This window comes from Streptomyces sp. NPDC008086 (assembly GCF_042957325.1).
Taxonomy (GTDB): domain Bacteria; phylum Actinomycetota; class Actinomycetes; order Streptomycetales; family Streptomycetaceae; genus Streptomyces.
The window spans coordinates 342,568-457,910 of sequence record NZ_JBIBIA010000001.1 but is presented as its reverse complement, the minus strand read 5'-3'; the positions used below and the strand labels follow the sequence as shown (position 1 = coordinate 457,910).

92 protein-coding genes, 1 tRNA gene and 3 pseudogenes (2 of these 96 only partly in view) are annotated in these 115,343 nt (G+C 70.9%); 55 read left to right on the top strand and 41 right to left on the bottom strand.

What is annotated here, in order from left to right; translation table 11 throughout:
- From ACFZBP_RS01980 to ACFZBP_RS01965, 4 genes are all read right to left on the bottom strand, one after another.
- Window positions 1-2,963, bottom strand: the 5' portion of a protein-coding gene (locus tag ACFZBP_RS01980; protein WP_391409349.1) for a nitrate reductase subunit alpha. Its footprint begins 742 nt before the window's first position; 2,963 of the gene's 3,705 nt are visible here — the first part of the coding sequence; it begins with the start codon at window positions 2,961-2,963; the stop codon falls past the left edge of the window.
- 103 nt (window positions 2,964-3,066) lie between these two features.
- Window positions 3,067-3,882 (bottom strand): SAM-dependent methyltransferase, encoded by an 816-nt coding sequence (locus ACFZBP_RS01975; RefSeq protein WP_391409347.1) that lies wholly within the window; start codon window positions 3,880-3,882, stop codon window positions 3,067-3,069.
- Window positions 3,883-3,919: 37 nt separating this feature from the next.
- A complete protein-coding gene (locus tag ACFZBP_RS01970; protein ID WP_391409346.1) occupies window positions 3,920-4,783 on the bottom strand; it encodes a Scr1 family TA system antitoxin-like transcriptional regulator in 864 nt (287 codons plus the stop codon).
- A 104-nt stretch (window positions 4,784-4,887) separates the two neighbouring features.
- Window positions 4,888-5,718, bottom strand: a complete 831-nt coding sequence (locus ACFZBP_RS01965; protein ID WP_391409345.1) for a helix-turn-helix domain-containing protein — start codon at window positions 5,716-5,718, stop codon at window positions 4,888-4,890.
- 185 nt (window positions 5,719-5,903) lie between these two features.
- Between ACFZBP_RS01965 and ACFZBP_RS01960 the strand changes: the two genes are divergently transcribed.
- The 3 genes from ACFZBP_RS01960 to ACFZBP_RS01950 all read left to right on the top strand — a co-directional run bounded on the left by ACFZBP_RS01960 (window position 5,904) and on the right by ACFZBP_RS01950 (window position 7,393).
- Window positions 5,904-6,257 carry an ADP-ribosylglycohydrolase family protein gene (locus ACFZBP_RS01960; RefSeq protein WP_391409343.1) on the top strand — a complete coding sequence of 118 codons (354 nt, stop codon included), beginning with the start codon at window positions 5,904-5,906 and terminating at the stop codon, window positions 6,255-6,257.
- Window positions 6,258-6,345: 88 nt separating this feature from the next.
- Window positions 6,346-6,648 carry a 4a-hydroxytetrahydrobiopterin dehydratase gene (locus ACFZBP_RS01955; RefSeq protein ID WP_391409342.1) on the top strand — a complete coding sequence of 101 codons (303 nt, stop codon included), beginning with the start codon at window positions 6,346-6,348 and terminating at the stop codon, window positions 6,646-6,648.
- Window positions 6,649-6,652: 4 nt separating this feature from the next.
- The gene (locus tag ACFZBP_RS01950; RefSeq protein ID WP_391409341.1) at window positions 6,653-7,393 is read left to right on the top strand and encodes a methyltransferase domain-containing protein; all 741 of its coding nucleotides are present in this window, start codon (window positions 6,653-6,655) and stop codon (window positions 7,391-7,393) included.
- Here ACFZBP_RS01950 and ACFZBP_RS01945 read toward each other — a convergent pair.
- The gene (locus ACFZBP_RS01945; protein ID WP_383453052.1) at window positions 7,380-7,838 is read right to left on the bottom strand and encodes a hypothetical protein; all 459 of its coding nucleotides are present in this window, start codon (window positions 7,836-7,838) and stop codon (window positions 7,380-7,382) included. The genes ACFZBP_RS01950 and ACFZBP_RS01945 overlap by 14 nt on opposite strands.
- The gene (locus ACFZBP_RS01940; RefSeq protein WP_391409340.1) at window positions 7,835-8,332 is read right to left on the bottom strand and encodes a hypothetical protein; all 498 of its coding nucleotides are present in this window, start codon (window positions 8,330-8,332) and stop codon (window positions 7,835-7,837) included. The genes ACFZBP_RS01945 and ACFZBP_RS01940 overlap by 4 nt, the downstream gene beginning before the upstream one ends.
- A 39-nt stretch (window positions 8,333-8,371) precedes the next feature.
- Here ACFZBP_RS01940 and ACFZBP_RS01935 point away from each other — a divergent pair, with 39 nt between their 5' ends.
- Window positions 8,372-9,322: a WYL domain-containing protein gene (locus ACFZBP_RS01935; RefSeq protein WP_391409339.1), complete on the top strand. Its 951-nt coding sequence runs from the start codon at window positions 8,372-8,374 to the stop codon at window positions 9,320-9,322.
- A 40-nt stretch (window positions 9,323-9,362) separates the two neighbouring features.
- Window positions 9,363-11,237 carry a rhamnogalacturonan lyase gene (locus ACFZBP_RS01930; RefSeq protein WP_391409337.1) on the top strand — a complete coding sequence of 625 codons (1,875 nt, stop codon included), beginning with the start codon at window positions 9,363-9,365 and terminating at the stop codon, window positions 11,235-11,237.
- 38 nt (window positions 11,238-11,275) lie between these two features.
- Here ACFZBP_RS01930 and ACFZBP_RS01925 read toward each other — a convergent pair whose 3' ends face one another.
- The gene (locus tag ACFZBP_RS01925; RefSeq protein ID WP_391410390.1) at window positions 11,276-11,632 is read right to left on the bottom strand and encodes a hypothetical protein; all 357 of its coding nucleotides are present in this window, start codon (window positions 11,630-11,632) and stop codon (window positions 11,276-11,278) included.
- Here ACFZBP_RS01925 and ACFZBP_RS01920 point away from each other — a divergent pair.
- Window positions 11,516-11,794 (top strand): annotated as a pseudogene (locus ACFZBP_RS01920) (hypothetical protein); the annotation flags it as partial. The gene ACFZBP_RS01925 and the pseudogene ACFZBP_RS01920 overlap by 117 nt on opposite strands.
- A gap of 161 nt (window positions 11,795-11,955) precedes the next feature.
- Here ACFZBP_RS01920 and ACFZBP_RS01915 read toward each other — a convergent pair.
- Both ACFZBP_RS01915 and ACFZBP_RS01910 read right to left on the bottom strand, forming a co-directional pair.
- The gene (locus ACFZBP_RS01915) at window positions 11,956-14,625 is read right to left on the bottom strand and encodes a cellulose binding domain-containing protein (RefSeq protein WP_391409336.1); all 2,670 of its coding nucleotides are present in this window, start codon (window positions 14,623-14,625) and stop codon (window positions 11,956-11,958) included.
- A gap of 263 nt (window positions 14,626-14,888) precedes the next feature.
- On the bottom strand, window positions 14,889-17,804 hold the full coding sequence (locus ACFZBP_RS01910; protein ID WP_391409335.1) for a glycoside hydrolase family 48 protein: 2,916 nt from the start codon (window positions 17,802-17,804) through the stop codon (window positions 14,889-14,891).
- Between the two features lie 366 nt (window positions 17,805-18,170).
- On the opposite strand from ACFZBP_RS01910, the gene ACFZBP_RS01905 reads away from it, so the two are divergent.
- Window positions 18,171-19,889, top strand: coding sequence for a glycoside hydrolase family 6 protein (locus ACFZBP_RS01905; protein WP_383453062.1), 1,719 nt, complete (start codon window positions 18,171-18,173; stop codon window positions 19,887-19,889).
- Between the two features lie 84 nt (window positions 19,890-19,973).
- Here the strand turns inward: ACFZBP_RS01905 and ACFZBP_RS01900 are convergent, their stop codons facing one another.
- Window positions 19,974-20,744 (bottom strand): phytanoyl-CoA dioxygenase family protein, encoded by a 771-nt coding sequence (locus tag ACFZBP_RS01900; protein WP_391409333.1) that lies wholly within the window; start codon window positions 20,742-20,744, stop codon window positions 19,974-19,976.
- Between the two features lie 144 nt (window positions 20,745-20,888).
- Here ACFZBP_RS01900 and ACFZBP_RS01895 point away from each other — a divergent pair, with 144 nt between their 5' ends.
- Together ACFZBP_RS01895 and ACFZBP_RS01890 are read left to right on the top strand one after the other, a co-directional pair.
- Window positions 20,889-21,755, top strand: coding sequence for a methyltransferase (locus ACFZBP_RS01895; protein ID WP_391409332.1), 867 nt, complete (start codon window positions 20,889-20,891; stop codon window positions 21,753-21,755).
- A gap of 129 nt (window positions 21,756-21,884) precedes the next feature.
- Window positions 21,885-22,601, top strand: a complete 717-nt coding sequence (locus ACFZBP_RS01890; RefSeq protein WP_391409331.1) for an SDR family NAD(P)-dependent oxidoreductase — start codon at window positions 21,885-21,887, stop codon at window positions 22,599-22,601.
- A 4-nt stretch (window positions 22,602-22,605) separates the two neighbouring features.
- On the opposite strand, the gene ACFZBP_RS01885 is transcribed toward ACFZBP_RS01890, so the two are convergent.
- Window positions 22,606-23,301, bottom strand: coding sequence for a glycoside hydrolase family 75 protein (locus ACFZBP_RS01885; protein ID WP_391409330.1), 696 nt, complete (start codon window positions 23,299-23,301; stop codon window positions 22,606-22,608).
- Window positions 23,302-23,423: 122 nt separating this feature from the next.
- Between ACFZBP_RS01885 and ACFZBP_RS01880 the strand changes: the two genes are divergently transcribed.
- Window positions 23,424-24,035, top strand: a complete 612-nt coding sequence (locus ACFZBP_RS01880; protein ID WP_383453072.1) for a hypothetical protein — start codon at window positions 23,424-23,426, stop codon at window positions 24,033-24,035.
- An 86-nt stretch (window positions 24,036-24,121) separates the two neighbouring features.
- On the opposite strand, the gene ACFZBP_RS01875 is transcribed toward ACFZBP_RS01880, so the two are convergent.
- From ACFZBP_RS01875 to ACFZBP_RS01865, 3 genes are all read right to left on the bottom strand, one after another.
- Window positions 24,122-24,958, bottom strand: coding sequence for an aldo/keto reductase (locus tag ACFZBP_RS01875; RefSeq protein ID WP_383453074.1), 837 nt, complete (start codon window positions 24,956-24,958; stop codon window positions 24,122-24,124).
- A gap of 103 nt (window positions 24,959-25,061) precedes the next feature.
- Window positions 25,062-26,888 (bottom strand): AMP-binding protein, encoded by a 1,827-nt coding sequence (locus tag ACFZBP_RS01870; RefSeq protein ID WP_391409329.1) that lies wholly within the window; start codon window positions 26,886-26,888, stop codon window positions 25,062-25,064.
- Between the two features lie 364 nt (window positions 26,889-27,252).
- Window positions 27,253-28,116 (bottom strand): LysR substrate-binding domain-containing protein, encoded by an 864-nt coding sequence (locus ACFZBP_RS01865; RefSeq protein ID WP_391409328.1) that lies wholly within the window; start codon window positions 28,114-28,116, stop codon window positions 27,253-27,255.
- A gap of 192 nt (window positions 28,117-28,308) precedes the next feature.
- Here ACFZBP_RS01865 and ACFZBP_RS01860 point away from each other — a divergent pair, with 192 nt between their 5' ends.
- On the top strand, window positions 28,309-29,358 hold the full coding sequence (locus tag ACFZBP_RS01860; RefSeq protein ID WP_391409327.1) for a bile acid:sodium symporter: 1,050 nt from the start codon (window positions 28,309-28,311) through the stop codon (window positions 29,356-29,358).
- Here ACFZBP_RS01860 and ACFZBP_RS01855 read toward each other — a convergent pair.
- From ACFZBP_RS01855 to ACFZBP_RS01825, 7 genes are all read right to left on the bottom strand, one after another.
- Window positions 29,294-30,529, bottom strand: a complete 1,236-nt coding sequence (locus tag ACFZBP_RS01855) for a DUF4185 domain-containing protein (protein WP_391409326.1) — start codon at window positions 30,527-30,529, stop codon at window positions 29,294-29,296. The genes ACFZBP_RS01860 and ACFZBP_RS01855 overlap by 65 nt on opposite strands.
- Window positions 30,530-30,539: 10 nt before the next feature.
- A complete protein-coding gene (locus tag ACFZBP_RS01850; RefSeq protein ID WP_391409325.1) occupies window positions 30,540-32,468 on the bottom strand; it encodes an exo-alpha-sialidase in 1,929 nt (642 codons plus the stop codon).
- A 266-nt stretch (window positions 32,469-32,734) separates the two neighbouring features.
- Window positions 32,735-33,598 carry a formate dehydrogenase accessory sulfurtransferase FdhD gene (gene fdhD, locus ACFZBP_RS01845; protein WP_391409323.1) on the bottom strand — a complete coding sequence of 288 codons (864 nt, stop codon included), beginning with the start codon at window positions 33,596-33,598 and terminating at the stop codon, window positions 32,735-32,737.
- A gap of 23 nt (window positions 33,599-33,621) precedes the next feature.
- Window positions 33,622-34,482: a 2Fe-2S iron-sulfur cluster-binding protein gene (locus ACFZBP_RS01840; RefSeq protein ID WP_383453089.1), complete on the bottom strand. Its 861-nt coding sequence runs from the start codon at window positions 34,480-34,482 to the stop codon at window positions 33,622-33,624.
- Window positions 34,479-36,302, bottom strand: coding sequence for an NAD(P)H-dependent oxidoreductase subunit E (locus ACFZBP_RS01835; protein ID WP_391409322.1), 1,824 nt, complete (start codon window positions 36,300-36,302; stop codon window positions 34,479-34,481). The genes ACFZBP_RS01840 and ACFZBP_RS01835 overlap by 4 nt, the downstream gene beginning before the upstream one ends.
- Window positions 36,303-36,307: 5 nt before the next feature.
- A complete protein-coding gene (locus tag ACFZBP_RS01830; RefSeq protein ID WP_391409321.1) occupies window positions 36,308-38,233 on the bottom strand; it encodes a molybdopterin-dependent oxidoreductase in 1,926 nt (641 codons plus the stop codon).
- A 10-nt stretch (window positions 38,234-38,243) separates the two neighbouring features.
- Window positions 38,244-39,215 (bottom strand): 2-dehydropantoate 2-reductase, encoded by a 972-nt coding sequence (locus ACFZBP_RS01825; protein ID WP_391409320.1) that lies wholly within the window; start codon window positions 39,213-39,215, stop codon window positions 38,244-38,246.
- Window positions 39,216-39,440: 225 nt separating this feature from the next.
- Between ACFZBP_RS01825 and ACFZBP_RS01820 the strand changes: the two genes are divergently transcribed.
- From ACFZBP_RS01820 to ACFZBP_RS01805, 4 genes are all read left to right on the top strand, one after another.
- Entirely contained in the window at window positions 39,441-40,814 is a 1,374-nt protein-coding gene (locus ACFZBP_RS01820; RefSeq protein WP_391409318.1) for an MFS transporter, read from the top strand.
- The gene (locus tag ACFZBP_RS01815) at window positions 40,795-40,935 is read left to right on the top strand and encodes a hypothetical protein (protein ID WP_391409317.1); all 141 of its coding nucleotides are present in this window, start codon (window positions 40,795-40,797) and stop codon (window positions 40,933-40,935) included. Before ACFZBP_RS01820 ends, ACFZBP_RS01815 begins: the two co-directional genes overlap by 20 nt.
- A gap of 160 nt (window positions 40,936-41,095) precedes the next feature.
- Complete coding sequence (locus tag ACFZBP_RS01810; RefSeq protein WP_383453101.1) at window positions 41,096-42,034, top strand: beta-ketoacyl-ACP synthase III; 939 nt, start codon at window positions 41,096-41,098, stop codon at window positions 42,032-42,034.
- 192 nt (window positions 42,035-42,226) lie between these two features.
- A complete protein-coding gene (locus ACFZBP_RS01805; protein WP_391409316.1) occupies window positions 42,227-42,904 on the top strand; it encodes an FCD domain-containing protein in 678 nt (225 codons plus the stop codon).
- Window positions 42,905-42,919: 15 nt separating this feature from the next.
- Here the strand turns inward: ACFZBP_RS01805 and ACFZBP_RS01800 are convergent, their stop codons facing one another.
- Entirely contained in the window at window positions 42,920-43,402 is a 483-nt protein-coding gene (locus ACFZBP_RS01800; protein WP_391409315.1) for a DUF4231 domain-containing protein, read from the bottom strand.
- Window positions 43,403-43,740: 338 nt separating this feature from the next.
- On the opposite strand from ACFZBP_RS01800, the gene ACFZBP_RS01795 reads away from it, so the two are divergent.
- From ACFZBP_RS01795 to ACFZBP_RS01730, 14 genes and pseudogenes are all read left to right on the top strand, one after another.
- Complete coding sequence (locus tag ACFZBP_RS01795) at window positions 43,741-44,922, top strand: ROK family protein (RefSeq protein WP_391409314.1); 1,182 nt, start codon at window positions 43,741-43,743, stop codon at window positions 44,920-44,922.
- A 117-nt stretch (window positions 44,923-45,039) separates the two neighbouring features.
- Window positions 45,040-46,560, top strand: a complete 1,521-nt coding sequence (locus tag ACFZBP_RS01790; protein WP_391409313.1) for an ATP-binding cassette domain-containing protein — start codon at window positions 45,040-45,042, stop codon at window positions 46,558-46,560.
- Complete coding sequence (locus tag ACFZBP_RS01785) at window positions 46,557-47,576, top strand: ABC transporter permease (RefSeq protein WP_383453111.1); 1,020 nt, start codon at window positions 46,557-46,559, stop codon at window positions 47,574-47,576. Before ACFZBP_RS01790 ends, ACFZBP_RS01785 begins: the two co-directional genes overlap by 4 nt.
- A 17-nt stretch (window positions 47,577-47,593) precedes the next feature.
- Complete coding sequence (locus ACFZBP_RS01780; protein ID WP_383453113.1) at window positions 47,594-48,631, top strand: substrate-binding domain-containing protein; 1,038 nt, start codon at window positions 47,594-47,596, stop codon at window positions 48,629-48,631.
- A 518-nt stretch (window positions 48,632-49,149) separates the two neighbouring features.
- The gene (locus ACFZBP_RS01775; RefSeq protein WP_391409312.1) at window positions 49,150-50,448 is read left to right on the top strand and encodes a Gfo/Idh/MocA family oxidoreductase; all 1,299 of its coding nucleotides are present in this window, start codon (window positions 49,150-49,152) and stop codon (window positions 50,446-50,448) included.
- Window positions 50,449-50,463: 15 nt separating this feature from the next.
- Window positions 50,464-51,462: a sugar phosphate isomerase/epimerase family protein gene (locus ACFZBP_RS01770; protein ID WP_383453118.1), complete on the top strand. Its 999-nt coding sequence runs from the start codon at window positions 50,464-50,466 to the stop codon at window positions 51,460-51,462.
- Window positions 51,463-51,585: 123 nt separating this feature from the next.
- The gene (locus tag ACFZBP_RS01765) at window positions 51,586-55,308 is read left to right on the top strand and encodes a ThuA domain-containing protein (protein ID WP_391409311.1); all 3,723 of its coding nucleotides are present in this window, start codon (window positions 51,586-51,588) and stop codon (window positions 55,306-55,308) included.
- Window positions 55,309-55,392: 84 nt separating this feature from the next.
- Complete coding sequence (locus ACFZBP_RS01760; protein WP_391409310.1) at window positions 55,393-56,598, top strand: inositol-3-phosphate synthase; 1,206 nt, start codon at window positions 55,393-55,395, stop codon at window positions 56,596-56,598.
- Window positions 56,599-56,850: 252 nt separating this feature from the next.
- Window positions 56,851-57,051: pseudogene (locus ACFZBP_RS01755) on the top strand (sugar phosphate isomerase/epimerase); the annotation flags it as partial.
- Window positions 57,052-57,698: 647 nt separating this feature from the next.
- On the top strand, window positions 57,699-58,349 hold the full coding sequence (locus ACFZBP_RS01750; RefSeq protein ID WP_391410321.1) for an EboA domain-containing protein: 651 nt from the start codon (window positions 57,699-57,701) through the stop codon (window positions 58,347-58,349).
- Window positions 58,349-59,305 (top strand): TatD family hydrolase, encoded by a 957-nt coding sequence (locus ACFZBP_RS01745; protein WP_391409309.1) that lies wholly within the window; start codon window positions 58,349-58,351, stop codon window positions 59,303-59,305. Before ACFZBP_RS01750 ends, ACFZBP_RS01745 begins: the two co-directional genes overlap by 1 nt.
- Before the next feature lie 3 nt (window positions 59,306-59,308).
- Window positions 59,309-60,478: a metabolite traffic protein EboE gene (eboE, locus tag ACFZBP_RS01740; protein ID WP_391409308.1), complete on the top strand. Its 1,170-nt coding sequence runs from the start codon at window positions 59,309-59,311 to the stop codon at window positions 60,476-60,478.
- A complete protein-coding gene (locus ACFZBP_RS01735) occupies window positions 60,475-62,037 on the top strand; it encodes an alkaline phosphatase family protein (protein ID WP_391409307.1) in 1,563 nt (520 codons plus the stop codon). The genes eboE and ACFZBP_RS01735 overlap by 4 nt, the downstream gene beginning before the upstream one ends.
- Before the next feature lie 83 nt (window positions 62,038-62,120).
- The gene (locus tag ACFZBP_RS01730; RefSeq protein ID WP_391409305.1) at window positions 62,121-63,179 is read left to right on the top strand and encodes a TIM barrel protein; all 1,059 of its coding nucleotides are present in this window, start codon (window positions 62,121-62,123) and stop codon (window positions 63,177-63,179) included.
- A gap of 66 nt (window positions 63,180-63,245) precedes the next feature.
- Here the strand turns inward: ACFZBP_RS01730 and ACFZBP_RS01725 are convergent, their stop codons facing one another.
- The 5 genes from ACFZBP_RS01725 to ACFZBP_RS01705 all read right to left on the bottom strand — a co-directional run bounded on the left by ACFZBP_RS01725 (window position 63,246) and on the right by ACFZBP_RS01705 (window position 71,231).
- Window positions 63,246-64,637: an MFS transporter gene (locus tag ACFZBP_RS01725; RefSeq protein ID WP_391409304.1), complete on the bottom strand. Its 1,392-nt coding sequence runs from the start codon at window positions 64,635-64,637 to the stop codon at window positions 63,246-63,248.
- Window position 64,638: 1 nt separating this feature from the next.
- Entirely contained in the window at window positions 64,639-66,027 is a 1,389-nt protein-coding gene (locus ACFZBP_RS01720; protein ID WP_383453136.1) for an OFA family MFS transporter, read from the bottom strand.
- A gap of 120 nt (window positions 66,028-66,147) precedes the next feature.
- Window positions 66,148-68,292 (bottom strand): acetate--CoA ligase family protein, encoded by a 2,145-nt coding sequence (locus ACFZBP_RS01715; protein WP_383453419.1) that lies wholly within the window; start codon window positions 68,290-68,292, stop codon window positions 66,148-66,150.
- Between the two features lie 4 nt (window positions 68,293-68,296).
- The gene (gene frc, locus ACFZBP_RS01710; RefSeq protein WP_062716422.1) at window positions 68,297-69,538 is read right to left on the bottom strand and encodes a formyl-CoA transferase; all 1,242 of its coding nucleotides are present in this window, start codon (window positions 69,536-69,538) and stop codon (window positions 68,297-68,299) included.
- 10 nt (window positions 69,539-69,548) lie between these two features.
- Window positions 69,549-71,231: a thiamine pyrophosphate-binding protein gene (locus tag ACFZBP_RS01705; protein ID WP_391409303.1), complete on the bottom strand. Its 1,683-nt coding sequence runs from the start codon at window positions 71,229-71,231 to the stop codon at window positions 69,549-69,551.
- 145 nt (window positions 71,232-71,376) lie between these two features.
- Between ACFZBP_RS01705 and sucC the strand changes: the two genes are divergently transcribed.
- The 3 genes from sucC to ACFZBP_RS01690 all read left to right on the top strand — a co-directional run bounded on the left by sucC (window position 71,377) and on the right by ACFZBP_RS01690 (window position 75,134).
- Window positions 71,377-72,510, top strand: coding sequence for an ADP-forming succinate--CoA ligase subunit beta (gene sucC, locus ACFZBP_RS01700; RefSeq protein WP_391409301.1), 1,134 nt, complete (start codon window positions 71,377-71,379; stop codon window positions 72,508-72,510).
- Between the two features lie 14 nt (window positions 72,511-72,524).
- The gene (sucD, locus tag ACFZBP_RS01695) at window positions 72,525-73,409 is read left to right on the top strand and encodes a succinate--CoA ligase subunit alpha (RefSeq protein ID WP_391409300.1); all 885 of its coding nucleotides are present in this window, start codon (window positions 72,525-72,527) and stop codon (window positions 73,407-73,409) included.
- Window positions 73,410-73,592: 183 nt separating this feature from the next.
- Window positions 73,593-75,134 (top strand): aldehyde dehydrogenase family protein, encoded by a 1,542-nt coding sequence (locus ACFZBP_RS01690; protein ID WP_391409298.1) that lies wholly within the window; start codon window positions 73,593-73,595, stop codon window positions 75,132-75,134.
- A 39-nt stretch (window positions 75,135-75,173) separates the two neighbouring features.
- On the opposite strand, the gene ACFZBP_RS01685 is transcribed toward ACFZBP_RS01690, so the two are convergent.
- On the bottom strand, window positions 75,174-76,505 hold the full coding sequence (locus ACFZBP_RS01685; RefSeq protein WP_391409296.1) for a DUF2254 family protein: 1,332 nt from the start codon (window positions 76,503-76,505) through the stop codon (window positions 75,174-75,176).
- A 142-nt stretch (window positions 76,506-76,647) separates the two neighbouring features.
- On the opposite strand from ACFZBP_RS01685, the gene ACFZBP_RS01680 reads away from it, so the two are divergent.
- A tRNA-Leu gene (locus ACFZBP_RS01680) sits at window positions 76,648-76,732 on the top strand.
- 30 nt (window positions 76,733-76,762) lie between these two features.
- Here the strand turns inward: ACFZBP_RS01680 and ACFZBP_RS01675 are convergent.
- Entirely contained in the window at window positions 76,763-77,248 is a 486-nt protein-coding gene (locus ACFZBP_RS01675) for a MarR family transcriptional regulator (protein WP_391409295.1), read from the bottom strand.
- A 221-nt stretch (window positions 77,249-77,469) separates the two neighbouring features.
- Here ACFZBP_RS01675 and ACFZBP_RS01670 point away from each other — a divergent pair, with 221 nt between their 5' ends.
- The 4 genes from ACFZBP_RS01670 (at window position 77,470) to fusA (ending at window position 81,364) form a co-directional block, all read left to right on the top strand.
- On the top strand, window positions 77,470-78,687 hold the full coding sequence (locus tag ACFZBP_RS01670; protein WP_391409294.1) for a cytochrome P450: 1,218 nt from the start codon (window positions 77,470-77,472) through the stop codon (window positions 78,685-78,687).
- 45 nt (window positions 78,688-78,732) lie between these two features.
- The gene (locus ACFZBP_RS01665) at window positions 78,733-78,933 is read left to right on the top strand and encodes a 4Fe-4S domain-containing protein (RefSeq protein ID WP_391409292.1); all 201 of its coding nucleotides are present in this window, start codon (window positions 78,733-78,735) and stop codon (window positions 78,931-78,933) included.
- A gap of 107 nt (window positions 78,934-79,040) precedes the next feature.
- On the top strand, window positions 79,041-79,166 hold the full coding sequence (locus tag ACFZBP_RS01660) for a hypothetical protein (RefSeq protein WP_391409290.1): 126 nt from the start codon (window positions 79,041-79,043) through the stop codon (window positions 79,164-79,166).
- A gap of 149 nt (window positions 79,167-79,315) precedes the next feature.
- On the top strand, window positions 79,316-81,364 hold the full coding sequence (gene fusA, locus ACFZBP_RS01655) for an elongation factor G (protein WP_391409289.1): 2,049 nt from the start codon (window positions 79,316-79,318) through the stop codon (window positions 81,362-81,364).
- 66 nt (window positions 81,365-81,430) lie between these two features.
- Here fusA and ACFZBP_RS01650 read toward each other — a convergent pair whose 3' ends face one another.
- Window positions 81,431-83,290: a coagulation factor 5/8 type domain-containing protein gene (locus tag ACFZBP_RS01650; protein ID WP_391409288.1), complete on the bottom strand. Its 1,860-nt coding sequence runs from the start codon at window positions 83,288-83,290 to the stop codon at window positions 81,431-81,433.
- A gap of 208 nt (window positions 83,291-83,498) precedes the next feature.
- Here ACFZBP_RS01650 and ACFZBP_RS01645 point away from each other — a divergent pair, with 208 nt between their 5' ends.
- The 4 genes from ACFZBP_RS01645 (at window position 83,499) to ACFZBP_RS01630 (ending at window position 88,133) form a co-directional block, all read left to right on the top strand.
- On the top strand, window positions 83,499-84,818 hold the full coding sequence (locus ACFZBP_RS01645) for an extracellular solute-binding protein (protein WP_391409287.1): 1,320 nt from the start codon (window positions 83,499-83,501) through the stop codon (window positions 84,816-84,818).
- A gap of 5 nt (window positions 84,819-84,823) precedes the next feature.
- Entirely contained in the window at window positions 84,824-85,813 is a 990-nt protein-coding gene (locus ACFZBP_RS01640) for an ABC transporter permease subunit (RefSeq protein ID WP_391409286.1), read from the top strand.
- A gap of 46 nt (window positions 85,814-85,859) precedes the next feature.
- A complete protein-coding gene (locus ACFZBP_RS01635) occupies window positions 85,860-86,699 on the top strand; it encodes an ABC transporter permease subunit (protein WP_391409285.1) in 840 nt (279 codons plus the stop codon).
- 69 nt (window positions 86,700-86,768) lie between these two features.
- Window positions 86,769-88,133 (top strand): GH1 family beta-glucosidase, encoded by a 1,365-nt coding sequence (locus ACFZBP_RS01630; protein ID WP_391409284.1) that lies wholly within the window; start codon window positions 86,769-86,771, stop codon window positions 88,131-88,133.
- A 3-nt stretch (window positions 88,134-88,136) separates the two neighbouring features.
- Here ACFZBP_RS01630 and ACFZBP_RS01625 read toward each other — a convergent pair whose 3' ends face one another.
- Window positions 88,137-88,529 (bottom strand): SCO5389 family protein, encoded by a 393-nt coding sequence (locus ACFZBP_RS01625; protein WP_391409283.1) that lies wholly within the window; start codon window positions 88,527-88,529, stop codon window positions 88,137-88,139.
- A gap of 41 nt (window positions 88,530-88,570) precedes the next feature.
- Window positions 88,571-89,518 carry an ATP-binding protein gene (locus tag ACFZBP_RS01620; RefSeq protein WP_391409282.1) on the bottom strand — a complete coding sequence of 316 codons (948 nt, stop codon included), beginning with the start codon at window positions 89,516-89,518 and terminating at the stop codon, window positions 88,571-88,573.
- A gap of 170 nt (window positions 89,519-89,688) precedes the next feature.
- Here ACFZBP_RS01620 and ACFZBP_RS01615 point away from each other — a divergent pair, with 170 nt between their 5' ends.
- From ACFZBP_RS01615 to ACFZBP_RS01600, 4 genes are read left to right on the top strand one after another with little or no spacing between them, the layout of a single operon-like run.
- On the top strand, window positions 89,689-90,225 hold the full coding sequence (locus ACFZBP_RS01615) for a GNAT family N-acetyltransferase (RefSeq protein WP_391409281.1): 537 nt from the start codon (window positions 89,689-89,691) through the stop codon (window positions 90,223-90,225).
- A 3-nt stretch (window positions 90,226-90,228) separates the two neighbouring features.
- Window positions 90,229-91,722 (top strand): ABC transporter substrate-binding protein, encoded by a 1,494-nt coding sequence (locus tag ACFZBP_RS01610; RefSeq protein WP_383453178.1) that lies wholly within the window; start codon window positions 90,229-90,231, stop codon window positions 91,720-91,722.
- A gap of 3 nt (window positions 91,723-91,725) precedes the next feature.
- A complete protein-coding gene (locus tag ACFZBP_RS01605) occupies window positions 91,726-93,522 on the top strand; it encodes an ABC transporter permease subunit (protein WP_391409280.1) in 1,797 nt (598 codons plus the stop codon).
- Window positions 93,522-94,751, top strand: a complete 1,230-nt coding sequence (locus ACFZBP_RS01600) for an MFS transporter (protein ID WP_391409279.1) — start codon at window positions 93,522-93,524, stop codon at window positions 94,749-94,751. The genes ACFZBP_RS01605 and ACFZBP_RS01600 overlap by 1 nt, the downstream gene beginning before the upstream one ends.
- A gap of 409 nt (window positions 94,752-95,160) precedes the next feature.
- On the opposite strand, the gene ACFZBP_RS01595 is transcribed toward ACFZBP_RS01600, so the two are convergent.
- Window positions 95,161-95,928 (bottom strand): CDP-alcohol phosphatidyltransferase family protein, encoded by a 768-nt coding sequence (locus ACFZBP_RS01595; protein ID WP_391409278.1) that lies wholly within the window; start codon window positions 95,926-95,928, stop codon window positions 95,161-95,163.
- Between the two features lie 108 nt (window positions 95,929-96,036).
- On the opposite strand from ACFZBP_RS01595, the gene ACFZBP_RS01590 reads away from it, so the two are divergent.
- From ACFZBP_RS01590 to ACFZBP_RS01570, 5 genes and pseudogenes are all read left to right on the top strand, one after another.
- Window positions 96,037-97,020, top strand: a complete 984-nt coding sequence (locus ACFZBP_RS01590; RefSeq protein WP_391409277.1) for a zinc-binding alcohol dehydrogenase — start codon at window positions 96,037-96,039, stop codon at window positions 97,018-97,020.
- A 150-nt stretch (window positions 97,021-97,170) separates the two neighbouring features.
- Entirely contained in the window at window positions 97,171-97,569 is a 399-nt protein-coding gene (locus tag ACFZBP_RS01585) for a 6-carboxytetrahydropterin synthase (RefSeq protein WP_234768421.1), read from the top strand.
- Window positions 97,566-98,831, top strand: a complete 1,266-nt coding sequence (locus ACFZBP_RS01580) for a glycosyltransferase (protein ID WP_391409276.1) — start codon at window positions 97,566-97,568, stop codon at window positions 98,829-98,831. The genes ACFZBP_RS01585 and ACFZBP_RS01580 overlap by 4 nt, the downstream gene beginning before the upstream one ends.
- Window positions 98,828-99,925 (top strand): trans-aconitate methyltransferase, encoded by a 1,098-nt coding sequence (locus tag ACFZBP_RS01575; protein WP_391409275.1) that lies wholly within the window; start codon window positions 98,828-98,830, stop codon window positions 99,923-99,925. The genes ACFZBP_RS01580 and ACFZBP_RS01575 overlap by 4 nt, the downstream gene beginning before the upstream one ends.
- Window positions 99,922-100,986, top strand: a pseudogene (locus ACFZBP_RS01570) (lysylphosphatidylglycerol synthase transmembrane domain-containing protein); the annotation flags it as partial. The gene ACFZBP_RS01575 and the pseudogene ACFZBP_RS01570, both read left to right, overlap by 4 nt.
- Window positions 100,987-101,132: 146 nt before the next feature.
- Here ACFZBP_RS01570 and ACFZBP_RS01565 read toward each other — a convergent pair.
- Window positions 101,133-101,921, bottom strand: coding sequence for a creatininase family protein (locus ACFZBP_RS01565; RefSeq protein WP_391409274.1), 789 nt, complete (start codon window positions 101,919-101,921; stop codon window positions 101,133-101,135).
- 41 nt (window positions 101,922-101,962) lie between these two features.
- Here ACFZBP_RS01565 and ribA point away from each other — a divergent pair, with 41 nt between their 5' ends.
- On the top strand, window positions 101,963-102,631 hold the full coding sequence (ribA, locus tag ACFZBP_RS01560) for a GTP cyclohydrolase II (RefSeq protein ID WP_383453192.1): 669 nt from the start codon (window positions 101,963-101,965) through the stop codon (window positions 102,629-102,631).
- A 105-nt stretch (window positions 102,632-102,736) separates the two neighbouring features.
- Here ribA and ACFZBP_RS01555 read toward each other — a convergent pair whose 3' ends face one another.
- The 3 genes from ACFZBP_RS01555 to ACFZBP_RS01545 form a co-directional block, all read right to left on the bottom strand.
- On the bottom strand, window positions 102,737-103,969 hold the full coding sequence (locus tag ACFZBP_RS01555; RefSeq protein ID WP_391409273.1) for a serine hydrolase: 1,233 nt from the start codon (window positions 103,967-103,969) through the stop codon (window positions 102,737-102,739).
- 66 nt (window positions 103,970-104,035) lie between these two features.
- Entirely contained in the window at window positions 104,036-105,385 is a 1,350-nt protein-coding gene (locus ACFZBP_RS01550; RefSeq protein WP_391409272.1) for an MFS transporter, read from the bottom strand.
- The gene (locus tag ACFZBP_RS01545) at window positions 105,382-105,960 is read right to left on the bottom strand and encodes a TetR/AcrR family transcriptional regulator (protein ID WP_383453198.1); all 579 of its coding nucleotides are present in this window, start codon (window positions 105,958-105,960) and stop codon (window positions 105,382-105,384) included. Before ACFZBP_RS01545 ends, ACFZBP_RS01550 begins: the two co-directional genes overlap by 4 nt.
- A 114-nt stretch (window positions 105,961-106,074) precedes the next feature.
- Between ACFZBP_RS01545 and ACFZBP_RS01540 the strand changes: the two genes are divergently transcribed.
- Window positions 106,075-106,524: a PPOX class F420-dependent oxidoreductase gene (locus ACFZBP_RS01540; protein ID WP_383453200.1), complete on the top strand. Its 450-nt coding sequence runs from the start codon at window positions 106,075-106,077 to the stop codon at window positions 106,522-106,524.
- 80 nt (window positions 106,525-106,604) lie between these two features.
- Complete coding sequence (locus ACFZBP_RS01535) at window positions 106,605-108,704, top strand: tetratricopeptide repeat protein (protein ID WP_391409270.1); 2,100 nt, start codon at window positions 106,605-106,607, stop codon at window positions 108,702-108,704.
- Window positions 108,705-108,707: 3 nt separating this feature from the next.
- Here ACFZBP_RS01535 and ACFZBP_RS01530 read toward each other — a convergent pair whose 3' ends face one another.
- The gene (locus ACFZBP_RS01530) at window positions 108,708-110,012 is read right to left on the bottom strand and encodes a hypothetical protein (protein ID WP_391409269.1); all 1,305 of its coding nucleotides are present in this window, start codon (window positions 110,010-110,012) and stop codon (window positions 108,708-108,710) included.
- Between the two features lie 807 nt (window positions 110,013-110,819).
- Between ACFZBP_RS01530 and ACFZBP_RS01525 the strand changes: the two genes are divergently transcribed.
- A complete protein-coding gene (locus ACFZBP_RS01525; protein ID WP_383453204.1) occupies window positions 110,820-111,230 on the top strand; it encodes a VOC family protein in 411 nt (136 codons plus the stop codon).
- Window positions 111,231-111,296: 66 nt separating this feature from the next.
- Here ACFZBP_RS01525 and ACFZBP_RS01520 read toward each other — a convergent pair whose 3' ends face one another.
- The 3 genes from ACFZBP_RS01520 to ACFZBP_RS01510 form a co-directional block, all read right to left on the bottom strand.
- Window positions 111,297-112,073, bottom strand: a complete 777-nt coding sequence (locus tag ACFZBP_RS01520; protein ID WP_383453206.1) for a maleylpyruvate isomerase family mycothiol-dependent enzyme — start codon at window positions 112,071-112,073, stop codon at window positions 111,297-111,299.
- A 399-nt stretch (window positions 112,074-112,472) separates the two neighbouring features.
- The gene (locus ACFZBP_RS01515; protein ID WP_391409268.1) at window positions 112,473-113,813 is read right to left on the bottom strand and encodes an MFS transporter; all 1,341 of its coding nucleotides are present in this window, start codon (window positions 113,811-113,813) and stop codon (window positions 112,473-112,475) included.
- A gap of 197 nt (window positions 113,814-114,010) precedes the next feature.
- Window positions 114,011-114,676, bottom strand: coding sequence for a TetR/AcrR family transcriptional regulator (locus tag ACFZBP_RS01510; protein ID WP_383453210.1), 666 nt, complete (start codon window positions 114,674-114,676; stop codon window positions 114,011-114,013).
- Between the two features lie 169 nt (window positions 114,677-114,845).
- On the opposite strand from ACFZBP_RS01510, the gene ACFZBP_RS01505 reads away from it, so the two are divergent.
- Window positions 114,846-115,343, top strand: partial view of a shikimate dehydrogenase gene (locus tag ACFZBP_RS01505; protein WP_391409267.1) — the 5' portion only. Its footprint extends 405 nt past the window's final position; the window shows 498 of its 903 coding nt (coding positions 1-498); it begins with the start codon at window positions 114,846-114,848; its stop codon lies beyond the right edge, outside the window.

Genomic DNA, 115,343 nt, shown 5'->3' with positions numbered 1-115,343 from the left:
GCCGCGAGGTGCGCCATCTCCTGCCCCGTGCGGGCCTGAAGCGTGCGGAAGCCCTGGGTGGCGAGGCGGCCGTTGGTGGTGCCGGAGAGGGCCAGGATGGTGTTCGCGGCCTTCACGGCCGTGTCGAGCAAGGGGCGGCCCTCGGTGGTGACGCCGTTCAGGTGCCGGAGGTCCTCGACCTCCTCGTCCGGCTTCAGCGTGATCCCCTTGACGGGCAGACCGAGCTGCTCGACCAGCGGCCCGAGCGCGGCGAACCTGGCGCCGATCGCCGTGTAGTCCCGCTCCACGACGGTCAGTTGGGGCATCGTCCGGCCGGGGACCGGATCGCACTCCCCGCGCCGCCAGTCCAGGACGACCCCGCCCGGCTGGGCGATCTCGCCCGGCGTGTCGTGCTGGAGCGGGGTCGCCACCAGGTCCTTGCGGACGCCGAGATGGTCCACGGCGAGCTCGCTGAGCCGCTCGGCCAGTGCCTTGAACGTGTCGAAGTCGCTGCGGGCCTGCCACGGCGGATCCACGGCCGGGGTGAAGGAGTGCACGTAGGGGTGCATGTCCGTGCTGGAAAGGTCGTGTTTCTCGTACCAGGTCGCGGCGGGCAGCACCACGTCCGACAGCAGCGTCGACGACGTCTGCCGGAAGTCCAGCGACAGCAGCAGGTCGAGCTTGCCCTCGGGTGCCTCGTCACGCCAGGTCACATCCCGTGGCCGTACGTCCTCGGGGGCCTCCTCGGCCTGGAGGGACGAGTGCGTGCCGAGCAGGTGCCGGGTGAAGTACTCCGCGCCCTTCGCCGACGAGCCGAGCAGGTTGGCCCGCCACAGCGTCAGCACGCGCGGCCAGTTCTCCGGTGCGTCCGGGTCCTCGCAGGCGAACTTCAGTGTGCCCGCCCGCAGTTCGGCCACCACCCGCGACACGGGGTCGCCGAAGGTCTCGCCGAGCTCCAGCGGATTGCGGTCGAACGTCGGATACGACGGCATCCACCCCACCCGCGCCGACAACGCCAGACAGTCCGCGCCCGTCATCCCCCGGAAGCGGCCCGCACCGAGCGGCGAGGCCAGCACATCGGCCGTGAACAGGTCGTAGCGCCACTGGTCGGCGTTGAGGAACCAGTACGCCGTGCCGATCATCTGCCGTGGCGGCCGCGACCAGTCCGACGCCGCCGCGAGCGTGGCCCAGCCGGTCACCGGACGGCACTTCTCCTGGCCCACGTAGTGCGCCCAGCCGCCGCCGTTGCGGCCCTGGCAGCCGGTGAGCTGGAGCAGGGCGAGGAAGGAGCGGTAGATCGTCTCGGAGTGGAACCAGTGGTTGGTGCCCGCGCCCATAAGGATCATGCAGCGGCCCTTCGACCGCTCGGCCGTCCGCGCGAACTCCCGTGCGATCCGTATGCACTTGGCCGCCGGGACGGAGGTGTGGGCCTGCTGCCAGGCGGGTGTGCCGGGCGCGTCCGGATCGTCGTAGGACGCAGGCCAGCGGCCCGGCAGCCCCTGCCGGCCCACCCCGTACTGCGCCAGCAGCAGATCGAAGACCGTCGTCACCAGCGGGCCGTTCACGCCGCCGAGCTTCGTCGCCGGGACACCACGCCGTACGACGCCGCCGCGCCCCTGCCCGTGCGCCCCGCCCTCGGTGTCGAAGCGCGGCAGCAGCACCTCGACACCTACGGCGAACTGACTGCCGTACAGACTCAACCGCGGGCGTATATCGCCGAGTTCGAGGTTCCACCTGCCCTCGCCCGACTCGGACCAGCGGAAGCCCAGGGAGCCGTTCGGGGCGACCGCGCGGCCCGACACCTCGTCGAGCACGACGGTCTTCCACTCGGCGCTCCCGCCCTCCTGACCGAGGTCCGAGGCGCGCAGGAACTTCGCCGGGACGTAGGCGCCGCCGCGCTCCTCCAGGGTGACCAGGAAGGGCAGATCGGTGAACTGCCGTACGTAGTCCGCGAAGAACGGGGTCTCACGCTCGACGAAGAACTCCTTGAGGATCACGTGGCCCATCGCCAGGGCCAGCGCGCCGTCCGTGCCGGGGTGCGGGTGCAGCCACTCGTCGGCGAACTTGGCGTTGTCGGCGTAGTCGGGTGCGACCACCACGACCTTCTGGCCCCGGTAGCGGGCCTCCGCCATCCAGTGGGCGTCCGGGGTGCGGGTCACCGGGACGTTCGAGCCCCACATCATCAGATACGCCGCGTCCCACCAGTCGCCCGACTCCGGCACGTCGGTCTGGTCGCCGAAGACCTGCGGGGAGGCGACGGGCAGGTCGGCGTACCAGTCGTAGAACGACAGCATCGGGGCGCCGATCAGGGAGTGGAACCGGGCGCCCGCCGCGTGCGACACCATCGACATCGCGGGGATCGGGGAGAAACCGGCGATGCGGTCGGGGCCGTACGTCTTGATCGTGTGGACGTGGGCCGCGGCGACGAGCTCGACCGCCTCGTCCCAACTCGCCCGCACCAGGCCGCCCTTGCCGCGTGCCCGCTGGTAGCGGCGGCGGCGCTCGGGGTCGCTCTGGATGTCGGCCCAGGCCAGGACGGGGTCCCGAAGCCGCTCCTTCGCCTCGCGGTACATCTCCAGGAGCACCCCGCGGACGTACGGGTAGCGGACCCGGGTGGGGGAGTAGGTGTACCAGGAGAAGGCGGTGCCGCGCGGGCAGCCGCGGGGCTCGTACTCGGGGCGGTCGGGGCCCACGCTCGGGTAGTCGGTCTGCTGGGTCTCCCAGGTGATGATGCCGTCCTTGACGTACACCTTCCAGCGGCAGGAGCCGGTGCAGTTCACGCCGTGCGTGGAGTTCACGACCTTGTCGTGGCTCCAGCGGTCCCGGTAGAAGGCGTCCGCCTCGCGCCCGCCGGTCAGCGCGACGCTGTGCAGATCGGGCGCGACCGTGCCCGGCCGGAAGAACCGGCCCGCCTTGAGCAGCGCCGCGCCCGGTTCGGGGGGTGGCTCGGCGGGCGGGGTGGGCGGTATCTCCGTGTCGGTCACAGGCGCTCCCTTGCTTGCCCTACGGCCGAACCTAGGGCGGAGCGCGGGAGCGCACCCCTTCACCGCACCCGTACGGGTCAGGCCTGGGGCCTGCCCCGTGCGGTCACGCCTTGCGGGCGACCCCCGCGTACACCGGCACGATGCCCTCCGCCTGGGCCGCCACGTCCTCGGGACCGGGGCGCCAGCCGGACACCGGGATCACCCCGGGGCCGAGCAGCTCCAGGCCGTCGAAGAAGCGGGAGAACTCGGCGAGCGAGCGCGGGTGGAAGGAGGTGCCGCTGCGCCGGAAGTGCTCGGCGGCCCTTTCGATCGCCTCGGGGTTCAGATCGGGGGTGACCTGCGACAGGATCAGATGGCTGCCAGGGGCCAGCGCGGCCACGTACTTCGCCAGGAGACCGTAGACGTCGTCGCCGTCCGGCTCGGCGCCCAGATAGTGGGTCAGCGCGACCAGGGACAACGCGACGGGTGCCCCGAAGTCCAGGGACTCGGCGGCCCGGGCCAGCAGCGCCTCGACGTCACGGACGTCCGCGTGCACATAGGCGGTGGTGCCCTCGGTCGAGCCGTGCAGCAGGGCCTGGGCGTGGCGCAGGACGATCGGGTCGTTGTCGGCGTACACGACCTTCGCCTCCGCCGCGACGCCCTGCGCCACCTGGTGCAGATTGGGTTCGGTGGGGATGCCCGTGCCGATGTCGAGGAACTGCCGGACACCGGCCTCGGCGACCGTGGCGACGGCCCGGTGCATGAACCGGCGGTTGGCGCGCGCCCCGCGCACCGCGCTGCTGTCCACGGCGAGGATCCTGCGGGCGAGCTCCTCGTCCACCGGGTAGTTGTCCTTGCCGCCCAGCCACCAGTCGTACACGCGGGCCGGATGAGGGCGGCTGGTGTCGATACGGACGGGCGCGGACTCGGATCCGGTCATGCCGTGTGCTCTCCTCGGGGATCGGGGTGCTCGTGGCTCAGCGGCTTTCGTGGAACTCCCGCAGGATCTTCTTCGTGCGCTCGGCCGACGCGGCGGCCGTCGACATGTGGTCGAGGACCTCCAGATGCGTGGCGACCTCCGTGCGGGAGTCCAGATACAGGGCGCCGGTCAGATACTCCGTGTAGACCATGTCGGGCAGCTCGGGCTCGGCGAACCGGAACAGGCTGAAGGGCGCGTACGTCCCCGGGTGCGGGCCGGCCGCGAACTCGGCGATCTGCAACGTGACCCGGTCACGCTCGGCGAACTCCAGGAGTTTGTCCACCTGGCCGCGCATCACCTCGTCACGGACGCTCACCGGACGCCTGAGCACCGTCTCCTCCATGATCACCCACAGGTGAGGGGGGTCCGGGCGCTCCAGCAGCCGCTGCCGTTCCATGCGCAGCGACACATGCCGCTCGATCGTCTCCGGCCCCGTCTGTCCTATCGTCCCGGCCTCCAGCACGGCACGGGCGTAGTCCTCGGTCTGGAGCAGGCCCGGCACGAAGTGCGGCTCGTAGGAGCGGACGATGCGGGCGGCGCCCTCCAGGCTGACGTACAGGCTGAACCAGTCCGGCAGCACGTCGTGGAAGCGCTGCCACCAACCCGGCTGGTTGGCCTCCTCGGCCAGGGTGACGAACGCGGTCGCCTCGTCCTCGGGTACGCCGTACGTCTCCAGCAGGACCTGCACGTACGGGATCTTCAGGGCGACCTCGGCCGTCTCCATCCGGCGTACGGTCGCCGGGGCCACGCGCAGCACGCGTGCGGCTTCCTCACGCCCCAGGTTCGCCGCTTCGCGCAGCTCCTGCAGGCGCTTGCCGAGCACCACTTGGCCCACGGTGGGCGCGGGCCGCCGCTCACTCACGCCACGCCTCCCCTACGCGCCGGAATTACGTCGAGCAGTGTGCCAGGGTTTGACGCGGGGATCCATTGGGGCCGTTTCCTTACGTACATGGCGCTGAGGATCCGTCAGGGAACCAGTGACTGAAGGTACTTGACGGTCGCCGGGTCGGCCGGGAGGAAGGTTTCGATGGCCAGCTCGGCGACGGTCACGTCCATGGGGGTGTTGAAGGTGGAGATGGAGGAGATGAAGGACAGGACGCGGCCCTCGTGCTCGATCCGCAGCGGCAGCGCGAAGTAGGGGACGGGCGCGGCCGGTTCCGTGGTGCCGGGGGACTCCTCGGGTACCGGGTACGCCGCCACCTCGTCGTACAGCCGGCGGAGTTGACCGGAGCGGCGCAGGGCGATCTGCCGGTCCATCTGGGCCAGCAGATGGCCGCGCCACTCGCGCAGGTTGCGGATGCGCGGGGCGAGGCCCTCCGGGTGGAGGGTCAGGCGCATCGCGTTCAGCGGGGGCGTCAGGAGGTGCTCGGGGATGCCGTCGAGCAGCATCAGGATGCCCCGGTTGGCGGCATGGACGTCGTACATCGCGTCGACCACGAGGGCCGGGTAGGGCTCGTAGCCCCGGATGAGCTGCTCCATGCCCGCGCGGAGCGCGTCCAGCGCCGGGTCGTCCAGCGGGGTCTCCGGATAGCGCGGGGCGTAGCCGGCGGCCAGCAGCAGCGCGTTGCGCTCCCGTACCGGCACGTCCAGGTGCTCGGCCAGCCGCAGCACCATCTCCTCGCTGGGCCGGGAGCGGCCCGTCTCGATGAAGCTGATGTGCCGCGCCGAGGAGTCGGCCCGCAGCGCCAACTCCAGCTGGCTGACCCGCCGTTGCTCCCGCCAGGCTCGCAGCAGCGGACCCACGCCCTGGTCGGTGGCGGCGGCGGGCGGCGTGCCTTCGGGCGGGACAGTGGTCATGTGGACGACCGTAGTCGAGGAGTGCGTGCGATGACTGAGCCCTGGACGTCGCCCCTGGTGGGAGAGGCCGTGTACCGCGCCCAGGTACGTGGCTGTCTGCCGGCGGGGCCCTCGGGGACGCCCTCGGCCATCCCGTCGAGTTCAGCTCGCCGGAGCGGATCCGCGCGGCGCACGGTGAGCACGGGGTGACCGGGCCGGCCTTCGCCATGGCCGCTCGCGCCGCCCAGATCACCCACGGCCACCCCACCGGCTACTACTCGGCCGGCGCGCCGGCCGCGATCGTGGCCCACGTCGTCGCCGGAGAGCCCCTGGAAGGCGCCGTACTGCGCACCCTGCGGCCGCTCGAGCGGCACCCCGGCCACGAGGAGACCTCGGCCGCGCTCACCGAGGCGCTGGACCTGGCCGGGGCGGGATCGCCCAGCGCGGAGAGGGGCGAGGGACTGGTGGAGGGCTGGGTCGCCGAGCAGGCCCTCGCCGTCGCCGTCCACTGCGTCGCCGCCCTCGCCGACGACGTCGCGGCCGAAAGTGCCCGCCGCTGACCCGCCGGCCACCTGTCTGACCAGGGCCGCCGCGCCCCGGCTGTGGCAGTCTGAAGACGAAGCCGCCCGTTCAGGAAGGAGCGAGGCCATGCCCCTCGAACCGCTGTCGCAGAAGGAGATCGAGGACCGGCTCGCGGAGCTGCCCGGCTGGTCGCTGGACGGAGACCGCATCGCCCGCTCCTACCGGCTCCCCTCGCACTTCGCGGCCACGGCGATGGTCGTGCACATCGCCCAGGTCCAGGAGGAGCTCGACCACCACTCCGACCTCACCCTCGGCTACAACACGATCTCCCTCACCGTGAACACCCACACCGTGAGCGCCGTGACCGAGCGGGACTTCGCACTCGCCCGCAGGATCGAGGATCTCGCCCCGGGCCACGGGGCAGGCTGAAGGTGTGCTGGACTACGACAAGGAAGCGGAGCGATACGACGCCTCGCGCGGGGGCGAGCCCAGGGCGGCGGCCGCGGCTGAGGCGGTCCTGGGACTCCTGCCGGCCGGGACGCGGCGCCTGCTCGACGTGGCCTGCGGCACCGGCATCGTCACCCGGCGGCTCGCCGCACGCGACGGCCTGAGCGTGACCGGCGTCGACCTGGCGCCCGCCATGGCCCGGCAGGCCGCGGCCCGGCTGCCCGGCTCGGTCGTGCTCGCCGACAGCCGCCGGCTGCCGTTCGGGGACGGCGGCTTCGACGCCGTCAGCAGCGTGTGGCTGCTGCACCTGGCCCCGACCGACGACGACGTGCGGACCATTATCGGCGAGTGCGCCCGCGTGCTGCGGCCCGGCGGGGTGTACGTCACCACGGTCGACAAGGCCGCCGCCCACAACGTGGGCAGCGACATCGACGCCGTCCTCGCCTCCCGACCGCGCCGCCCGGCCCGCGACGAGGCGGCGCTCGTGGAGTCGTACGCCCTCGCCCACGGCCTGGTCCGGGCCGGGCAGGCCCGTTTCGCGGGCCGCGGTCAGGGCCGCAGCCCCCGGCGCACGGTCGCCGACCTGCGCCGCGGATGGTTCGTCGCCCTGCCCCCGGGCGGCGCGCTCGCCGACGGCTTCGCCGCCCGCCTCGCGCAACTCCCGGACCAGGACCGGCCCCGACCCGACCCGGTGTTCAGCCTGCGGGCGTTCCTCAAGCCCGAGTGAACTCCATGGTCCAGTTCGTCAGCCAGGTCCGCCCGTCGTCGACGGAGAACGCCTGCTCCCAGCGGGCCGAGGTCGCAAAGACACCCGACCAGACGAACCGCACCCGTACGTCCTTGCCGTCATGCGTGTCGTCGCCGTGGAACTCCCCGCGCCCGCCCTCGAACCGGCCGAAGACCGGCGGGAACAGGGTGCCGCTGATGCTGGAGGCCCAGTTCAGCGACCACTGCCCGGTCCGCGGGTCGAAGAGCCGGAGCGTCGCGCCCTTCGCCGACAGGTGCGGCATGTCGATCTCGTCGAGGTTCGCGGCCCCGTCGAACAGCGGCCAGCAGCGACTGGTCCCGGGGAACACCTCCCAGTCGCTGTCGGGGTCGAGGAAGTCGGTGCGGCGGCGGTTGCGGACCTGCCAGTCGCCGTGGAAGAAGTCGAAGTCGTGCGGGCTGCTCATGTGCGGTCTCCAGTGGTTCCTTCGGGCAGGGAATCGGCCAAGTAGGCCGTCAGATCGGGGACTTCGGGTGCCAGCAGGTGCCGCACCCAGGCGTCCCGTTCGTGCAGGATCGGCGGGAGTTCCCAGACGCAGCCGATCCACGGCAGGTTCGGGGTGACGAAGTGCGCGGGGTCGCGGTCCGGGCAGCCCAGCACCGGCTGGCCCGCCGCGGCGCCCTTGAAGTGCAGGACGTTGTCCCACACCCAGCTGTAGGCGTTCAGATAGGCGCCGTCGTCACCGCCCCGGTGCAGCACGACGAACGTCGCCGCAGGCGTGCCGTCCGGCTCCGGCAGCAGTTCCGGCAGGATCGCGTACGCCGCCCTCGCCACCTCGGGCGCGATACCCGCGGGGTCGGCGGTGACGTGGTAGCGCTTGATCCACCGTCCGGCCACCTCGATCGGCGGCGGTACGGTCAGCAGTTTCTCGGCGAAGGCCGGTGTCTCGGTCAGGGCCATGACGTGACGCTATGGCCGCTTCACTGACATCCTGTGTCAGTGAAGTCCAGCCGACTCGTCTCGATCCTCCTGCTGCTCCAGACCCGCGGCCGGATGACCGCCGCCCAGCTGGCCGAGGAGCTGGAGGTGTCGGTCCGCACGGTGTACCGGGACGTGGAGGCGCTGGGCGCGGCCGGCGTCCCGCTCTACGGCGACGCGGGCCACGCCGGTGGCTACCGCCTCCTCGACGGCTACCGCACCCGCCTCACCGGACTCAACGCCGACGAGGCCGAGGCCCTCTTCCTCGCCGGCGCCCCCGGTCCCGCCGCCCAGCTCGGCCTCGGTTCCGTCCTGGCCGCCGCCCAGCTCAAGGTCCGCGCCGCCCTGCCACCGGAACTGCGCGGCCACGCCGACCGGATCAGCGGCCGCTTCCACCTCGACGCCCCCGGCTGGTACGCCGGCGCCGACGAGACACCGCACCTCCCGGCGGTCGCCGAAGCGGTCTGGGACAGCCGAGTCCTGCACGTCCGGTACCGCCGCTGGCGCGAACCCACCGACGTGGAGCGCCGCCTGGAGCCGTACGGCCTCGTCCTCAAGGCGGGCCGCTGGTACGTGGTCGCGGGCCCCGGCCCCCGCACCTACCGCGTCGACCAGATCCTCCAACTCACGTCAGTCGACGAGGAGTTCACGTACCCGCACGACTTCGACCTCGCCGAGTACTGGAGCGCGTACCAGCGTGACTTCCACGACCGGTTGTTTCGCCGTGAGGCGGTCGTGCGGCTGGCCCCCGGGGTGACCCTCGACCGCGCGACCGACCACCGTACGCACCACGACGGCTGGACGACGGCCACCGTCCCCATCGAGTCCGTCGACCAAGCCCACGCCGAGTTCCTGCGCCTGGGCACCGGCATCGAGGTGCTCGAACCGCCCGAGCTGCGTGAGCGGATCGCCCGGACGGTGGCCGAACTGGCCGACAGGTACGGCAACTTCCGCGCGCACGGCGGCGACTGAGGGAACGGAATCCGTCCGTGCTCCCGAGGAGGTACGTCACGTGCAGCACCCGCGCAAGCACCGCAGACGCCGCGCCGCCCTCTCCGCGTCGCTCGCCACCGCCGCCCTGGTCGCCGCGGGGCTCACCGCCCTGAACGGCGTCGGCACGGCGGAGGCGGCCACCGCACGCCAGGTCGAGGCCCTCGACCGGGGTGTGGTGAGCGTCCACACCGCCAGCGGCAACCTGGTCAGCTGGCGCTGGCTCGGCACCGACCCGAACGACGTCTCCTTCAACGTCTACCGGGCCGGCACGAAGGTCAACGCGACCCCGATCACCGGCTCCACGAACTACTTCCACTCCGGTGCCCCCGAACAGGCCGACTACACGGTCCGCGCGGTCGTGGGCGGCGTGGAGCAGGCCGACTCCGTGCACGCGGTCCAGTTCCGCACGGGGTACAAGGACGTCCCGATCAGCCCGCCGGCCGGCGGGACGACGCCCGACGGAGTGGCGTACACCTACGAGGCCAACGACGCCTCCGTCGGGGACCTCGACGGCGACGGCGCCCTCGACCTCGTCCTCAAGTGGCAGCCCACCAACGCCAAGGACAACTCCCAGTCCGGCTACACCGGCAACACCTTCATCGACGGCGTCAAGCTCGACGGCACCCGGCTGTGGCGGATCGACCTCGGCCGCAACATCCGCTCCGGCGCGCACTACACGCAGTTCCAGGTGTACGACTACGACGGCGACGGCAAGGCCGAGGTCGCCATGAAGACGGCCGACGGCACCCGGGACGGCACCGGCGCGGTGATCGGCAGTTCGTCGGCCGACCACCGCAATTCCAGCGGCTACATCCTGTCCGGACCCGAGTACCTGACGATGTTCAACGGGCAGACCGGCAAGGCGATGGGGACGGTCGACTACGTCCCGGCGCGCGGCACCGTGTCGTCCTGGGGCGACTCCTACGGCAACCGGGTGGACCGCTTCCTGGCCGGCACGGCCTACCTGGACGGCGCCCGCCCCTCCCTCGTCATGGCCCGTGGCTACTACACCCGCACGGTGATCGCCGCCTGGGACTGGCGGGGCGGCCAGTTCACCCGCCGCTGGACCTTCGACACCAACTCCTCCACCAACGCGGGGCGGGGCTACGACGGTCAGGGCAACCACAGTCTGTCGGTAGCCGACGTCGACGGCGACGGCAAGGACGAGATCGTGTACGGCGCCATGACGGTGGACGACAACGGCGGGGGGCTGTGGACCACGAAGCTGGGGCACGGCGACGCCGGACACGTCGGCGACCTCAACCCGTCCCGGGCGGGCCTGGAGTACTTCAAGGTCTCGGAGGACACCAGCAAGCCCGGCTCCTGGATGGCCGACGCGCGTACCGGCCAGATCCTGTGGCAGACGGCGTCGGGCGCCGACAACGGCCGCGGTGTCGCGGGCGACATCTACGCCGGCAGCCCGGGGGCGGAGGCGTGGTCCGCCTCCGACACGACCCTGCGCTCGGCGAGCGGTGGCTCCCTCGGCCGGGAGCCGGCCGGCATCAACTTCCTGTCCTGGTGGGACGGCGACCCCGTCCGTGAACTCCTCGACGGAACCCGCGTCGACAAGTACGGGACGTCCGGCGACACCCGTCTCCTCACCGGCTCCGGCGTCTCCTCCAACAACGGCACCAAGGCCACGCCCGTGCTCTCCGGCGACATCCTCGGCGACTGGCGCGAGGAGGTCATCTGGCGCACCAGCGGCAACACGGCGCTGAGGATCTACTCGACCCCGGTCGAGACCAACACCAGGATCACGACCCTTCTGCACGACCCGATGTACCGCACGGCCCTTGCCTGGCAGAACACCGCCTACAACCAACCCCCGCACCCGAGCTTCTTCATCGGCAACGGCATGACCACGGCGCCTCGGCCGAGCGTCTTCACGCCCTGAGCGCGGATCACCACCCGCCCGGCCCGGCAGCCCTGACGTCACATCGGGCTGCCGGGTTGCCCCTTGCCCCCGGAAATTTTCGGTGAACCATACAACCATGCAGGTTCTTTACGGTCCTTCACATGCGTACCACCGAAACCTGGGGAGAACATGGTCCACCACACCCGCATAGGGCCTCCGCCACGGCCGAGGGCGGCGCCGAGAAGGAGGCCGCCGCCGAGGAGAGCAGCGCCGCGCCCGAGGTCGCCAAGGTCGGCGACACGCTGGCGCTCAAGGGCATGGAGGCCGGCAGCGGACTCGACGTCACCGTCGTGAAGGTCGCCGACAACGCCAAGTCCGGCGACGAGTTCTTCGCGCCCGAGTCCGGCAACCGGTGGATCGGCGTGCAGTTCCAACTGGTCAACACCGGCACCAAGGTCTACTCCGACGCTCCCGTGAACGGGGCGAAGATGGCCGACGACCAGGGCCAGCAGTTCGGGACCGTGCTCGCCGACATCACGGCCGGCCCGTCGATGTCGTCGGACGTCCGGCTGAAGCCCGGCGCGAAGGCTCTCGGCTGGATCGTGTTCGAGGTGCCGAAGGCGTCGAAGGCCGCCACCGTCACGTTCGGCATGGACTCCGGCTTCGCGGAGCAGATCGGCGAGTGGAAGCTGTCCTGGACAGCACCGGGGGCGCGTGCGCACCCACCGCACGCGCCCCCGGGCTCGCCCACGTCGGTTCAACTCACCGTGCAGGTCTGCTCGCCCAGCTTGAACGCCGCAGGCCTGGCGTTCGTCCCCGCCCAGTTCCCCGTGAAGCCGAAGCTCACGGACGAGCCGGCCGCCACGTTGCCGTTCCAGCCCACGTTCCTCGCGGTCACCGCCGAACCAGACTGGGTGTGCTCGGCGTTCCACGCCTGGGTGATCCGCTGCCCGTCCGCGAAGGACCAGCCGAGGGACCAGCCGCTCCAGGCGCTCGAACCGGTGTTGGACAGCTGTACGTCGGCCTGGAAACCGCCCGACCACTGGTTGGTGACCTTGTACGTCACCGCGCAGGCCCCGGTCGGCGTGGGGTCAGGGTCCGGGTCGGGGTCCGGATCGGGATCCGTGCTGCCGCCGTCGGCCGTCTCGCCGTAGATGACGCCACGCCCGTTGGTCGCCACGTACACCCGCCCGTACACCCGGGGATCACCCGTGATCGCCGCGCCCGTCCAACCCCACTGGTGGGCGTCGTCGTTGACACGGGTCCAGGTCGCCCCCTTGTCGGTGGAGCGGAAGATGCCACGTACGCCGGCGATCTTCGCGCTGGTGTACAGGGTCTGGTACGACGCCCCTGGCGCCGCCTTTCCGAAGCCGATCGCGTCGGCCTGCTCGACGTTCGAGAGCCTGGTGAAGCTCGCGCCGCCGTCCGTCGAGTGCCACAGACCGTACGCCCCGTCCGTCGCACCGCCCGCCAGCCACACGTCTCCCTTCCCGCCGGGCAGCGCCTTGAAGCGCACGCTGTCCCCGCTCGGCAGTCCGGTGGCCGCGGACGCCGTGAAGCTCACGCCGCCGTCCGAACTGACGTAGAACTTCCCCGACTTGAACCCGTAGAAGGTCTTCGGGTCGACCCGGTCCGACTCGACGATCGCCCCGGACGGGATCCCGCTCGACGCCTGCCAGGAGCTGCCGAACCCGGTCGCGTACTGCACGCCCGTACCGGCCGGGCTCCACACGAACCGGCTGCCGTCCGCCGCCGCGGCGACCGTACCTCCGCCGCTGACGCCCGAAGGGTCGGTCCCCGCGAACCAGTTGGCGCCGTTGTCCGTCGAGAAGGCGATGTGCGGGCCGGAGTCGAGATCGCCTACCCGCACGACCGTGTTCGGGCTGGACTCGGCGTAGTCCAGGCTCGTCGTCGAGGTGAAGTTCGGCTGGGTGAACATCATCGACGGCACTTTGGTGAGGTCGGTGTGCCGGAAGCCGCCGATGTCACCCAGCGCGCTGAGCAGCGGTGCGCCCGAGGGTGGCGAGGCGAGGTCGTTGACGGCCGTCTCCTCCAGGCCCCGCACCATCGGCCTGATGGTGAACTGGCTTCCGCTGTCCCACTTCGTCAGGTCCTCGGTGCCGTAGACCGTCGCGCCCGTCCCGTACATCATCCGGTTCGAGTCGAACGGGTCGATCTCCAGCGCCTCCGTCATCCAGCCCAGCTTCGGCGTCTGCTCGGGCGGCGACGGGTTCGCGCCCCAGGTCAGCCACGGCGACGACGAGACGTCCATCGTGTACCGGTTGGCGCGGTCGGGATACGACGTGTAGTCCCACGCCTTGGTCCACGTCCCCCCGCTGTCCGTCGAACGGAAGATCTGGGTGTCCGGCCACCAGGAGCTGTACGCCGTCGCCATCACCGTGCCGGGCTTCTGCCGGTCGACGGTCAGACCGGCGAAGCCGTAGTAGGTGTCGGCCTCGGCGACCGGGCTGATGTTCGTCCAGGTGCCGCTCGCCGTCGCGTACCGCCACAACTGGCCCTTGCCACCGTCGTACGGCCCACCCTTGTCGCTGTACGCGAGATACAGGAAGCCGTTCGCCGCGTCCAGGACACCCTTGTGCGCCAGATACCCCGTCGGCTGCCCGGCGACCCGCGACCAGGTCGCGCCCGCGTCCGTCGACCGGTAGACGGCGTTGTCCTTGTCGGCGACCCCCACGTAGATGGTCCTGGTCGCGTTCCCGGACGTGCCCGTGGACTCGTCGAAGGTGACCCAGACGATCCCCTGGTTGTCGCTGGCGTACCCGCTCGTGTCGCTCGGATCCTGCACGTAGTTGCCGACGTTGGGGAAGTTCGCCACCTGCGACCAGCTCGCCCCGGAGTCCGTCGACCGCCACAACCCCTTGCCGCTGGGCGCGCCCAGATACAGCACGCTGTTCCGGTTCGGATCGACCGCCAGCCGCTCACCCATGCCGCGCCCCGGCATGTTGCCGCCCAGCTTGAACGGCAGATCCGCCTTCTGCCAGCTCGCCCCCCGGTCCGAGGAGCGCATCACCGCGCCGTTCGTCGGATCCCAGCCGTTGGTGTACGTCCCGACCGCCGCGTACACCTTGTCAGGGTCCACGGAGTCGGACGCCAGACTCACCACGCCCGTATGCCCCCACTCGTCCCACCCGACCGAGTCCAGCAACGGCGTCCACGTCTTCGACGCCTGCTGCCACCGGTAGGCTCCGCCGATGTCCGTCCGGGCGTAGGCGAGGTTCTTCTCCTTACGGTTGAAGACGATGCCGGGCACGAAACCACCGCCGTCGATCCGGGCGTTCTGCCAGGTGTAGCTGTCGGCACTGATCGACACGTCCTGCGCGGCAGGGGCGGCGAGCGCGGAGGGGGTGCCGGCGAGCAGGCCGGCCGCGAGTGCGAGTACGGCCGTGAGGATGCGGGTTCTTCGCACGGGGGGTCCTTTCCGGGATGTGGGGGGAGGGCGAGCGACCCCCAGTGCGGGAGGGGGCCGCCCGCCTGACCGGTCCCGCCGTCAGGTGACGGGACCACGCACGCGGAGCCTTCAAGCGGTGCCGCGAAAATGCCCTGAGCTGCCACGCCCTGCATTTGGGGGCGCGGGGCTGTATCGATCTGCGGCTCCGCCGCGTGGGCGCGACCAGCCACAGCGTGCCCGCAGACAAGTCACGGCCTCTTCGCGGAGCGCTTGGCGGGGGACTATTCGAGAAGCTCCGCATACGAACCCATGGCCAGCGCAATGTCCGCCTGGGCCCAGAACCGGTGGTACGTGAACGACGGCGCCGCCCCACCCGAGAGATACGCCTCGATCTTCGACCACGCCGGATCGTCCTCGTAGAACGACCGGATCGACTCGAAGGTCGACGACGAGTTGATCGCGTCACCGTTCGGCATCGTGCCGGTCCAGCCGCTCGGGACGTAGACCGGATCGTCGAAGCGGTTGTAGTCGGCGCGGGTCTCCGGGACGGCGATACCGAGGTCGTCCTGGTAGTTGTCCCACATGCCGTCCAGCAACGCCTTCGCCGTCGTCGCGGCAGCCGTGTCACCGGAGCGGTCGGCGTAGTACGTCAGGGTCTTGGCGTACGCGGCCGCCACACCGACGTCGTTGGTGTAGTCGGCGACCGTGACGTGAAGTCCGTTGTTGGCGCCCGGATTCGAGGGGTTCCAGGTGTCGGGCTGCCCCGACCACTGAAGCGTCGACGGGATCCGGAACGTACCGTCCGGGTTGACGGTCGTCTCGGACAGCGCCCAGTCGACCCACTTGTCGAGGACGGCCTTCGCGGCCGCGTTCCCCGTCTGCTGGTAGTACTCGGCCACCCGCTCCATCGACCACGCCTGGAAGCCGAACCACTGGTTGGACGGCGGGTCGTGGTAGACGGGCTGCTGGTCGTAGTACATGCCGTAGAAGGTCGACTTGCCCGCGGGTGGCGTCGCGTACCGGCCCGCCCAGCTGTTGGTCGCGCCACCCGCGATCGCGCCCTCGCTGGACTGCAGCCAGCGGTAGAACTCGACCTGCCGTTCCAGCGACTTGGCCCAGTCGGCCTGCCCGGTCGCCGACTTGGGCTTCAGGTCGGCGTAGTTGGACAGGGCGTACGCGGCCATCGGGTTCTGGTAGCCGCCGTGCGCGTGGCTGGAGCCGATGCGCCAGGCCCAGCCCGCCGAGGTGTCGGTGGCACCGCCCCAGGCGTAGTACCAGGAGAGCAGGTAGTGCGAGGCGTCCTTGCCGGTGCCGGCGGGACAACTCGACGCCCCCACACAGTTGCCGACCTTCTTGAAGTACTTGTCGTACATCGCGTAGCGCAGATAGTCGCCCATCTTCGCGGCCTTGGCCACGGTCGCGGAGATCTGGCCGCCCTTGCCCTGCTCGTCGGCCCACTTGTCGGCCCAGTACGCGGCCTGCACCGCACGGGCGTCGGCGTCCGGGGCGTTGGTGAACTTCCACTGCTTGGCGTAGGAGGCGTCACCGGTGAACAGGTCCAGGTACCCGTTCTTGCCGCCGTACTTGAACTGGTCGCAGGTCGGCTGCGGCACCGTCTCCCACACCGACTCCTGCGCGCCGCGCTGGAAGGTGTTGATGTACGACGGCCCGGTGTCGCCCGGCCCGGCCTCGCACTTGCCCGGCGAGTTGCCGTAGCCGTAGGTGTTGTCGACGTCCTGCAGCCAGTGCATGCCGTAGACGTCGTCCGTGCCGTACGCCGACTTCAGCTCACCGGCGATCGGGTCGGACCCGACCGACACCCCGGTGTCCAGCTTCGCCGGGTACTCGTTCGGCGTGTCCAGCTCGGGCGCGTAGGTCGCCGGCTTGGAGGCGTTGTAGAAGGAGTTGGTCGGCTGGTCGGCGTGGGTCGGGATCATGTACTTCTCCATGATCTCCCAGGCGCCGTTGAACTTGGCCCAGTCGCCCGTGACCTTGCCGTACATGGCCTGCAGCCAGAGAAGGTAGCTGTACGCCTCCGACGTGGTCTCATGGCCGTGGTCCGGCGCCTCCACGATCAGCGTCTCGACCGAGTGGTAGGGAATGCCCTCGGGCGAGAAGTAGCCGTTCGCCGGGTTGGTGATCTTGCCGTACAGCTCCAGGAAACGGGCGTCGTACGCCTTCGTCGCCGCGATCTGGGTGGCGGTGACCGTGGCCTTCGCATGGCCGTTGGCCGTCGACTCGAAGGTCGCCGCGCCGGTGCCGGAGGAGGCGGCGGTGATGGTCACCTTCTGCGCGGTGTTCCAGTTCGAGGGCGTGAAGGTGAGCGAGGCGCCGCCCGTCACCGACAGGCCGGAGTTGCCGCTCGCGCGGGCGGTCGTGACGGTCACGTTGGACGACGGCTGGGTCGACAGCTTGACGTCGTATGTGGCCGACTTCCCCTGTTGGACGGGGAGTTGGGTCTGCGAGGTCACCACGGCGGGACCCGAGGCGACCGTGACGCCGACCGGCGTGGACTCCGCGGACGCGCCCAGGCTGTCGTACGCCTTCGCGAGCAGCGAGTGACTGCCCACGGTCAAACTGGAGACCGCGAGCGAGTACGGGGCCGTGGTGTCGGTGCCCAGCAGCGTGGTGTTGTCGTAGAACTCGACCTTGCTGATGGTGGCGTTGTCGGCGGCCGCGGCGGTGGCCGCGAGCGGGACGGCGTCGCCCTGCGTGTAGACGGCGCCCGCCGCCGGGCTGGTCAGCACGGTGATGGGGGGCTGGTGGGCGCCCGTGCAACTGGTGCCGTTGATCGCGAAGTTCGTCGGGGCGGCGTTGCCGCCGCTGTAGCTGAACTGCGCGCCCGTGGTCACCGCGGCCCCGGCGGCGATCCGCCCGTTGTGGCCGGCGTTCTTCACGGTGATCGACTGACCGGACTGGGACCAGGTCCCGTTCCAGCCGTTGCCGAGCTTCTGGTTGCCGGTGTAGCCGTACGTCAGCGTCCAGCCGTCGATGACGTCCGTACCGCGGTTGGTGATCGTCAGATCCGCGGTGAAGCCGGAGCCCCAGTCATTGGTCTTGTAGTCGACACTGCACTGAAGTGCCGCTGCCTGAGCGGGCGTCGCATCGGTGCCCACCATTGCCAAGGGGAGCGCCAGGGCCGCCACGGCGGCGGTCCACAACCGTCGTGCGGTTCTGCGTCTGCGTGGGGGATGCACGTGCTGGTTCCTCCTTGCGGCTCGGAGAAGTCAAGGCTTGAACCAGTGGGAGCGCTCCCATAGTGGGGAAGGGGGTGCAAGGGGTCAAGGTGCTCGAAGAGTCGAAAAGATTCGACGGATTTAGTTGAGGGAAAGTCAGCAACCCCTCTGTCCTTTACCGTCACTTGGCGCTAGCTTCATTGACACCAGTGGGAGCGATTCCATCAGTCGACGCGTCCGTCACGGTGCGCTGATCTGCAAGGAGTCGCTCATGCGACACCCCCCGCGTTCAGTACTTTTAGCCGTCGCGGGCATCTCCTCCTTGCCTCTTGCGCGCCCTGCACGGACGAACCGTCAGCACCCGCGACCAAGAAGGAACCCGCACTCATGAGTCGTACAAGAACTGCGATGCTCGCCGCCCTGGCGCTCGTCGCCGGGGCCTCGGGGACCGCGCTCGCCGCGACCGCCCCCGAGGACGTCGGCACGGCAGCCGTCCCCTGCACCGTCGACTACAAGGTGCAGAACCAGTGGGACACCGGCTTCACCGCCGCCGTGACGGTCACCAACCAGGGCTCCGCCAAGTCCAACTGGTCGGTGAAGTGGTCGTACGCCGGAAACCAGAAGGTCACCAGCGGCTGGAACGCCAAGATCAGCCAGAGCGGCGCCGCCGTCACCGCCGCCAACGAGACCTACAACGGGACGCTGGCGACCGGAGGTTCGGTCAGCTTCGGCTTCCAGGGCTCCTACAGCGGCACCAACGCCGTGCCGGCCACCTTCACCCTCGACGGCGTGACCTGCAACGTCGACGGCGGCGGCGGTCCCACGGATCCGCCGGACCCGGACCCGACCGGCCCCAAGGTCGACAACCCGTACTCCGGCGCCAAGGTGTACGTGAACCCGGAGTGGTCGGCGAAGGCCGCCGCCGAGCCGGGCGGCAGCCGGATCGCGGGCCAGCCGACCGGCGTCTGGCTCGACCGGATCGCCGCGATCAACGGCGTCAACGGCGGCATGGGTCTGCGCGACCACCTCGACGAGGCCCTCACCCAGAAGGGCTCCGGCGAACTCGTCGTCCAGCTGGTCATCTACAACCTGCCGGGACGTGACTGCGCCGCCCTCGCCTCCAACGGCGAACTCGGCCCGACGGAGCTCGGCCGCTACAAGACCGAGTACATCGACCCGATCGCGGCCATCCTCGCCGACCCGAAGTACGCCGCGCTGCGGATCGTCACCACGATCGAGATCGACTCGCTGCCGAACCTCGTCACCAACACCGGCAGCCGTCCGACGGCCACGCCGCAGTGCGACGTGATGAAGGCCAACGGCAACTACCAGAAGGGCGTCGGCTACGCCCTGAACAAGCTGGGTGACGCGGCCAACGTCTACAACTACATCGACGCCGGCCACCACGGCTGGATCGGCTGGGACGACAACTTCGCCGCCAGCGCCACCGTGATGAAGGAGGCGGCCACCTCCGAGGGTGCCACCGTGAACGACGTGCACGGGTTCATCGCCAACACGGCGAACTACAGTGCGCTGAAGGAGAACAACTTCACTGTCAACGACTCCGTCGGTGGCAAGTCCGTCCGTGAGTCCAAGTGGGTCGACTGGAACCGCTACACCGACGAGCTGTCCTTCGCGCAGGCCTTCCGGCAGCAGTTGGTCACGACCGGCTTCAACTCCGGTATCGGCATGCTGATCGACACCTCGCGGAACGGGTGGGGTGGCTCTGCCCGGCCCGCCGGGCCGGGGGCGATGACCGACGTCGACACGTATGTCAACGGCGGGCGGTACGACCGGCGTATCCACGTCGGCAACTGGTGCAACCAGTCCGGGGCGGGCCTCGGTGAGCGTCCGCAGGCCAATCCGGCGGCCGGGATCGACGCGTACGTGTGGATCAAGCCTCCGGGCGAGTCCGACGGGGCGAGCAAGGAGATCCCGAACGATGAGGGCAAGGGGTTCGACCGGATGTGCGACCCGACGTACACCGGCAACCCGCGCAACGGCAACAACATGTCCGGTGCGCTGCCGGACGCTCCGCTGTCGGGGCACTGGTTCTCCGCGCAGTTCCAGCAGTTGATGCAGAACGCGTATCCGCCGTTGTCGTGATGCGGTGACTGCGGCTGCGGGTTCGTTGTGGCTTGTCGCGCAGTTCCCCGCGCCCCTTAGGGCGTCGTAACTCGCCGGGGCTGGTCAGTTCTCTTGGGCCAAGCCCCGGCGAATCGCGAACTCGACCGCCGAATAGTCGCCGTCGGACCGGTCCAGCTCCAGCGGCACCGCCGGGTGCAGCGGCGGCTGGGCCATGAAGCGGGGGCGGGTGCCGTGGTGGGGTTGGGCCGCGTGGACCAGGAAGGGGTGGCAGAGGTAGACGTCGCCGGGTTTGCCGGTGGCGTGGGCGAGGGTGCGGTGGGCGGAGGCCTCGTCGACCTTGGGGCCGAGCTCCAGATAGGAGGCGCCGGCCTCGCCGTACGGTGCCAGGACCGGGGGTACGTCGAGATGTGAGCCGATCCGGATGCGGGTCGGGGCGTCGTCCTCGGTGACCTCGCTGAACAGGAACAGCATCAGCAGGGCGCGGTCCTTCGAGCGCAGGTTGGTGTGGGGGTGCTCGGCGTCCTCCGGGGTGTAGCCGGCCTCGATGTGCCAGCCCGCGTCGTTTGGTTCCTCCTCGTGCGGGAACCGCAGCGGGAAGGTCCCCAGCGAGTAGCGCGACTGCCAGCGGTCCTCACCCACCAGCAGATCGAAGGCCTCGTGCAGCACAGGCGTGTTGACGGCCGCCGCGAACGGGCCCATCGCCATGTCGTACACCCAGTGCACGGGGTCCTTCCAGGTACCCGGGTCCTCCCGGTCGTACCCCGTCTCCCGCCACAGCAGTCGCGCGCAGTGCTCGGCGACGCGGGGCGGAAAGGCGCCCTCGATCTTCACGAACCCGTCCTCGAGGAAGCGCTCCACCATCTCGTCGTCCATCCGGCCATCGTGGGCGAGGACGCTCGTGGCCGCACCTGATTTTTTTTGCCCTGTTTTTGCCGCTACGGCAAGGACGGTGGCCTGCGGGCCGTGCCTTGGAGCACCCTTGCGGCATCCGGACCCGAGGGCGAGAGGCGGACCACCATGGCGCACGACCACCACGACCACACCGACGTCGACTGGGAGGAGATGGGTCCGCTCCTGGAGACGCAGGCGGAGCTGTTCACGCCGCTGTACGAGCACGCCATGGCGTGGCTCGCCAAGCGGCAGACCGAGCCGGGGCTGGTGGTCGACGTGGGCAGCGGGCCCGGCGTCGTCGCCTGTCTGTTCGCCGACACCTTTCCCGGCGCCCGGATCGTCGCCGTCGACGGATCCGCTCCGCTGCTGGCGCGGGCCCAGGCGCGTGCCGAGCGGCTCGGTGTCGCCGACCGCTTCGGTACTCTCGCCGGTGAACTCCCGGATGTGCTCGACGAGTTGGACTATCCCGCCGATCTGCTGTGGGCCGGCCGCAGTCTGCACCACCTCGGCGACCAGCGTGCCGCGCTGGCCGCGTTCGCCGAGCGCCTCACGTACGGTGGCACGCTCGCCCTGCAGGAAGGCGGCCTGCCCGCCCGGTTCCTGCCCCGCGACCTCGGCTTCGGACGGCCCGGGCTGCAGGCGCGGCTCGACGCCCTGGAGGCGCAGTGGTTCGCCGCGATGCGGGCGGACCTGCCCGGCTCGGTCACCGAGACCGAGGACTGGCCGGCCCTGCTCACCGCCGCCGGCCTGCGCCCCACCGGCACCCGCACCTTCCTCCTCGACCTGCCCGCCCCCACCACGGACCGCGCCCGCGCCTACGTCGCCGCCCATCTGACCCGTCTGCGCGACGGCGTCGGCGAGGCCCTCGACCCCGACGACCGCGCGACCCTCGACCGGCTCCTCGACCCGGACGACAAGGCGAGCGTGCACCACCGCCCGGATGTCTTCGTGCTCGCGGCGCAGACCGTGTACACGGCCGTTCGCACGGAGTGACGCCGATCGCGGCCGCCCGGTCGGCGCTCAGCGTGCGGCCTTGACTTCGAGAGCTCTCCAAGTGATGGACTCCCCGTCGTCCGAACCACCGATCGAACCGTCGACCGTACGGAACACAGGGGGATCACCATGACCGGCACCATCACGACCGACTCTCCGGTCGCACTCGTCACCGGTGGCGGCAGCGGCATCGGCGCCGCTGTCGCGCGGCAACTGCTGGACGCCGGATACCGGGTCACCGTCACCGGCCGGGGCGAAGCGCGGCTGCGGGGCTTCGCCGCGGAACTCGGCGACCCGGAGGGGCTGTTGACGATCGTCGGGAACGCGGCCGAGTACGCGGACGTCCAGGCGGCCGTGGACGCCACGCTCAAGGCGTTCGGCCGACTGGACACGGTCGTCGCCAACGCCGGGGTCGCCACCCACGACTCGGTCGCCGAGGGCGACCCGGCCGGCTGGACCGAGATGGTGCTGACCAACGTCCTCGGCCCGGCGCTGCTGATCCGCGCCTCCGTCGACGCCCTCAAGGAGACCCGCGGCCGGATCGTCCTGGTCGGCAGCGTCGCCGGGTTCGTGCCCGGGCCCGGCAACATCTACGGGGCGACGAAGTGGGCGGTGACCGGGCTCGCCGAGAACACCCGGCGGCAGGTGACCGACTGGGGCATCGGCGTGACCCATATCGCGCCGGGCCGCGTGGAGACACCGTTCTGGGACAGCTACGGCAGCCTGCCGCCCGGCCATCTGCTGACCGCCGACCAGATCGCCGACTCGGTGGTGTGGGCCGTCCGGCAGCCCGACGGCGTGGACGTCAACACCGTCGTCGTACGGCCGATCGGACAGCCCAACTGACGGTTCAGTCGTTCCGCACGAACTCCTTCGCCAGCCGCTCGCCCAGCGCGACCGCGGCCTCGTGGTTCTCGATGGGCGCGACGCGGGAGCCCTTGAACAGGATGTACGTCACGCCTGAGGCGGTGCCGCCGGTGGCGGGGTCGGGGTCGATGCCGAGGGCCTCGGCGGCGGCGTAGGAGGCCTCGCCGATGATCCGCTGCGGGCCGGTGTCGCCGACGACGGCGTACAGCAGCCGGTCGTCGTGGATGACCGCGGCCACACCGCCGCCCTGGATGCCGGCGGCCGAGTGGTCCCAGATGCGGCTGACGCTCGGGACGACGACGAACGGCAGGGTGTCCGAGCGCAGCGGCTCGCCGTCGGACTGGTGGAACGCCGTGTCGGGCTGGAACCAGGGGTCGGTGGCCTCGTTGCACCTGGCGGTGCGCCGGCCGTCGCAGTCGATGTCCATGTCGGACTTCCAGAAGACGGCGCCGTGCGCACCGCACACGGGGACGGTGGGCGCGCTCGTCGCGTCGGTGCGGTACAGGCCGTTCGAGACCTGCTCACAGGAGGCCACCTTCGCCAGCAGGTCGGCCGCGCCGACCGGCTCCTCCGGCGCGAACGGCGGGTCCGGAACGCCGGAGGCGACGGCGGGGAGCAGTCCGGCGGCGAGCAGCGCGGCGCCCGAGGCCGCGGTCAGGGTGAGGGATCGGATGGGCACGGGGGGTGGACCCTCCTGGGTAGGAACGTTTCCTTACTGGCGCTGATTGCGGCGCCGTCACCCCAGTAGAAGACTGGACATACCGAAGCTTTCGGATATCTGGCCGAGCTTCTGGAGGTGTCATGTTCGTACGCGCCATCTACACGACCGGCGATCCCACGAAGATCGACTCGGCCATCAGGGCATTGAACACACAGGGGCGGGAGTTGCTGGAGGACCGGCCGGGATACCGCGGAGCCAGTGTCTTCGTGGACCGCGCACTCGGGAAACTGCTCGCGGCGAGCTGGTGGGAGTCGGAGCAGGCCAGGCGAAACAGCGACGAGGTGCTGCGCGAGCGGCGGACGGCCATGCTGGAGCCGTTCCTGGGGACGGTGGCGGTGGACAACTACGAGGCGCTGGTCTTCCACCAGGTCCGGCAGCCGGAGACGGGAGGCGGACTGCGGGTCACCAGGCTGGAGTTCGACCCGATGGACACGGACCTGCTCGCCGACACGTTCCGGGCGACCGTGGTGCCCAGGCTCGACACCCTCACGGGGCTGGCCAGGGCGTCCCTGCTGGTCGACCGGGAGCGCGGGCGTGGGATGGTCGGCGTGCTCTTCGTCGACCAGGCGTCCCTGGCGGCGTCCCGCGCGGGCCAGGCGGCGGCCCGGCACGAAGGCGCGGCCAAGGCCCATGTGACCGTGACCGGGCTGGAGGAGTTCGAGGTCGTCCTCTCGGACGTGCGCGGCGACTGAGGCGACCCGGACGCACTCGCACATACGACGACGTCCGCCCGCCGCTCACAGAGCCGAGCGGCGGGCGGACGGTCGTTCCACGGGCGTCAGCCCTGGTTGAACGCCGCCGGGTCCGGGCCGATGCGCCGGTCCTCGTTCAGCGCGCTGATCGCCGCGAGGTCCTCGTCGTCCAGGCTGAAGTCGAAGACCTCGATGTTCTCCTTGATCCGCGAGGGCGTCACGGACTTCGGGATCACCACGTTGCCCAGCTGCAGGTGCCAGCGCAGCACGACCTGGGCCGGGGTGCGCCCGTGCTTCTGCGCGATGGCGACGATCGCCGGGACCTCCAGCAGCCCCTTGCCCTGCCCGAGCGGCGACCAGGCCTCGGTGGCGATGCCCTGCTCGGCGTGGAACTCACGGGAGGCGCGCTGCTGAAGGTGCGGGTGCAGCTCGATCTGGTTGACCGCCGGGACGACCGACGTCTCGCCGATCAGCCGCTCCAGGTGCTCCGGAAGGAAGTTGGAGACACCGATCGCCCGGGCACGGCCGTCGGCGTGCAGCTTCTCGAACGCCTTGTACGTGTCCACGTAGGCGTCCCGGGCGGGCAGCGGCCAGTGGATGAGGTACAGGTCGACGTAGTCCAGGCCCAGCTTCTCCAGCGACACGTCGAAGGCGCGCAGCGTGGCGTCGTATCCCTGGTCGCTGTTCCAGAGCTTGGTGGTGACGAAGACGTCCTCGCGGGGGAGGCCGGCGGCGGCGATGGCCTTGCCGGTGCCCTCCTCGTTGCCGTAGATCGCCGCTGTGTCGATGCTGCGGTACCCGGTCTCCAACGCGGTGGCGACCGCCCGCTCCGCCTCGTCGTCCGGCACCTGCCAGACGCCGAAGCCCAGCTGGGGCATCTCGACGCCGTTGTTGAGGATGATCGGGGGCACCTTGCTGCTCACGAGCTCTTGATCCTTACGGTTGTCGTCAGGTGGTACTGACATCGTCAACGATCACGGGCCGCGATGCATTCCTGACCGGAGAATCCGTGGGAGGCGGCCGGACTCAGGCCCGGTACAGCGCCTCGACCTCGCCGGCGTACGCGTTCTCGATCGCCTTGCGCTTCAGCTTCAGCGACGGGGTGAGCAGTCCGTGCTCCTCGGTGAACGGCTGGGCGAGGATACGGAAGGTGCGGATCGACTCGGCCTGGGAGACCAGGGTGTTGGCGGCGACGACCGCGCGCCGTACCTCGGTCTCCAGGTCGGCGTCGCGGACCAGCTGGGCCGGCGTCATCTGGGGCTTGTCGCGCATCATCAGCCAGTGCTCGACGGCCTCCTGGTCGAGGGTGACCAGGGCGGCGATGTACGGGCGGTCGTTGCCGACGACGATGCACTGGGAGACCAGCGGGTGGTCGCGGACGCGTTCCTCCAGCAGACCCGGGGCGACGCTCTTGCCGCCGGAGGTGACCAGGATCTCCTTCTTGCGGCCGGTGATGGTGAGGTAGCCGTCCTCGTCGAGGGAGCCAAGGTCACCGGTGGCGAGCCAGCCGTCGTGCAGGGTCTCGTCGGTGGCCTTCTGGTTGTTGAGGTAGCCCTGGAAGACGTTGGCGCCGTGCAGCCAGATCTCCCCGTCGTCGGCGATGTGCACGGTCATGCCCGGGATGGGCTGGCCGACGGTGCCGTAGCGGGTGCGGTAGGGCGGGTTGGCGGTGGCGGCCGCCGTGGACTCGGTGAGGCCGTACCCCTCGTAGACATGGACGCCGGCGCCCGCGAAGAACAGCCCCAGCCGGCGGTCCATCCCCGAACCACCGGTCATCGCCTGCTTGATACGGCCGCCCATAGCGGCCCGCATCTTGGAGTAGACGAGCTTGTCGAAGACCTGGTGCTGCATCCGCAGACCCGCCGACGGGCCGGGACCGATGCCCCAGGCCTTGGCCTCCATGGCGTCCGCGTACTTCACGGCGACCTCGACGGCCTTCTCGAACGCCCCCGACCTGCCCTCCTTCTCGGCCTTGCGGCGGGCGGCGTTGAACACCTTCTCGAAGATGTACGGCACGGCCAGGAAGAACGTCGGCTTGAACGCGGCGAGGTCCGGCAGCAGGGCGGCCGCGTTCATCTGCGGCTGGTGGCCGAAGCGGACCCGGCCGCGGATCGCGGCGACCTGCACCATCCGGCCGAAGACGTGCGCGAGCGGCAGGAACAGCAAGGTCGCCGCCTCGTCGCCCTTCTTGGAGTGGAACACCGGCTCCCAGCGCTCGATGACGGTGTCCGCCTCGTACATGAAGTTGCCGTGCGAGATGACACAGCCCTTGGGGCGGCCCGTCGTCCCCGAGGTGTAGATGATCGTCGCGACGGAGTCCGGGGTGACCGCCTGCCGGTGGCGGTGGACCACCTCGTCGTCCAGGTGGGCGCCGGCGTCGTACAGCTCCTGCACGGCGCCCGAGTCCAGCTGCCACAGCTGGTGCAGCCGCGGCAACCGGTCGATGACGGTGGCGATCGTCATCGCGTGGTCCTCGTGCTCCACGATCGCCGCCGAACACTCGGCGTCGTACAGCATCCAGAAGCACTGCTCGGCCGACGAGGTCGGGTAGACCGGCACCACCTGGGCGCCGATCGTCCACAGGGCGAAGTCGAAGAGCGTCCACTCGTAGCGCGTGCGGGACATGATCGCGACCCGGTCGCCGAACCGGATGCCCCGGGCGAGCAGGCCCTTGGCCAGGGCGAGCACCTCGTCCCGGAACTCGGCGGCGGTGACGTCCCGCCACTGCCCGCCCTCGTCCTTGCGGCCGAGAGTGACATACAGCGGGTCCTCCTGGGCGTGCTGGAAGACGACGTCGGCCAGGCCGCCCACCGGCGGTGGCAACGCCAACGGAGGGTTGGTGAACTCGCGCAAACCCCGCTCCCCGCTCCCCGTCCGGATGCCTCGCTGACACTCCGCTCAGCGCCGTGAAAGCTACCCCAACCGCGTTTCGGACGGGAGGGGGCCGGAAATCGATGGGCGCGCAGGTATGCACAGGTCAGCGGGGGAAAATGCGCTCACATGGGGAAGGGTCGGACAGAAAACTGACGGTTGAGTAAGTTTCGGGCCCGTAATCTCCACCGAATCTGTACGACCCGACTACCGGGGCGCGGGCCCTGTGGATCATGCCGTTCGCAGCGTGCGGCCGTCTCCTCCCTCAGCGTATGCGCGGCCGTACGTGTCACTGGGGTCTTGACGCCCACCAGGGCGCGGGGCTGCCGTGCCTCCAGCGGGGCGCTCAGCGCCGGTGCAACCGGTCGCCGCCCGCCAGGATCGCCGCCGCCAACGCGTCGGCCGCCCCCTGCGCCGCCGTCCGGCGTGATCCGTGGACCAGCACGAAGTCGACCCGGCCCAGCTCCGGCAGCCCGGCCCGGTCCGGCACCCGTACGAGACCCGGCGGGATCAGCCCCCGCGAGTGCGCCATCACGCCGAGCCCGGCCCGCGCGGCGGCGATCAGCCCGTTGAGGCTGCCGCTGGTGCACACGATCCGCCACGCGCGGCCCTGCCGCTCCAGCGCCTCCAACGCCAGGGCCCTGGTGATGCCCGGCGGCGGATAGACGATCAACGGCACCGCACGCTCCGACTCCAGGCGGAGCCGCTCCGCGCCGATCCACACCAGCCGGTCGTGCCAGACCAGCTCGCCCCGCGGATCCTCCGGACGCCGCTTGGCCAGCACCAGGTCCAGCTTTCCGGCCGCCAGCTGCTCGTGCAGCGTGCCCGAGAGCTCGACCGTCAGCTCGAGGTCGACCTCGGGATGGTCGTAGCGGAAGCCCTCCAGGATCTCCGGCAGCCGGGTCAGCACGAAGTCCTCGGACGCGCCGAACCGGAGCCGGCCGCGCAGCCGGGTGCCGGTGAAGAACGCCGACGCCTGCTCGTGCACCTCCAGGATGCGGCGGGCGAAACCGAGCATCGCCTCGCCGTCCTCGGTCAGCTCCACGGAGTGGGTGTCCCGGGAGAACAGCGGCCGCCCGGTGGCGTCCTCCAGCCGCCGCACGTGCTGGCTGACGGTCGACTGACGCAGACCGAGGCGGCGGGCGGCCTGCGTGAAGCTCAGGGTCTGCGCCACCGCGAGGAACGTCCGCAGATGGGAGGGGTCGTACACGCCTCCCAGGCTACCGTGGTTATCGCGGAACGTGATGACAGTCAGAGTGGTATGGCGGATTCCCGATCGCTGGCCGCCGGAGGACGATGGAGAGGGCACGTCCGTGCCGGGAACCCGAAGTTCAGCGAACGACAGCCGAGTACGACAGCGAAGTAGTGGAGCACAGTGAAACGCCTGCGATGGCCGCGTTGGATGCCGATCGACCCGTACATCCTGCTGCTGCTCGGGACCGTGGGCCTCGCGGCTCTCCTCCCGGCGCGCGGGACGGCCTCCGACGTGGCGTCCGGTGCCTCCACGGCCGCGATCGCCTTCCTCTTCTTCCTCTACGGCGCCCGGCTCTCCACCCGTGAGGCCATGGACGGACTGAAGCACTGGCGTCTCCATGTCACCGTCCTGGCCTGCACCTTCGTCGTCTTCCCGCTCCTGGGCCTCGCCGCCCGCGGTCTGGTCCCGGTACTGCTGAACCAACCCCTCTACCAGGGCCTGCTCTTCCTCACCCTCGTCCCGTCGACCATCCAGTCGTCGATCGCCTTCACCTCGATGGCCCGCGGCAACGTGCCCGCCGCGATCTGCGCCGGCTCCTTCTCCTCCCTCGCTGGCATCGTCCTCACCCCGCTCCTCGCGGCGGCCGTGCTCGGCGGCAGCGCGGGCGGCTTCTCCGCCGACTCGGTGGTCAAGATCGTGCTGCAGCTGCTGGTGCCGTTCGTCGCCGGGCAGCTGCTGCGCCGCTGGATCGGCGCGTTCGTCGCCCGGCACAAGAAGGTCCTCGGGCTCGTCGACCGTGGCTCGATCCTGCTGGTCGTCTACACCGCGTTCAGCGAGGGCATGGTCCAGGGCATCTGGCACCAGGTGAGCCCGGCCCGGCTGGCCGGACTGCTCGCCGTCGAGGTGGTGCTGCTGGCCGTGATGCTCGCCCTGACCTGGTACGGCGCCAAGGCGCTGCGCTTCAACCGGGAGGACCGCATCGCGATCCAGTTCGCCGGTTCGAAGAAGTCCCTCGCCGCCGGGCTGCCCATGGCCAGCGTCCTGTTCGGCGCGCACGCCTCGCTGGCCGTGCTGCCGCTGATGCTCTTCCACCAGATGCAGCTGATGGTCTGCGCGGTCATCGCCAAGCGCCGGGCCCAGGACCCCGACACCGACACCGAAACTGAGACCGAGGCCGACGCCGCCGAGCCGGTCACCGCGTCGGCGCCACCCGCAGCGTCACGAACCGCGGTCGGTACAGGGACACGTTCCGGCTGAGCTGCGCCGCGGCGCCTGTCGTCTCCAGCCAGTTGACGTCGTAGCTCAGCACGAGCCGCCCGTCGCCGCTCAGTTCGGGATGCGTCTGCGGGTTGTAGGCGGCGACCTGGCCGCCCGGCGGCAGCGCCGGGCTGAAGTCCTTCGTCGGCCCGTGCCACGGGCCGACGGGGGAGCAGGCCCAGTACGACGTCACGGTCGTCAGCCCGTCGGTCCCGGCCGCCATCGTGAACAGCACGTACGTCCCCCGCACGCGCGCCACCGAGAACGCGCTGCCCACCCCCTTGCGCCGCCCGTCCCCGAGCACCGCACGCGGCCGGGCCCCCTGTCCCGCCCACCGCGAGCCGTTCCAGTACCGCCAGGCCCCCGGCTCGGCGAGCCTGCCCTCCGGCACGCGGGCGACGTAGGCGTGCGAGGCCGGCCGGGACGCGGCCTGACCGTCGTCGCCCCCGAAGACGTACGTCCACCCCTCCTCCTCCACCAGCGTCGTCCCGAACAGCACACGCCGCGACGGATCCGGCACCAGCTGCTGGTCGAGCACCTTGACGACCGACTCGACCCGCAGGTCGGGCAGCGAGAGCGTGGCGACCTCGGTGGCGGCGGGCACCCCGTAGATCCACGGGGCCTGCCCGGCCGTACGCACCCACAACAGCACCCTGACGACCTTCTCGTCCGAGCCGGGGGAACGGGGCTCGACACGGGCCGCGACCGGCCAGCGCCACTGGTTCGGGGCGGGGTCGGGGAACAGAGGAGCGGCGAGCGTGCGCTCCAGGCGTCCGTCGCGCATGACGACCGCCGAGTTGCGCACCAGGGGAGCGGTCGTGTCCCGCCAGGTCGAGGACTCGCCGTAGGGGTTGGGAGGGGCGTACACCTGGCCGAGGTAGGTGTCCGAGAACAGCCACAGCAGCCGGCCGTCGGGCAGCCGCACCGAGTGCGTGCCGTCGCCGCCGGTCCAGTCGTCCGTGCGGGACGGGTCGTCGCCGTACCGGGCGAACTCACCGGTCAGCTCGTCGTCGGCCGACCAGGACGCCACCGAGTGCGGCCGGCACGCGGCACCGCCCTCCCGTTCGCCGTCGTCCGGGAGGGCGGTGAGCAGTACCGCCGCGAGAACCAGGGCCAGCAGGAGGCCGAGCCCGGTTCCCGTGCGCTGTCGTGCTCGTGCGTCGTCGGGCACGCCTGGGACGTTAGTGGTCTCGGCCCACCTGGTCCATGGGCAGCCACAGGACGGTGTCCGACGTGGCCGAACCCTTACGGGCATCGACCCGCGTCGCCGCGCCGAGCTCCGCGTCGCCGAGCGCCCGGTTCCACACCCGGACGTCGTCGATCGCGCCGGTCAGGAAGGCCCGGCTGTCCATGCGCTGCCCGACGTGCACCCCGAACGGCGAGTTCCGGCTGACCGAACCGGCCACGTCCGTGGCGCTGATCGCCCTGCCGTCCAGGAACAGCGTCAGCTGTCCGCCGCCGCGCCGCAGCGCGAGGTGATGCCACTCGCCGTCGTTGTGGGCGCCGCCGGCCCACACGGACGAGGTGCGCACCGTCCCGAACCCCTCCCGGGTGGTGATCAGGGCACGCACCCGGTCGTTGTCGGGCTCACCGCGCAGCCACACCTGGGGCTGGGTGGAGCCGATCCCGCCCATCCACAGGAACGGCTGCTCACCGGAGGCGGCGGAGTACCGGAAGAACAGCGAGACCGTGAACTCCCCCGTCCCCAGCGGCAGTCGGGACCGGTACGGCAGCCGCACGGCGTCGTCGTCGCCGTCGAACTCCACGGCCCTGCCCAGCACTCCGTCCGTCACCCGGGCGCCTCCGAGGACGGTCGCCCGGGGTGCGCCCGGGGCGAGGTCGGCGGTGGTCGGGTCGGGCCCACGACGCGGGCCGAGCCAGTCCTCGGTGAAGCGGGCGAAGCGGATCTCGTCGCGCGCGTCCACGGCGCCGCCCTCGTACAACAGGCCGACCGTGGACGCGTCGATGCCGACCATGTCGGAGTAGCCCGACCAGTCCGTGGTGACGACCTTGCCGCGGTCCACGCTGTCCCACGTGGTGCCGCCGTTCCAGGAGGACCGGATCATCATGGTCCGCCGACGGTCGGGGTCGCCGGGCGCGGACAGCAGCAGCCGGTTGCCCAGACGGAGCGTGGCGCCCTGCACCTGGGGCGTGTAGAGGTCCGGAAGGCCCTTGAACGGCCCGGTGAAGCTGTCGCCGCCGTCCCGGCTGAAGGTCTGGGAGCGATGCCCGAGATCGGTGCCGTCCTGCTCCCGCCCGCTGATGAGGATCGTGCCGTCCGCCCGCTCGGTGAGGGTCACCTCGGACGGCTTCTGCCGGAAGGTGCGGTCGGCGGCGGAGATGGCCCACGAGTCGGTGGCGCCGATCCGCCAGCTGTCGCCGCCGTCGTCGCTGACGATGAGCGCGGCGTGGTTGGCGGTGACCCTCCCCCAGCCTTCGGCCGGGGGGACCCCCATCTCGCTTCGCTCGCCGTCCCAGGTCTCGGTGTTGACGCCGAAGACGAGCCGCCCGGCGTGCTTGCCCCTGGTGAGCTGGATACCGTGCACGGGGCCGGTGGCGTACCAGGAGTTCCAGTTGGCGGGCAGTATCTGGTCGCTCAGATCGCGGGGCTCGGACCAGGTCGCACCGTCGTCGTCGCTGTACTGAAGATAAGGGGTGCGCTCACACGGCACCGAGCAACTGCCGCTGTCCGTGCGGCCCTTGTTGTACGTCTCCGCCAGCAGGATCCGCCCGGTCTCGCGGTCCACGATCGGCGCCGGGTTGCCGTGCGTGTCGCCGTCGCCCTCGTTGACGACCTGGAGCGGCCCCCAGGTGCGGCCACCGTCCGTCGACCGCTTGAGCACGAGGTCGATGTCGGCGGCGTCCCCGCAGTTCAGCACCCGCCCCTCGGCGAACGCCAGCAGTGTGCCGGCCTTGGTCTTCACGATCGCCGGGATGCGGAAGCAGGCGTACCCGGGGTCCTGGTCGGCCCTGAAGAGGACCTGTTGCTCGAACGCTGGTGTGGTGGTGGCCGGTTGGGACTCGGCCGGACGTAACGTCGCGGCCGTCGCCGTGAGGGCGACGGCCGCGACCAGGGCAGCTCTGAGACGTGCGCGAACTCTTGACGGCATGGTGCGGCCCGCCCTTCATCGTCTGGTCATGTGTCCAGGCATCCGAACATCCGGACATCCCACGTCCAAGGTGCGCATCACAGACGTTAGTTGGGCTATCGCACACATCACAAGAACCGTGCACGTGTCAGCTCACGGACGGAGTACTGCTTTCCCTCGGTCGGCCCTCGCCCCGATGGCCGCTTGCGAACAGCGGGGCCCCTACAGGCGCAGGGGGCGCTCCCCGCCCTTCGGGGCCCCGCCGGCGTGCCGCAGGGGGACCGTCCTCAACCCTGGGCGGCCGCGGCCCGCAGGGCGATGCGGTCCTCACCCGCGTACACGTTCATGGAGCTGCCCCGCAGGAAGCCCACCAGCGTCAGCCCGGTCTCCGCGGCCAGGTCCACCGCGAGGGACGAGGGCGCGGAGACGGCCGCGAGGACCGGGATGCCGGCCATCACGGCCTTCTGGGCGAGCTCGAAGCTGGCGCGTCCCGAGACCAGCAGGACGGTGCGGGACAGTGGCAGGTCGCCGTTCTGCAAGGCACGGCCGACCAGTTTGTCGACCGCGTTGTGCCGGCCGACGTCCTCCCGTATGTCGAGCAGCTCGCCGTCCTCGGTGAACAGGGCGGCCGCGTGCAGACCCCCGGTCCGGTCGAAGACCCGCTGGGCCGCGCGCAGCCGGTCGGGGAGGCTCGCGAGCAGGTCGGGGTCGAGCCGGACCGGGGGAGTGCCGCCGCCCTGGGTGTCGTCGATGGGCCACCGGGCCGTCGTCCGTACCGCGTCCAGTGACGCCTTGCCGCACAGCCCGCAGGACGACGTCGTGTAGACGTTGCGTTCGAGGGTGATGTCGGGGATCACCACTCCCGGCGTGGTCCGCACGTCGACCACGTTGTAGGTGTTCGAGCCGTCCGACGTGGCGCCGGCGCAGTACACGATGTTCTGCAGGTCGTCCTGCTCGGCGAGGACGCCCTCGCTCACCAGGAACCCGGCGGCGAGCGCGAAGTCGTCGCCGGGGGTGCGCATGGTGATCGCCAGCGGTTTGCCGTTGAGGCGGATCTCCAGGGGTTCCTCGGCGACGAGTGTGTCCGGGCGGGTGGAGACCACCCCGTCCCGGATCCGGATCACCTTGCGTCGTTCCGTGACTCGTCCCATTTTCCCGTCCCCACCAGTCCTGATCAGTCCCGGTTCTGTACGTGCTGGTAGCCGAAGCGGCCCTTGATGCACAGATTGCCGTGGGTCACCGGGTTGTCGTGCGGCGAGGTGACCTTCACGATCTCATTGTCCTGCACGTGCAGGGTGAGGTTGCAGCCCACACCGCAGTAGGCGCACACCGTGGTCGTCTCGGTCTGCGCCGACTCGTCCCAGGTACCCGCCGCCCGCATGTCGAACTCGGACTTGAAGGACAGCGCCCCGGTCGGGCACACCTCGATGCAGTTCCCGCAGTACACGCACGCGGAGTCGGTCAGCGGGGCGTCGTGCTCGACCGCGATCCGGGCGTCGAAGCCCCGCCCGGCGACGGAGATCGCGAAGCTGTTCTGCCACTGGTCACCGCACGCGTCCACGCACTTGTAGCAGAGGATGCACTTGTCGTAGTCGCGCACGTACAGCTCGTTGTCGATCCTCGGCTCCTCGCCCAGCCGCGCCGCGTCCGGTCCGAACCGGTCCGGTTTCGCCTCGTACTCCTTGAGCCACCCGGCGACCCGCGGGGTGGTCGACAGGTCGACCGAGGAGGCGAGCAGTTCGAGGACGACCTTGCGACTGTGCCGGGCGCGCTCGGTGTCGGTCCTGACCTCCATCCCCGGCTCGGCCCTGCGCGAGCAGGCCGGGACGAGCGTCCGCGAGCCCTCGACCTCGACGACGCACACGCGGCAGGCGTTCTTGGGACGCAATGTGTCCCCCTCGCACAGGGTCGGGATGTCCTTCCCGGCGGCCCGGCAGGCGTCGAGGATCGTCGAGCCCTCGGTCGCCCGCACGGGCTCCCCGTCGAGGGTGAACTCCAGCAGCCGGCGCGGGATCCCCAGCGGTGTCACGGTCATTCGTACGCCCCCAGACGGTCGATGGCGGATTCCACGGCGTTCCACGCGGTCTGCCCGAGACCGCAGATCGAGGCGTCCCGCATGGCGCGGCCGACCTCCCTGAGCAGGGCGATGTCGTCGGCGGCCGCCGCACCCGCGCGTGCCACGATCCGGTGCAGCGCCTCCTCCTGCCGTACGGTCCCGACCCGGCACGGCACGCACTGCCCGCACGACTCGTCCCGGAAGAACTCGGCGATCCGCAGCAGCAGCCGGGGCAGCGGAACGGTGTCGTCGAAGGCCATGACCACCCCCGAACCGAGCGTCGTGCCCGCCTCCCGCGTGCCCTCGAAGGTGAGCGGGATCTCCAGCTCGTCGGGCCGGACGAAGCCGCCGGCCGCGCCGCCCAGCAGCACCGCCCGCAGCCGGTCCCGTACACCCGCCAGCTCCAGCAGCTGACCGAGCGTCGCGCCGAAGGGCAGTTCGTAGATGCCGGGCCGCTCCACGCTCCCGGACACGCAGAACAGCTTCGGCCCGGTGGACCGCTGCGTCCCGATCGCCGCGTACGCCGGGGCTCCCATGGTCAGGATCGGCAGCACGTTGACCAGCGTCTCGACGTTGTTCTCCACCGTCGGCTTGCCGAACAGCCCCTTCTCCACCGGGAACGGCGGCTTGGAACGCGGCTCGCCCCGGTAGCCCTCGATGGAGTTGAAGAGAGCCGTTTCCTCACCGCAGATGTACGCCCCCGCGCCGCGCCGGATCTCGATGTCGAAGGCGTAGCCCTGCCCGAGGACGTCCTCCCCGAGCAGCCCGCGCGCGCGTGCCTGCGCGAGGGCGTGCTCCAGACGCTCCAGCGCCCGCGGGTACTCGCCGCGCAGATACAGGTAGCCGTTGTGGGCGCCGGTCGCGTACGCCGCGATCGTCATGGCCTCGACCAGCGCGTACGGGTCGCCCTCCATGAGCACGCGGTCCTTGAAGGTGCCCGGCTCGGATTCGTCGGCGTTGCAGACGACGTAGTGCGGATGGTCGGGCTGCGCCGCCGTGGCCTGCCATTTGCGGCCGGTGGGGAAGGCGGCGCCACCACGTCCGACCAGGCCGGAGTCGGTGACCTCGCGGATGACTCCGGCGGGACCGAGCTCGAAGGCCCGGCGCAGCGCGGTGTAGCCGCCGTGAGCGCGGTAGTCGTCGAGACTCCTCGGGTCCACGACCCCTACCCGCTTCAGCAGCACCAGCTCTTCGCTGCCCGCCTGCGGCACGGCCATCGCGGCCGCCGGTTCCTCCGGCGCCGAGTCCGGCGCGCTCGCGGCGAGGACGGCGTCGTGCACGGTCGCCGGTGCCGAGACCGCCGTACGTACCGGATCCCCGGCCTTGATCGCGAGCGTCGCGGGCGCCCGCTCGCACAGCCCCAGACACGGACTGCGCTCGACGCTCACCCCACTCCCGAGCCCGAGCCGGGCCTCGATCCCGGCGCACAGCTCGCTCGCCCCGGCCGCCGCGCACGCGAGGTCCGTGCACACGTGGAGAACGGTCGCCGGGCGGGGCTTGACGGAGAACATGGCGTAGAAGGTGGCCACGCCGTACGCCTCCGACGGCGGCACCGTCAGCCGACGGCACAGGTAGCCGAGGGCGCCCTCGCTGATCCAGCCGATCCGGTCGTTGATGGCGTGCAGCCCCGGCAACAGCAGGTCGCGGCGGTCCCGGGCCTCGCGGCCGCCACGCGCCCACCGCAGGTCGGCGTCGGAGCGGTCGGCGCCCTCCCAGGACGACTCGGGCGGGCCGAGCAGGGCGTCGACGGCCGCCCGTTCGTCGTCCGTCGGTTTGCTGTCGCCGAAGTGCAGGTCCACTTACGTCACCTCACGATGGTCGCGACGGGGAGCTTCTCGATGCGGATCGCCGACGCCTTGAACTCGGCCGTGCCCGCGATCGGGCAGTTCGCCTCGATCGTCAGCTGGTTGGTGTCCACCTCGTCGGGAAAGTGCATGGTCATGAAGGCCAGCCCCGGCCGCAGCGCGGTGTCGACCCACACCGGCGCGACGACCGAGCCGCGCCGCGAGGTCACCTGGACCTCCTCGCCGACGACGACCCCGTACCGCTCGGCGTCCTCCGGGCACAGCTCGACGAACTCGCCGCGCCGCAGCGGGGAGGCGAAACTCCCGCTCTGCACACCGGTGTTGTAGGAGTCGAGCCGCCTGCCGGTGGTGAGCCGGATCGGGTACTCCTCGTCGGTCAGGTCGACCGGCGGATCGTGCTGGACCAGCCCGAACGGCGCCGGCGTCCCGCGCTCGGCCGGGTCCTTCTCCCACAGCCGGCCGTGGAGGTAGGTGGGTTCGAGCTGCTCGGTGCTCGGGCACGGCCACTGGATGCCCTGGTGCTCCTCCAGCCGTTCGTACGTCATCCCGTAGTGGTCCGGCGAGACCGACCTGAGCTCGTTCCAGACGGCCTCGGAGTCGGCGTACTTCCAGTCGTGGCCGAGGCGTGCCGCCAGCTCACAGATGATGTCGATGTCCTCGCGCGCCTCGCCGGGCGGGGTGACCGCCCGCCGCACCCGCTGCACGCGTCGTTCGCTGTTGGTGGTGGTGCCGTCGGTCTCGGCCCACCCGGCGGTCGCGGGGAGGACGACGTCCGCGAGCTGTGCCGTCCTCGTCAGGAAGATGTCCTGGACGACGAGGAAGTCCAGCTGCCGCATCCGCCGTACGGCCTGATCGCTGTCCGCCTCCGACTGCGCCGGGTTCTCGCCGATGCAGTAGACGGCCTTGAGCGCGCCCTCCTCCATCGCCTCGAACATCTCGGTGAGGTTGAGGCCGTAGTGGGGCTGGATGACGGTGTCCCAGGCCGACTCGAACTTCAGCCGGGTGTCGGCGTCGAGGATGTCCTGGAAACCGGGGAGGCGGTTGGGGATCGCGCCCATGTCACCGCCGCCCTGCACGTTGTTCTGCCCGCGCAGGGGTTGCAACCCGCTGCCGTAGCGGCCCACGTGCCCGGTCAGCAGCGAGAGGTTGATCAGTGCGCGGACGTTGTCGGTGCCGTTGTGGTGCTCGGTGATGCCGAGGGTCCAGCACAGCTGGGCGCGCTCGGCGCGGGCGTAGGCGTGCGCCAACTCCCTTATCGCGGCGGCCGGTACGCCCGTCACCTTCTCCGCCAGCGACAGCGTCCAGGGCTCGACCAGCGCCTTGTACTCCTCGTAGCCGCTGGTCGCCCGCTCGACGAACGCCTCGTTCGCGAGGCCCGCGTGGATGATCTCGCGGCCGATCGCGTGCGCCATCGGGATGTCGGTGCCGACGTTCAGCCCCATCCAGCTCTCCGCCCACTCGGCGGTGGAGGTGCGGCGCGGGTCGACGGCGTACATCCGGGCGCCGCCCCGGATGCCCTTCAGCACGTGCTGGAAGAAGATCGGGTGCGCGAAGCGGGCGTTGGAGCCCCACATCACGATGACGTCGGTGTGCTCGATCTCCTCGTAGGACGAGGTGCCGCCGCCCGAGCCGAAGGCCGCGGAGAGGCCCGCGACGCTCGGGGCGTGGCACGTCCGGTTGCACGAGTCGACGTTGTTGGTGCCCATGACGACCCGGGCGAACTTCTGCGCCACGTAGTTCATCTCGTTGGTGGCCCGGGCGCAGGAGAACATGCCGAAGGCGCCGCGGTTGCGGGCCAGGCCCTCGGCCGCCCGGGTCAGGGCCTCCTCCCAGGTGGCCTGCCGGAACGGCTCGTCGCGGGAGTCGCGGACGAGCGGGTGCGTCAGCCGGGTGTAGTTCGTCGGAGTACGGTCGCGTTTCCTCATGCGGCGCTCCTCATGCGGCGCTCCTCAGCGCGAGCAGGTCCGAGATGGCGTGCACGGTGCGCAGGGTGGGCACCTCCACGCCGGTGATCTCCGCCAACTCGACGACCGCCGCGAGGAGTACGTCGAGTTCGAGCGGCTTGCCGCGCTCCAGGTCCTGGAGCGTGGAGGTGCGGTGGTCGCCGACCTTCTCGGCGCCCGCGAGCCGGCGCTCGATGGAGACGCCGACCTCGCAGCCCAGGGCCTCGGCGACGGCGAGCGTCTCGGTCATCATGATCTCGATGACCTTGCGGGTGCCGCCGTGCAGGCACATCTGCCGCATGGTGGCGCGGGCCAGCGCGCTGATCGGGTTGAAGGAGATGTTGCCGAGCAGTTTGAGCCAGATGTCGTTGCGCAGGTCGGGCTCCACCGGGCACTTCAGGCCGCCGGCCACCATGGCCTCGCTGAGCGCCAGACAGCGCCGGGAGACGCTGCGGTCGGGCTCGCCGATGGAGAACCGCGTGCCTTCCAAGTGCCGTACGACGCCAGGGTCTTCGAGTTCGGTGGCGGCGTAGACCACACAGCCGACCGCCCGTTCGGGCGCGAGCACCGCACTGACCGCGCCGTCGGGGTCCACGCTCTCGACGCGGTGGCCGTCGTGCGGGCCGCCGTGCCGGTGGAAGTACCACCAGGGGATGCCGTTCTGGGCGGCCACGACCGCCGTGCCGTCGTGCAGAAGGGGCTCGACGAGCGGCCCGCACGCCGCGTACGAGTTGGCCTTCAGGCCCAGGAAGACATAGTCGACCGGGCCGACCTCGGCCGGGTCGTCGGTCGCGTGCGCGGGGGCGGTGAAGTCGCCGCGCGGACTGAGCACCCGCACCCCGTGCCGCCTCATGGCCGCGAGATGCGGTCCACGGGCGATGAGGTGCACGTCGGCGCCGGCGCGATGCAGCGCCGCTCCGACGTAGGCGCCGATCGCACCGGCGCCGAGGACTGCAACTTTCACTTCGGAACGCTCCGTTCGGTCGAGGGAGTACCGCGGAGGTGGCTGGGAAGCAGTGTCCGATCAGGTCGAATCTCGTCGACTGAATATTGTCTACAGTATGGATAGAGGGTCAGCAAGGGTTCGCGCACGGCCTTCGACCGTTCGTCGCGCCCGGCATACCGCTCATCGCAGACGGTCGACGCGCCGCCTTCTCAACTGCCCTGGCGCTCCCTACCGTTCGGGATCATGAGTCCCCCTGTAGCACCCCCGGGCTGGAGCCGCTGGCTGGTTCCCCCCGCCGCTCTCTCCGTCCATCTCTCCATCGGCCAGGCCTACGCCTGGAGCGTGTTCAAGCCGCCGCTCGAATCCGCCCTCGGCCTCAGCGGCACGCAGAGCGCGCTGCCGTTCCAGCTCGGCATCGTCATGCTCGGTCTGTCGGCCGCGTTCGGCGGCACGCTGGTGGAGCGCAACGGGCCGCGCTGGGCCATGACGGTCGCCCTGATCTGCTTCTCGTCCGGCTTCCTGCTCTCCGCGCTGGGCGCGGCCACCGAGCAGTACTGGCTGATCGTCCTCGGCTACGGCTTCGTCGGCGGCATCGGCCTCGGCATCGGCTACATCTCGCCGGTCTCCACGCTCATCAAGTGGTTCCCGGACCGGCCCGGCATGGCCACCGGCATCGCCATCATGGGCTTCGGCGGCGGCGCGCTCATCGCCTCGCCCTGGTCGGCCCAGATGCTGGAGTCGTTCGGCAGCGACAGCTCCGGGATCGCACTGGCCTTCCTGGTGCACGGACTGTCGTACGCGGTGTTCATGTCGCTGGGCGTCCTCTTGATCCGGGTGCCGCGAACCGAGCAGGGGGCGCGGGACGGTGCTGAATCCGCGGCTACCGCCGCGGGGGCGCGCTCGGTCCCCACCGGCCCGCAGGTGAGCGCGAATCAGGCGATCCGCACCCCGCAGTTCTGGTGCCTGTGGATCGTGCTCTGCATGAACGTGACCGCCGGCATCGGCATCCTGGAGAAGGCCGCGCCGATGATCACGGACTTCTTCGCGAACACCTCCACACCGGTGTCGGTGTCCGCCGCGGCCGGGTTCGTCGCGCTGCTGTCGGCGGCCAACATGGCGGGCCGGATCGGCTGGTCCTCGACGTCGGACCTGGTCGGGCGCAAGAACATCTACCGTCTCTACCTGGGCGTGGGCGCGCTGATGTACGGCCTGATCGCGCTGGCCGGCGACTCCTCGAAGCCGCTGTTCATCCTGTGCGCGCTGGTGATCCTCTCCTTCTACGGCGGTGGCTTCGCGACGGTCCCCGCCTATCTGAAGGACCTCTTCGGCACCTACCAGGTCGGCGCCATCCACGGGCGGCTGCTCACCGCCTGGTCCACGGCCGGCGTCCTCGGGCCGCTGATCGTGAACTGGATCGCCGACCGGCAGGAGGCGGCGGGCAAGGACGGCTCCTCCCTCTACACCATGTCCCTGTTCATCATGATCGGCCTGCTCGCCGTCGGCTTCGTCGCCAACGAGCTCGTCCGGCCCGTCCACCCGCGCCACCACGTTCCCGCTCCGGCCTCGGAGGGGCAGTCGACCGAGAAGGAGGCCGCCGATGTCCAGCAGCAGTGGTAGTAGTGGCGGTCCGACGGGCCGACGGGGGCTGATCGCCTTCGCCTGGGTGTGGGTGGGGGTGCCGCTCGCGTACGGGCTGTACGAACTCGTACAGAAGGCGACGCAGCTGTTCACCGGGTAGGTGCGGCGTAGGTGTTCGGAAGGTGTTCGGGCGTCCGAGGGTCTGAGGGAAGCTGACAACGTGGGCGCCCGTTTCCTGTGGCATCACTTGCACCCGTACCCGTGAGTCACTGATCAGACTGGTGAATCCCGCTACCCGAGGCCCGAGGGGATCACCAACGATGAACGGCTCGCGCATCGCCGCAGTCGGCCACTATCAGCCCGCCAAGGTACTCACCAACGAGGACCTGGCGGGCATGGTCGACACCAGTGACGAGTGGATCACATCCCGGGTGGGCATCCGTACGCGCCACATCGCCGGGCCCGACGAGCCGGTCGACGAGCTCGCCGCGCACGCCGCCGCGAAGGCCCTCGCCGCCGCGGGTCTCGCGCCCGGTGACATCGACCTGGTCCTGGTCGCCACCTCCACCGCGATCGACCGCTCCCCGAACATGGCCGCCCGGGTCGCCGCCCGCATCGGTATCCCTTCGCCCGCCGCGATGGACGTCAACGTCGTCTGTGCCGGTTTCACCCACGCGCTGGCCACCGCCGACCACGCCGTCCGGGCCGGGGCCGCGACCCGGGCGCTGGTGATCGGCGCCGACAAGATGTCCGACGTGACCGACTGGAGCGACCGTACGACCTGCGTGCTGGTCGGCGACGGGGCCGGTGCGGCCGTCGTGGAGGCCTCCGAGGAGGCCGGTGTCGGTCCGGTGCTGTGGGGGTCGGTGCCCGAGATGGGGCACGCCGTGCGTATCGAGGGACAGCCGGCGCGGTTCGCCCAGGAGGGGCAGAGCGTCTACCGCTGGGCGACGACACAGCTGCCGGCCATCGCCCGCCGGGCCTGCGAGCGGGCCGGTCTCGCGCCGGAGGACCTCGCCGGGGTCGTCCTGCACCAGGCCAACCTGCGCATCATCGAGCCGCTCGCGCTCAAGCTCGGTGCCGTCAACGCCGTCGTCGCGCGCGATGTCTCCGAGTCCGGGAACACCTCGGCGGCGAGTATTCCGCTGGCCTTCTCCAAGCTCGTCGAGCAGGGGCGGATCTCGTCGGGGGACCCGGTGCTGCTGTTCGGGTTCGGCGGGAACCTGTCGTACGCCGGGCAGGTCGTGCGCTGCCCGTGACGCCGCTGCCGTGGGCCTGCAGTGGGCCTGCCGTGGGCCCGCGGTGGTCACCGACGCGGGTGACGTGGCCAACTCCTCGGTCCCCTGGCCTTTGTGCGCCGTAGACTGTAGACGAAAGACAATCAATACTGGCTTTCCGTGACGGTCGGCTACCGGATGCAGTCGCCCGGCGTTCGCCCAGGAGGGGGACCGATGTTGTCGACAGGACTGCCGCAGGGTGCGGTGCCCAAGCTCGAACGGCCCGGCCCGCTGCGAGACCGTGTCTACGAGGCGCTGCTCGAACTCATCACGACCCGTGCCCTCCAGCCGGGCCAGCATCTGGTCGAGAGCGAACTGGCAGGTCACCTCGGCGTGTCGCGGCAGCCGGTGCGCGAGGCGCTCCAACGGCTGAACACCGAGGGGTGGGTCGATCTGCGGCCCGCGCAGGGCGCGTTCGTGCACGAGCCGACGGAGCAGGAGGCCGACCAGCTCCTCACCGTCCGTACGCTGCTGGAGGCCGAGGCCGCCCGGCTCGCCGCCGTCCACGCCGACAAGGCCGGCATCGCGGCTTTGGAGGAGCTGTGCGCGCAGGGTGAGAAGGCCGTCGCCGCCGACGACGTGGACACCGCCGTCGCCCTCAACGCCCGCTTCCACGCGAAGATCATGGACCTCGCGGGCAACACCGTCCTCGCCGAACTGGCCGCCCAGGTCGACCGCCGCGTCCGCTGGTACTACACACCCGTCGCCCGCCAGCGCGGTCGGCAGTCCTGGATCGAACACCGCGGCATGATCGCCGCGATCACCGCCCGAGACGAACAGCGCGCCACCGAACTGATGCGGGAACACACCGAGCACACGCGACGGTCGTATCACGCGCGGGCCAAGTCCTGAGCGCCGCCGCGGTGTTCAGGGCCGCGGCGGAATCACGGTGTTGGCGGTGCCGTCCGCGCGCGGACCGGCGAGCTGCACCCAACTGCCCATCTCCCGCTGCTCGATACGGGTGATGCTGACGGCGAGCGCCTGGTCCCGCGTCTCGGGGTCGGCGTACGGCTCGGCGCCGGTGTAGTAGAGGCGGCGCTCCGCCTCCACGGCCTCGCGGGCCTCGCTGAAACGCAGATAGTCGTCCTGCCAGTGGAAGACGGACCGCAGGCCGGTGATCACCACGACGACACCGCCCAGCACGGCGGGCACATCGGCATTGGTGGACGCCAGCACCGCCGAGACGGGGATGGCCGCGGAAACGAGCAGCACCAGGATCTCGGTGAGGCGGAAGGCGCGGCGGGCCCGCAGGGCGGCCCGGTGATACCAGGCGTACGAGCCGTCGGCCACGCGCATCGCGTATCCGGCGCCCGTCTCGGGCGAACCGTCTGACGAGGATCCCTGAGCCATCCGCGCTCCCCCCAAAGCACTCCTGTCGGCAAGGAAAGCGTAGCCAACCAAGGCCCGATTGTGCCCCGTTGGTGCGCATGGGCGATCAGCGGCGGTGTCGGGCGCGGCCCGTCGCAATCCCTCTCGCCCACCCCCTCTCGCATCCGCTCCCGCATTGCTGGCGCAGCCCCGCGCCCTCCTCTTTGTCCTGTGAGTGGAGAAAGTTGACGGCAATCTGTGCGCAAGTTCTTCCCAGTTTCGGCAGCCGCTGCTACGTTCCCCTCGAAAGCAGGCCACCTCAGGTGGCCGAAACCCGGCGAGCACAGGCCGAATGAGGCGGGGAGGGGCTCGTGAGACGGATGACCGCGCGACCCGCGAACGCCCATCAGGCCCGACTGCTCAAGCTGCTGCGCGACGGCGGGCCCAACTCCCGTGCCCAGCTGGGCGATCAGATCGACCTCTCACGGTCCAAGCTGGCCGTGGAGGTGGACCGGCTGCTGGAGACGGGCCTGGTCGTGGCCGACGGACTCGCCGCCTCGCGCGGTGGCCGTCGCTCCCACAACGTCCGGCTCAACCCCGGGCTGCGCTTCCTCGGCGTCGACATCGGCGCGACCTCGGTCGACGTCGCCGTCACCAACGCCGAACTGGAGATCCTCGGCCATCTCAACCAGCCCCTGGACGTACGCGAGGGGCCCGTCGCGGTCTTCGAGCAAGTCCTGTCCATGGCCGCGAAGTTGAGGGACTCCGGGCTCGCGGAGGGGTTCGACGGAGCCGGTATCGGCGTCCCCGGTCCGGTCCGCTTCCCCGAGGGCGTCCCGGTGGCACCGCCGATCATGCCGGGCTGGGACGGCTTCCCCGTGCGGGAGGCGCTCAGCCAGGAACTCGGCTGCCCGGTCATGGTCGACAACGACGTGAACCTCATGGCGATGGGGGAGCAGCACGCGGGCGTCGCACGCTCCGTGGGCGACTTCCTCTGCGTCAAGATCGGCACCGGCATCGGCTGCGGCATCGTCGCGGGCGGTGATGTCCACCGCGGTGTCACCGGCAGCGCGGGCGACATCGGGCACATCCAGGCCGTGCCCGACGGACGGCCGTGCGCCTGTGGCAACCAGGGCTGCCTGGAGGCCCACTTCAGCGGGGCGGCCCTCGCCCGGGACGCCGTGGAGGCGGCCCAGCAGGGACGGTCCGAGGAACTCGCCGCGCGGCTGGAGGCGAACGGCACGCTCACCGCCGTCGACGTCGCCGCCGCGGCCGCCGCCGGTGACGCCACCGCACTCGACCTGATCCGTGAGGGCGGCAACCGCGTCGGCCAGGTCATCGCCGGACTCGTCAGCTTCTTCAACCCCGGCCTGGTGGTGATCGGCGGCGGGGTGACCGGCCTCGGCCACAACCTGCTCGCCGCGATCCGCACCCAGGTCTACCGCCAGTCGCTGCCCCTGGCGACCGGCAACCTCCCCATCGTCCTCGGCGAGCTGGGCCCCACCGCCGGCGTCATCGGCGCGGCCCGCCTCATCAGCGACCACCTCTTCTCACCCGCGTAAGCCACTCGCTCCGTACGGCTCACCGGCACCGCACCTCGCACCGCGATCGGCCCTGCCCTGCCCTGCTCTGCCTCGCCCCGCCCTGAAACCGGCCCGCACGCCCGCCAAGGGGACCTCATGGCACCAGAACCACCGCTGCTCAGCATGAACGGCATCACCAAGTCGTTCCCCGGAGTCCGCGCCCTCGACGGCGTCGACCTCGACGTCCAGGCCGGTGAAGTGCACTGCCTGCTCGGCCAGAACGGGGCCGGCAAGTCCACCCTCATCAAGGTCCTGGCCGGCGCCCACCAACCCGACACCGGCACCATTCGGTGGCGCGGCGAGGAGGTCACCCTCCGCTCGCCGATCGCCGCGATGCGCCTCGGCATCGCCACCATCTACCAGGAACTCGACCTGGTCGAGCACCTGTCGGTGGCGGAGAACGTCCACCTCGGCCATGAACCCACGGCCGCCGGGTTCGTCGTACGCGGAAAGGCCGCCCGGTCGTCGACCGCCGAGCTTCTCGAGCGACTTGGGCACCCCGAGATCGCCCCGGCGCGGCTGGTCGGCGAGCTGTCGGCGGCCCAGCAGCAGATCGTCTCCATGGCGCGGGCGCTCTCCCACGACGTACGGCTGATCGTGATGGACGAGCCGTCCGCCGCCCTCGACCCGGACGAGGTCGACAACCTCTTCCGCATCGTCGGCGACCTCACCGCCGCCGGAGTCGCCGTCGTCTACATCTCGCACCGCCTGGAGGAGATCCGCCGGATCGGCGACCGGGTCACCGTGCTGAAGGACGGGCGGGCCGTGGCGGGCGGGCTTCCGGCGAAGACGACGCCGACCCGGGACGTCGTGGCGATGATGACGGGACGCAACGTCGAGTACGTCTTCCCCGAGCGCCCGCCGAAGGACGCCACCGGCGGCGAGCCGCTGCTGGAGGTGCGGGGACTCGCCCGGCACGGCGAGTTCGAGCCACTCGATCTGGCCGTGCGGCCCGGGGAGATCGTGGGGCTTGCCGGACTGGTCGGCTCGGGGCGCTCCGAGATCCTGGAGACGATCTACGGGGCGAGGAGGCCCAGCGCCGGTCAGGTCCTCGTGGACGGGCGGGCCTTGAAACCGGGCAGCGTACGGGCCGCCGTGCGCGCCGGACTCGGGCTCGCCCCCGAGGAACGCAAGGCACAGGCCCTGCTGATGCTGGAGTCCGTCACCCGCAACGTCTCCGTCTCCTCCATGTCCCGTTTCTCCCGCGGCGGCTGGATCGACCGGGCCGCCGAACTGGGCGCCGCGCGGGCCGCCACCCGTGAGCTGTCGCTGCGGCCCGACAACCCCTCGGTGCCCGTGCGCACCCTCTCCGGCGGCAACCAGCAAAAGGCCGTCCTGGCCCGCTGGCTGCTGCGCGGCTGCCGTGTCCTGCTGCTCGACGAACCCACCCGCGGCGTCGACGTCGGCGCCCGCGCCGAGCTGTATGCCGTGGTCCGGCGGCTGGCCGACGAAGGCCTCGCCGTGCTCCTGGTCTCCAGTGAGGTACCCGAAGTGCTGGGCCTCGCCGACCGCGTCCTGGTGCTGCGCGAGGGGCGTGTCGTGCACACGGCGTCCGCGCGCGAACTCGACGAACACCGCGTACTCGACCTCGTCATGGAAGGAAGCCCGGCGTCATGACGCAGCACGCCTCCCCGCCCCGGGACAGCACCGGAAAGGTGCCGTCGGCCGGAGCGGCGCCCGCCTGGCGGGGCCTGATGGCCCGCGCCGACGTGCGCACCCTCTCCCTGCTCGGCGTCCTCGCCGCGCTGATCGTCATCGGCGGCATCACCAAGCCGGACGAGTTCCTCGACACCCGCAACCTTCAGCTGGTCCTCACCCAGGCGTCCGTGATCGGTGTCGTCACCGTGGGCATGACCTTCGTCATCATCTCCGGCGGCATCGACCTGTCCGTCGGCGCGATCGTCGCGCTGGCGTCGGTGTGGGCGACGACGGTGGCCACCCAGGAGTACGGCTTCGCCGGCATCCTCTTCACCGCGGTGGTCGTCGGTGTGGGATGCGGGCTGGTCAACGGAGTGCTGATCGCGTACGGCGCGATGGTGCCGTTCATCGCGACGCTCGCCATGCTGGCGTCCGCGCGCGGCCTGGCCCTCCAGATCACCGACGGCAAGACCCAGATCGTCACCATCCCCTCGGTGCTCGACCTCGGCGAGCGCGACGCCTACGTCCTCGGCATCCCACCGCTGGTCATGGTGTTCGCGGTCGTGACGATCATCGGCTGGCTGGTGCTGAACCGCACGACCTTCGGGCGGCGCACGGTGGCCGTCGGCGGCAACGCGGAGGCGGCCCGGCTGGCCGGCATCGACGTCCGCCGCCAGCGGCTCTACCTCTACCTGCTGTCCGGACTGTGCTGCGGCATCGCCGCCTTCCTGCTGATCGTCCTGTCCGGCTCCGGTCAGAACACCAACGGCAACCTGTACGAACTCGACGCCATCGCGGCCGCGATCATCGGCGGCACGCTGCTGACCGGCGGTCGCGGCACCATCGTCGGCTCCGTGCTCGGCGTCCTGATCTTCACCACGATCACCAACATCTTCGCCCTGAACAACCTGCAGAGCGACGTCCAGCAGATCGCCAAGGGCGCGATCATCGTCGCCGCCGTGCTGGTCCAGCGCCGTACCGCGAGCACGACCTGAGGAAAGGGTTCACCGTCATGCCAGAGCTCACCAGTCGCAGAGGGCTGCTGTTCGGAACCGCCGCGATGGGCGCCGGTGCCCTCCTCGTGGGTTGCACCAGCAACGAGTCCAGCGACGAACCGGCCGCAAACGAGCAGCCGGCCGCCGACGACAAGCCCGGAAAGGCCGTCACCATCGGCTTCGCCGGCCCGCAGGCCGACCACGGCTGGCTCAACGCCATCAACGACAACGCCAAGAGCCGGGCCAAGAAGTACTCGGACGTCACCCTGGAGATCACCGAGGGGTCGAACGACACCGCCGCGCAGATCGGCCAGATCGAGACACTGATCAACAAGAAGGTCGATGTGCTGGTGGTGCTGCCCGCCGACGGCAAGGCGCTCACCCAGGTCGGCCTCAAGGCGATGCGCGCGAACATCCCGGTCATCAACCTCGACCGGATCTTCAACACCCCGCAGGCCTACCGCTGCTGGATCGGCGGCGACAACTACGGCATGGGCCTCAACGCCGGCCACTACATCGGCGAGAAGCTCAAGGGGAAGTCGAACGCCACCGTCATCGAACTGGCCGGCCTGGACAACCTGGAGCTGACCCAGCAGCGCACCAAGGGCTTCGACGACGCGCTGAAGAACTATCCGAACATCAAGAAGGTGGCCCGTCAGGCGGCCGAGTTCACGGTCGAGTCCGGGCAGGCCAAGATGGCCCAGCTCCTGCAGGCCCAGTCGAAGTTCGACGCCCTGTGGAACCACGACGACGACCAGGGCGTGGGCGCGCTGCGGGCCATCGAGCAGGCGGGGCGCGACGACTTCCTCATGGTCGGCGGCGCGGGCGCGCTGTCCGCCTTCCAGGCGATCAAGAAGGACGACGGCGTCCTCAAGGCCACCGTCCTGTACCCGCCGACCATGGCGGCGTCCGCCATCGACCTGGCCCGTGCCCTGGGGCAGAGCAAGGGCGTCGGCGGTATGGCCGAGTTCGAGATCCCGGCCTCGATCACGCTCTACTCGGCGGTGGTCGACAAGGACAACGTCGACCGGTACATGTCCACCGGCTTCAAGTGAGGCGCACCCTGCCCGACGACGGGGGCGACGCGTCCGGCGTCGGGCAGGGCCGGGGACGTTCAGGGATCGAGCCGACCTGCGAGGTCTGGGTTCGGGACGTGGATGCGGGCGAGTGGTGGACGGGGACGCGGGGGTTCGGGGATCCGTGGTGCGTGGATGCGCGGATTCGTGGGGCCGTGCTGCCGAGGGTCGTTCGGGAGCCGGGGCGCCGTGCACGGGGGGCGCGGCGGCTGGGCCGGGGAGCCGAGGTGGTGGGCAGCGCACAGCCCTGTGGGCGCACAGTCCTGTGGACCTGCAGTCCTGTAGACCCGCAGTGCCGTGGTCCCGCAGTGCCGTGGTCCCGCGGTGCCGTGGACCGGCAGTCCTGCAGGCCTCTTGGCCACCCAGGACCGTAGGCCACCCAGGACCGTAGGCGACCCGGGTCCGCAGACCCGCAAGGCCCGAGCCCACAGGACGGCACGATCCGCTGAACGCCCCGCAACCCCCCACCGCTGCACGACGACGAGGAGGACTATCGCATGGGACAGCCGCAGCAGCCCGACGAAGCCGAGGCACAGGCAGGGGCCACGGCCGACGGGATGGGCGTGTCCGGCCCCGCGGCCGGGCCCGGGCCCGAGGTGTCCCCACCAGGCACGGTGGCGGGAAAGCCGCCGCTGCGCGTCGGCATGGTCGGGTACGCCTTCATGGGCGCCGCGCACTCGCAAGGGTGGCGCACCGCGGGCCGGGTCTTCGACCTGCCCCGCACCCCGGTCCTCACGGCGATCTGCGGGCGGGACGCCACCGCCGTGCGCGCGGCGGCCGAGCGGCACGGCTGGGCCTCGGCCGAGACCGACTGGCGTGCCCTGATCGCGCGGGACGACATCGACCTCGTCGACATCTGCACCCCGGGCGACAGCCATGCCGAGATCGCGCTCGCCGCGCTGGCCGCCGGCAAGCACGTCCTGTGCGAGAAGCCCCTCGCGAACAGCGTCGAGGAGGCCGAGGCCATGACTGCGGCGGCCGAACAGGCCCAGCAGCGAGGCCAGTTGGCCATGGTCGGCTTCAACTACCGCCGGGTGCCCGCCGCAGCCCTCGCCCGCAGCATGGTCGCCGAGGGCCGCCTCGGCCGACTGCGTCACGTACGGGTGACGTACCTTCAGGACTGGCTCGTCGACCCGCAGTTCCCGCTGACCTGGCGGCTGCGCAAGGAGCTGGCGGGCTCGGGCGCGCTGGGCGACCTGGGCGCGCACATCATCGACCTCGCGCAGCACCTGGCGGGGGAGAGGCTGAGCGGTGTGTCCGCGCTGACGGAGACCTTCGTACGGGAGCGCCCGCTGCCCGGCGGGGCCGTGAAGGGGCTGTCCGCCGTCTCGGCCGAGGCCGCCACGGGACCGGTCACCGTCGACGACGCCGCCGTGTTCACGGGCCGCTTCCCCTCCGGAGCCCTTGCCTCCTTCGAGGCCACCCGCTACGCCACCGGCCGCAAGAACGCCCTGCGTATCGAACTCAACGGCGAGCGCGGCTCGATCGCCTTCGACCTGGAACGCCTCAACGAACTCTCGTACCACGACGGCAACGAGCCGGGCGCGCACGCCGGCTTCCGTCGCATCCTCGTCACCGAACCCGACCACCCCTACCTGGACGCCTGGTGGCCGCCGGGCCACGGCCTCGGCTACGAGCACACCTTCGTCCACCAGGCCCGCGACCTGGTCCACGCCATCGCCGAGGGCCGGCAGCCCGAACCCTCCTTCGCCGACGGGCTGCAGGTGCAGCGCGTGCTCGCGGCGGTGGAGGAGAGCGCCGAGAAGAACTCCGTCTACACCCCCATCGCGGTCTGAGGAGGCTGACGCGCAATGCCGCGTACGTTCACGCTGTTCACCGGCCAGTGGGCCGACCTGCCGCTGGAGGAGGTCTGCCGGCTCGCCCGCGACTTCGGCTACGACGGTCTCGAACTCGCCTGCTGGGGCGACCACTTCGAGGTCGACAAGGCCCTCGCGGACCCGTCGTACATCGACTCCAGGAAGGCCCTGCTCGACAAGTACGGCCTCAAGTGCTGGGCGATCTCCAACCACCTGGTCGGCCAGGCGGTCTGCGACGCCATCATCGACGAGCGCCACCGGGCCATCCTGCCGGGCGAGGTGTGGGCCGAGGGCGACCCGGAGGGGGTCCGGCAGCGGGCCGCTGCCCGGATGAAGGACACGGCGCGGGCCGCGGCCGCCTTGGGCGTCGACACGGTGATCGGCTTCACCGGCTCCGCGATCTGGCATCTCGTCGCGATGTTCCCGCCCGCGCCCGAGTCGATGATCGAGCGCGGCTACGAGGACTTCGCCAACCGCTGGAACCCCATCCTGGACGTCTTCGACGAGGAGGGCGTGCGGTTCGCGCACGAGGTACACCCCAGTGAGATCGCCTACGACTACTGGACGACCTGGCGGGCCCTGGAGGCGGTCGGCGGCCGACCCGCCTTCGGCCTCAACTTCGACCCCTCCCACTTCGTGTGGCAGGACCTCGATCCGGTCGGCTTCCTCTGGGACTTCCGCGACCGCATCTACCACGTCGACTGCAAGGAGGCCCGCAAGCGCCTCGACGGCCGCAACGGCCGCCTCGGCTCCCATCTGCCGTGGGGCGACCCCCGCCGGGGCTGGGACTTCGTGTCGGCCGGGCACGGCGACGTCCCCTGGGAGGACGTCTTCCGGATGCTGCGCTCCATCGACTACAAGGGCCCGATCTCCGTGGAGTGGGAGGACGCCGGCATGGACCGGCTGCAGGGCGCCCCGGAGGCGCTGACCCGTCTCAAGGCGTACGACTTCGAGCCGCCCAGCGCGTCCTTCGACGCCGCGTTCAACAGCTGAACCACGCACCCGGCGTAAGTGTTCAGGACGCAAACACCTCCGGGGTGACGGCGCACCCCGGCGCCCGCACCGCACGTCCACGCACCCACCCCGTACGGCACACCCCGTTCCCGGAGGGACTTCGTGCAGAGAACCAGACCCAGAAGCACCCGCACCCCCAGGCGCCCCAGGCTTCGCACCGCCGTCGCCCTGTTCTCCGGCCTGCTCCTGGCCGTGGGCACCCCGGCCACCGTCGCCGGCGCCCACCCCGGACACCCGGAACACGACGAACCGGCAGCCGCCGAGGGCCAGTTCCAGCAGGTACCGCTCGCCAAGGGCGAACCCGAGATGGGCGAGCCGATGTCGCTCGCCGTACTCCCGGACCGCAGCGTCCTGCACACCTCGCGCGACGGCACACTGCGCCTGACCGACCAGGGCGGCGTCACCAAGGTCGCCGGCAAACTCGACGTCTACAACCACGACGAGGAGGGCCTCCAGGGCGTCGGCATCGACCCGGACTTCAAGAACAACCGGGCGATCTACCTCTACTACGCCCCGCCCCTGGACACCCCCACGGGCGACGCCCCCGAGACCGGCACCGCCGAGGAGTTCAAGAAGTTCGACGGCGTCAACCGCCTCTCGCGCTTCACCCTGAACGCCAACGGCACGCTCAACAAGGCCAGCGAGAAGAAGGTCATCGACGTCGCGGCCTCCCGCGGCACCTGCTGCCATGTCGGCGGCGACATCGACTTCGACGCGGACGGCAACCTCTACCTGTCGACGGGCGACGACACCAACCCCTTCGCCTCCGACGGCTACACGCCGATCGACGACCGGCCGAACCGCAACCCGGCCTTCGACGCCCGCCGCAGCGCCGCCAACACCAACGACCTGCGCGGCAAGATCCTCCGTATCAAGGTCGCCGAGGACGGCTCGTACACCGTCCCGGAGGGCAACCTCTTCGCCCCGGGCACCGAGAAGACCCGGCCCGAGATCTACGCGATGGGCTTCCGCAACCCGTTCCGGATGAGCGTCGACGACAAGACCGGCATCGTGTACGTCGGTGACTACGGCCCCGACGCGGGTGCCGCTTCGCCGACGCGCGGCCCGGGAGGCCAGGTCGAGTTCGCCAAGGTCACCAAGGCCTCCAACTTCGGCTGGCCCTTCTGTACCGGCAACAACGACGCCTACGTCGACTACGACTTCGCCACCGGTACCTCCGGCGAGAAGTTCGACTGCGCCGCCCCGAAGAACACCTCGCCCTACAACACGGGCCTCACCGACCTGCCGCCCGCGCAGGCCGCCTGGATCCCGTACGACGGCGGCTCCGTGCCCGAGTTCGGCACCGGCTCCGAGTCCCCGATGGCCGGCCCGGTCTACCGCTACGACCCCGACCTCGACTCCAAGGTGAAGTTCCCCGAGGCCTACGACGGCGACTTCTTCGCCGGTGAGTTCGGCCGCCGCTGGATCAAGCGGATCGAGCAGAACGACGACGGCTCCGTCGCGAAGATCAACGACTTCCCGTGGACCGGCACCCAGATCATGGACATGGAGTTCGGCCCCGACGGCGCGCTCTACGTCCTCGACTACGGCATCTCCTGGTTCCAGGGCGACGAGCACTCCGCGCTGTACCGGATCGAGAACGCCGAGGACGGCTTCTCCCCGATCGCCGAGGTGAGCGCCGACAAGACGTCCGGCGCGGCCGGCCTGAAGGTCAAGTTCACCGCCTCCGCCAAGGACGCCGACTCCACCGACCTCACCTACAGCTGGGACTTCGGCGACGGCACCAAGGGCGAGGGCCTCAACCCCACCCACAAGTACAAGAAGATCGGCACCTACAGCGCCACCTTCACCGCCAGGGATCCCGAGGGCAACACCGGCAACGCCAGCGTCCGGATCGTCGTCGGCAACACCGAACCCAAGGTGCGGATCGACATCCCGGGCAACGGCGCCCTGGCCGAGTTCGGCAAGCCTGTCCCGTTCAAGGTGACCGTCACCGACCCGGAGGAGACGGTCGACTGCTCCAAGGTCAAGGTCACCTACAGCCTCGGCCACGACTCCCACGCCCACGAGCTGACCAGCGAGATGGGCTGCGAGGGCACCCTGACGCCACCCGCCGGTGACGGCGGACACGACCCCAACGCCAACATCTACGGCGTGGTCGGCGCCGGCTACACCGACGGCGGGGCGAACGGCCAGGAGGCACTCACCGGCACCGCACGCACCGTGCTCCAGCCGCTGCACCGCCAGGCCGAGCACTTCACCACCCAGTCCGGCGTGTCGGTCATCGACAAGACCGGCGCCAACGGCGGCAAGACCGTCGGCAACGTCCACGACGGCGACTGGATCTCCTTCACCCCCTACCGGTTCGCCGGGCAGAAGAAGATGACCGTCAGGGCCTCCTCCGGCGGCGCGGGCGGCTTCATCGAACTGCGCACCGGCTCGCCGGACGGACCGCTGCACGGCTCGGCGTACATCCCGCCCACCGGCAGCTGGGAGACGTTCCAGAACGTCGACGTCCCCCTCAGGGCGCTGCCCAGGAAGACCACGGACATCTACCTGGTCTTCAAGGGCGGCGAGGGCGCGCTGTACGACGTGGACGACTTCGAGTTCTCCACCCAGCCGTTCAAGGGCGGCAAGAAGGTCCTGGTCTTCTCCAAGACCGCCGGCTTCCGCCACGACTCCATCCCGGCCGGCATCGCGGCCCTGAAGGAGCTCGGCGGCCCGGCCGGCATCACGGTCGACGCGACCGAGGAGGCCAAGCAGTTCACCACGACCAACCTCGCCAAGTACGACGCGGTCGCCTTCCTTTCCACCACGGGTGACGTCCTCAACGCCGAGCAACAGCAGGTGTTCGAGAACTACGTGGCGGGTGGCGGCGGCTACATGGGCATCCACGCGGCCGCCGACACCGAGTACGACTGGGCGTTCTACGGCGGTCTCGTCGGCGCCTACTTCGACTCGCACCCGGCCATCCAGAAGGCCACCGTCCGCGTCGAGGACCACGACCACCCGTCCACCGCGCACCTCGGCGACGCCTGGGAGCGCACCGACGAGTGGTACAACTACCGCACCAACCCGCGTGAGCAGGCCAAGGTCCTCGCCACCCTGGACGAGACCACCTACCAGGGCGGGAACATGAAGGGCGACCACCCGATCGCCTGGTGCCAGAACTACGGCGGCGGCCGGTCCTTCTACACCGGCGGCGGCCACACCAAGGAGTCCTACGCCGACGAGGCCTTCCGGGCCCATCTGCTCGGCGGCCTGCAGTACGCCACCGGCCAGGTCAAGGCGGACTGCAAGCCGAGCAAGGGCTACCGGAAGATCTTCAACGGCCAGACCCTGGACGGCTGGAAGCAGGCCGGCCCCGGCAAGTTCGACGTCAAGGACGGCACCCTTCAGACCGAGGGCGGCATGGGCCTGCTCTGGTACCAGGCCAAGGCGCTGAAGTCGTACTCCCTCAAGCTCGACTGGAAGATGCAGGGCGACGACAACTCCGGGATCTTCGTGGGCTTCCCGGCCTCCGACGACCCCTGGTCCGCGGTGAACAAGGGCTACGAGATCCAGATCGACGCCACGGACGCGCCCGAGCGCACCACGGGATCCGTCTACTCGTTCAAGTCGGCGAACATCAAGGTCCGTGACCAGGTCCTGCGTCCGCCCGGCCAGTGGAACTCCTACGAGATCAAGGTCCAGGGCGAACGCCTCCAGGTGTTCCTCAACGGAGTCAAGATCAACGACTTCACCAACACGGACCCCGAGCGGAGCCTGACCGACGGCTACATCGGCCTGCAGAACCACGGCGCCGACGACCAGGTCTCCTTCCGCAACATCCAGTTGAAGGAACTGCCCAGCACGGGCGGCTGAGCGGCGGCGGGCGGGGGACGCCGGACCCCCGCCCGCCGTCTTCGTCCCACCCTCCGGGGTTCGCGCACGACAAGGAGGCTGACCATGTCCGCGTCCCTCTCCCGACCACGTGTGGGAGTGTGGCTGATCGGAGCCCGAGGCTCCGTCGCCACCACCGTCGTCACGGGGTGCGCCGCCATCACCGCGGGGCTGCACCCGCCCACCGGCATGGTGACCGAGACCCCGGCCTTCACCGACAGCGGCCTGCCCGCCCTGACCGACCTCGTCTTCGGCGGCCACGACACCCTCGACTGCCCCCTGCCCAAACGCGCCGAGACCCTCACCGCCGGCGGCGTCCTCCCACCCGGTACCGCCACCGCCGTCTCCGCCGAACTCGCCGCCGCCGACCGCGAGATCAGGCCCGGCGGTCCCACACCGGGGGACACCAGAAGCGAGTCCGAGCTGATCACGGCCTTCGCCGACGACATACGCGACTTCGTACGCCGCCACGAGCTGGTGCGCGCCGTGGTCGTGAACGTGGCCTCCACCGAACCGGCGCCCCAGACGCCCGACGCCCCGCTGCCCGCCAGCACCCTGTACGCGCTGGCGGCCCTGCGCGCGGGCTGCCCCTACGTCAACTTCACCCCGTCCGAGGGCCTGCACCACCCCGTCGCCGCCGGCGAGGCCGAGCGCAGCGGCCTGCCCTACGCCGGCCGGGACGGCAAGACCGGCCAGACCCTGCTGCGAGCCGTGCTGGGCCCGATGTTCGCGCAACGGGCGCTGACGGTCCGGGCCTGGTCCGGAACCAACCTGCTGGGCGGCGGCGACGGCGCCGCCCTCGCCGACCCGGCCGCGGCGGCCGCGAAGAACGCCGGCAAGGAACGCGTCCTCGCCGACACCCTCGGCACCGTCCCCGAGGGCGACGTCCACATCGACGACGTCCCGGCCCTCGGCGACTGGAAGACCGCCTGGGACCACATCGCCTTCGACGGCTTCCTCGGTACCCGCATGATCCTCCAGACCATCTGGCAGGGCTGCGACTCGGCCCTCGCCGCACCCCTGGTCCTGGACCTGGCCCGCCTCACGGCACGCGCCCACGAGACCGGCCTGACCGGCCCGCTCACCGAACTCGGCTTCTACTTCAAGGACCCGGTGGGCGACGGACCGGCGAGCCTGGGGGAGCAGTACGCGGCGCTGACGGGCCTGGCGGAACGGCTCCGCCCCGCGGGCACCGGCGACTCCGCCCACGAGGTACCCGTACCGGGCGCCCTCCAGCGCGAGCTTCCCGCAGGGGAGCGTCGTGAACGGTAGCCGAAGCCCTCGCGCCGCACTTGCCCGGGCCGAACCGCCGTGGCTCCCCGACCGGTTCACCGTCCCTTGCGACGCCCCGAGCGACCCCGCGGCTGTCGTCGGTCGCCCGTGCATGCGCGCCGCGTTCAACGCCTCACCGACCCTGGCCCCGCGAGCCGTCGACAAGGCTCGGTCCGGATCAAGGCTCACCGCCGTGGCCGTATCGGAACTCGCCCCGACCGGTTGGACGTACGCGAAGCAGGTGAGCGTCACATGAACCCCCTGCCCCGCCCGGCGCAGGCCCCCGGAGAACCGGCCGCCTCCCTCACCTCCCTCCGCTTCGGCTACGGCACCAACGGCCTCGCCGACCTCCGCCTCGACGACGCCCTGGCCCTGCTCGCCGACCTCGGCTACGCCGGCGTCGGCCTGACGCCCGACCATCTGCACCTCGACCCGTACGCCCCCGACCTCGCCCCCCTCTCCGCCACCGGCTACCAGGGCCTGACCGTCGTCGAACTGCCCCGCCACTCCCACCCCAGCCCTCACTTCGCCGAACTCTCCCTCCTGTTTCTCCGCCGCGCCGAGGCCACGGCCACCCGATCACCCGGACTCGTCCCACACTCCAGCGATCCCTCCGCCACCCGTGAAGGGAGCACCTCATGACCCACCCCCGCACCACCCCGGCCACCCCGGGCGCGGACACCGAGGCCGACGCGCGCACCGACACCCCGACAGGCACGGGCCTCCGCCAGGCCACCGGGCGCGGGCGGGACGCCGACGGCCAGGACCGATGGGCGGAGTCCAGGCCGGACCCTGACGGGCAGGACCGGTGGGCGGGGTCCAGGCCGGACGCCGACGGCCAGGACCGGTGGGCGGAGTCCAGACCGGACCCTGACGGGCAGGACCGGTGGGCGGAGTCCAGACCGGACCCTGACGGGCAGGACCGGTGGGCGGGGTCCAGACCCGACGTCGACAGCTGGGACCGGCGAACGGAGTGCAGACCGGATACCGACGGCGGGTCAGGTGCCGCCGGCCGGGCAGGCGCTGAGGCAGGCACCGCCGGGCACCGGGAGTCCACCTGGCCCTCTGGACCCGACCCGCAGGGCACGACCCTCGCCCTCATCCCGCCCGCCGACCTGCGCCGCCACCTCACGGCCCGTCTCGGCAGCGCCGCCCGCTCCTGGCTCCGCCGAGCCCTCGACGAGGCCGCCGCGCACCCAGGCACCCACGGCCCCATCTCCGTCTGGGAGCTGCGCATCGCCGAAGCCGGCCGCCGCTGCGGGGCCGACTACGCCGAAGCCGCCCGCGTCCTCATCCTGCACGCGGCCCGCGCCGACACGGACGCCGTCACCCGCGTCTACTCCCAGGGCACCGCCGCCGAACGCCGCGCTGTCCTGCACGCGCTGCCCCACCTCGTGCCCGGCCCCGACGCCCTCCCGCTCGTCGAGGACGCCCTGCGCACCAACGACACCCGCCTCCTCTCCGCCGCCGTCGGCCCCTACGCCGCCCGGCACCTAGACCCCCACCAGTGGCGCCACGCCGTACTGAAGTGCCTGTTCACCGGTGTGCCGGTCGATGCCGTGGCCGACCTGGACCGCCGCGCGCACCGAGACACCGAACTCGCCCGCATGCTCGGCGACTACGCCGCCGAACGCACCGCCGCGGGCCGCTCCGTCCCCGAAGACCTGCACCGCGTCCTGACCCTGACCGACCCCACAGCCACTCCGCCGGCCCTCCACGGCACCCGCGGCACCAACGGCAAGGAGTCCTGATGCGCCTCTTCGACCCCCACATCCACATGACCTCCCGGACCACCGACGACTACGAGGCCATGCACGCCGCCGGCATCCGCGCCGTCGTCGAGCCCTCCTTCTGGCTCGGCCAACCCCGCACCTCGGTCGCCTCCTTCCTCGACTACTTCGACTCCCTTCTCGGCTGGGAGCCCTTCCGGGCCGCCCAGTACGGCATCGCCCACCACTGCACGCTCGCCCTCAACCCCAAGGAGGCGAACGACCCGCGCTGTGTCCCCGTCCTCGACGAGCTGCCCCGGTATCTCGTCAAGGACCAGGTCGTCGCCGTCGGCGAGATCGGCTACGACTCGATGACCCCCGCCGAGGACACCGCCCTCGCCACCCAGCTCGAGCTGGCCGCCGCCCACGAACTGCCCGCGCTCGTCCACACCCCGCACCGCGACAAGCTCGCCGGTCTGCGCCGCACCCTCGACGTCGTCCGGGAATCCGCACTTCCCCCGGACCATGTCCTGGTCGACCACCTCAACGAGACGACCGTCAAGGAGGCCAAGGACAGCGGCTGCTGGCTCGGCTTCTCCGTCTATCCCGACACCAAGATGGACGAGGAACGGATGGTCGCGATCCTCCGCGAGTACGGGACCGAGCAGGTACTGGTGAACTCCGCCGCCGACTGGGGCAGGAGCGACCCCTTGAAGACCCGCCGGGTCGCGGACCTGATGCTGGCCGAGGGCTTCGACGCGGACGACGTCGATCTCGTGCTGTGGCGCAACCCGGTCGCCTTCTACGGGCTCAGCGGCCGCCTCGACCTCGACATCACGACCCCGGAAGCCACCCACGAGGGCAACTCCATCCTCCGCGGCGCCCCGAAGGACCTTGAGGAGTCTGACGGACTTGTCGGACCTGACGGACCGGCAGGCACACCGAGAGAACCGAGAGAGCGGCACGACCCTACCGGCGCCCCGACCCCGGGGGCGTGAGCCATGCGTTTCCGCCACCCCGACGGCTCCACCGTCCACCTCGCTTACTGCACCAACGTCCACCCGGCCGAGACCGTCGACGGCGTCCTCGCCCAACTCCGCGACCACTGTGAGCCCGTCCGCCGCCGACTCGGCCGCGACCGACTCGGCATCGGCCTGTGGCTCGCCACGGACGCCGCTCACGCCCTCGTCAGCGACCCGTCCGCTCTTCGCGCACTGCGCACCGAACTCGACCGGCGAGGCCTCGAGGTCGTCACCCTCAACGGCTTCCCGTATGAAGGATTCGGAGCCGAAGAGGTCAAGTACCGCGTGTACAAACCGGACTGGTCCGACCCCGAACGTCTCGACCACACCACCGCCCTCGCCCGCGTCCTCGCCGGACTCCTCCCCGACGACGTCACCCAGGGCAGCATCTCCACCCTGCCTCTCGCCTGGCGCACCGCCTACGACGAACACCGCGCCGAGACAGCCCGCACCGCCCTGCTCACCCTCGCCGAACGCCTCGACGCCCTCCAGGAACTGACCGGCCGCGACATCCGCGTCGGCCTCGAACCCGAACCCGGCTGCACCGTCGAGACCACCGCCGACGCCATCGCCCCACTCACCGCGATCGGCGACGACCGCATCGGCATCTGCGTCGACACCTGCCACCTCGCCACCTCCTTCGAAGATCCGCACACCGCCCTGGACGCACTCGTCGAAGCCCGCGTCCCCGTCGTCAAATCCCAGCTCTCAGCCGCTCTGCACGCCGAACACCCCCATCTCCCCGAAGTCCGCGAAGCCCTCGCCGCCTTCGACGAACCCCGCTTCCTGCACCAGACCCGCACCGCCACCGCCGCCGGCCTGCGCGGCACCGACGACCTCGGCGAGGCCCTCAAGGGCGACACCCTGCCCGACGCCTCTCCCTGGCGGGCCCACTTCCACGTCCCGCTCCACGCGGCCCCCGCCGCACCCCTCACCTCCACGCTCCCCGTCCTCAGGACCGCACTGGCCCGCCTCGTCGGCGGCCCGCACCCGCTCACCCGCCACCTCGAGGTCGAGACCTACACCTGGCAGGCCCTCCCACCCGAACTGCGCCCCCGAGCCCGCAGCCAGCTCGCCGACGGCATCGCAGCCGAACTCACCCTCGCCCGCGATCTGCTGACCGACCTCGGCCTGAAGGAGCTGCCATGACCGAGCCACTCGAGCCACCAGAGCCACCCGAGCCACTTGCCCCGGTGCACCCGGCGGACCCGGCGGACCCGGCGGCCTCGACAGAGACGGTCTCGACGGATCCGTTGGCGCCGGCCAACCCGACAACCCCGGCCACCCCACCCCGAGTCCGCCCAGCACCCCGCCCAGCCACCACCGCCAAACGCCGCCCCACCCCCCTCCTCGTTCTCGACGTCGTCGGCCTCACCCCCCGTCTCCTCGACCACATGCCCCACCTCGAGCGACTCGCCCAGTCCGGCTCCCATACCCCGCTCGGCACCGTCCTGCCCGCCGTGACCTGTGCCGCCCAGTCCACCTTCCTCACCGGCACCCACCCGTCGGAGCACGGCATCGTCGGCAACGGCTGGTACTTCCGTGACCTCGGCGACGTACTCCTGTGGCGCCAGCACAACGGCCTGGTGGCCGGCGACAAGCTCTGGGACGCCGCCCGCCGCGCCCACCCCGGCTACACCGTCGCCAACATCTGCTGGTGGTACGCCATGGGCGCCGACACCGACTACACCGTCACCCCCCGCCCGATCTACTACTCCGACGGCCGCAAGGAACCCGACTGCTACACCCGGCCGCCCGCCCTGCACGACGAACTCACCGAGAAACTCGGCACCTTCCCCCTCTTCCACTTCTGGGGCCCCCGCGCCGACCTGGTGTCCAGCCGCTGGATCATCGACGCGACCCGCCACGTCATCCGCACCCGGCGCCCCGACCTGGCTCTGTGCTACCTCCCTCATCTCGACTACGACTTGCAGCGCTTCGGCCCCGACGACCCGCGCTCCCTGAAGGCGGCCGCCGACCTCGACACCGCCATGGCCCCGCTGCTGGACGACGCCCGATCCGAGGGCCGTACCGTCGTCGCGCTGTCCGAGTACGGCATCACCCGTGTGAGCCGCCCCGTCGACATCAACCGCGCCCTGCGGCGGGCAGGGCTGCTCGAGGTGCACACCCAGGACGGCATGGAGTACCTGGACCCGATGGCGTCACGCGCCTTCGCGGTCGCCGACCACCAGATCGCCCATGTCTACGTACGCCGACCGGAAGACCTCGACGCGACCAGGGCCGCCTTGGACGGACTGCCCGGCATCGAGCAACTCCTCGACGACGAGGGTAAGAAGGCCCACCAGCTCGACCACCCGCGCTCCGGCGAACTCGTCGCCGTCGCTGAGCCGGACGCCTGGTTCACGTACTACTACTGGCTGGACGACACCCGCGCGCCCGACTTCGCGCGACTCGTCGAGATCCATCGCAAACCCGGCTACGACCCGGTCGAACTCTTCATGGATCCCCTCGACCCCTACGTCAAGGTCAAGGCGGCGACCGCGCTCGCCCGAAAGAAACTCGGCATGCGCTACCGCATGGCGGTCGTGCCCCTGGATCCCTCACCTATTCGCGGCAGCCATGGCCGCATCCCAGCGAGCGACGACGACGGTCCGCTCCTCATTTGCTCCACCCCCCGCGCTGTCGGCGACCGCGTCGCGGCCACCGATGTGAAGTCACTTCTGCTCCAACTCGCCGGTCTCTGCTGAGCGGTCAGCCCGCTCAGCTCCGACTGATCACAAGTGAAGCACTCACCACTGACAACGGCCCTCGATCACAGGGAGTTCCAGGCATGAGCCGCTTTTCCCAGACGGATCCCGAACTCACGCACCGCCTCACCAGACGAGGCATGCTCGGCGTGGCCGCGGGCACCACGGCCGCGGCCCTGCTGGGCGCCGCCGCTGCCCCGGTGACCGCCGCCCCGGGCGCCGCGTCCCCCACCGACGCGGCCTCCCGCGGCGCCGGCCGCGGCCGTCCCGTCCTCCCGCCCGGTCGCCTCGGCATCCAGCTCTACAGCCTGCGCGACAAGGTCTCCACGCTCGGCTTCGCCCCCGTCTTCGCCGAGTTGGAGAAGTACGGCTACGACGAGGTCGAGTTCGCCGGATACACCCAGGGCTCGGCCGGCCCCATCACCCTCGCTCAGCTCAAGCGGCTGGCGAGGAACCACGGCCTGAACCCGATCGGCAGCCACGTCGGCTACTACTCCGACGACCCGAACGCCTACACCTTCGCCCAGAACCTCACCAAGGTCCTCGACGACGCCCAGGCCCTCGGCCTGAAGCACATAGGCACCGCGTCCGGCCCGTTCCGCTACGGCTCCACCGTCGACGCGTGGAAGCGTGCCGCCGAGGAGTTCAACACCTACGGCGCCGCGGCGAAGGCGCGCGGCATGAAGTTCTACCAGCACAACCACTCCGAGGAGTTCTCCTTCGCCACGGACAACCCCAAGGTCCGCCTCTACGACGTGCTGCTCGCGGAGACCGACCCGGACCTCGTGTACCTGGAGATGGACATCTTCTGGGCGTACTCGGGCCAGTTCCGCTTCTCGAAGCGGCCCGACGGATCGGCCGCCCCCTTCGAGCCCCTGGACTACGTACTGAAGCAGCCGCACCGCTACCCGCTCTTCCACGTGAAGGACGGCGTCAGCGATCCGACCAACCAGTACGGCTACGACATGGTCGACGTCGGTGACGGCGACATCGACTACAAGCGGTTCATCTCCGCCGTGACCAGGCTGCGCGGGCAGCGGTTCGCCCACCACTGGCAGGCGGAGCACGACAACCCGGCCGAGTCCTTGACCTTCGCACGCCGTTCGAGCGCGCATCTGCACTCGCTGCGGGAGAAGTGCTGACGGTCCTCGAACCGACATGAGGAGGCCCTCCCCGAGCGGGGAGGGCCTCCTCACACGCGCGACCGGTCAGTGCACGGGATGCGGCACCGTCGCGCCGCGTCCCGGCTGGCGCAGCAGCAACGCGATGGCCGCGGCCACCAGCGACACCCCGCCGGCCAGCGCGTAGGCGCCGTCGTAGCCCCAGGCCGCGACCACCATGGAACCCAGGCCGCCGCCGAACAGGCCGCTGATCAGCTTGCCGCTGTAGACGAGGCCGTAGTTGGTGGCGTTGTAGTTCTCCCCGAAGTAGTCCGGGGTGAGCGCCGCGAACAGTGGGTAGAACGCGCCGCCGCCGAAACCGGAGAGGAAGGCGAAGAACAGGAACAGCCACTCGCTCCTGAGATCGCCCGCCCAGATCACGCCGAACTGGGCGAGACCCAGCACGACGATCACGAACACCAGCGTCGACTTGCGGCCCCACCGATCCGACAGCCAGCCCACGACACCGCGGCCGATGCCGTTGATCACCGCCATCACGCCCATCGACGACGCCGCGACCAGCGGACCGAAGCCCACGTCCTTGGCGTAGTCGACCTGGAACGAGATACCGAAGATCGACACCCCGGCGGTCAGTACGACGGACAGCCACATCAGGGGCAGAATTCCGGTCCTGATGGCCTCCCGGGGCGTGTACTGCCTCACCGCCGGAGGGTTCTTGGCGAGGCTCGCCGCGTTCTTCCGGTCGCCCGTGTGCGTCAGCGGATCGACGTCCGCGGGCCACCAGTTCTTCGGCGGGTCCTTGAAGAAGAACGCGCATCCCAGGACGACGATCATGACGTAGCAGCCGATCAGGTCCAGCACCCGGTGGTAGTTCGCGGTGTCGAACCCGTAGTTGAAGATGAAGATGAACGGCAGTGATCCGTACGCGAACCCGCCGTTGACGAACCCGGTCCGTGCGCCGCGCCGCTCGGGGAACCACTTGCCGACCATGTTGATGCAGGTCGCGTAGACCAGTCCGGCCCCGAGGCCGCCGACGACGCCGAAGCCGACGATCGCCAGCAGGACGTTGTTCAGGTGGGAGAGGGCGAGGAACCCCAGCAGGCACATGCCCGAGCCCAGATACATGGCCATGCGGGCCGTCAGGATGCCCTTCTCGCGCAGCCAGCCCGCCGGGAAGGCGATGCCGGCCTGGAAGAACACCCAGACGCTGAGGATCCAGAAGGTGTTGCTCTGCGTCCAGCCGTGCGCGTGGGACAGGGTGTCCTCGGCAGAGCCGTACGCGTATTCGAAGACGCTGATGGCCATCATGGCGATCCATGGGAGATACACCATGATCTTGCGGGAGTGGCCCAGGATGTCGCGGTCGGTCTCGCCGACCCGGTAGACGCGACCTCGTGAGTCGGTCACCTCGCGGTAGGGACGGTGTGCGGCGTCGGAGGGTGCGGACGAGCTGTTCGCTGCGTACGGATCTGCCGTCATGTCAGGCCATGTCCTCGCCGAGAGGTCGGGGGTTGGGTGCGATACCGCGCTTGTCCTTGTCGCGTCCCGGCGGGCTCAGGAACAGGGCCACACAGCCGGCGAAGAGCGAGATGGAGCCGGCCAGGATGAACGCACCGGAGTGCCCCCATGCGCTGACGACCACGGCACCCATGCCCGCGCCCAGACCGGAGACGAGCTTGGCGCTGTAGACCATGCCGTAGTTGGACGCGTTGTTGTTCTCGCCGAAGTAGTCGGCGGTCAGGGCAGCGAACATCGGGAAGATGGCGCCGCCGCCGAAGCCGGAGATCGCCGAGAAGATCAGGAAGAACGTCAGGTGCTTGCTCTCGGCCGACCAGAGGATGCCGTACTGGGCGAGGCCCAGGATGACGCAGACGGCGAGCAGGCACCGCTTGCGGCCGTAGAGGTCGGACAGCCAGCCGATCACGCCGCGGCCGGTGCCGTTGACGACCGCCTTCAGTGACATGGCCGTCGCCACGATCCCGCCCGCGAATCCGGCCTCCTCGCCGATGTCCACCTGGAAGGCGATACCGAAGATGTTCACGCCGGACGTGCACGCCAGACAGAACCACATCAGCGCGACCCGGCCGGTCTTCCAGGCTTCCAGAGGCGTGTACTGGCGCACCGCGGGCGGGTTCATCCGCAGCGAGCGCGCGGCGCGCGGGTCCTTGGGAGGGTTGAGCGGGTCGATGTCCGCGGGCCACCAGTTCTTCGGCGGGTCCTTGAAGAAGAACCCGGCCGCCCCCACCATCAGGGCGAGGAGGAGACCGACGGAGACCAGCACCCAGCGGAAGTTCGTCAGGTCCATGTAGCCGGTGAAGAGGAACACGAAGGGCACCGAGCCGTAGGCGAAACCGCCGTTGACGAAGCCGGTCTTGCCGCCCTTGCGCTCCGGATACCACTTGCCGACCATGTTGACGCAGGTGGCGTAGACCATGCCGGCGCCCATGCCGCTGAACATGCTGAAGCCGATGTAGGCGACGACGACATGGGGTGCGTAGGCCAGCGAGAGATAGCCGAGCAGAGTGCCCGCCGCACCCAGCATCATGGCGAAACGAGCCGGCAGCTTGCCGGACTCGCGCAGCTTGCCGGCGGGGAAGGCCACCGCGGCCTGGAAGAACACCCAGACCGTCATCATCCAGAAGATGTGCGCACTGGCCCAGTGGTGCGCGGTGTGGAGCGTGTCCTCGGCGGACGCGAACGCGTACTCGGCGGAGGAGATGCCCATCATGCCGATCCAGGGCAGGATGACCATCCACTTGCGTTTGCGTCCCATGATGTCGATGTCGGACTCACCGACGCGGTAGACGCGTCCGTTCTTGTCGGTCACCTCCCGAAAGGCGGCGACCCTTGGAACGTCGGTTGTGGTCATGTTGGTTGCACCCCTTGCGTCGAAAGTTCTGGCCAGCGCCCCCTGTCCAATGCCTTTCGTGTGCGCACGGGTCCCGGGGCCGGCCGACGCGCACCGTCGGCCGACCCGTGCTCCCTCACCTCATGAACCGCCCCCCAACAACCCCGCCGCCCGCGCCCACCGGTACTTGGCGCCCAGCACGGCCACCGGCTTCTCGGTCGTGTACGGGTACGCCACGACCCCCCGCTCGTACAGGTACTGGCAGGCCTCCTCGACCTCCACGTCACCGGCGAGCGACGCGACGACGGGCTTCTCCACGCCGCGCTCCCGGAACTCGGCCACCACGCGCGCGGTGAGCTCCGCGAAGACCATCGGGGGAGTGACGATCGTGTGCCAGTAGCCCAGGACCAGCGCGTGGATGCGCGGGTCCTCCAGACCGAGCCGGATCGTCGCCTCGTACGTCGACGGCGGCTCGCCCCCGGTGATGTCCACCGGGTTGCCCGCGGCCCCGAAGGGCGGGATGAACTTCCGGAATGCCTCGTCCAGGTCGGACGGGATCTCCATCAGGGACAGCCCGTTGTCGGTCACGGCGTCCGAGAGCAGCACACCGCTGCCGCCGGCCCCGGTGATGATCACGATGTTGTCGCCCTTGGGTGCGGGAAGCACCGGCAACGCGCGCGCGTACTCGAGCATCTCGTTCAGGCCGGGCGCCCGGATGACACCGGCCTGCTTGAGGATGTCGTCGTACACGGCGTCGTCGCCGGCGAGTGCCCCCGTGTGCGAGCCCGCCGCCTTCGCGCCCGCCGCGGTACGGCCCGCCTTGAGGACGACGACCGGCTTCTTCGGCACGGTCGCCCGCGCGGCCTCGACGAACGCGCGCCCGTCCTTGAGGTCCTCCAGGTGCATCGCGATGCACTCGGTGTGCGGGTCCTCACCGAACCAGGTCAGCAGGTCGTCCTCGTCCAGGTCGGACTTGTTGCCGAGTCCGACGATCGCCGACACGCCCGTCTTCGTGGTCCGCGCGAAGCCCAGGATGGCCATCCCGATGCCGCCGGACTGCGAGGTCAGCGCCACCCCGCCCTTGACGTCGTAGGGCGTGCAGAACGTGGCGCACAGGTCCTGCCACGTCGAGTAGTAGCCGTAGATGTTCGGCCCGAGCAGCCGGACCCCGTGCCGCTCGGCGATCTCCACGATCTCCGCCTGGAGTTCGTGCTCGCCGGTCTCCGCGAAGCCGGAAGGGATCAGGACGGCGTTCGGGATCTTCTTGCGTCCCACCTCCTCCAGGGCCGAGGCCACGAACTTGGCGGGGATAGCGAAGACCGCCACATCCACCTCACCGGGAACGTCCGTGACACTCTTGTACGCCTTGCGGCCCAGAATGTCATCGGCCTTGGGGTTCACCGGGTGGATGTCCCCGGCGAAACCACCGTCGATGAGGTTGCGCATGACCGAATTGCCGATCTTGCCCTGCTCGTTGGACGCCCCGATGACGGCCACCGACGCCGGCTGCATCAGCCTGCGCATGGAGGTGAGGATCTCCTCGCGCGAGTAGCGGCGGCGCGGCTTCGCCGTCGCCTCGGAGAGGATCACCCGGATGTCGGCGGCGACCGCGCCCTCCGCGGTGGCGATCACCGGGTTCAGGTCCACCTCGGCGATCTCCGGGAAGTCCGTGACCAGTTGCGACACCCGCCGGATCTGCTCGGCGACCGCCCACCGGTCGACGCCCGCCTGGCCGCGTACCCCGCGCAGGATCTCCGCCGACCGGATCGAGTCCAGCATGGACAGCGCCTCGTCGGCGTCCACGGGCGCCAGCCGGAAGGTGACGTCCTTGAGGACCTCGACGAGCACCCCGCCGAGCCCGAAGGCCACGACCTTCCCGAACGTCGGATCGGTGACCGCGCCGACGATGACCTCCTGCCCCTGCGGGAGCAGCTCCTGCACCTGCACGCCCTCGATGCGGGCGTCCGCGGCGTACGCGCGCGCGTTGTCGATGATCTTGTGGAACGCGGCCCGTACGTCCGTCGCCCCTTCGACACCCACAATCACGCCGCCCGCGTCGGTCTTGTGCAGGATGTCCGGCGAGACGATCTTCATGACGACCGGTCCGCCGAAGCGCGCCGCGTACGCCACCGCCTCGTCGACGTCGGTCGCGAGCTCCTCGCCCGGTACGGCGATGCCGTACGCGTCGGCGATCACCTTGCCCTCGGGCGCGGTCAGCGCCGTACGGCCCTCGGCCCGCACCGAGTCGAGGAGCGTCCGCACCCGCAGGACGCGGTCTTCGGCCATCACGTCAGATCACTCCGTTCGACTTGAGCAGGCGCAGCTCCTCGTCACCGAGGCCGAGCTCGCCGATGTAGACCTCTTCGTTGTGCTGGCCGAGCAGCGGTGAACTGGACACCTCGACGGGGGAGTCGGAGAGCTTCAGCGGGCTGCCGACGGTCACGAACTCGCCCCGCTCGGGGTGCGGCACGGTGACGACCATGTCGTTGGCGACCAGTGAGGAGTCCTCGATGATCTCCTTGGTGGACAGGATCGGCCCGCACGGGATGTTGTGCGCGTTGAGCCGCTCCAACACCTCCCATTTGGGCAGGGTCGAGGACCACTCCTCGATCAGCTGGAACATCTTGTTGAGCTTGGGCAGCCGGGCCTCCGGCGTGGCCCACTCGGGGTCGTCGGCGAGTTCGGGCCGGCCGATCAGCTCGCTGAGCGGCTGCCAGCCGACGGGCTGCACGATGACGTACACGTAGTCGTTCGGGCCGCCCGGCGCGCACTTGACCGCCCAGCCGGGCTGACCGCCGCCGGACGCGTTTCCCGAGCGGGGAACTTCCGTGCCGAAGTCGTCGTTCGGATATTCAGCAAGCGGCCCGTGTGCCAGGCGTTGCTGGTCCCTCAGCTTCACCCGGCACAGGTTGAGTACAGCGTGCTGCATGGCCACGTTGACCCGCTGCCCACGCCCGGTGTTCTCGCGCTGGAACAGCGCCGCGAGAATCCCCGCGACGGCGTGCACACCCGTCCCCGAGTCCCCGATCTGGGCTCCGGTCGCCAGCGGCGGCCCGTCCTCGAAACCGGTGGTCGACATCGACCCGCCCATGGCCTGAGCGACGACCTCGTACGCCTTGAAGTTGGTGTACGGGCCGTCCCCGAACCCCTTGATGGAGGCATAGACGATACGCGGATTGATCTCCTGGATGCGGTCCCAGGTGAAGCCCATCCGGTCGACCGCGCCCGGCCCGAAGTTCTCGACCATGACGTCGGAACGCCGGATCAGCTCGGTGAGGATCTCCTTGCCACGCTCGGTCTTGGTGTTGAGGGTGATGCTCCGCTTGTTGCAGTTGAGCATCGTGAAGTAGAGGGAGTCGACGTCCGGGAGGTCGCGCAACTGCTTGCGCGTGATGTCACCGGTCGGCGCCTCCAGCTTGACGACGTCAGCGCCGAGCCAGGCGAGCAACTGGGTCGCGGAGGGACCGGACTGGACGTGGGTCATGTCCAGGACGCGGATGCCTTCGAGAGCCTTGGTCGACGTACCAGTCATGAAGGCCTCCTCACTTGTACATGGTCTGGTTCATGGTTCCGGGGGCGTACGCGTCCGGGTCGACCCAGACGTTGATCAGCGACGGCTTGCCGGACTCGCGGGCGCGCCGCAGCGCGGGGCCGATGTCGGCGGGGTCGCGGACCTCCTCGCCGTAGCCGCCCAGCATCTGCGCGAACCTGTCGTAGTGGACGTCGCCGAGGGTGTTGCCGACCCGCTCGCGCTCCAGGCCGTACTTCTGGGCCTGGCCGTAGCGGATCTGGTTCATGGAGGAGTTGTTGCCGACGATGCCGACGAAGGGGAGGTCGTAGCGGACGAGCGTCTCGAAGTCCCAGCCGGTGAGGGAGAACGCGCCGTCGCCGAAGAGTGCGACGACCTCCTTGTCGGGCCGCGCCTGCTTGGCCGCGAGCACGAACGGCACCCCGACGCCGAGCGTGCCCAGCGGACCCGGGTCCATCCAGTGCCCGGGTGACTTGGGCTGCACGACCTGACCGGAGAACGTGACGATGTCGCCGCCGTCGCCGATGTAGATCGAGTCCTCGGTGAGGAAGTCGTTGATCTCGCTGACCAGCCGGTACGGGTGGATCGGCGAGGCGTCCGACTTCAGGCTGGGCAGCCGCTTCTCCAGAGCGGACTGCTCGGCCGCGCGCAGCTCGTCGAGCCATTCCTTGCGCTTCGACGCGCCGCCGTTGACGCGCCCGGAGGCCGCCTCGGTCACCGACTTCAGCACGAGCCCGGCGTCGCCCACGATGCCGAGGTCGATGTCGCGGTTCTTGCCGACGGTGCGGTAGTCGAGGTCGATCTGCACGACGGTCGCGTCCGGCGACAGCCGCTTGCCGTAGCCCATGCGGAAGTCGAAGGGCGTACCGACGATCACGATGACGTCGGCGTTGGAGAAGGCGTACCGGCGAGAGAGCTGGAAGTGGTGCGGGTCGCCGGGCGGGAGCGTCCCTCGGCCGGCGCCGTTCATGTAGGCCGGGATGTTGAGGGTGCGGACGAGTTCGATGGCCGCCTCGGTGCCTCGCGTCGTCCAGACCTGGCTGCCGAGCAGGATGGCCGGTTTCGCGGCGTGGACCAGCAGGTCGGCGAGCTTCTCGATCGCCTCGGGGTCGCCGGCCGAGCGGGTGGAGGCACGGTAGGCGCCCTCCTTGGGCACGCGCGCCTTGCTCACGGGCACCTTGGCGTCGAGGACGTCGCGTGGGATCTCCAGGAAGGAGGGCCCGGGCGCACCGTGGTAGCACTCGCGGAACGCCATCGACACCATGTCCGCCGCACGCGCCGTGTCCGGCACGGCCGCCGCGAACTTGGTGATCGGCGTCATCATGTCGACGTGCGGCAGGTCCTGCAGGGACCCCATCTTGTGCTGGGTGAGGGCGCCCTGGCCGCCGATGAGCAGCATCGGGGACTCGGCGCGGAAGGCGTTCGCGACACCGGTGACGGCGTCGGTGGTGCCGGGACCGGCGGTGACGACCGCGCAACCGGGCTTGCCGGTGATGCGGGCGTAACCGTCGGCGGCATGGGCGGCGACCTGCTCGTGACGGACGTCGACGACCTCGATGCCCTCGTCGACGCAGCCGTCGTAGATGTCGATGATGTGGCCGCCGCACAAGGTGTAGATGCGGTCGACCCCCTCGGCCTTCAGCGCCTTGGCAACGAGATGACCACCGGAAATGACGTCCTGGGTGTCGTCGGGCATGGCGAAGTCCTGTCCCTTCGTAGGGGGTTGGAACGGCTCTCGCGGTACATTGCATACAGTCGACGAATACTGTATGAACCTTGTTATCCCGCATCCGGTGGGTGGTGTCCAGGGGGCGTGCGGCACTTTTGAGTCAGGAGCCGGAATGGACCTGTACGAACACCAGGCAAGGGAACTCTTCGAGGAACACGGCATCTTGGTGCCGCGGGCAGAGGTGACGGACTCACCGAAGGAAGCCCGCGAGATCGCACGCCGGCTCGGCGGCCGGGTCGTCGTCAAGGCGCAGGTGAAGACCGGTGGCCGCGGCAAGGCGGGCGGCGTGAAGCTCGCCACGGACCCCGCGGCCGCCGAGATCACGGCACGCCAGATCCTCGGCATGGACATCAGGGGCCACACCGTCGGCAAGGTGATGCTGGCCCAACCCGTGGACATCGAGAACGAGTTCTACGTGTCCTATGTACTCGACCGCGCGGCGGGCGGCTTCCTCGCCATCGCCTCGGCCGAAGGAGGCATGGAGATCGAGGAGATCGCGGCCACCCGGCCCGAGGCCGTGGCCCGCGTCCCCATCGACCCGGCCGAAGGCGTCACCTCCGCCAAGGCGGGCCAGATCGCCGAAGCGGCCGGACTGCCGCCGCACACCGTCGATGTCCTCGTACGGCTCTGGGAGGTCCTGGTCCGCGAGGACGCCCTCCTCGTCGAGGTGAACCCGCTCGTGCGCACCGCCCAGGGACAGATCCTCGCCCTCGACGGCAAGGTCACCCTCGACGACAACGCCCGCTTCCGACAAGCACGTTGGGGCGCCGACGCCGTGGAGCACGACGACGCGCTGGAGGCGACGGCCGCCGCCAAGGGCCTCAACTACGTCAAGCTCGACGGCGAGGTCGGCATCATCGGCAACGGCGCCGGGCTCGTCATGTCGACCCTCGACGTGGTCGCGGGCTGCGGCGCCCGCCCCGCCAACTTCCTCGACATCGGCGGCGGCGCATCGGCCCAGATCATGGCCGACGGGCTCTCCGTCATCCTCTCCGACCCGGCGGTGAGGTCCGTCTTCGTCAACGTCTTCGGCGGGATCACCGCATGCGACGCCGTCGCCGACGGCATCGTGCGAGCCCTGGACAGCATCCAGTTGACCAAGCCGCTCGTCGTACGCCTCGACGGCAACAACGCCGCGCGCGGCCGAGCCATCCTCGACGACCGCGCGCATCCGCTGGTCCAGCAGGCCACCACCATGGACGGCGCCGCGCAGCGGGCCGCCCGACTCGCCGCCGCCACAGCCTGAGGAGACATGACGACATGGCGATCTACCTCACCAAGGAGAGCAAGGTCCTCGTCCAGGGCATGACCGGCGGCGAGGGCATGAAGCACACCCGGCGCATGCTCGCCGCCGGCACGAACGTCGTCGGCGGCGTCAACCCGCGCAAGGCCGGCCGCACCGTCGACTTCGACGAACGTGCCGTCCCCGTCTTCGGCTCGGTCGCCGACGGCATCCGCGCCACCGGCGCCGACGTGACCGTCGTCTTCGTGCCGCCCGCCTTCGCCAAGGCGGCCGTCGTCGAAGCAGCCGACGCCGGCATCGGCCTCGCCGTCGTGATCACGGAGGGCATCCCGGTCCACGACTCCGTCGCCTTCACCTCGTACGCGCGGTCCAAGGGCACCCGCGTCGTCGGCCCCAACTGCCCCGGCCTGATCACCCCCGGCCAGTCCAACGCCGGGATCATTCCGGCCGACATCACCAAGCCCGGCCGTATCGGCCTGGTCTCCAAGTCCGGCACGCTCACCTACCAACTGATGTACGAGCTCCGCGACATCGGCTTCTCGACGTGCGTCGGCATCGGCGGCGACCCGGTCGTCGGCACGACGCACATCGACTGCCTGGCCGCCTTCCAGGAGGACCCGGACACCGAGCTGATCGTCCTCATCGGGGAGATCGGCGGCGACGCGGAGGAACGCGCGGCGGCGTACATCCGCGAGCACGTCACCAAGCCGGTCGTCGGATACATCGCCGGGTTCACCGCGCCCGAGGGCAGGACGATGGGCCACGCGGGCGCGATCGTGTCCGGTTCGTCCGGCACGGCGTCCGCGAAGAAGGAGGCCCTGGAGGCGGTGGGCGTACGAGTCGGACAAACGCCCACCGAGACCGCTCGCCTCGTACTGGAGCGCCTCGGCGTCGACGCATGACGTCACTCATGGGTGACGCGTAGTCACTCATACGCGGCACGGGGTCCCTCATACGCGGCGCGTGGTCCTTCATACGCGGCGCGGGGGCACTCCCGGCACTTCCCGCCCCTGGCCGACCCTCGCCGACCCCGCGCCGCAGCCATGAACGACCGCCCCCGACTGTGCACCGTGAGCGGAGAACCGATGGCAACCACCCTCACCCTCAAATCAGGCACCTCCTGGACCGACGCATGGCAGCGCTGCCTCACCGTCGCCCCCGAGGCATTCCGGGACGACCGGGTCCTCAACCTCTGGAACGCCGGTTGGCAGGCGGACGGCCGACCGCTGCCCGCCACCAGCCCCGTCGACGGCAGCCCGATCGCCGGCCCGCCACGCCTGGACCGGGCCACCGCCCACCAGGCCGTCCGCGCCTCGCTCGACCAGCACCGTGCCTGGCGGCACATCGCCCTGGACGAGCGCCGCGCCCGGGTCGCGGCCACCCTCGACGCCCTGACCCAGCACCGCGACCTGCTCGCCCTGCTCCTCGTCTGGGAGATCGGCAAGCCCTGGCGGCTCGCCCGGGCAGACGTCGACCGGGCCATCGACGGCGTGCGCTGGTACGTCGACGGCATCGAACCGATGCTCGTCGGCCGGGCTCCGCTGGACGGCCCGGTTTCCAACGTCGCGAGCTGGAACTACCCGATGAGCGGGCTCGTTCACGCAGTGTTGGTACAGGCATTGGCAGGCAACGCGGTCATCGCCAAGACCCCGACCGACGGCGGTGTCGCCTGTCTGACCCTGGCCTGTGCGCTGGCCGCCCGCGAGGGGATACCCGTCACCCTCGTCAGCGGCAGCGGAGGCGAGCTGTCGGAGGCGCTGGTGCGGGCGCCCGAGATCGGCTGCGTCTCCTTCGTCGGCGGCCGCGACACCGGCGCCGCGGTGGCCACGGCCGTCGCCGACCTCGGCAAACGACATGTACTGGAACAGGAGGGACTCAACACCTGGGGCATCTGGAACTACACGGACTGGGACGCGCTCACGGCGGTCGTGCCCAAGCTCTTCGACTACGGCAAACAGCGCTGCACGGCGTACCCGCGCTTCGTCGTCCAGCGTGAGTTGTTCGACGAGTTCCTGGCCGCGTACCTCCCGGCGGTACACAGGCTGAGGGTCGGCCACCCGCTGGCGGTCGAGAAACGCGACGATCCCTACCCGCAGCTGGACTTCGGTCCGGTCATCAACGCGGCCAAGGCGAAGGAACTCCAGGACCAGGTCGCCGAGGCCATCGACCGCGGCGCCGTCCCGCTGCACCGTGGCCGGCTGTCGGACGCCCGCTTCCTGCCCGGCCAGGACACCTCGGCGTACGTCCAGCCGGTCACGCTGCTCAACCCGCCGCCGTCCTCTCCGCTGCACCACGCGGAACCGTTCGGCCCCGTCGACACGATCGTCCTGGTCGACACGGAGGCGGAACTGCTGGCGGCCATGAACGCGTCCAACGGCGCGCTCGTCGCCACCCTGTCCACCGACGACCGGGCGACCTACGACCGCCTGGCTCCGCAGATCCGCGCGTTCAAGGTCGGTCACGGCAAGCCGCGCTCCCGCGGGGACCGGGAGGAGCTGTTCGGCGGCTTCGGCGCGTCCTGGCGCGGGGCGTTCGTCGGCGGCGAGCTGCTGGTGCGGGCGGTGACGCGGGGGCCGGCGGGGGAGCGGCTGCCCGGGAACTTCCCGGAGTACCAGCTCCTCCCGTGAGCGGAGAGGCGCCGGGGCATCGGCCGGGCGGGGAACCGGTCAGCCGATGCCCTGCCGGTCCGGGCGCAGCGCGAACGCTCGGTCCGGCGCGTTCGAGGCGCTCTCCTCGACCGCCTGGCGCAGCAGTTCACGGTGGCGCAGCAGCGGCTCCCGCCGATCCGCATGCGCGAGCAGCAGCAGGTCGTCGAGACCCGCCAGCAGGCGGCGTGACACCTGCGGGCTCGCGAGGGCGCACCCGCGCACCTCGGCGAACCCGAGATCCACCAGTTCGGTCCACCCCGGCACGGGCTGCACCAGCCTCACGGTCCCCTCCCGGTCACGGTGCAGTGCGACGTCCAGGGGTTGCCGGGTCAGCGCCGCCAGGAACTGCACGATGCGGTCCAGCGACTGCACGGCCGTCGTCGGATCGTTGATCGCGGGCGACAGGGCACGCAGCGCGATGTCGGACAACTGGCGCAGTCCGAAACCGAGATCCTGGTGGTAGGTCCGTTCCACCGCCACGGAAGTGGTGTAGCGCAGTGCGCCGGGCGGAGGCGCCGCCCCGCCGTGGACCGCCAGCAGGGGCGTGCCGGGCACCACGAAGTCCCCGATCCGCGGGATGAGCCGCAGTACGACGCCGTGCCTGCGGGCCACCCGCACCAGCCGTGCGATGTGCACGTCCCGCAACACCCCCGCCCGGCCCTCGTGCGGCACCCACGCCGTCGCGGAGCCGAGTTCGGGCGTGTCCGCTCCGCCCGCGGGCGGGGGCATCGAGGCGATCGCCCGGAAGGACTCCGTGGCGATCCGCGCGATCACATGGCTGATCCGCATCAGCCGCAGGGTGGTGTTCACATACAGCACGAAGAGCAGCAGGCTCAGCGCGACCATGCAGAGCGTCAGGATCGACTGCACCAGGGGCAGCGTCGTCACGTTCCGAGGGTCGTCGGCGGTGTCGAAGGCGGTCAGTACCAGCAGGGTCAGCACGAAGGTGGCCAGGAAGACCGCGAAGGTCGCCTTGGTGATCCGGCTGCGCACGAAGAGCCGCACCACACGCGGCGTGAACTGCCCGCTCGCCATCTGCACGGCCACCAGCGAGATGCTGAAGACCACGCCGATGAAGGTCAACATCGCCTGCCCGACGGCGTTCACCACGGTCTTCGCGTCCTGCGCGAACCGCAACAGCGCGTCGAGCGTCTCGTAGTCGCCGTCCTCCCGCAGCGCGTCGACGATGGCCGTGTCGAGAGCCTGCGCCGCCAGCCAGACCAGGAAGACACCCGCCATCGCGGCCGTCGGGGCGAACCAGAACGTGTCCCGCAGATGCTCCCTCAGGGGAGACAGCGCAGGCGGGCGTCGGCGCACGTGCGGTCTCTGCGTAACCAGCCAGTCACTCATGGTGTGACCCTAGGTGGATCGGAGCGCGAGGTCCCGGACCCCCGCCCGGGGGAAGGAAACGCAGGTGAAAGGCACTCCGAAAGCTTGGTATTGTTGTCCACGTCGCCGAGGGGAACACCCCCGGCAAGGCGGCAGACACCTGGTCCGGGTGGCGGAATGGCAGACGCGCTAGCTTGAGGTGCTAGTGCCCTTTATCGGGCGTGGGGGTTCAAGTCCCCCCTCGGACACAGATTGATCCAGCTGATGCGGGTCGAGGGTCACCTCGGCCCGCATCGGTCGTCCTGGATCCTCGGCCAGGGGCGGCCCGTGATCCGTTCGATGTCGGTGTTGAACTGCCGCAGATCGTCGATGAACCGTTCCAGCCGCTCTGGCGCCCAGTCGGCCACCACCGTGGACAGACCGGTGACGATTCCCTCCCGCTGTTCGGTGAGGAGGCGCAGGCCCTCCTCGGTGATACGGAACTTGCGGGCTACGCCGCCGGCCGGGTCCAGGGTCCGCTCCACCAGGCCGTTGCGCAGGAGGGCCGAGGTCTGGCGGGTGAAGGTCGACGCCGCGAGTCCGAACGCCTCGACGAAGTCCGGGATGGACATGGGCCCCTGGTTCTCGAGCCTGGTGAGCAGTACGTAGGCGCTCTGGTCCAGCGGGTCGCCGCCGCGCGGGCCCCTGGGTGCCCTCATCTCCTTGTGACGGGTGAGGATCAGCAGCTCTCGCTCGATGCGTTCCGCGGCCTCTCGGGCGCCCACGCCGATCTCCTTTCCCGGCCGTACGGCCACGTTCCGGATCCCAGCTCCGGATGCCCGGATGTCGAGTCCCTGGGGTCAGAGTGCCCACCCTACGGTGAGATTGCGCCATACATGGAAAGTGCATCATGCACTCTTGATGCATGATGCACAACCTGCGTAACGTGCCGTGCCGTGAACGCTTCCGCGCGCTCACCCACCTCCCCCACGCAAGGTGATGCCCGATGCGCGAGAACGACCTTCTCCGGCTGCCGCTGCCCAGCGACAACCCCTTGGAGCCCCCGGCCGCATGGGAGCGACTGCGCCGCCAGTGCCCGGTGAGCACCGTCGAACTGCCCAGCGGCGACAAGGCGACCTATCTGACCCGCTACGACCACGTCAAAGCCCTGCTGTCCGACGCCCGCTTCGCCCGCCCGACCGCCGAGGACGAGGGCGCCGCCAGGATCGCCCCCGAAGGAGCCGGTGGCCCCGCCGCCGACGGGAGTTCGACGCTGACCCTGCCCGACCGCGGCGAGCCGCACCTGCGGTGGCGACGGCAGGTGGGCAAGTACTTCACCGCCAAACGCATGACCGCGCTGCGCCCCGGCATGGTGCGCACCGCCGAGGGCCTCGTCGACGCCATGGTCCGCCAGGGACAGCCCGCCGACCTCAAGGCCCGCCTCGGCTTCCCGCTGCCCGTCTCCGTCATTTGCGACATCCTGGGCGTCCCCGCCGCCGACCGGGACCGCTTCTCGCACTGGTCCGACGCCTTCCTCAACGTCAGCCGCTACACCGGCGAGCAGACCCGGGCCGCGTACGAGGAGTTCGCCGAGTACATGTCGGCGCACATCGCCGCGACGCGTGCCGAGCCCGGTGAGGACCTGATCAGCATGGTGATCGGGGAAAGCGAGGGGGAGGGGCAGGGGCTGACCGACGACGAACTGCTCGGTACCGCCATGGGCCTCCTGGTCGCCGGGCACGAGACCACCGCCAACATGATCGGCAAGATGGTCGCCATGCTGCTCGCCGACCGCACCCGCTGGGAGCGACTGCTCGCCGACCGGGGCCTCGTGCGCACGGCGGTGGACGAGGCCCTGCGTTTCGACGCCAACCTCGGCTTCGGTATCCGGCGCTATCTCACCGAGGACGTGGAGGTCGACGGCGAGGTGCTGCCGCGCGGCACAACCGTCGTATGCAGCATGCCCGCCGCGAACCGGGACGAGCGGGTCTTCGCCGACGCGGACGACATGGTGCTGTCCCGGTCCCCGAACCCCCATCTGGCGTTCGGCGCCGGACCGCACTCGTGCCTCGGACAGAGCCTCGCGCGCACCGAACTCCAGGTCACCCTCGATGTCCTGCTCCGCAAGCTGCCCACCCTTCGACTCGCCGTGTCCATCGACGAGTTGCAGCGCGTGGAGGGGCTCCTGGTCGGCGGGTTGAGCACCGTGCCCGTGCGGTGGTGACGGTTCCAGGAAGGCAGAGGACAGGCAGGAAGGCAGACGAGCATCGTGAAAGTCAGGGTCGACCTGGACCGTTGTTGCGGCGCCGGTCAGTGCGTGCTGATCGCACCTGAGGTGTTCGACCAAGGCGAGGAGGACGGAATCGTCGTCCTCCTCGAACCGAGTCCGGCAGCGGATCTGCACCCGGTGGTGCACGAGGCGGCCGCGGTCTGCCCCGCCTCGGCCATCACGATCGACGACAACCGCTGAAAGAATTCAGCTGCCTCACCACCGCCCGGCTCCCTAGACTCACCACACCATCACGCGCCGCCCCACCCGGCGGCGCGTCGTCGTGACGAGTCGAGGGGAGCCGGGCCGTGCGTGACCGCACCGCTGTAGTCGTCTCCCCGTCCCGGTACGACCGGTACGACGTGATCCTCGTGTCCTCCACCGCCCGGTGCCCGCTGCGCGGCCGGCACCGGACGCCCGTGACGAACGCCTGAGAGCGCCCGAGTACGTCAACACCCCCTGCCCTGACCCGGTCCCGACCGGGCGGCAGGTCACGCTCGAGTGCGCGTACGTATCGTCCCGGGAATCGCGCTGACCCCTTGTCGCTTCCGGACCACCCGGAACTTCCGAAAGGCCACGGGCCGTGCGCATCAACCCCGACACCCTCGCCGTCGTCCGCAACCTCGGCATCCTCGCCCATGTCGACGCCGGCAAGACCACCGTCACCGAGCGGGTCCTCTACACCACCGGCACCACCCACAAGCGCGGCGAGGTCCACGACGGCACCACCGTCACGGACTTCGACCCGCAGGAACGCGACCGCGGCATCACCATCTTCGCGGCGGCGGTGAGCTGCGCCTGGGACGGTCACCGGATCAACCTCATCGACACCCCCGGCCATGTCGACTTCGCCGACGAGGTGGAGCGTGCGCTGCGCGTCCTCGACGGCGCGGTCGCCGTGTTCGACGCCGTCGCGGGCGTGGAACCGCAGAGCGAGTCGGTGTGGCGGCAGGCCGACCGGCACGGAGTGCCGAGGATCGCCTTCGTCAACAAGCTGGACCGTGCCGGGGCCGACCTGGACACGGCCGTCGAGTCGATCCGGGAACGGCTGCATCCGGCGCCGCTCGTCGTGCAGTTGCCCATCGGCGCGGAGGACGGATTCCGCGGTGTCGTGGACCTCGTACGGATGCGGGCGCTCGTGTGGGCCGACGGCGCCGACACCGCCGTGGAACAGGCCGTGCCCGAGAAGCTGCTGGCGGAGGCCACCCGGCGTCGGCGGCTGCTGGAGGAGGCCGTGGCCGAACTGCACGCCGGTGCGCTCGAGGAGTTCTGCGCGCGCTCGGCCCTCTCGCCCGAGACCCTTCGGCTGGCCCTGCGCGAGCTGACCCGCAGCGGCGACGGCGTGGTCGTGCTGTGCGGCTCGGCCTACCGCAACCGGGGGATCGAGCCGCTGCTGGACGCGGTGGTGGCGTATCTTCCGTCGCCGCTGGACGTGCCGGCCGTACGCGGCCTGCGCGATGGCGCCGACGAGGAGCGGCCCGCCGACCCGCGGGCACCGTTCGCGGCGCTGGCGTTCAAGGTGAGTGCCACGCCGACGGGTCGGTTCACCTATCTGCGCGTGTACTCGGGAACGATCGGGAAGGGAGACACCGTGCTGGACGCGGGCGCCGGGCGCACCGAGCGGATCGGGCGCATCCTGCGGGTCCAGGCGGACCGGCACGCCCAGGTCGACCGGGCCGTCGCCGGGGACATCGTGGCCGTGGTCGGCCTGAAGTCGGCCCGCGCGGGCTCCACCCTGTGCGCGCCGGCCGCCCCGCTCGTCCTCGAACCGCCCGGCGTCGCCGACCCGGTGGTCTCCGTGGCCGTCGAGGCGCGCACGGCCTCCGGGACGGACCGGCTGGCCTCGGCGCTGGCGCGGCTGGCGGAGGAGGACCCCTCCCTCGTCGTACGGACCGACGCCGAGACCGGGCAGACCGTGCTGTCCGGCATGGGTGAACTGCATCTGGAGGTCGCGGTGGAGAAGATCCGGCGCGACACCGGGCTGGAGGTCAACGTGGGACGCCCGCGGGTGTCGTATCGCGAGACGGTCGGCCGAGGCGTGTCCGATTTCGTGTTCCGGCACGTCAAACAGGACGGCGGGGCAGGGCAGTTCGCGCAGGTCGTCCTCGATGTCGAGCCCCTGGACACGGAGTCCGGCTTCGAGTTCCGCTCGGCCGTCGTCGGCGGCAGCGTGCCGCAGGAGTACGTCCGTGCCGTGGAGGCCGGCTGCCGCGACGCCCTCGCAGAGGGCCCGCTCGACGGCCACCCGGTGACGGGGCTGCGCGTCACGCTCACCGACGGGGCGACCCATGTGAAGGACTCCTCCGACACGGCGTTCCGCACCGCCGGTCGGCTCGGCCTCCGCGACGCCCTGCGGGCCTGCGCGATGCTCCTGCTGGAGCCGGTCGTCGAGGTCACGGTCACCGTGCCCGACGAGGCCGTGGGCGGAGTCCTCGGTGACCTCGCCGCCCGGCGCGGTCGGGTCTCCGGCTCGGTCGCGCGGGCGGGCGCGTCGGTCGTGACGGCGACCGTGCCGCTGGCCGAACTCTTCGGCTACGCGACGCGGTTGCGCAGCCGCACCCAGGGCCGTGGCACCTTCACGGCCCGGCCCACCGGCTATGCGCCGACGCCGGTCACGACGCCGGCCCGGTGACCGACGGGGCGACCCCACTCCTGCCCGGGTGGGGCCGCCCTCCCGGTGTTGCCCGTGCCGCGGCGCTCAGGGATACGCCACCACCGTCGACGGCACCGTCGCCGTCCCCGAAGTCGGCGCCCCGGTGTCGTTGATGACGCACTCGTACTGCCCGTTCCCGCCCAGCGAGACGACGAGGAGGTTGTGGAAGCGCACCCCGGGCCGGACGGGGGCCGCGAAGCCGTGGTGCTGCACGATCGACGGGTCGACGTTGTAGTAGCAGTAACTGCCCAGGCCCCAGCCCTCGTGCGAGGTCACCGCGTCGCCGACCCGGTAGGCCGCGTAGCCCTTGACGGAGCCGTTCTGGACGGCGGCCTGGTTCGGGGCGTCGTACGCCTTCTCGTTCTGGAAGAAGATCGTGCGGCCCCGCTGGCCGAACCACTGGACGTCGTACTTGTTGAAGTGCTCCACGAACAGGCCGGTCGCCAGCACGTCGTCGCCGTTGACGACCACGCCGTGGTCGGCCCGGTTGGTCTCCCAGCCGACGCCCTCGCCGTGGTCGGCCCGCCACACCCAGGTGTGGTCGACGATGGTGTGTCTGCTGTTGATCACCATGCTGGTGGTGGCCTTGCCGGCGCCCGCGCCGCCGATGCGGACGAACACGTCCTGGACCGTGGTCGGGTTGGCCGAGTGGTCCCTGGACGCCCCGCGGGGCCCGATCTCCAGCAGGGTCGGGGAGTTGACCGGCCCGGCGTCGACCAGGAACCCGGCGAGCCGGACCCCGTCGACGTCGGCGACCTGGACGGCCGTGGCGCCGCCGTCCGGGATCAGGGTGGCGTAGCCGAGGCCCAGGACCACGGTGTTGGGGCGGTCGATCCGGATCGGCCGGTCGAGGTGGTAGATCCCCGGCGTGAGCAGGAGGTGGAGTCCCTGCGCCAGTGCCTGGTTGAGCGTGGCCGCCGGGACGCCGGGCCGGGCGACGTAGAACCGCGTCAGTGGCAGCGATGTGCCTCTCGGGGTGCCGTTGCCCCAGGTCACACCGCGGGCGTTCGTCCGTTTCTCCGGCAGGAAGACCCGGAAGCCGCTTCCCTCGACGTACAGGAACGGCTTCTCCCGGGAGACGAGTGTCGTGTCGAGCGTGGTGTACGGCGGGTTCGGGAAGCTCTGCGCCGGGGCGCCCTCGACGCCGGAGAACACCATGTTCCACACGCCGTTGAGCCAGCTGCCGATCGCGCTGTCGCGGGTGTACCACTGCTGCTGCGAGTAGGGCCCGACCTGGCCGTCGACGCGGCTGTCCGCGATGTAGCCGCCGCTGGCCCAGCCGTAGCCGGTGGGGGAGAGGTCGAGGCCGCCGCGGACGTGCATCCGGCGGAACGGGGCCGCCTGTGCGACCGCCCAGCGGTTGGTGCCGTTCGCGGGGACGAGGGCCAGGTTCTCCGCCGAACGCCAGAAGTTCTGCGTGGCGTTGCCGTTGAACCAGCCGGCGTCGACCGTGACGTCGCCGTGGATGGTGGTGTCGTCGGGGGAGAGGCCGAGGCCGGCGACGGAGGTGTAGAAGCCGAGCTGGGCGTTGAGGCCGTGGTAGGTGCCGGGCTTGAACAACAGCGCGTAGCGGCCGGTGCCGAACTGCGCCGACTCCTGCTGCCGGAACACCTCGTCCAGGCGGGCCTGGATGCCGGGAGTGGACGGGTCGAAGACGAGGACGTTCGGGCCGAGGTCGCCGCCGCCGGGGAGGTCACGCGGCTTCTTGCGGGCCGACGGCGCGGCCGACTGAGCGGCTGACTGAGCGGCTGACGGTGTGACCGACGGAGGCGCCGCCGATGCGGCAGAGGCCCCCGTGGCCCCGCCGAGCACGACGGGTGTGGCCGCCGCGGCCGCGCCGAGCAGCGTGCGGCGGGCGATCGAGGGCAACCGGGAGTGCGGGGAGGTAGGGGAGGAATCAGACATGGTGGCGGCTCTCCTGGTTCAGGAAGTGAACGTGGTGGGGTCTGGGAGCGCTCTCTCGCCGGTGAATGGTTCAACTGCGAAACCAAAGAGTCAAGAGGTTCGACCAGAGTCCGGCGAGTGCGTCAAAAGCCTTGACGCGGGCTCGTCCCAAGGCTTAACTCACGCTCTAAATTAAGCAGCAGTACTCCCGGAAGGGACACCTGGAGCCATGCGCACCACGCGAGCCGCGGCCATAGCCGCCGTCACCATGTCTCTCGTCGTGACCGCCTCGGCCTGCGGAGGCGGTTCGTCGACCGGCGGCGGCGGGTCCAACGACTCGCCGAAGACCCTCACGTACTGGGCCTCCAACCAGGGCGCGAGCATCGAGGTCGACAAGAAGGTCCTCCAGCCCGAACTCGACAAGTTCGAGCAGCAGACCGGCATCGAGGTGAAGCTGGAGGTCGTCCCCTGGTCCGACCTGCTGAACCGCATCCTCACCGCGACCACGTCCGGCCAGGGCCCGGACGTCCTCAACATCGGCAACACCTGGAGCGCCAGCCTCCAGGCCACCGGGGCGCTGCTGCCCTGGGACGAGAAGAACCTCGCCGCGATCGGCGGCAAGGACCGGTTCGTCGACTCCGCGCTCGGCTCGACCGGCGCCGAGGGCCAGGACCCGGCGGCGGTGCCGCTGTACTCGATGGCGTACGCGCTCTACTACAACAAGAAGATGTTCGCCGACGCGGGCATCTCGAAGCCGCCGGCCACCTGGGAGGAGTTCACGACCGCCGGCAGGAAGCTCTCCCAGGGCGGCAAGTGGGGCATCGGCGTCGAGGGCTCGAACCCGTCGGAGAACATCCACCACGCCGTCGTCTTCGCCAAACAGCACGGCGCCGACTTCTTCACGGCCGACGGCAAGCCCGACTTCACCTCCGACAACGCCGTCGCGGGCGTCAAGCAGTTCGTCGACCTGATGGCCAAGGACAAGATCATCGCGCCGGGCAACGCCGAGTACGCCCAGAACCAGTCCGTCAGCGACTTCGCCAAGGGAAAGACCGCGATGCTGCTGTGGCAGTCCGCGTCCGCCAACCTCAAGTCGCAGGGCATGAGCGAGGACGCCTACGGCGTCGCCCCCGTGCCCGTCCGGTCCGGCGCACCCGGCCCCGGCACCGGCGTCAACTCCATGGTGATGGGCATCAACCTGGCCGTCTTCAAGAACACCGACAACATCGACGGCGCCACGAAGTTCGTGAAGTTCATGACGAGCGACGAGGAACAGAAGATCCTCAACACCGCCTACAGCTCCATCCCGCCGGTCAAGGGCGCCCAGTCGGACGCGGCCTTCAACACCCCGGCGAACGCCGTCCTCAAGGACACCCTCGCGAAGAGCGCCGTAGCGGCACCGCAGGTCGCCGACGAGTCCCAGTTCGAGACGGCGGTCGGTACGGCCATCAAGGAACTGTGGGCCGACGCCGCCGCCGGACGCCCGGTGACCGAGACGTCGGTCAAGGCGGCCCTGGCCAAGGCCCAGCAGCAGATGCCGACGAAGTGAGCACGATGACGACCACGGTCCCCACCGAGGCGGCCGTGCGTCGGAGCACCCCCGGGACGGCGGACGGCCCCCGCCGCCGTCCCGGGCGGATCCGCCGCATCGGACTGCCGTATCTGCTCCTGCTGCCCGCCCTGCTGCTCGAACTCCTGGTCCACCTGGTGCCGATGGTCATCGGCATCGTCATGAGCTTCAAGGAGCTCACGCAGTTCTACATCCGCGACTGGACCACGGCACCCTGGAACGGCCTCGGCAACTACCGGATGTCGGTGGACTTCAACGCCCCCGTCGGCGCGGCACTCCTCCACTCGTTCCTGGTCACGGTCGCCTTCACGCTGCTCTCGGTCGGCCTGTGCTGGCTGGTCGGCACGGCGGCCGCGGTCCACATGCAGGACACCTTCCGCGGTCGGGGCCTGCTGCGGGCCCTGTTCCTCGTCCCGTACGCCCTGCCCGTCTACACGGCCGTCATCACCTGGGTCTTCATGTTCCAGCACGACAACGGCCTGGTGAACCACGTCCTGCACGACCAGCTCGGCCTCACCGACAAGCCCTCCTTCTGGCTGATCGGCGACAACAGCTTCCTCGCCCTGCTGACGGTCTCGGTGTGGAAGGGCTGGCCCTTCGCCTTCCTCATCGTCATGGCCGGCCTGCAGAACATCCCGAAGGAGCTGTACGAGGCGGCGGCCCTGGACGGCGCCGGCCTGTGGCAGCAGCTGCGCCGCATCACGCTGCCGTCACTGCGCCCGGTGAACCAGGTCCTGGTCCTGGTGCTGTTCCTGTGGACCTTCAACGACTTCAACACGCCGTACGTCCTGTTCGGCAAGACCGCCCCGGCCGCCGCCGACCTCGTCTCGGTCCACATCTACCAGGCCAGCTTCGTCACCTGGAACTTCGGCACGGGCTCGGCGATGTCCGTACTTCTGTTGCTGTTCCTGCTCCTGGTGACCGGCGGGTACCTCTGGCTCACCTCGCGCGGACGGAGGACCGCCGATGTCTAGGCCCCGCGACGCCGGCATGATCCGAACGACAGGTCCCGGCTCCCCGATGGCACCACCCCGGTCCTTCCTCTGGTCCCGGCGGATCTTCCTGACCCTGCTCACCGGCTTCGTCCTGGTCCCCGTCTACGTCATGGTCTCCAGCTCCCTGAAGCCGCTCGCGGACGTCACGGGGAAGTTCCGCTGGCTGCCCAGCGAGCTGACCATCCGCCCGTACATCGACATCTGGTCGACGGTGCCGCTCGCGAAGTACTTCGTGAACTCGCTGGTCGTGGCGGGTGCGGCGACGGTCTGCTCGGTGGTGATCGCGGTCTTCGCGGCGTACGCCGTCAGCCGCTACGACTTCCGCGGCAAGCGGGTCTTCACGGTCACCGTGCTGTCCACGCAGATGTTCCCGGGCATCCTCTTCCTCCTCCCGCTCTTCCTCCTCTACGTCAACATCGGCAACGCCACCGGCATCGCCCTGTTCGGCTCGCGAGGCGGCCTGATCCTGACGTATCTCACCTTCTCCCTCCCCTTCTCGATCTGGATGCTGATCGGGTACTTCGACTCGGTGCCGCGCGATCTGGACGAGGCGGCGCTGGTGGACGGCTGCGGACCCCTCGGGGCCCTCTTCCGCGTGGTCGTGCCGGCGGCGATCCCCGGCATCGTCGCCGTCGCCGTCTACGCCTTCATGACGGCCTGGGGAGAAGTGCTGTTCGCCTCCGTCATGACCAACGACACCACCCGCACCCTCGCCGTCGGCCTCCAGGGCTACTCCACGCTCAACGACGTGTACTGGAACCAGATCATGGCCGCCTCGCTGGTCGTCAGCGTGCCGGTGGTCGCCGGTTTCCTCCTGCTCCAGCGCTATCTGGTCGCGGGCCTGACGGCGGGTGCCGTCAAGTGACCAGCCGTCCCCGACGGACCAACACCCACCCCGCATACGGTTCAACACCCCCGTTCCGAAGGGATCTCCGTGTCCGATCGCATCGACCTCGCCGCACTCCCGCACGACTTCCTGTGGGGCACCGCCACATCGGCGTACCAGATCGAGGGAGCCGTGGCGGAGGACGGCCGTTCCCCGTCGATCTGGGACACCTTCGCGCACACACCCGGCAGAATCGCGGGCGACGACCACGGTGACGTCGCCTGCGACCACTACCACCGCTGGCGCGAGGACATCGGGCTGATGCGCCAACTGGGCACGAACGCCTACCGGTTGTCGATCGCATGGCCGCGCGTCGTGCCCGGCGGGGACGGCCGGGTCAACGAGAAGGGCCTGGCGTTCTACGACGAGTTGGTCGACGGACTGCTGGCGGCCGGCATCACCCCGTCCGTCACCCTCTACCACTGGGACCTGCCGCAGGCGCTCCAGGACCGCGGCGGCTGGCCCGAGCGGGAGACCGCCGAGCACTTCGCCGCGTACGCGGCCGTCGTCGCCGAACGCCTCGGCGACCGCGTCACCCACTGGGCCACCCTGAACGAGCCCCTGTGCTCGGCGTGGATCGGCCACCTGGAAGGCAAGATGGCCCCCGGCCTCACCGACCTGACGGCCGCCGTCCGCGCCTCCTACCATCTCCTCCTCGGCCACGGCCTGGCCACCCAGGCGATCCGCTCCGCCGCACCCGGGGCCGAGGTCGGCATCGTCAACAACCTCTCCACCGTCCACGCCGCCACCGACCGCCCCGAGGACGAGGCGGCGGCCCGCCGCATGGACGGCCACACCAACCGCTGGTGGCTCGACCCGATCCACGGCCGTGGCTTCCCGACGGACATGCGAGAGGTGTACGGCGTCGAACTCCCGGAACGGGCAGGCGACTTGACCACCATCGCCGCACCCCTGGACTGGCTCGGCCTCAACTACTATTTCCCGGCGACCGTCACCGACGACCCCACAGGACCGGCCCCGCGCGCCCGCCAGCTCCGCCGCGCCGGCGTCCCGCGCACCGGCATGGACTGGGAGATCGACGCGACCGGCATCGAGACGCTCCTGCTCCGCCTCACCCACGACTACGGCGCCCGTCGCCTCTACGTCACCGAGAACGGCTCCGCCTACCCGGACGTCGTACGCCCCGACGGAACGGTCGACGACCCCGAGCGCCAGGAGTACCTGGTCCAGCACCTCGCGGCCTGCGCCTCCGCCGCCCGCAAGGGTGCCCCGCTGGCCGGGTACTTCGCGTGGTCGCTGCTGGACAACTTCGAGTGGGCGTACGGCTATGAGAAGCGCTTCGGCCTCGTCCACGTCGACTACCGGACGCTGGCCCGCACCATCAAGGGGTCCGGGCGCCGGTACGCGGAGGTCATCCGGGCGCACGGGGCACGGGCCGAGCGCGCTGCCTGACGCTCAGCAGTCCCGGAACTCCGGCGACTGGTTCAGCACCTGCGACCGCACCGACGTGAACCGCGCGTACGTCTCCCCGTCCCGTGCCTCCGGCCGGAACGCCGCCACCCGGTGGCAGTTCTGGAAGGCGAGCGTCACGCCGAAGTGCCGCTCCAGGCTGCCGCGGATCGCGTCGCTGGCGAGGGCGCGCAGGAGCTGGCCGCGTTCCTGCTCGGACGGGGGAGGGGTCTGGTTGTCCGTGAAGTCGGCCTTGCCCTCGCGGAGTTCTGTGGCGAGGGAGGCGATCAGGTCGTAGGCGTACGGCAGCGAGGTGCGCACGGTGGCCACGAAGTCCTCCTCACGGATGTCACCGTGTTCGGCTTCGGCGAGGAGCTTCGGGGAGACGTCGAGAGACATGGCGTGGCTTCCTGTTCAGTCCGGTGGGGGTGTGGTCGTCGTCAGGCCAGGCCCGGCGGGCCCGGCACGAAGTCCGGGTCGATCTGGGCGGCCAGGTCACCGCCCGTCCTGTCGTCCGCCCACGCGCGGGCGTTGCGCAGATGGAACTCGACGGCGTGGCCGTGCGTCGTGGCCCAGTCCTTCGACAGCGCGTCGACCGTCTCGCGCAGGACGTTGAGAGCGTGCAGGTTCTGGTGCTCCAACTCGCCCTGCTCCCGGCCCTGTTCGGCCGCGCGGACCCAGGAGGAGTGGACCAGGTGGGTGAGGAGGTCGTCGCCCACCTCCTCCTTGAGGAAGAGCAGGTCGTCCTCGCCGGTCACCTTGTTGCCGATGACCGCGATGCGGATGCCGAACTCGCGGGCGTGATCGCGGTACTGGCGGTAGACCGAGACGCCCTTGCGAGTGGGCTCCGCCACGAGGAACGTCATGTCGAAGCGGGTGAACAGGCCCGAGGCGAAGGCGTCCGCGCCGGCCGTCATGTCGACCACGACGTACTCGCCGGGGCCGTCGACCAGGTGGCCGAGGTAGAGCTCGACCCCGCCGAGCTTGGAGTGGTAGCAGGCCACCCCGAGGTCGCTCTCGTCGAACTCGCCGGTGACCATGAGCGGTACGCCGCCCACGCGCCGGACGTGCCGCGCGTGCAGTTCGTCGTCGCCGAGCAGGGTCAGCAGACGGGAGCCGCGGCCTGGCGGGGTGGTCTTGATCATGGCGTCGGCGGAGGGGATACGCGGGTTCGTGCCGCGCAGGTACTCCTTGATGTCCCGCAGGTGGGCGCCGAGCGGCGGAGCGTCCAGGGCGTCGCCGTCATGGCCCAGTGCTTCGGCGAGGTGCTGGTTGATGTCGCCGTCGATGGCCAGCACGGGCGCGCCGGAGCCGGCCAGATGGCGGGAGAAGAGTGCCGAGAGGGTGGTCTTGCCGCTGCCGCCCTTGCCGACGAACGCGATACGCATCAGCGGGACCCCGCCTTCGTCGCCAGGGTATCCTTTTTGAAAATGGATGTCATGTGGCAAGGTTGGCGTTGATCTTCGAGCACTGTCAAATCGCCTGAGGCGTAAGGGTGTTGTGCGGGAGGGCGGGGTGGGCGGAAAGGCCTTTCGCCCTTGATGCATATGATGTGCAAGTGCACGACTACAGCATCAGGGCGGCGAGCCCGGACGACCTCGACGGTGCGCGAGCCCTGATGCTCGACACCGTCTACCACGACTTCGGCACCGGCTATGTGCCGCGCTGGCACGCGGACATCATCGACCCGGCCGCCGCCTACCTCGCCTCACCCCGCCACACCCTCCTCGTCGCCCTCGACCCGCGCGACCACGGTGTCGTCGCCACCGCCGCCCTCGACTCCCGCGGCCCGGCCCACCCGCCGAACCCCCGCGACCTCGCCGAGCGCTACCCCTGCGGGGAGACCGCGCAGCTGCGCCGCGTCTACGTCCGCCCCGAGCACCGCAGGCGCGGCCTCGCCGGGCGGCTGGTCGACGAGCTGCTCGCCTTCGCCGCGGCGGACGGCGGCTACCGGGCCGTCTATCTGCACACCGACCCCGAGGTGCCCGGCGCCGAGGCCTTCTGGCGCTCGCGCGGCAAGGTCGTGCTGGACGAGCGCGTGGATGCCGACGGCGCCTTCGGCATCGTCCACTTCGAGATACCGATGGAGCGATAGCCCGTGCCCCGCCGACTCCGACCGCTCCTCGCCCTCGTACTGGCCCCGGTCCTCGCCGGCTGCTTCGCCTCCGGAGGCGGAGCCGACTCCGCCGGCAGCGCCGACGGCGGCTCCCGCCTGCGCGTCGCCCTCGCCTTCCCGCCCGCCGAGAACCTCTCCCCGTACGGCGCCGACTCCACCATCCTCAGCCGCCTCGGCGTCACCGAGGGACTGACCGCGCTGGACGCCAACGGTGCCGCGGCCCCCGCCCTCGCCGCCTCCTGGCGCCAGGAGAACGACCGCACCTGGCTCTTCACCCTGCGTGAGGCCACCTTCCAGGACGGCTCCACCGTCACCCCGGCCGCCGTCGCCACCGCGCTCACCCATGCCGCCGAGGCCAAGCCGGCCCCCGCCGCCCTCGCCGGAGTCACGTTCACGGCGAAGGCCGACGGCAGCACCGGCGTACGGATCACCACGAAGACCCCCGACCCCGTCCTCCCGCTGCGTCTGTCCAGCCCCTCCCTCGCCATCCTCTCCGGCAAGGCGTACGGCACGAAGGACAAGGTCGACCCGGTCGGCACCGCCACCGGACCCTTCGAGCTCACCAAGGTCCTCGGCGCCACGGCCGTCACCCTCGACCGCTACGACGACTACTGGGGCGGCCGCGCCCAGGCCCCCGGCATCGACGTCAAGTTCGTCGCCGACGGCACCGCACGCGCAAGCGCCCTGCGCACCGACCAGGTCGACCTCGCCGAGGCGATCCCCGTCGCCCAGGCCGCCACCCTCGACAAGGCCACCCGCAAGGCGACCGCGACGACCCGCACCACCAGCCTGCTCCTCAATACCGAGAAGGGCGTCTTCAAGGACGCCGCGCTGCGGGCCGCCGCCCGCGAGGCCGTCGACACCTCCGCGCTCGCCAAGGGCGTCTACGAGGGCTACGCCGACCCCGGCGCCGGCATCTACGGGCCCGCCGTCACCTGGGCCGCCGGCAAGCGGACCGAGCCGGCCGGACGCGCGAAGGCGGGCAGGCCCGACGGGACGCGCATCACGATCGCCACGTACGACAACCGGCCCGAACTGCCCGAGGTCGCCCAGGTGCTGAAGCAGCAGCTGGAGAAGGCGGGATTCGAGGTCACGCTGGAGGTGCGCGAGTACTCGAGGCTGGAGAGCGACGCGCTGGACGGCAGGTTCGACGCGTTCATCGGCGCCCGCAACAGCCTGGTCGACACCGGCGACCCCGTCGGCGTCCTCGCCAGCGACTACACCTGCGACGGCGGCTACAACCTGGCCCTGCTCTGCGACAAGGACGTCGACCGGGCCGTGGCCGAGGCCGCGGACATCGCCGACACCGCCGAGCGGCAGGACGCGGCGATGGCGGCCGAGGCCGAGATCCTCGGCACCGACGCCGTCGTACCGCTCGTCCACCAGCGCATCATCACCGGCGTCGGCAGCTCCGTACGCGGCGCGCTCCTCGACCCGTACGAGCGCACCCTCGTCGGCATCGGCACCCGGCGCTGACCCGTGCGGCACCAGGCAGTCACGCTCCTGTGGCGTACGGGGATCGCGGCCACCCTGGTGTGCGCCATCGGCGTCCTGCCCTGGCTCACGCACACCGACCCGGCGCTCACCGTGCTCAAGGCCCGCTCGGCGGACCGCGACCCCACGCCCGAGGTACTCGCGGACATCCGCGCCCAGCTCGGCCTGGACCAAGGCCCGTTCCACCTCCTCGGTGACTGGCTGGGCGGACTGTGGCACGGGGACACCGGCCGGTCCTGGATCTCCGGTAACGAGGTCACACCCGCCGTCCTCCAGGCCCTCGGTGTCTCCCTGCTGCTGATGGCGGTGGCCCTCGCGGTCGCCGCCGTCACCGCCGCGCTGATCTGCGCCCGCACCCTGTGGCTGGGCGCCCACCGCCGACTCGACGGACGGCGCGCGGGAGGCAGCGGCTCCGCGGTCCTCGCCGCCCTCCCCGAGTTCCTCACCGCGTCCGTACTCGCCACCGTCGTGGGGGTCCAACTCGGCTGGCTTCCGGCCCTCGGCTGGTACGGCCCCCAGTGGACGATCCTCCCCGCACTGGCCCTCGGCCTGCCCGCCGGCGCCGTGCTCGGCCGGCTCCTCGACGACCTGCTGCCCGGCGCCTTCGCCGAGCCCTGGGCCCGGGCCGCCACCGCACGCGGGCTGCCCGGCGGCACGGTCGCCCGCCAGGCCCTGCGCCGCTGTCTGCCAGGACTCCTCCCCAACACCGGCCTGTTCGTCGTAGGTCTGACCGGCGGATCGGTCACCGTCGAGCAGATCTTCGACATCCCCGGCATCGGCCGCACCACCCTCCAGGCCGCCCTCGCCCAGGACCTGCCCGTCCTCCAGGCCGGCACCCTCGCCCTCGTCCTGCTGGCCGCGACCGCCGCGGCGGCGGCCCACGTCCTCACCCGCCTGCTGATCGGCCCGGCTCTGCGCGACGGCGCGCTGCCTTCCCTGCACCGCCCGACACCGCCCGCCCGCACGATCCTCCCGTTCGTCCACGCCGGCCTGCTCCTCACCGTCATCGCCTGCGGCCTGCCCCGCGACCCGCTGGCCCTCGACACCACCGAACGCCTGGCCGCCCCCACCTCCTCCCACCCGTTCGGCACCGACGCCCTCGGCAGGGACGTCCTCGCCCGCGTCGCCCACGGCGCTCTCGACACCCTGCTGCTCGCCCTCGCGATCACCGCCGCCACCCTGCTCACCGGCCTGGCACTCGGCCTGCTGCCCCGCCTGTCCGGACCGCTCGTCGACACCGTCACCGCGCTGCCGCCGGTCCTCGTCGCCCTGCTGGTCACCGCGGTCGTCGGCAGCGGAACCGCCACCCCCGCCCTCGCCGTGGCCGCCGTCGCCTGGGCACCGCTCGCCGCCCACACCTCCGCACTGCTGAGACAGGAACGCGCCGCCCTCCACCTCACGGCCACCCGAGCCCTGGGCGCCGGCCCCTGGTACCTCCTGCGCCACGAACTCCTCCCCGCCGTGGTCCCACCCGTCACCCGCCACGCCCTGCTCCGCCTCCCCGGCATCGCCCTCGCCCTCGCCTCCCTCGCCTTCCTCGGCCTCGGCGCCCAGCCACCCTCCCCCGAATGGGGCCTTCTCCTCGCCGAGAACCAGCCCTACGCCGAGCGCGCCCCGTGGGCGGTCCTCGCCCCCGCGGCCGTACTCGCCCTGCTGGGCGCGCTGGCGGTGACGACCGCGGGCGGGTTGCGCAGCGGCGCGCGACGACGACGCGATGACACCGAGCCCGCCCCGCCGACGCCCGAAAGGCAGTCGTCGCCCATGGAGTTGGTGAAGCTCTGATGGCCCCGCTCCTGTCCCGCGGTCTGCGCCGCAAAGCACCGGACCAGCCTCGGCTCTCCCCTCTCCTCCGCCTCCTCATCCTCACCCAACTCGCCTTCAACATCGGCTTCTTCGCCGTCCTGCCCTTCCTCTCCGAACACCTCGGACAGGCCGTCGGCATGGCGGGCTGGATGGTCGGTCTCGTGCTGGGTCTGCGGACCTTCAGCCAGCAAGGCCTGTTCGTGGTGGGCGGGGCGCTGGCAGACCGGTACGGCATACGGCCGGTCGTCCTCACGGGCTGCGTCCTGCGGATCGTGGGGTTCGCCTGGCTCGGGTACGCACGCGAGACCTGGACGGTCATAGGTGCGGTGCTGCTGATCGGGTTCGCCGCCGCGCTGTTCTCACCGGCGGTGGAGTCCGAGGTGGCCCGGCAGGCGGTGCTCTGGGAGGAGTCGGGGGCCGGTTCACGCACCCGTGTCCTCGCCCTGCTCACCGTGGCCGGACAGGCGGGCGCGTTCGTCGGACCGCTGCTCGGTGCCCTGCTCCTGTCGGTGGACTTCCGTACGGTCTGCCTCGCCGGCGCCGGCATCTTCGTCCTCGTCCTCGCCGGGCACGCCTGGCTACTGCCGCAGCACATACCCGGGCGGGGTGGCGTCAAGTTCCGCGGCGGCATGGGGAAGCTGCTGCGCAACCGCCGCTTCCTCGCCCTGTGCTGCGCGTACGGCGCCTACCTCCTCGCCTACAACCAGCTCTACCTCGCCCTCCCCGACGAGGTCGAGCGCGCCACGGGCTCCCAGACGGCCCTGGCCTGGCTGTTCGCCCTGTCCTCGCTGCTGGTCGTCACCGCCCAGTTGCCCGTCACCCGGTGGGTGGGGGAGCGGCTCACCCTGCGCCGGTCCATGGTGGCCGGGCTGCTGCTGATCGCGGCGGGCTTCGCGCTCGTGGCCGCCGCTCGGCCTGCCGGCTGGACGGGCACGGCAGGGCTGTTGCCCGCGGCCGGCTTCGTCGTCCTTCTCACCCTCGGCCAGATGCTCGTCGCCCCGGTGGCCCGGGCGTGGGTCCCCGACCTCGCGGAGGTCGGCCGACTCGGGCTCTACACCGGCGCGTTGTCCTCCGTCTCCGGCCTCATCGTCCTCATCGGCAGCTCGGCGACCGGCACCCTGCTCGACCCCGGCCTCCCGGCGGCTGTCCCCTGGCTGGTGCTGGCGGCCGTACCGGTTGCGGCGATCGGGTTGCTACCCCGCCGATAGGCCGCACCGACCTGTGGCACACCCGCCGACGCGTCCTCCCAGCCTTTCCTCGCCCCCGCCGCCCCTACCCGTCCCATCCCTGAAGGGGCTCCGCCCCTTCGACCCCGCCAGGGGGCTCCGCCCCCTGCACCCCCATCGGCCCGAAGGGCCTCGTCCTCAAACGCCGGACGGGCTGGAAGTGCCTGGGGAGGCGTACCCCCACCAGGCCGCAGTCGCCCACGGCGGCAAGGGGACGTGTCGGGGGGTGTCCGCCCGCAGAGTCCGGTGTCAAGAAACGGCACCTCTCGCGCAAGGCCCGCCACCGGACCGAGGACGGACACCCCCCGGCGCGGCCCCGACCCACCCACCGGACGCACCGCGCTACGCACACCCCCACCGCACAGCAACGGGCCGCCGCAGGCATCCCGGCTCAACCGCCGGAGGCCACCAGCTCACGAACCTTCGTCACGCGCGCCGCCCGCTGCGTACGCGACGTGCGGTACAGCCACAGGACGTCCCGGCCGAACGACCACACCAGCGCGGCCAGAGCCGTCGCGGTGACCGCGAACGTCGCTGCGTACGGGAAGAAGCCGGACGCGGCGAGGAGCAGGAACACGCCCTGCATCGCGGCGACCGTCTTGCGGGCAGTGCTCGGCGGCAGCGGGGCATTCAGCCAGGGCCAGACGCGGGCGGCGGCGACGAAGGCGTAGCGCATGGCGCCGATGAGGAGGACCCAGGGGCCCAGGGACATGGAGACGTACACGCTCAGCACCAGGATCAGGAACGCGTCGACCTCCATGTCGAAGCGCGCGCCCAACGCCGTGGACGTGCCCGTGCGACGAGCCACCTTGCCGTCCACGCCGTCGAGGATCAGGGCCACCGCCGTGAGGCCGACGAACAGCGTCACCGGCGGCGAGCTCTGGAAGGAGTCCGCGACCAGCGCGGTCACACCGCCCACCAGCGTCGCGCGACCAAGGGTGACCCGGTTCGCCGGCCCGAAGGAGCGGAGCCTGGACCGGTGCAGCGCCAGCGAGAGCATCGCCCACGTGGCGATGGCGAAGACGAGGCCGGTCAACCAGCCCGCCGGCCCCATGCCGATCGCCGAACCGAGCAGGGCCAGCAACAGGATCTGCACGCCCGCTCCCACAGCGGTCTCCTGCTGGACCAGCCTTGCCTCGTACGTGTTGTTCAGGGCCACCGCACATTCCTCCGGCCAGATGACAGAGTCGATCAAGGCCGCGTACTGTGCGCGACCTGTGCACACCTCGGTACGTGAACAGCTTCCCGATCGTTCAGGAGGATTCCGATGAACCGCACCGCACGTGCGTTCTGGCTCAGCTCTCCGGGTGAAGGAGAGATCCGGGAGGTCACCCTGCCGGAACGGGGTGAGGACGACGTCCTGGTGCGGTCGCTGTACTCCGGAGTCAGCAGGGGCACGGAGACGCTCGTGTTCCGCGGCAGCGTCCCCGAGAGCCAGCACGCGGCCATGCGCGCACCCTTCCAGGAGGGCGAGTTCCCCGCCCCGGTGAAGTACGGGTACCTGAGCGTCGGAGTGGTCGAGGACGGCCCCACCGGACTCCTCGGCCGTACCGTCTTCTGCCTCCACCCGCACCAGACCCGCTACGTGGTCCCCGCCGACGCCGTCACCGTCGTACCGGACACCGTGCCCGCCGAACGGGCCGTCCTCGCCGGCACCGTCGAGACCGCCGTCAACGCCCTCTGGGACGCCGCGCCCCTGGTCGGCGACCGGATCGCCGTGGTCGGCGGCGGTATGATCGGCTGCTCGGTGGCCGCGTTGCTGACCCGCTTCCCGGGCGTACGACTCCAGTTGGTCGACGCCGATCCCGGCAGGGCCGACGTAGCCAAGGCCCTCGGCGTCGCGTTCGCCTCGCCCGAGGAGGCGCTCGGCGAGTGCGACCTGGTCGTCCACGCCAGCGCCACCGAGCAGGGACTCGCAAGGTCCCTCGAACTGCTCAGGGCCGAGGGCACGGTCATCGAACTCAGCTGGTACGGCGACCGACGCGTGGGCCTGCCCCTCGGCGAGGCCTTCCACTCCCGGCGCCTGAACATCCGCAGCAGCCAGGTGGGCACCGTCTCCCCGGCCCGCAGCGGCAGCCGCACCTACGCCGACCGGCTCGCCCTGGCCCTCGACCTGCTCGCCGACCCCGCCCTGGACGCGCTCGTCACCGGGGAGAGCGCCTTCGAGGAGCTGCCCGGCGTGATGCCGAAGCTCGCCTCCGGGGAGATCCCGGCGCTCTGCCACCGCGTCAGGTACGCGGACACGCCCTGACGGACTCGTTCAATTGGGGACGACAAGAGCGCCTGACCTGAGAAAAGAGTGAGAGACCGCTGAACACGGGGAAGCGACTAGCCGTACTACACGGCATCCTCGGCAGCGATGAGCCGGGGACTAGGCGTACCGCACCTGGAGGGTCGTCCGTTGTTCAGCATCACCGTCCGCGATCACATCATGATCGCCCACAGCTTTCGCGGCGACGTCTTCGGTCCCGCGCAGCGACTGCATGGAGCGACGTTCCTGGTGGACGCCACGTTCCGGCGCGAGCAGCTGGACGACGACAACATCGTCGTCGACATCGGACTGGCCACCCGGGAACTCGGCGCCGTCGTCGGTGAGCTGAACTACCGCAACCTCGACAACGAGCCCGACTTCGCCGGTGTCAACACCTCCACGGAGTTCCTGGCGAAGGTCATCGCCGACCGGCTCGCCGAGCGGATCGAGAAGGGCGCGCTGGGCGAGGGCGCCAAGGGCCTCGCGGGCCTCACCGTCACACTGCACGAGTCGCACGTCGCGTGGGCGAGTTACGAGCGTGCGCTGTGACCGACGTGACCCTGGAGAAGAGGGCCCCGCACCAGCCCGGCCCGGAGAAGACGGGAACGGCGGGGGCGGTGGGCGCGGCCGAGAAGGCCGGGACCACCGAGATGACCAAGCTCGGCTATGTCCCCGTCCAGCACTCCGTCCTGAAGAACGCCGAGATCATCCCCATGTCCCTGCGCTCCGTGCACTTCGTGATGCCGGGCGGCGTCGACGACCCGACCGTGCCGAGCGGGGGCAACGCCTATGACCGGCGCGTGAGTCTGGATCTGCCCGGCTTCGGCTGGCAGGTGCACAAGCACGCGGTCGACGGCGGCTGGCCCCGCCCCGACGCCGCCGCCCGTGCGGAACTCGCCCGCACGCTGCGGGAGTTCCCGGACGGCACCGTCGTCCTGTTGGACGGACTCGTCGCCTGCGGCGTGCCCGAGATCGTCGTCCCGGAGGCCGAGCGGCTGCGGCTGGCGGTCCTCGTCCACCTCCCGCTCGGCGACGAGACGGGACTCGACCCGACGGTTGCCGCGGAGCTGGACGCCCGGGAACGCACCGTGCTGCGGGCCGTGCCCGCGGTGATCGCCACCAGCGACTGGGCGGTCCGCCGCCTCGTCTCCCACCACGGCCTCGCCCCCGAACGGGTCCACGCCGCCGCCCCCGGCGCCGACATCGCGCCCCTCGCGTCCGGCACCGACGGCGTGTCGCGCCTGCTGTGCGTCGCCGCCGTGACCCCGCGCAAGGGACAGCACCGGCTGGTGGAGGCGCTGGCGACGGTGACCGACCTGCCGTGGAGCTGCGTGTGCGTGGGCGGACTGAACCAGGACCCCGAGTACGTGGCCGGACTGCGGTCGCTGATCGCGCGGCACGGCCTGGCGGACCGGCTGATCCTGGCGGGCCCGCAGGCCGGCGCCGAACTCGACGCCAGCTACAACTCCGCCGACCTCATGGTGCTCACCTCCTACGCCGAGACCTACGGCATGGCGGTGACGGAGGCGCTGGCGCGCGGCATTCCCGTACTGGCGACGGACGTCGGGGGAGTGCCGGAGGCGGTCGGCCGGGCCCCTGACGGAGGCGTCCCCGGCATCCTCGTCCCGCCGGAGAACCCCGCCGCCATCGCCGTCGAACTGCGCGGCTGGTTCGGCGAGGCGGACGTACGACGCCGACTGAAGGCGGCGGCCCGGGGACGCCGGGCCGCCCTGAACGGCTGGGCCGGCACGGCCCGCAGCCTGGCCGCGGTACTGGGCCGACTGCCGAACGAACCCCGGAGGGCGGCATGAGGAAGACGGCGACGACACCGGCCGGGGGGACCATCCCGGCCCAGCCGGGACCGAGGGATGCGACGGACGCGGCGCAATCGCCCGAGCCGCAGCGCGGGATCGTTTCGGCGGAGGGCGCGAAGGCCTCGGCGGGCGCGGAGGGCGACATGAGCGGCGTGTCCGGACCGCCGGGACCCGACACGGACGAGGTCATCCTCGGGGCCGGGCCCACCGTCCGCCCGGGGGAGCGGGCCACCGTACGCCTCCGGGACGCCGGGCCGGACGACCCGCCCCGCTACGCCCCCGAGTGGCTGGAGCTGCGCGAAGGCGCCGATGCCGTCGCGCGGGCCCACGACCTGCTCGACCCGCTGCGGATCCGGCTCGCCAACCTGCCTGGACGCGCCGGACTGGTCATCCACGACGTGGGCTGCGGCACCGGCTCCATGGGCCGCTGGCTCGCGCCCCATCTGGACGGCGCCCAGCACTGGATCCTGCACGACCGCGACCCCTACCTGCTGCACTTCGCCGCCGTGGCCTCCCCGCGGTCCGGCGCCGACGGCAGCCGTGTCACCGTCGAGACCCGCCGCGGCGACATCGGGCGCCTCACCCCGGACGCCCTCAAGGGCGCCTCACTGGTGACCGCCTCCGCGCTGCTCGACGTCCTCACCCGCGAGGAGGTCGACACCCTCGCCGCCGCGTGTGCGGGCGCGGGTTGCCCGGCGCTGCTCACGCTCTCCGTCGCCGGGCGCGTCGAACTCACCCCGTCCGACCCGCTGGACCAGGAGATCACCGAGGCGTTCAACGCCCACCAGCGCCGCTCGGGCATGCTCGGACCGGACGCGATCACCGCGGCGGCCGAGGCGTTCGCCGAGCACGGCGCGACCGTGCAGGTGCACCCGAGCCCCTGGCGGCTCGGCCCCGCGGAGTCGGCGCTCACCGCCCAGTGGCTGCGCGGCTGGGTCGGTGCGGCGGTCGAGGAACGCCCCGAACTCCGTGAGCGTGCCGACCGCTACCTGTCCGAACGCCTCGCCGCCTGCGCGGCCGGCGAACTGCACGTCGTGGTCCACCACAGCGACCTGCTCGCACTGTGCCGGCCGACGGGCGGAGCGTCATGAGCGTGGAGACGGTGGCAAGGCTGCGCGTCACACGGCGCACGGCGGCTAGTACGGCGACCCCCGCCCCGGCCCTCGCGCCTGCCCTGTCCCCCGCACCGGCCCCGGCCCCCGCAGCCCTGGCCGTCTCCCCCTCCCGCATAGGCGTCGTCGTCACCGAGCCCCGCCCGGAAGCCGCCGCCCCCGACGCACCGGGCCCGCGCCCCCGTCCCCTTCGCGCCCTGCTGTCCCGCCTCAACACCCCGGCCGTCCGCACCCACCTGGGCACGGCCGTCGGCGTCGCCATCCTCGTCGTGCTGTTCTGGCGGCTCGGCACCGGCGTCTTCCTCGACGGGCTGCGGCGGATCGATGCGACGGCGCTGGTCGTCGCCCTCGGGATCGGAGCCGTCACCACCGTGTTCAGCGCCTGGCGCTGGCAGTTGGTGGCCCGGGGCCTCAAGATCCGGCTGCCCCTCGGCGCGGCCGTCGCCGACTACTACCGCTCCCTGTTCCTCAACGCGGCCCTCCCGGGCGGCGTCCTCGGCGATGTGCACCGGGCGGTGCGCCACGGGCAGAGCGCCGGTGACCTGGGGCGCGGTGTCCGTACGGTAGTCCTGGAGCGGACGGCCGGTCAGCTCGCCCTCGCGGTCGTCGGCGCCATCGTGCTGCTGACCATGCCGTCCCCGGTACTGGACGAGGCCCGCGACCTCACCCCCCTGGTCCTGTTCGCCGCCGTGGGCGCGCTGGCCGTCGTGGCCGCCGTCCGCATGAACCGTGCGCCGTCCCGCCGCGACCGCACGAAGCCGACGGCACTGGGCGCGACCCTCGGTGAGGCACGCGAGGCCCTGCTGTCCCGGCGCAACGGCCCCGGCGTCGCCGTCTCCTCGGTCGTCGTCCTCGCCGGCCACCTCGCGATGTTCGTGCTCGCCGCCCGGATCGCCGGCTCCGCCGCCTCCGTGGCCGCCCTGCTGCCGCTCGCCGTCCTGGCCCTGCTCGCCATGGGACTGCCTCTGAACATCGGCGGCTTCGGCCCCCGGGAGGGCGTCACCGCCTGGGCGTTCGGAGCAGCGGGCCTCGGCGCCGACACCGGGCTCGCCGTCGCCGTCGTGTACGGCGTCCTCAGCTTCGTGGCCGCCCTGCCCGGTGCCCTCGTCCTCGTCGCCCGGTGGTACACCGGCCTGCGCGCGGACTCCGGGTCCGCCGTCACCATGGCGGACCCGGAACCCAGCCGCTATTTTCGTGCGTCTCCCGTGTCCCGTACGGAATCGTCCGCGGAGGTCAGCAGTGACAAGTACGCGCCGAAGGAATCCGCGAGGCCGGCCAGCAGCCGCTTGCCCTTTTCCGCGGAGCCCAGCGAAGGACGTCCGATGACACCCGAATCGGTATAGCCGGACATACCGAGGGTGAGCAGATGACGGCGGTCGTCCGATACGAAATCGGAAGTCTCATAACCGGGTCGGATCAATTCGGGATGAGCGTGCAGAAGGATGGAGGTCTCGATTTCTCCCGCGTGCATGTCGGTCAGCAGCGAGGTCTCCACGCCGGCCCGCTCCAGGGCCGCCTCCCAGTCCTCCGGGGCCGGGAACAGCGCCATTCGCTCACCGCGCGCGGAGGACTCCTGAACGACGTTGCCCAGTACGTAGTTTCCGCCGTGCCCGTTGACCAGCACCAGGGCGTCGACGCCGGAGCGGCGGAGCGAATCCGCTATGTCCCGTATCACCGCATGAAGGGTCACGGAGGAGATGCTGACGGTCCCCGGCCAGGCCGCGTGCTCGTGCGAGCAGGAGATCGTCACCGGTGGAAGGAGGTGCACCGGGTACGCCGCGGCTATCTCGCGCGCGACCGCGCAGGCCACCAGCGTGTCGGTCGCCAGCGGGAGGAACGCGCCGTGCTGCTCGAAGCTTCCGACGGGAAGGACCGCGACCTGCCGTGAAACGCCCGCTCCTCGCGTCCGTACGTCCTCGGTGGTGTCCGCCGGCACCAGCGAGTGTGCCGCCGGCCGCTTTTGTGAACCACTCATCTTTTCACGGCCTTTCGTCTCTGCTTAGGAACTGAAGAATCATGACAGAAAAAATTGGCGTACTCGGCACGAAGTCCGGACAGCGGACTCAGCGTTCCGGTGTGGAGCGCGTGGTGAATGCCCCCCTGCCCACCGTCTACGGGGAATTCAGGGCCATCGGCTACCTCGACCATGACCGCGGTGACGAGCAAGTGGCCCTGGTGTACGGCGAGATCGGCGCGGACGACGTCCTCACCCGGCTGCACTCCGAATGCCTGACCGGCGACGCGTTCGGCTCCCAGCACTGCGAGTGCGGCGACCAGCTCGCCTCCGCGCTGCGTGCCGTCGTCGCCGAGGGCAGCGGCATCGTCGTCTACCTGCGGGGCCACGAGGGCCGCGGCATCGGTCTGCTCGGCAAGCTGCGGGCGATGGCCCTCCAGGCGGAGGGCCTGGACACCGTGGAGGCGAACCTCGCGCTCGGTCTGCCCGTGGACGCCCGCGACTACGGCGTCGCCGCCGAGATCCTGCACGACCTCGGCGTGAACAGCGTCCGCCTGATGTCGAACAACCCGCGCAAGCGCGAGGCGTTGGTGCAGCACGGCATCCAGGTCGCCGAGCAGGTCCCGCTGCTGATCCCGCCCTGCGAGAACAACATCACCTATCTGCGCACCAAGCGGGAGCGCCTCGACCACCACCTGCCCCATCTGGACGCGGTCGCGCACCTGTCCTGACGAGGCGCTCCGTGGGGCGGCCGGCGGGGTGCGGGCGCGGTTCTCCGACGTGCCGCGCCCCCGCCCTGCCCGCCCTGCGCCCCGCGGGAGGCCGGGCGGACGGCCTCACGCCTCCGTGAGGGCCTCGTTCACCAGCCGCTTGAGGTCCTGGAACAGCGTGTGCGAGGTCTTGGGCCGCACCTGTGTCATGAACTGCACCGTCAGGTCGTGGCGGGGGTCGACCCAGAACGTGGTGGTCGCGACCCCGCTCCAGCCGTAGGCGCCGAGGACGGTCGGGGCCTTGGTGCGCGCTGGGTCGATCACCACGGAGACGCCGAGACCGAAGCCCATGCCGTCGTTGCCGGCCTCGTCATGGGCGGGGCGGCTGCCGAAGGAGCGCAGGTCGACGTCGCCCGGGAGGTGGTTGGACGTCATCAGGTCCACGGTGTCCGGGGACAGCAGACGGGTGCCGTCGAGTTCGCCGCGGCGGCGCAGCAGCTCCATGAAGCGGTGGACGTCGTGCGCCGAGGCGACCATCCCGCCGCTGCCGGACAGGAAGCGCGGCCGCCCGTGCAGCGGGAGACCGGGTATCGGCTCGATCCCGCCGTCGTCGGTCCCCCCGTACAACTCGGCCAGGCGGTCCGCCTGTTGGTCACTCACGCAGAACCCGGCGTCGGTCATCCCGAGCGGCCGGAAGATCCGCTCGGCGAAGAACTCGTCGAGCGCCTGCCCGGACACGACCTCGATGACCCGGCCCAGGACATTGGTGGCGACCGAGTAGTTCCACTGCGTCCCCGGCTCGAACTGCAGCGGCAGGCTCGCGTACACATCGACCGTCGTGGCCAGGTCGGAGCCGGGCAGCACGGCCGACTCCAGGTTGGCGTCCCGGTAGAGGGCGTCGACGGGGTGGGTGTGGTAGAAGGCGAAGGTCAGTCCGGCGGTGTGGGTCATCAGATGCCGGACGGTCATCGGACCGTCGGCCGGGCGGGTCACCGTGTCGGCGCCGGATCCGCCGACGTACACCCGGGGCTCGTCGAAGGCCGGCAGATGGCGGCCGACCGGGTCGTCGAGCGACAGCTTGCCCTCCTCCACCAGCAGCAGCGCGGCGACCGTGGTGACCGGCTTGGTCATGGAGTAGATCCGCCACAGCGTGTCGGCCTCGACGGGCAGCCCGGCCGCGAGGTCCCGGTGGCCGTGCGTGGCCAGGTGGGCGACGCGTCCACCGCGGGCGACGGACACCAGGTAGCCGGGTATCCGCCCGTCGTCGACATGGTGGGCGAAATGCTGGTCGAGGCGGTCCAGCGCCTTCGCGTCCAGTCCGACCTCACCCGGGTCGACCTCTTGTGTCAGCAGTGCCATCGCTCTCCTCCGCATACGTACGACGAGGGTGCGCTCCGGCATACCCCGACGGAACGGCCTCTGATCTCATCGTCGCGCAGGAACACGTGTACGGTCCCGCGATTGGCCATGATCGTCGATCGCGGCGGCCTGCCGCCCGGGAAGGGCCCACCCCAGCCCCGCACCGGTCAGGGCGAGGGCGGCGAGTACCCCCAGCGGCAGTCCGGAGCCGCCGTCCGCTCCCATGAGGACGGTCGCGGCGGCCACGCCCAGCACCGGCCCGACGTTCATCGCGGTCTGCTGGAGCCCGCCCGCCACCCCGGCCGACTCGACGGCTGCCTCCCGTACGACGACATGGGTCGCCGCCACCATCACCGTGCCGAACCCAGCTCCCACCAGGGCGAACCCGGCACAGAGGGCAGGCACGGCCGACGCCCAGGAGAGGACCAGCACCCCCAGCGCCAGGACCGCCATCGCCGCCATGGTCGTACGGCGGGCTCCTGCCCGGCGCAGCAGAACCGCGCAGGTCGGTGCCGCGAGCACCATCAGCAGGGCCAGCGGCAGACTCACCAGGGCGCTGCGGAACGGGTTCAGACCGAACGGGCCCTGCAACAGGAACGTGCCGACGAACAGCGTGCCCGACAGCGCCGCCGACGCGGTCACCAGCATCCCCAGCGCCGATCCGACGGCCGCCGATCCGACGACGTCGGGCGGCAGCAGCGGGCTCGCGGTACGGCGCTCGTGCCGGACGAAGGCCACGCCGGTGACCACGGCGGCCGCGGCGGTGAAGGCCCACCCGGGCATCGCCACCAGAGCGTGCACGAGACAGGCCAGGGTCACCGCGAGCAGAAGCGCTCCGGGCAGGTCGAGCCGGGCCGGGGACGCCGTGCGAGGGGGCCGTACGGTGAGGGCGAGCAGGCCGAGGACGAGGGCGGGGGCGACATTGAGCAGGAACACGGCCCGCCAGCCCGGCCCCGCCACCAGCGCACCGCCCGCCACCGGGCCGGCGGCGGCCGCCACCCCGATCGCTGCGGTCCGCACGGCGATCGGCGTCCGCAGCCGTTCGGGCGGGAACGCGGCCCGTAGCATCCCGAGCGTGGCCGGTTGCAGCAGCGCGCCGCACACACCCTGCACGACCCGCAGCCCGATCACCCAGCCCACGCCGGACGCCATCGCGATCCCGGCCGACGCGGCACCGAACCCGAGCATGCCGAGGCCGAAGACGCGATGGTGCCCGAACCGGTCGCCGAGCCGCCCGCCGAACACCAACAGGCCCGCCACCGCGACGAGATAGCCGGTGCTGGTCCACTGGACCTGGGCGTAGGAGGCGCCCAGGTCCCGGCGCAGGGCGGGCTGGGCGACGGTCAGGACGGTGCCGTCCAGCGCGACGATCACGGCACCGACGACACTGCTCGCGAGAGTGAGGCGCGGGTTCACTCGCCCACCGGCCCGAGGTGCGCGTCCAGGGCCGACCGCAGCAGGGGGGCGAAGTCGTCGGCCTCCGCGGCGAGTTGGAGGCTGCCCCAGCACCACAACTGCGCGATTCCGTGCAGGTTGGCCCACAGCGCGCCCGCGACAAGCCGCGCGTCGACGTCCGGGCGCGTCCGGCCGACCAGGTCCACCAGTCGGCCGAAGAGCGGAAGGCTGGTGTCCCGCAGCCCCAAGTAGCCGCTCTCCAGCAGATCATGACGGAACATCAGCTCGTACATACCGCGATTGGCGAGCGCGAACTCCAGATAGACCCGCCCCAGCGCCGACACCCGCGCCCGCGGGCTCGCCGTACCACCCTCGACCGCTGCCGCCGCCCGCCGCCCCAGCTCCTCGAAGCCCCGGCCCGCGATGGCCGACAGCAGCTCCAGATGGGTGGGGAAGTAGCGCCGCGGCGCCCCGTGCGAGACGCCCGCCCGGCGGGCGATCTCCCGCAGGGTGAGCGCCTGGACGCCCTCGTGGGCCACGAGATCCACACCGACGTCGATCAGCCGGGCCCGCAGCCCGGTCGAGTTCTCCTGCATAGACAGTGTCTACCATGATCCTGTAGACAGTGTCTACGGAAGTGAACCGGCTGCGAGAGTGCCAGGTGGGCGAGCCCGGGAATGGCCGGGCTCGCCGGCACCGTTGCTCCAGACATGACTCAGGACGCCACCCAGAACGCACTGCTCGCCCTGCTCTCCCAGGGCCACGGCGGGGTGCTGGTCACCCTCAAGCGCGACGGCCGACCGCAGCTGTCGAATGTCGGCCACGCCTACTACCCCGACGAGCGGATCATCCGCGTCTCGATCACCGACGACCGCGCCAAGACCCGCAACCTGCGCCGCGACCCGAGGGCGTCGTACCACGTCACCTCCTCCGACCGATGGGCGTACACCGTCGCCGAGGGCACGGCCGACCTCTCGCCGGTCGCCCAGGACCCGTACGACGACACCGTCGAGGAGCTCATCCGCCTCTACCGGGACGTCCTGGGCGAGCATCCCGACTGGGAGGACTTCCGGGCGGCGATGGTCCGCGACAAGCGGCTGGTGCTGCGGTTGCGGGTGGAGCGGGTGTACGGCATCCCGAAGGCCGCCGACCCGGACTGAGCCTCCGTCACCTCCCCTGTGTGCCGCTAGGGTTGATCACCTGAGAGTGACGTGGGGCCACCGACGGGGGAGTGCGCGGCATGCTGGATCCGATTTCGCTGGGCGCGATCGGCGCGGTGCTCGGAGCGGTCGGATCGGGCATGGCGAACGAGGCAGGCAAGTGGGCCTGGGAGTCGGCGGGCGGCCTGGTCCGCCGTATCGCCGGACGGGAGGTGGCCGCGCCCGGCACGCCCGGCGAACTGGACGACGTGGCCCGCCTGGTGCACACCCGAGTGCAGACGGACCCCCAACTCGCCGAAGCCTGGGCACAGTTCGCACGCGGTGCACGACTCCCGGGCGTGCCCGGCACACTCGACCGCCCCTGTCTGCCCACCGCGCCCCGCTTCTTCACCGACCGCCAGCAGGCCCTGAAACTCCTCGACAAGGAAGCCGCCCGGCCCTTCGAGGGACGCCCGCGGCTGGCCCTGCTCCACGGCCCCGAAGGCATCGGCACCAGCACGCTCGCCGTCCACTGGGGCTGGCGGCAGACCGCCCGCTTCCCCGACGGACAGCTCTACGCCGACCTCGACAGCCTCGCGCCCGACGCGGCCCTCGGCAGGCTCCTGCGCCAACTCGGCCTGCCGGACGAGGAGATCCCGCCTGCCGCCACGGACCGCGCCGACCTCCTCCGGCGCTGTCTGACCGACCGGCGGCTGCTCCTCGTCCTCGACCACGCCCGGTCCGCCGCACAGGTACGACCGCTGCTGACCTCGGCCCCCGGCGTCTTCACGATCGTCGTCGCCCGGCAGCTGCTCACCGGCTTCGACGCCCTGCGCATCCCCGTCGGACCACTGGCCAGGCGCGACGCCACGCGACTTCTCACCGAACTGGTCGGCAAACCGGCGATCAGCGCGGCCCGCGCCACCCTGCCGGCCGTCCTCGACCGCTGCGCCGGTTCCCCGTACGCCCTGCGCGCCGCCGCACCCCGTCTGACCTCCCCGCCCGAGCGCACGGAGGCCCCCGCCATGCCCGAGACCGACCCGGTCCACGCCGCCGCCGACGACGCCTACCACGCACTCGCCCCCGACACGGCCCGCCTGTACCGCCTCGCCGGACTGCGCGCCTGGCCCGCCCTCGACGCCACGACCGCCGCGCGCGCCGCAGACTTCGACGAGACCGAGACCGCCCGCCACCTGGAGGACCTCGCCGACGCCCTGCTCGTCGAACGCACCGACGGCGGCCGCTACCGCTACCGCCCCTCCGTCCGCGCCCACGCCGAACGTACGGCGGCCACCGCCGACGGCATCGCGGCCTGCTCGGCAGCCGTGACCCGCGTCGTCGAGCGCTACCGCGACCTGGCGGTCGGCGCGGCCCGGGCGGCCCTGCCGGAGAGCTGGCGGGTGCCGTCCGCCGGCTCACCCGTGACCTTCCCGGACCGGGGCGCCGCCGTCGCCGCGCTCGCCGCCGAGGCACCCGGGCTCGTCGAGGCGGTGCACGCGGCCGAGGAGTTCCGCGACCCGGACACCGTCGTCCTGCTCTGCCAGTCCCTGTGGCCGCTCCAGCTGAAGGCCGGCCACCACGAGATCCTGCTGCCGGCCCTGCGCACCGGGGCCCGCGTCGCCGACGAACACTTCCCCGGCTCCCGCACAGCCGGCGCCCTGCACGCCCAACTCGCTCACGCCCTCACCGAGTTGCGCCGCTGGGACGAGGCGGAGCCCGAGGCGGTTGCCGCCGCACGCGACGAACGCGTCGCCGGACACATACGCGGCCACGCCTCCGCCGTGGAGTTCCTCGGCCTGCTGCGCCTGCGGCAGTGGCGTTTCGACGAGGCATACACCTGCTTCGAGGAGGCGCACGGCATCCTCGAAGCCATCGGCCCCGACGACGAGGGCGCCGCAGACCTCCCCCGCGCCCGCGCCCTGCTGGAACGGCACCGCGGCCGTGCCCTGCGCGGCCAAGGACGCCGGACCGAGGCGGTCGAGCGCCTGCGGCGCGCGCTGCGCTTCTTCCGGGACACCGGCGAGGCCTACAACACCGCCCGCACCCTCACCGACCTCGCCGAGACCCTCCTCGACGGGGGCGAGTCGCAGGCGGCGCTGCCCCTGATCGACGAGGCGCTCGCGGCCCTCGGTCGGGAGAACGCGGCGTACCACGTCGCGCACCTGCGGGTGCTCAGGGAGCGGTGTGTCACGCCGCAGTGACCGTCACTGCGAACGAACCACCGCGGTCGGCGGAACCGACACCGGGTGAGCCGCCGCCCCCGTCCGCACCGTCAACCCCTGCTCGACCAGCTCCTCCAGCGAGTTGCCCGCCCCGAGCCACGCGTACAACGCCGAGGCGTACACGGCCGGATCGACGTCCGCACCCGGCCCGGCCGTCAGCTCCAGCAGGGCACCGGCACGGGTGCGGACGACGCAGGTCCCCGGACCCGTGACGTACGCGGCGAGCGCGCACTGCGGATGCCGTTCGAGGATCTCCGCCGTCCAGTCGGCGGGGGACACGAAGCGCGGATCCTCGGCCGATCCGTACCGGAACACCACGTCCGCGAGGGCGAGTCGGTCGACCTCGCGGGTGTCCTCGCGAACGGCCGTGTGCGCGTCGCCCGTCGTGTCGTACGGCGCCGGGTGCGGGCCCGCGTAACGGGTGACGGCGACCTCGCCGGAGCCGGGGAGCCGGGTGAGCACGGACAACGGCACCGTGTGCGTGGCGGGTTCGTACGGTGGAAGGGGGAGCGGTTCGAGGCGGGCGGGGCCGTCGGGCTCGGCGATGCCGATCAGGTCGTAGAAGAGCCGCCGCAGGAGGGTGGCCGACTCGCCGGGGGCGGAGCTGACGAACTCGGCCGGTTCGGGCGTGGGTCGGTGGTGGTCGAGCAGCGTGTCGATCTGCGGGCGCAGGGGGCGTTCGGGGTCGAGGCGGGGAGCGGTGCGGACGAAGGCGTGCACAGGGGCGTCGGGGGCGAGCCCCGCGAGAGGCGCCGCACCGAGGAGTACCGGGGTGCCGAGCGCGGCCGCGTAGTACGTGACCGAGCCGTGGTCGCCGATCACGACGTCGGCGGCGATCAGCGCCTGCCGCCAGCCTTCCAGAGGGTCGATCAGGGTCAGCCCCGCGCGTCGGGCGCGGTCGGTCCAGGCGCGGATCTGTCCGGGGCCGTGGCCGTGCCAGACGTTGGGATGCAGCACGGCCGCGAGACGGTACTCGTCGGCCGGGAACTCCGAGGTCAGGCGCGGCAGCAGGGAGGGCAGTACGTCATCGCCGCCACCGTCCCCGAACAGTGACTCCGGGTTCCAGGTGGAGCTCAGGACGACCAGGCGCTGCCCCTTGCCGACACCCAGGGCGCGGCGGAAGCGCTCGCGGTACGGGCGGGCCGCCAGCATGCGGTCCCAGCAGGGGTCCCCGGCCAGCACGGCCGTGTGCGCGGCCCGCGGGCATACGGCGCGCAGACGCTCGTACTGCTCGGGATGGGAGAGGACGAGGGCGTCGGCGACCAGATCGCCGGTCCCGTCGAGCAACCACTCCGGTGACAACCCGAAGACCGGTTCCGATCCCGCCCCGCGACCGCCGGCCGTCGGGTGTCGGGTGTCGGGTGTCGGGTGTCGGGTGTCGGGTGTCGGGTGTCGGGTGTCGGGTGTCGGGTGTCGGGTGTCGCCAGCCTCTTAGTGTATCCGATACCGTGGGACAACACGGCCAATAGTCCATCAACTGACCGGAGTTGACCGCCGAAGCTCGCGGAGACGGCGAGTGCGACCGGTGTCTCGATCGCCTGCTCCCACGGCACCACGGTCACTCCCGTGCCCGCCAGCAACTCGTCGATCCCCGCCCGGAACGCCGACGACCCCGGACAGGTCGCCAGCAACTGCACCCGGAGGTCGTCGTGGAACAGCGGCAGCACGTCCAGCAGTCGGGTCGCGGCGGTCACGTTGTGGACGACCAGGAGGACCTTCTCGGTCTTCCCACGTGTCGCCCAGCGCGCCGCGTCGTCGCCGACCGGCACTCGTATCCACCCGGCCCCCGCCACGTTCCGTCCACCTCTCGTCCCCGGTCGAATGATCGGGCAACGATAGTCAACGCCCACTTCGCGCACGCCGGCCGCCCCTGAATCCGGCCGGTGTACGCGAAGCCTTTTTGTGCCGTTCTTTTCTGTTCGTTCTGGCCGATGTTCTTGCGTGAAACGTCAACTGTCAACGGGGCCTATCGGCCGGCGACGAGGCCTAGGGCGCCGGGCGGAGGGCCTATGGCCGATGGTGGCGGCGCGCCCGGGCCGCCTACGCTGCCGAATGGATCAACGCAGATCAGGACGCCACACGCAGGGGGAGCACATGCCGGTCGACGGCCGCAGCCACATCCGTATCGCCCGTCCGTCCAGGGACCTCGCCGCCGCGGAACGGTTCTGGCGCGAGGGGCTGGGACTCGCCGTCGTATGGCGGGCGGAGGGTGGCCCGGAACCGGGCGAGCACGACCTGCTGATGCTCGGCTGGCCGGACGCCGACTGGCATCTGGAACTCGTCCACGAGCCCGCCCGCCCGGTCGAGCCCCGGCCGACCGAGGAGGACCTTCTCGTCGTCTACGTGGACGGTCCCGTGCCGGACGATGTGGTGGCCCGACTGGAGCGGCACGGCGGCAAGCGGGTCCTGTCGCCCAACCCGTACTGGAACGAGTGGGGCGTCACGATCGAGGACCCGGACGGGTACCGGCTGGTGCTGTGCAGGAGGGGCTGGTCCAACGCGTAGTGTCGGCGGCGGCCGAGGCCCGGCGGGGCGTGAGATGTCACGGCCTGGCCGTGTGTGTCGTCACCCCTAGTCCTCCGGTTCCCAGGCGCGGAGCAGGTCGAGCAGCTCCGGGTCCCCGTCGAGTTCCAGGGAGTTCGCCGCAATGCGGTCGTACAGGTAGAGGACCAGATCACTGGCCGTGCCGCGCATGGAGATGCCTGCCGCGTCCGGGTAATCGCCGGTAGCGGGCAGCCGGGTGGTCCGGGCGCCGTCGCCGTCGGCCGTGAGGCGCCAGGAGCGGCCCTCGGTGGCGTGGAAGTCGAAGGCGGTGGGCTTGTGCGGCCAGGCACTCGTCGTGAAGCAGGTGATGAACAGGGTCTCCTCGACACCGTCGAGCGCCACCTCGACGGGCAGTGCGGCCGGTTCGCCCACGCTGAGCTGGGCGTCGTAGGTGTGCACCGCGATCTCCTGGACCTGGTGCCGGGCGACGCCGCCGGCGGTGTGCGGCGTCTGCGTGTTGCCCCAGCCGGTGAAGCAGCCCTGGTCCGGACCGGCTTCCCGCAGGGCCGCCAGCAACAGCTCGGTCGAGGCGGCCAGCCAGGCCTGCACGGCCTCACGCTCCTGCGGCGCGACCGCGTCACCCTGGGCCGGGGTCCTGGACGTGGCGTCCGGCCCGGCGGCGACGGTGGCGGCCCAGCGGCGGCGGCCCTCGCCGATGTGCTGCACAAGGTCGGACAGCGTCCACCCGGGGCAGGTCGGCACCGGCAGGTCGAGGCTGGGCGCGGCGGCGATCACGGCGCGGAAGGCGGTTGCGCGTTCGTCGATCAGCCGCAGCAGCTCGGGAAACTCCAGAGTCTTGTGCACGGCGGTACTTCTATCATCTTGATCCATTTGCCCGACAGCGGTTTTCCCAGCCCTGCACGCCGCGGTCCTGCGCCCGGCTCCACAGCGCGGCCGACCACGGCTCCGTGAGGAGTGGCCGTTCGGGTTCATCCTGCCTCTGGGGAGCTCGTCCGGGCGTCCTGGGCGCTGCGCCACATCCAAGCTTGTTTCTGTGCGTACGAGGTCGAAAAGGGCCTCGAACCAGGCAGCTCAACCGGGCGTTCGCCCGACAGCAGGGCGGCCCTCGTCCGATCATGTGCTCCGGCCAAGGTGCACCGATCGAGACGAAGGCCAGTGCTCCTTCGGCCGGAGTACATGATCGTGACTCGGGCCCGGCGCTGATGCCGCGCCGAGAGCCCGAGTGACCGGTGGGACGGGGGATCAGGCCGCGACCGTCTCCCGTTCCGTCGACTTGCCGGAGGCCCGTTCGCCGAGGTGTTCCGTCGGGATCTTGGCGGTCTCGCGGGCGGAGAGGGCGGCCACGACCGGCGGGACGCACAGGGCCGCCGTGAAGAGGGCCACCGCGGCCCAGTCGTCGCCGTCCGGACCGGCGATCTGCGCGGCGAAGGTGACGGCGAAACCGGCGACGGCGAAGCCGATCTGGGTGCCGATGGCCATGCCGGAGAGGCGGACCCGGGTGGAGAACATCTCGCCGTAGAAGGAGGGCCACACACCGTTCGCCGCGCTGTAGGCCACGCCGAAGGCGATGATGCCCAGCAGCATGACGAGCGGGTAGGAGCCGGTGGAGATCGCCCACAGGTAGAGGAACATCGTCACCGCGCTGCCCGCCGCACCGATCAGGTACACCGGGCGGCGGCCGATGCGGTCGGACAACGTGGCCCACAGCGGGATAGCGGCGAGCGCGACCAGGTTGGCGAGGGCGCCCACCCACAGCATCGAGGACCTGCTCATGCCGACGGAGTCGCTGGTGGCGTACGACAGCGCCCACACGGTGAAGATCGTGCTGACCGAGGCGACCAGCGCACCGGCGATCACCCGCAGCACATCCGCCCAGTGCTCCCGCATCAGCACCGCGAGTGGCATCTTGGCGACGCCCTCGGCGGCCGCCTGTTGCTCGAAGGCCGGCGTCTCGTCCAGCTTGCGGCGGATGACGTAGCCGACGACGGCGACCGCGATGCTCATCCAGAACGGCACCCGCCAGCCCCACGACAGCAACTGCTCCTCCGGCAGCGCGGCGACCGGGATGAAGACCAGGGTGGCCAGCAACTGCCCGCCCTGGGTGCCGCTCAGCGTGAAGCTGGTGAAGAAGCCGCGCCGGTGGGGTGGCGCGTGTTCCAGGGTCATCGAGTTGGCGCTGGCCTGCTCACCGGCGGCCGAGATGCCCTGGAGCACCCGGCACAGCACGAGGAGGACGGGCGCGAGGGTGCCGACCTGGTCGCGGGTCGGCAGACAGCCGATGAGGAACGTCGACACGCCCATCAGGATCAGCGTGAAGACCATGATCTTCTTACGCCCCAGCCGGTCGCCGTAGTGACCGAGGAACAGCGCGCCGACCGGACGGGCCGCGTACGCCACGCCGAACGTGGCCAGCGACAGCAGGGTGGCCGTCGCCGGGTCGGACTCGTCGAAGAAGACCTCGGGGAAGATCAGCGCGGCGGCGCTGCCGTAGATGAAGAAGTCGTAGTACTCCAGGGCGCTGCCGATCCAGGCAGCCATGGCCGCTTTCTTCGGCTGGCCGACGGCGGTGTCGGGGACGGACACGGGGGTGCTCCTTCGAGGGGACTCCACCCTACGGGGGAGTGAGTACAGAGGAGAGGCGCCGGATCCCTGGGGTGACGGGGCGGCCGACCGGGAGCTACCCGGTTAATTAACCCACTGGATAGTTAGTAGCGGATGGCTACGGATGTTGCGCCGAGGTTTCCCGGGTGTCAAGAGGTCGGGCCGAAGGATCTTGGCGGTCAGTCCCCGGCGCGCGGTGCCGTCAGGTACGCGATCACCATGTCGCCGAGCATGGCGCGGTAGTGCTCGCGCTGCGCCGGATCGACCAGGTCGCGGCCGAACAGGGCGCCGAAGGTGTGCCGGTTGGAGACCCGGAAGAAGCAGAAGGAGCTGATCATCGCGTGCAGGTCGACGGCGTCGACGTCGGCCGTGAACAGGCCCGAACGCTGCCCCGACTCCAGGATCCGGCGGATCACGTCCAGCGCCGGTGAGCCGATCTTGCCGAGCTTCTCGGAGGCGGCGATGTGCTCGGCCCCGTGGATGTTCTCGATGCTGACCAGGCGGATGAAGTCGGGGTGCTGCTCATGGTGGTCGAAGGTCAGCTCCGCCAGCCGACGGATGGCCGCTACCGGGTCCAGATGCTCGACGTCGAGCTCCTGCTCGGCCTCCCGGATCACGCCGTAAGCCCGCTCCAGCACGGCCGTGAACAACTGTTCCTTGCCGCCGAAGTAGTAGTAGATCATCCGCTTCGTGGTACTGGTGCGGGCGGCGATGTCGTCCACCCGCGCCCCGGCGAAGCCGACCCGGGCGAACTCCTGCGTCGCGACGTCGAGGATCTCGGCCTGGGTGCGGGCGGCGTCACGGGTCCGCCCGTTGCTGCGTGCCGGCTCTTCGACGCTGGTCATCGGCTTCCTTCGGCGAGGGGCGGGCGTGCCCCGGTGGCCCACCCGCGTGCCGGTGATTGTAGAAGCCAGGTCGTCCGGCGTGTCGGGACAGGTCTTCCCAAGCTTCGTTCCGCCTGCTATTACTAACTCACCAGTTCGTACATTAGTGAGCCGCTCAGGAGGTCCCCCGGTGGGCAAGGACACCAAGGACTCGTATCTCGTCGGGCTGATCGGTTCCGGCATCGGTCCATCGCTCAGCCCGGCGCTGCACGAGCGGGAGGCCGACCGGCAGGGCCTGCGCTATCTGTACCGGCTCATCGACATCGACACGCTCGGCGTCCCGCCGCAGGCCGTCGGCGACCTGGTGCGGTCCGCCCGCGACCTCGGCTTCGACGGGCTCAACATCACCCACCCGTGCAAGCAGCTCGTCATCGAGCACCTGGACGCGCTCGCCCCCCAGGCCGAGGCGCTCGGCGCGGTCAACACCGTGGTGTTCGAGGACGGCCGCGCCGTCGGCCACAACACGGACGTCACCGGCTTCGCCGCGTCCTTCGCGCGCGGGCTGCCCGACGTACCGCTGGAGCGGGTCGTGCAACTGGGCGCCGGGGGAGCGGGGGCGGCCGTCGCGCACGCCATGCTGACCCTGGGCGCCGAGCGGGTCACCGTCGTGGACGCGCTGAGCGACCGG

Excerpts from the sequence above, each read along its gene's own strand:
- ACFZBP_RS01975 (WP_391409347.1), bottom strand. The coding sequence starts at position 3,882 with ATGACCGGATCCGAGTCCGCGCCCGTCCGTATCGACACCAGCCGCCCT.
- ACFZBP_RS01965 (WP_391409345.1), bottom strand. The coding sequence starts at position 5,718 with ATGACCACTGTCCCGCCCGAAGGCACGCCGCCCGCCGCCGCCACCGAC.
- ACFZBP_RS01955 (WP_391409342.1), top strand. The coding sequence starts at position 6,346 with ATGCCCCTCGAACCGCTGTCGCAGAAGGAGATCGAGGACCGGCTCGCG.
- ACFZBP_RS01945 (WP_383453052.1), bottom strand. The coding sequence starts at position 7,838 with ATGAGCAGCCCGCACGACTTCGACTTCTTCCACGGCGACTGGCAGGTC.
- ACFZBP_RS01940 (WP_391409340.1), bottom strand. The coding sequence starts at position 8,332 with ATGGCCCTGACCGAGACACCGGCCTTCGCCGAGAAACTGCTGACCGTA.
- ACFZBP_RS01905 (WP_383453062.1), top strand. The coding sequence starts at position 18,171 with ATGAGTCGTACAAGAACTGCGATGCTCGCCGCCCTGGCGCTCGTCGCC.
- ACFZBP_RS01900 (WP_391409333.1), bottom strand. The coding sequence starts at position 20,744 with ATGGACGACGAGATGGTGGAGCGCTTCCTCGAGGACGGGTTCGTGAAG.
- ACFZBP_RS01895 (WP_391409332.1), top strand. The coding sequence starts at position 20,889 with ATGGCGCACGACCACCACGACCACACCGACGTCGACTGGGAGGAGATG.
- ACFZBP_RS01890 (WP_391409331.1), top strand. The coding sequence starts at position 21,885 with ATGACCGGCACCATCACGACCGACTCTCCGGTCGCACTCGTCACCGGT.
- ACFZBP_RS01880 (WP_383453072.1), top strand. The coding sequence starts at position 23,424 with ATGTTCGTACGCGCCATCTACACGACCGGCGATCCCACGAAGATCGAC.
- ACFZBP_RS01860 (WP_391409327.1), top strand. The coding sequence starts at position 28,309 with ATGCCGATCGACCCGTACATCCTGCTGCTGCTCGGGACCGTGGGCCTC.
- ACFZBP_RS01850 (WP_391409325.1), bottom strand. The coding sequence starts at position 32,468 with ATGCCGTCAAGAGTTCGCGCACGTCTCAGAGCTGCCCTGGTCGCGGCC.
- fdhD (WP_391409323.1), bottom strand. The coding sequence starts at position 33,598 with ATGGGACGAGTCACGGAACGACGCAAGGTGATCCGGATCCGGGACGGG.
- ACFZBP_RS01840 (WP_383453089.1), bottom strand. The coding sequence starts at position 34,482 with ATGACCGTGACACCGCTGGGGATCCCGCGCCGGCTGCTGGAGTTCACC.
- ACFZBP_RS01830 (WP_391409321.1), bottom strand. The coding sequence starts at position 38,233 with ATGAGGAAACGCGACCGTACTCCGACGAACTACACCCGGCTGACGCAC.
- ACFZBP_RS01820 (WP_391409318.1), top strand. The coding sequence starts at position 39,441 with ATGAGTCCCCCTGTAGCACCCCCGGGCTGGAGCCGCTGGCTGGTTCCC.
- ACFZBP_RS01815 (WP_391409317.1), top strand. The coding sequence starts at position 40,795 with ATGTCCAGCAGCAGTGGTAGTAGTGGCGGTCCGACGGGCCGACGGGGG.
- ACFZBP_RS01810 (WP_383453101.1), top strand. The coding sequence starts at position 41,096 with ATGAACGGCTCGCGCATCGCCGCAGTCGGCCACTATCAGCCCGCCAAG.
- ACFZBP_RS01805 (WP_391409316.1), top strand. The coding sequence starts at position 42,227 with ATGTTGTCGACAGGACTGCCGCAGGGTGCGGTGCCCAAGCTCGAACGG.
- ACFZBP_RS01800 (WP_391409315.1), bottom strand. The coding sequence starts at position 43,402 with ATGGCTCAGGGATCCTCGTCAGACGGTTCGCCCGAGACGGGCGCCGGA.
- ACFZBP_RS01795 (WP_391409314.1), top strand. The coding sequence starts at position 43,741 with ATGACCGCGCGACCCGCGAACGCCCATCAGGCCCGACTGCTCAAGCTG.
- ACFZBP_RS01790 (WP_391409313.1), top strand. The coding sequence starts at position 45,040 with ATGGCACCAGAACCACCGCTGCTCAGCATGAACGGCATCACCAAGTCG.
- ACFZBP_RS01785 (WP_383453111.1), top strand. The coding sequence starts at position 46,557 with ATGACGCAGCACGCCTCCCCGCCCCGGGACAGCACCGGAAAGGTGCCG.
- ACFZBP_RS01780 (WP_383453113.1), top strand. The coding sequence starts at position 47,594 with ATGCCAGAGCTCACCAGTCGCAGAGGGCTGCTGTTCGGAACCGCCGCG.
- ACFZBP_RS01775 (WP_391409312.1), top strand. The coding sequence starts at position 49,150 with ATGGGACAGCCGCAGCAGCCCGACGAAGCCGAGGCACAGGCAGGGGCC.
- ACFZBP_RS01770 (WP_383453118.1), top strand. The coding sequence starts at position 50,464 with ATGCCGCGTACGTTCACGCTGTTCACCGGCCAGTGGGCCGACCTGCCG.
- ACFZBP_RS01760 (WP_391409310.1), top strand. The coding sequence starts at position 55,393 with ATGTCCGCGTCCCTCTCCCGACCACGTGTGGGAGTGTGGCTGATCGGA.
- ACFZBP_RS01745 (WP_391409309.1), top strand. The coding sequence starts at position 58,349 with ATGCGCCTCTTCGACCCCCACATCCACATGACCTCCCGGACCACCGAC.
- eboE (WP_391409308.1), top strand. The coding sequence starts at position 59,309 with ATGCGTTTCCGCCACCCCGACGGCTCCACCGTCCACCTCGCTTACTGC.
- ACFZBP_RS01735 (WP_391409307.1), top strand. The coding sequence starts at position 60,475 with ATGACCGAGCCACTCGAGCCACCAGAGCCACCCGAGCCACTTGCCCCG.
- ACFZBP_RS01730 (WP_391409305.1), top strand. The coding sequence starts at position 62,121 with ATGAGCCGCTTTTCCCAGACGGATCCCGAACTCACGCACCGCCTCACC.
- ACFZBP_RS01725 (WP_391409304.1), bottom strand. The coding sequence starts at position 64,637 with ATGACGGCAGATCCGTACGCAGCGAACAGCTCGTCCGCACCCTCCGAC.
- ACFZBP_RS01720 (WP_383453136.1), bottom strand. The coding sequence starts at position 66,027 with ATGACCACAACCGACGTTCCAAGGGTCGCCGCCTTTCGGGAGGTGACC.
- ACFZBP_RS01715 (WP_383453419.1), bottom strand. The coding sequence starts at position 68,292 with ATGGCCGAAGACCGCGTCCTGCGGGTGCGGACGCTCCTCGACTCGGTG.
- frc (WP_062716422.1), bottom strand. The coding sequence starts at position 69,538 with ATGACTGGTACGTCGACCAAGGCTCTCGAAGGCATCCGCGTCCTGGAC.
- ACFZBP_RS01705 (WP_391409303.1), bottom strand. The coding sequence starts at position 71,231 with ATGCCCGACGACACCCAGGACGTCATTTCCGGTGGTCATCTCGTTGCC.
- sucC (WP_391409301.1), top strand. The coding sequence starts at position 71,377 with ATGGACCTGTACGAACACCAGGCAAGGGAACTCTTCGAGGAACACGGC.
- sucD (WP_391409300.1), top strand. The coding sequence starts at position 72,525 with ATGGCGATCTACCTCACCAAGGAGAGCAAGGTCCTCGTCCAGGGCATG.
- ACFZBP_RS01690 (WP_391409298.1), top strand. The coding sequence starts at position 73,593 with ATGGCAACCACCCTCACCCTCAAATCAGGCACCTCCTGGACCGACGCA.
- ACFZBP_RS01685 (WP_391409296.1), bottom strand. The coding sequence starts at position 76,505 with ATGAGTGACTGGCTGGTTACGCAGAGACCGCACGTGCGCCGACGCCCG.
- ACFZBP_RS01670 (WP_391409294.1), top strand. The coding sequence starts at position 77,470 with ATGCGCGAGAACGACCTTCTCCGGCTGCCGCTGCCCAGCGACAACCCC.
- ACFZBP_RS01650 (WP_391409288.1), bottom strand. The coding sequence starts at position 83,290 with ATGTCTGATTCCTCCCCTACCTCCCCGCACTCCCGGTTGCCCTCGATC.
- ACFZBP_RS01645 (WP_391409287.1), top strand. The coding sequence starts at position 83,499 with ATGCGCACCACGCGAGCCGCGGCCATAGCCGCCGTCACCATGTCTCTC.
- ACFZBP_RS01640 (WP_391409286.1), top strand. The coding sequence starts at position 84,824 with ATGACGACCACGGTCCCCACCGAGGCGGCCGTGCGTCGGAGCACCCCC.
- ACFZBP_RS01635 (WP_391409285.1), top strand. The coding sequence starts at position 85,860 with ATGGCACCACCCCGGTCCTTCCTCTGGTCCCGGCGGATCTTCCTGACC.
- ACFZBP_RS01625 (WP_391409283.1), bottom strand. The coding sequence starts at position 88,529 with ATGTCTCTCGACGTCTCCCCGAAGCTCCTCGCCGAAGCCGAACACGGT.
- ACFZBP_RS01620 (WP_391409282.1), bottom strand. The coding sequence starts at position 89,518 with ATGCGTATCGCGTTCGTCGGCAAGGGCGGCAGCGGCAAGACCACCCTC.
- ACFZBP_RS01600 (WP_391409279.1), top strand. The coding sequence starts at position 93,522 with ATGGCCCCGCTCCTGTCCCGCGGTCTGCGCCGCAAAGCACCGGACCAG.
- ACFZBP_RS01590 (WP_391409277.1), top strand. The coding sequence starts at position 96,037 with ATGAACCGCACCGCACGTGCGTTCTGGCTCAGCTCTCCGGGTGAAGGA.
- ACFZBP_RS01575 (WP_391409275.1), top strand. The coding sequence starts at position 98,828 with ATGAGGAAGACGGCGACGACACCGGCCGGGGGGACCATCCCGGCCCAG.
- ACFZBP_RS01565 (WP_391409274.1), bottom strand. The coding sequence starts at position 101,921 with ATGAGTGGTTCACAAAAGCGGCCGGCGGCACACTCGCTGGTGCCGGCG.
- ribA (WP_383453192.1), top strand. The coding sequence starts at position 101,963 with ATGACAGAAAAAATTGGCGTACTCGGCACGAAGTCCGGACAGCGGACT.
- ACFZBP_RS01555 (WP_391409273.1), bottom strand. The coding sequence starts at position 103,969 with ATGGCACTGCTGACACAAGAGGTCGACCCGGGTGAGGTCGGACTGGAC.
- ACFZBP_RS01545 (WP_383453198.1), bottom strand. The coding sequence starts at position 105,960 with ATGCAGGAGAACTCGACCGGGCTGCGGGCCCGGCTGATCGACGTCGGT.
- ACFZBP_RS01540 (WP_383453200.1), top strand. The coding sequence starts at position 106,075 with ATGACTCAGGACGCCACCCAGAACGCACTGCTCGCCCTGCTCTCCCAG.
- ACFZBP_RS01535 (WP_391409270.1), top strand. The coding sequence starts at position 106,605 with ATGCTGGATCCGATTTCGCTGGGCGCGATCGGCGCGGTGCTCGGAGCG.
- ACFZBP_RS01525 (WP_383453204.1), top strand. The coding sequence starts at position 110,820 with ATGCCGGTCGACGGCCGCAGCCACATCCGTATCGCCCGTCCGTCCAGG.
- ACFZBP_RS01510 (WP_383453210.1), bottom strand. The coding sequence starts at position 114,676 with ATGACCAGCGTCGAAGAGCCGGCACGCAGCAACGGGCGGACCCGTGAC.